The sequence below is a fragment of the Wenzhouxiangella indolica genome (genome assembly GCF_042310355.1).
Taxonomy (GTDB): Bacteria; Pseudomonadota; Gammaproteobacteria; order Xanthomonadales; family Wenzhouxiangellaceae; genus Wenzhouxiangella.
In genome coordinates this window covers 57,672-173,014 of the sequence record NZ_JBHJMR010000002.1, presented here as the reverse complement: position 1 = coordinate 173,014, position 115,343 = coordinate 57,672, and the positions used below count along the sequence as shown (strand labels likewise).

The following is a 115,343-nucleotide window of genomic DNA, read 5'->3' as shown; positions in this document are numbered from 1 at the left end:
ACCGTTGGCGGTGGCGAAAGCAACACCGCTAGGGGTTCCATGAGTACCGTTGGCGGTGGCGACAGCAATACTGCAAACGGCGAAATGAGCTCCATTGGCGGGGGTAGTTCGAATGAGGCTGGCGGCGAGTCATCTAACATCAGTGGTGGTCATCAGAATGAAGCCCCTGGCTTTGCCGCCACGATTTCCGGTGGTGTTGAAAACTCCGCAAGTGGAAGCATGAGCACGGTGAGTGGCGGTCATCTGAATGAGACGTTCGGGCAGTTCAGTACGGTAGGTGGAGGTTGGATGAATACTGCCGTAACTGAAAGTGTTGTAAGTGGCGGCTGGCGTAACCGAGCGGCGGGAGTATGGAGTACTGTGAGCGGGGGGCGCCAGAATATCGCAGGCCGATATAGCGTGGCACCGGGTGGTTTCAACAATTGTGCAGGCGGTGAATTCAGTTGGGCCGGTGGAGCCGGGGCAAAAGTTCGTCCACCAAGTGGGGCAGATTTTTCAAGCTATGGTTGTTCGGGGGTTCCAGAAGGAGGTCCGGACGGAGACCGAGGAACTTTCATCTGGGCTGACTCCGCTGCCCCGAATGGCTCCTTCACGTCAACTGCGCCAAATCAGTTTCTGATCCGCGCTGCCGGCGGGGTTGGAATCAACACCAATGCGCCAGCCACCAATCTGCATCTTGGCGGTCTGAACACATCCTCGGGAACGCCGGATGGCATTCGGTTTGAGAATAACCAGGGGCGGCGATGGGATATTCATACCTCCGGAACGTCTCTGCTCTTCAACTACGATTCCGGGAATGACAGCACGAGCGTGGTCGCGTATGTAAGAAATGATGGCACGTGGATCCAGCTCTCTGACAGGCGGCTCAAGAATGACATCCAGCCGATCGAGGCCGTGTTGGGAAGAGTCGCCGCTCTCGAGGTTGTCGACTACCGACTCAATCACGATGCTCCAGACACCAAGCGTCAGATCGGCCTGATCGCGCAGGACGTCGCCGAGCAGTTTCCCCAGCTGGCCAGCCGGGAGGGAGAGGACGGGTACCTGGGCGTGAACTACGCCGGTTTTTCCGTCATCGCGCTGAAAGCCATCCAGGAGCAGCAGGCCTTCATCCAGGCCCAGGACGCGCGCATCGAGGAGCTTCGCACCGAAGTATCCGCACTCACGACCCAAGCCAGCCGGATCGAGGCGCTTTCCGAGCGCAACGTCGAACTGGAAGCCCGCCTTGCAGCACTCGAAACGCTGCTGATCGAGGACCGATCGCTGGCCGAGCATTTTCGATTTGAAACGAGGAAATAACCATGCACCCATCCACAATCGACCCGTACCAAGCAGCAAGCTCGAACAATTTTGCTCGTATGATCAGATCCTGGATGCTGGCGCTGACTATTTTCGGTCTACTCGTTTCGCCCCCACTGGCAGCCGACATCCTGCGTCTGTCGCTGGAAGGCCAGCTGAACGACGACGGCCTCAGCGTGAACGCCGACTACGACAACGCCACTTTCTCCGGCTTCTTCGAAATCGACCTCTCAAATCCACTTTCCAATCCGGCCAGCATCCGATTCTACGAGATGACCTCCTGGGCCATCGACCTGGTGCCGGAACCACCGAATCCGAACAATGCGCCGGTGATTCGGTTTTCCAGCAACAACGAACCCGATGACAAGGCCGAGGTTTTCCTCGACCGATTCAACAACACGATCAATATCTCGATCGAGGAGGACAACTCACCGTTCAGCCGGAGAAGACTGAGCCCGACCTTCGATCCGGACTTCAATATTTCCCCCGGCACTCGCTTTGAAGATCTTCTGACCGCAGACAACGCGAGCTTTCAAACCGTGCCGAGTTTTCTCAATGGCTCGCTGCAATTCGCTGTCAGCCAGGGCCCAACATCACTGGCTACGGCGTCCCTGGGTCTGGCGCTTCGCTATGTCGACGGCGTGAGTGGCGATGACGAAGGTGGCGTGAACGACTGCTCGACCCCGGCCAGCCCGTGCGCAACCATCCAGCATGCGATTGATTCGGCGCAACCCTGGGATGGCGTGATCGTGGCCGATGCGGTCTACACCGAGACGCTTGTTGTCGACAAGGCGCTGGACATACGCGGCGCATCCCGCCATGGCACGATCATCCAGGCTGCGGCAAGCCAGGGCCAGGCCGGTGATCGGGTCATCAGCGTCAACGACAACACCTATTTTGAGCTCAGCGACCTGACGATTCGACACGGCAACAGCGATGCGAGAGGCGGCGGACTGCGCAGCGTCGGCGATGATCTGCTCATCGAGGGCGTCACCTTCTTCCGCAACGACGCCGAAGGCGCGGGCGGCGGCCTTTCCTCTGGGGACAACACCGTGGTAATGGACAATGTCATATTCCGGGAGAATGAAAGTGACAGAGAGGGTGGCGGCGCTTCGCTTGGCGTCAATTTCGATCCGACGAGTGTGACCCTGACCCAGGTAAGCTTCGAAAACAACGCGTCCGTCATCGCCGGGGGCGGACTCGACCTGTTCAACAGCCAGGCCACGTTGGCCGATATCGCGCTTATCGGAAACAGCTCTGAAAAGGGCGGTGGGCTATCCTATCGAGCGACCAACAGCGTCGACTCCAGCCTGCAGATGACAAGCGTGGCGTTCAGAGGCAATAGCGCGACGCTCGACGGCGGCGGCATGTATACGGAGCAAGATACGCCATTCGAGATGATCAATGGTTTGTTCAGCGGCAACCTGGCCAACCTGGGCGGCGGCCTGTTTAACCAAGGCGGCACCGATGGCAACCGGGTTCTGACCAACGTGGCGATGACCGGCAATGACGCGCAGTTGCGCGGCGGTGCGATAGACAGACCCCTCCAGATGACGTTTCGCAACACCGCCATCTGGAACAACCGCGACAGCTCGGGCACGGGTACGGCGGAAGCGACCATGGACGACTATTCCGCCAGCAACATCGTCGAGGTCAGCAACAGCCTGCTGCAGGGCTACCCGGCCGGCGAATTCCCGGGCAGCGGAACGCTCGACGGCACCGACCCGAACAACAACCCCAAGTTCCTTACCCCGGTCAGCCCGATCGCTGCACCCAGCCCGGCCGGCAACCTGCGCCTGCGCGACACCTCGCCGGTGATCGATATGGGTGAGAACGCATTCGTGAGCGGCATCAGCACGGATCTCGATGGCTTTTCGAGAATCAACGACGGCATTGTCGACCTTGGACCATATGAGACCGGCAACGACAAGTTGTTCCAGGATCGCTTCGAACAACAGTGAGCGCATTGCCGGGGCGCAACATCAATGTCGGCTTGCCGCCCGCCCAATGGAGATTCGTCAGGGATCTCCCGAGCGGAATCCGGCCTTACTTTACGGTTCGATCGAGTTCCACAACTGATCGATCTGCTCGAATAGTTCGGACTTTTGCTCCGTATCCGTAGCGGCTTCGGCGGCGCGTCGTGCGTAATCCAGGGCCATACTCGCACGCTCGGACTCGTCGGCTGAGAGGCTATCGCGCGCCAGCGCAACGAGACCCTCGGCGGTCCGGACAGCGAACGGATCGGCGTAGTCACCAAGCGACTGAAAGGCCCGCACATAGACAGCCAGGGAATCGTCACGACGCCCCAGCCGGTCGAGCGTTTCGCCAAGGGATATCCGCAACTCGAGCTTGGATGGATGAGGTTCCGGCCTGATTCGGTCGTAGATTGCGAGTGCATCCTCCAGATGACTCACCGCCAGGACGAGGTCGCCCTGGCGTTCGGCGAGGGCCGCCTGCCAGGAAACGATGGTGGCCAGATTGCCGTCATCGGGCCCGCGGCTGAGTCGCCGAATCCGCCTCGCCTCGGCCAGCAGCTCGGCACTGCGCGCGTAATCCCCCTGCTCCAGCGCGATCCGTCCCAGCCGGTACTGGACCCGGCCGAATTCGTCGCTGTCGCTCCCGTAGAGTTCACGCATACGCGGACCGAGTGCTTCGAACACCGAGCGGGCCTGATCAAGACGGCCCAAGTCCATCGCGGTTGCAGCCAGGTTGCCCTGGGCGTGAAGCGTGTCTGGGTGGGCATCTCCAAGAGTGGCGATGCGATAGGCGACCACGTCCTCGAACATCGGCAACGCCCTCTCGGGCTGCCGAGTGAAGTTGTAGAACGCGGCCAGATCATTGACGATCAAGTGTCGTTCGGCTTCGAATCCGCGCTTGTCGGAGTAGATTGCCAGGGCCTGTTGCAACGTGGACTCGGCACGTTCGAACTCCCGCAGATTGGCCAGGGTGATCGCCAGGTTACGCAGGGATGTGGCGTGCAGAACCGGGCGACCCGCCACACCCTCCAACCGGGCGTTGGCCCGATTCAGGTAGTCCAGAGCCATCTGATGATCGTTTTGCAAGGCTGCCACTCGCCCGCGCCACATCATGACCTCCGCGTAGTCTGCTACCGGCGCATCGGGCATTGCCTTCAATCGGGCCAGTGCGCGGTCGAGCAGCGCTGCGGCCTGATCGAAATCCAGCAGATTACGATTGGCGATCGCCAGGGAAAGCAGCATCTCCACCTGCACCTCGGGTTCATCGTCCAGTGCATCGACAGACGCCGCACCCTGCTGCAGCAGCTCGTAGGCCGTGATATCGCGGCCGCCGTCGTTCAGCGGTGAGGCCTCTTCGAAAAGGCTGACCAGGTAGTCGCGCACCTGTCGCGCCTTGGCCGTCTCGACCTGGGCGCGTTGCGACTCCAGCGCCGCCCTGTCGCGCTCGGTAGCCAGTTGCCGGGACTGCATCCCAAGCAAGACCACGGACGCCAGGAGCAGGCCGATAAACGCCGCAGTGCCACTCACGGCCGCCTTGTTGCGTTGCACGAAACGCGAAAGTCGGTAGCGCCGGGTTGCCGCGCGTGCCTTGACCGGGAGTTGCTCGAGGTGACGACGCAAGTCGGCGGCAAATTCCGCAACGGTGGCGTAGCGAGCTTGCGAATCGCGCGCGAGCGCGGTCAATACGATATTGTCGAGATCGCCGCGCAGGGCCCGACGCAGTTTCCGGGGCGGTTCACGAAAGCACTCGGCGACCGTTTCGTCGATTTGGTTGTCGCGCCAGCGCTCGCTCGGCGGCCGTATGGTCGCCTGGTTGATCGTGTTCGCAATTTCGAAAGCGGTGTGTCCGGAAAGCCGATACGGCAACTCGCCGGTCAGCAGCACGTGCAGCACCAGGCCGAGCTGATAGACCTCGGAGCCCAGGGAGACGGGCTCTCCACGGGCCTGTTCCGGGCTGGCGTAATCAGGCGTCATGCGCCCGGCGCCGATCGTGGTTTCGGCATCGGCGACGCGATCGGGATCGAATATGCGGCCCAGCCCGAAATCGACCAGTCGAAGCATGCCGGTCGAGTCGACCAGCAGGTTGGCCGGCTTGATGTCGCGATGCAGGATCAGTCGCCTGTGAGCATGCTCCAGCGCATCGCAGGCCTGCAGCAACAGGCCCAAGCGTCCCCGAACCGACAGCTTGTGCTGGTTTGCGTAATCATGCACCGGCTGCCCGTCGATGAACTCCATCGCGAACCAGGGGCGTTGCGCCTCCCCTACCCCGCCATCGATCAATCGCGCGATATTGGGGTGCTCGAGCTGCGCCAGCATCGAGCGTTCGCGGTGAAACATCCTGACCAGCAGCGGGTCGCCCGCAGCGGCGCCGACGAGCTTGAGGGCTACGCATTGTTCGAAGTCACCCTCGCATCGCCAGGCCTTGAAAACCACGCCCATGCCACCGGCGCCGATTCGTTCGCCCAGGCGGAACGGACCGACGCGCATCCCTGCCCGCACGTCGCCCGATAGGATGGCAGCAGAAATCTCGGACGCGAAGTCCGGGTGTTCGCCACACGCGGAATCCAGGCCCGGCATGGCCGCACCGGACGCGTTGACCAGTTGCTCCAGGAGACGACGTTCCTCCCCGGAGAGGGTCGATTGATCGACCTTTTCACCGTCGAGAATTCGTTCCAGCAGTCGGTCAAGCTCGCTCAGCCGTACTATCTGCATCCCGCACCCGAGCATGAAAAACTGATGGGTTTCAAAACTCGATAACCGTTCCGTCGCGGAAACGGTCGGAGAAAATCGCATCTTGCACCGCCAGGAGTATCTGCTGGGGCGAAAACTGGCTGGTATTGCCCTGGTTGTCCGTCGTCTTGGCGACCAGGTAACTTCCGGGCAATACCGGCGGCAGGGTGGGCACTAAACTGCCGGTGACCCATTGCTGCGCCTGTGTATCCGGGTAGATCACAGTGCCCACGTGGCGCTCGCCCTGCGTGGTATCGGTCCCCGCGACGTAGAAGTCTACCCGCAGGGGATAGGCCGCATTCTGCGTGGCGGTCAGCACACGAAAGCGGTACTCGATTTCTCCGGTTTCGGTGTCCAGCTCGGTTGCCGAGACATCGAATTCTGGAAAGTTCTGCAGCCGGTTGGGACCTTCGTCGGCATCTCCCGGATCGGCCGAATCACCGCCGGGGCCCAGATCGATACCGCGCTCGTTGCCGACCATCCGGTTACCGCGAATCGAATGGCTCAGGACCGAAGCTCCAGGATCACCGGTGAATTCAATGGCGGCCCCGACGTTGTGAAACGAATTTCTCAGGAACGCCTTGTCCGGAATCTGCTCAGTCGGCCCGTAGCCGATGCGGTGATTCAGGACAGGGGCTCCCGAACTTCGAATGCGAATTCCAGTGCCGTTTGGCAACAGGGTGCTGGTGCCATGCAGACCGATTGAATTCCCCTGTATCCAGGTTTCCGTGGAGCCGTCATCGAGTTGGATCCCGGTTTCGTTGAATCCAATAACGTTTTCGAGGATGTCGACTGTGTTGTTCGGCCCATTCACAAGCACACCGACTGTGTTCCCCAGATCGGAGCCTTGGTCGTCAGTACCGATGAAGTTGCGGCTGACAACCACGATCCCGCTTCCGACATTGTTGATGAAAACGCCCCGATCATTGCCGACAATCACGTTGCCGTCTCCAGGACTACCACCCACCATAGCCAGACCGCCCAAGCTAATACCGTTGATAGCGCCGCCGTAGAGGTGACTGCGGGTGATTTCATGCCCAGTCCCGGAGACGATCTCGATATTCGATGTGCCGTGATGTGCGACTATTGCGGAATCGATGATGGTGTTATCGGCATTGAAAACGTTGATTCCATAAGGCGCCCCGACTTGATCCCCGTCAGGCGTAACTCCCACACGAACGTGCCGTATAAGATTGTCACTGACCGTATTGCCAAAGCCTCCAACGCGCACATTGAAGGACGTGGCGTTGCCGATGTGATTGACGATACTGACGTCGCCAACCGTGTTACCGGAACTGTCGATATCCAGAGCGACCTCCCCCCTGCCGAAATCGCTGGCTTCGAAATTGGGCGGCACCAGGAAGTCGTGCGGCATGCCAATCAGGTTGCTGGTCAGCGTCTGACCGTCCGCTTCGATCAGAATTTCACCGTCGACGTTGTTGGAAATGGTATTCGAGCCGAATCCTCCGATGTAGTTGTCGGGTCCGGCAGTCGGGGCGATATGAATACCGTAGGCGCCGTTACCCGCGGCCGGCTCCGGAATGAACGCCGAACCGGATCCAGTCGGAGGACGCAGGCCGATAACGTTGTTCTGAACAAAGGTCGCCTCGGACCCACCGCTGATCAGAATCCCGCTGGTACCGTTATAGGAGATCACGCTGTCGCGAACCATCGTCACATTGCCGCCACCGCTCGCCGACGCTCCGTCAACGACAATGCCGAATTGTCCATTCCCCAGACTACTGAGCGACTGTGGAAGCCAGGCAAAACCGATGGTGCACTGCTCGATGGTGAAGCCGTTTCCGCCGAGCAATACGATCCCGCTGTTCGGGAATGCTTCAATGGCTAGCGCCCGGACCGTCGATCCTCCACTCCCCGCACCAAAAATCAAACCACTGGCGCCGGGCGCGCCAGTGGCCGAGTATCGCAGCACGACGCGAGGCTGGCCGCTGCCGCTGACATAGTCAGCATGTGTCGAGCCATCGATGGTTATGCGATCCGTCACGGCCGGCAGGATCGTGGACGGCTGGATGACTGACCACCCAAAATTATCCGTAGGCAGGGCATCGTCGAAGGCAATGATTACATGACCAGCCGTCGCGTTGGCTTCCTGGATGGCCGCTCTGAGCGTGCACGCTGTGTCGAAGGGCAGCATGAACCCGGTATCGCACACGCCATCGCCGATATCCATGTCGGATTGGTCACCGAGGCTGTTGATCGTAAACGTCGCCTGGGCGGCGACGCCCGTCGAGACAAGACACAAAAGGGTCATCGCTAGTTGCCGCAACAGTCGTGATGCCCGCAAGCGCACTCGCAAGTTGACCGATCCAATCCCGCTGCCGCGCTTGCCGCTCGTGACATGAAAGTACTGCCGTACCGGCTCTCTGCTCATTCGTTTCCTCCCGATCACAGGTTTCGCATATTTTCCGAAAGGTCTATTCGGAAATGCGCGGAAACCTTGGCCAATCGATCTGTGCAGAAGTCGATTGGAGATGAGGGATGAGTCGTGAATCGAAAGGGGCAATCGGTTCAGCTGGATGGCGTTACTTGGCCAAGCGCCGCCAGCCAGGCGCGCGCGCGCTGCCATTTGCGCTGAACCGTTCGCCTGGAGATCTCCAGCGCCTGGGCTGTTTCATCGAGCGTGTAACCGGCAAAGAAGCGGCACTCGACGATGCGGGCCATATCGGCATCCATCAGCTCGAGCTTTTCGAGCAACTGGTCGACGGCGAGCACCTGCTCGGCCCGCGCCGGACCGTCGTCCGGCAGCTGACCGAGATCGACGTCCACCTGGATACCGCTGCGCTTGTCTGCGAACAGACTGCGCGCATAGTCGACGATGATGCCGCGCATGGCCCGGGCGGCAACGGCGTAGAAATGCCCGCGATCGTTCCAGTCCAATTCCGATGAGCGGGCCAGTTTGGCGTAGCTCTCGTGCACCAGCGCGGTCGTGTTGAGCGTCTCGCCCGGGCGCCAGCGAGCCAACTGACCGCGGGCGATACGCCGCAGATCCTCGTAGACCACCGGGACCAGCTCATCGAACGAACCTTCGTCCCCGTCGCGACAGCGGTGCAGCAACATCGTAATGGTATGCGGATCCGACATGGATGGCGCGCCTCCTCGCGCCGTTTCGGATAAGCTTGGAGTGGAGTATATCGCCTTGGTGGCCAATCTCGAAAAATGGATTCGTGGCGAATCGTAGCGGGCATCGATACCGAACGCATGGCGCGGCTGGATCGGGCGCTCGAGCGCGCGCTGGAAACCGGTGAAATCGACCCGACCATCGACGACCCTCGGGAAATCCAGCTTCTCGAGAATCTGATCCGCGCCGCCGGCGTCGAACTGCCCGGCCTTCAACAGCCGCTGATCCAGCACGAATCCCTTGCCGCGGGCCTGTCGGCCGCGCTGGCCGAGGAAGACACGCTCGTCCCGGGTACCTCGGTGGGCGCCTTTCGCCTCGTAGAGCGAATCGGACGAGGCGGCATGGGTGTGGTTTTCCTGGCCGAACGGATTCACGGCGGCTTCGAGCAACGCGTCGCGCTGAAAGTCCTGTCGGGAAGCCAGCCCGATTCGACGGGCTTCCTGCTGTTCCAGCGCGAGCGCGAACTCCTGGCCCGGCTCGAGCACCCCGGCATCGCCCGCCTGATCGACGGTGGCGTCACCGAACAATGGCGACCCTGGCTGGCGATGGAGTATATCGAGGGCACGCCGATCCACGACTACGCGGCCGGCAAGCGCCTTTCCGTCGACGAACGCATCGAACTGTTCCTGCAGGCCTGCGACGCGCTTGACTATGCCCACCGTCAGCTCGTGCTCCACCGCGACATCAAACCGGCCAATATCCTGGTCGATCGCTCGGGCAAGGTCCGACTGGTCGATTTCGGCCTGGGCCGCTCACTGGCCCCGGATCAGCCCGACGACGACCAGCCGACCATCAGCCTGGGCCGCTTGACGCCCGGCTACGCCAGCCCGGAGCAGGCGCGCGGCGAAGCCGTGACCGTCGCCTCCGAGGTATACCAGCTCGGCCTGGTGCTATACCGGCTGTTATGCGGCAAGCTGCCGTACCAGGCCAGGGGGCTTAGCGCTTTCGAGCTGGCGAGAAACATCAACGAAGCCGTGATCGCGTCGCCCAGCACGTGCTGGCGCGACGGCCGGCACAAGGCGCCGGAACGAGACCAGTTCGGCGAATCGCCGCGCCAGCTTACCCGCGAGCTGCGCGGCGACCTGGACAACATCGTGCTGGCAGCACTGGCTCGCGACCCGGCACGGCGCTATCGCAGCGTCGAAGCCCTCGCCGCCGACCTGCATCGTCACCAGCTGACCCAGCCCATCCAGGCGCGGGCCGCGACCCGCCGCTACCGCCTGGAGCGATTCGTCCGCCGTCACGCCGTCGGCGTCATCGCAGGCGTCGCCCTGGCGGTCGTTCTTGTCGGCAGCGTATTCACCCTGGCGCTGCAGGCGGATCGACTGGCCTACGAGCGCGACCGCGCGGTTGCCGAAGCCGCGAAGAACCAACGCCTGATCGACGCGATGAGCAGCATGATCCGGCTGGCCGACGCCGACCAGAATGCCGGGCAGCTGATGACCCTGGGCGATCGCCTGCAACAGTACCAGGCCCACGTACGCGCCGAGTTGAAGAACGACCCGTCGGCGCGCATGCGGCTACTCGGCATCGTCGGCGAGGCGATGCAGAAAATCCGCTACTGGACCCAGGCCGCCGATACGCTCGAGGAAGCGCGCACGCTGGCGCTGGACCAGCACGGACCGGCACATCCCGAAACGGTCGAATTGACCCTGGCGCTGGCCGAATCCCGGGCCTTCAGCGGCGACCTGGCCGGCGCCGAAGCGCTGCTTGCAGAATTGATGGACTCGAGTTCGAGCGAAGACGCTCTGGCCGACAGCCTCTACATGCGCGGCTACCTGCGCACCTTCCATTTAGCCAAAGACGATCCGCACTGGAAGCGGGGCATCGAGGATCTGCAGGCTGCGCTCGCGATCTACCAACGACGAAACGACGCTCCGCATCCCGACATCGCGCAGGCCATGCACGCTTTGGGCATCAAGCACCCGGACCCGGATCGGCGACTCGACATGACGCACGCCGCGCTCGAAATGACCATCGAACTGTTCGGTCCCGATCATGTCACCACCGCCTCGCGCATGGCCGAGCTGGCCCTGGTGCACGACGCCCTCGGCCAGTTCGAGCAGGCCGCGGAAATCGGCCGCCGCGCCTGGGAAATCCACGCCGCAGAGCGCGGAGAGAGTAACCCGGCTTCAATCACGATTCTCAGCAACCTGGCCGGCAGCTTGCGCCTGGCCGGCGACCTGGATCGGGCGGTCGAAATCTACGAGCAGACCCACGACCTCAGGCTGCAGACGCTGCCCGAAGACCACCTGCTGCTGGCCTTCACGGCCCACGGCCTGGGCAACACACTGCGCGAACTGGGCCGGCTTGAAGAATCGGAACGCTGGTTGCGCGAAGCGCTGCGGCTTTGCCTGAAACATGGGTCCGGCAATGAGGCGATTACCCGGGTCAATCTTTCCAGAACGCTCCAAGCAAGCGGCCGGTTGGAACAGGCCGTGACGGAACAGCGCCTGGCGGTACAGGCATTCGAGACCCATCGCGGAGCCGAATCCGATGCAAGTCGCATGGCGATCGCCCGGCTCAATGAATTACTGAGCCGGACGAACTGAGCAAGGCCATCCAAGCAATCCGCCTCACGGCTGCTCGAAGCGATCCGAGAAAATCCCATGCGCGCGCCGGCCCACGCACCCAGGCCAAAAGTGCCACCGGGCTCTGGATGACGTCTAACCACCTGCCGATCCGCGCTCTTGCCGGGAAATCCGTTGCAGGACGGCTCGAACTGCAGACTGCAGCGGCCGACTGGGGGTTATCCGGAAGCGTTCGCCAAACAGGGCCAGCAGCATTCAGCCAAGTGTGAGCTCAGCCCCGTTGAGCCCGCTTGCGCTCGTGTTCCTTGAGGTGGCGCTTGCGCAGGCGGATGTGCTCGGGGGTGACTTCCACCAGTTCATCGTCGTTGATGAATTCCATCGCCTGTTCGAGGGTCATGCGCTGGTGCGGCGTCAGCTGCACGGCATCGTCCTTGCCGGCGGCGCGGACGTTGGTCAGCTTCTTGCCCTTCATCGGGTTGACGACCAGGTCGTTCTCGCGTGCGTGAAGGCCGATGATCTGGCCCTCGTAGACGTCCTCGCCAGGGCCGACGAACAGCTTGCCGCGATCCTGAAGATTGAACAGCGCAAAGGCGACGGTCGTGCCGTTTTCCATGCTGATCATGGTGCCGTTGGCGCGCTCGGCCACGCGCTCGGTGGCCGGTCCCCAGTGGTCGAATACGCGGAAGAACAGGCCGGTGCCGGATGTCATGGTGCGGTAGGCACTCTGGAAGCCGATAAGGCCTCTAGCCGGCGCCATGTAGTCGAGACGAACACGACCCTTGCCGTCGGGCTGCATGTTCTCGAGCTGGCCCTTGCGCTCGCCCATGGCCTGCATGACCGCGCCCTGGTAGCTCTCCTCCATATCGAGCACGACCTGCTCCCAGGGTTCCTGGATATTGCCCTGCTCGTCCTCGCGCTTGCGCACTCGCGGGCGCGAAACGGCCAGCTCGTAGCCTTCGCGGCGCATCGTCTCGATCAGCACGGCCAGGTGCAGTTCGCCACGACCGGCGACGTCGAACTGATCGGGGTCGGACGTGTCGGCCACCTGCAGGGCCACATTGTGCGTTGACTCCTGGAACAGGCGTGCGCGCAGTTGTCGGCTGGTCAGGTACTTGCCTTCGCGGCCGGCAAACGGCGAGCTGTTGACCTGGAAGGACATGTGGATGGTCGGCTCGTCGACGGTCAGCGCCGGCATGGGCTCGACCCTGGCCGGATCGCACAGCGTGTCGGAAATGCCGATCCCGTCGACACCCGATACGGCGATGATGTCACCGGCGGAAGCCTCGTCGACTTCCTCGCGCTTGAGCCCCTTGAAACCGAGCACCTGCAGGATCTTGCCCGCCCGCTTCTTGCCTTCGCGATCGACCACCGTCACGGCCTGGTTCGGCCGCACGCGCCCGCGCTTGATGCGACCGACGCCGATCAGCCCGACGTAGGACGAATACGACAGGCTCGAAATCTGCATCTGGAACGGCCCTTCCGGATCGACGGCCGGCGCGGGCACGTGTTCGACCAGGGTCTCGTACAGCGGGGTGAGGTCGCCCTCGGTCACGTCAGCCTCGAGCGAGGCGTAACCATTGAGCGCCGAGGCGTAAACGATCGGGAAATCGAGCTGCTCGTCGGTGGCACCGAGCTTGTCGAAAAGATCGAAGGTCTGGTTGATGACCCAATCGGGCCGCGCCCCGGGCCGGTCGACCTTGTTGACCACCACGATCGGCCTGAAACCCATGTCGAAGGCCTTCTGCGTGACGAAACGCGTCTGCGGCATCGGCCCGTCGACGGCGTCGACCAGCAGCAGCACCGAGTCGACCATCGACAGCACGCGCTCGACCTCGCCGCCGAAATCGGCGTGGCCCGGGGTGTCGACGATGTTGATGCGCCAGCCCTGCCAGTCGATGGCGGTGTTCTTCGACAGGATCGTGATGCCGCGCTCGCGCTCCTGGTCCTCGGAGTCCATCACCCGCTCGGTCAGGCGCTCGTGTTCGGCGAAGGAGCCGGACTGGCGCAGCAGCTGGTCAACCAGCGTTGTCTTGCCGTGGTCGACGTGGGCGATGATGGCGATGTTACGCAGCTTCATGGATGATCCGTGAATTTCAGAAAGTCAGCCGGCCATTATAACCTTGATTGCTCATGGGCAGGCAGATTGCATTCAATCAGAGCGCCCGCCTCCGGGAATCCGGCGCGATGTCGCCGATCGAGACCAGGTTCGGGAATTCTGCGTTAATCTGCCAATCCTGAGATCTTCGGCAAACATGGCTAACATGAGCGCATGAACCCTGACATCGAACCGTTCATCCGCCTGGCGGTCGCCCTGGCCATCGGCCTGCTCGTCGGAATCGAGCGCGGCTGGCATCGGCGGGAGAAGGAGGAGGGCGAGCGGGTCGCCGGCCTGCGAACCTATTCACTGCTCGGCCTGGTCGGCGGCGTCGTCGGCATCATGAGCCCGGACGGCGACTTCTGGCTGATCGGCCTGGTCTTCATCGGCCTTGCCATCGCCAGCGCGACCGCCTACGCGGTGACGACCCGGGCCGGACACGACTACGGCATCACCAGCGAAACGGCCGCCATGGCCACCTACCTGCTCGGCGCGCTCGCCGGTGTCGGGGAGGTGGCCCCGGCCGCGGCCGGGTCAATCGTCATGGCGATGCTGCTCGGCTACAAGGAGCGCCTGCACGGCCTGCTCGACACGCTGCGCCGCGAGGAGCTGACCGCGGGGCTGAAGCTGCTGTTGATCTCCGTAGTGCTGCTGCCGATCCTGCCCAATCGCGGCTTCGGGCCCTGGGATGCGCTCAATCCCTATGTCATCTGGTGGATGGTGGTGCTGATCGCCGCCATCTCGTTTTTCGGATACATCGCGATACGCGTGGCTGGCCCGCGCCGCGGTATCGTGTTCGGCGGATTGTTCGGCGGAATGGCCTCGTCGACGGCCACGACGCTCGCCTTCGCCCGCATCGGGGCCCGCGAAATTCGCCTTTCCCCCGAGCTGGCGGCCGGCATCCTGCTCGCCTGCGGCGCCATGATCGGCCGCATGATGCTGCTCGCCACGCTGATTCACGCCCCCCTGTTCGCCACGCTGTGGCTCCCGGCGCTGTTGCTGCTTGGTTGCACCCTGGCGCCGGTTCCGTTTTTCCTGCTGCGTGGTAGGGCTGACCAGCCCGACGGCGAGGAAAGCACCCTGCTTCGCAACCCGATGGAACTGAAGTCCGCCCTGTTCTTCGGCGCCCTGCTGGCGGTCATCATGCTGTTGGGCAAGGCGCTGTCCGAATGGGCCGGCGATGCCGGCCTGTGGATCCTGGCCGCCGCGTCGGGGCTGGCCGACGTCGACGCCATCACCCTGTCGCTGGCGCGCATGAGCCAGGGCGAGGTCGCGCTGCAGGTCGCCTCGGTCGGCATCATCATCGCGGCCGGCGCCAACTCCCTGCTCAAGGGCGGCATGGCACTGGGTATCGGCGGTCGAGCCCTGGGATGGCGCGTACTGCTGCCGCTGGCCACCGGTTCGGCAGCGGCGCTGGCTACGGTCTTCACCTTCTACTTCGCCGGATTGCAGGCATGAAGAAACACAATTCCCCCATCACGATCGGCGGCAACACCGTCGAGCCGGGTCAGCGCCGCAGCATCGATCTCGAGGTCGGGCGGCTCTACACGCATTCGCCGACGACCATGCCGGTGCAGGTTCTCTGCGGCAAGCGGCCGGGCCCGGTCCTGTTCGTCTCGGCCGCCATCCACGGTGACGAACTCAACGGCGTCGAGATCATCCGTCGGCTGCTGGCCGTGCCCCAGCTCAAGCGTCTCCGGGGCACGCTCATCGCCGTACCCATCGTCAATCTTCACGGTTTCATCAACCTGTCGCGCTACTTCCCGGACCGGCGCGATCTCAACCGCAGCTTTCCGGGCTCCGAGGGTGGCTCTCTGGCCGCCCGCGTGGCGCACATTTTCATGACCGAGATCGTCAGCCAGGCGACCCACGGCATCGACCTGCATACCGGCGCCGTCCATCGCGGCAACCTGCCGCAGATCCGCGCCAACCTCGACGACGAACAAACCCTGTCGCTGGCCCAGGCTTTCGGTACGCCGGTGATTCTCAACTCGGCCCTGCGTGACGGCTCGCTGCGCATGGCGGCGATGGATCATGACATTCCCATCCTGCTGTACGAGGCGGGAGAAGCGCTGCGCTTCGACGAAGTCGCCATCCGCGGCGGCGTCGAGGGCGTCGTGCGCGTCATGCGCCAGCTCGAAATGCTGCCCAGAACCCGCATGAAGGCGCCGCCGAACCCGGTCGTGGCTCGCTCGAGCAGCTGGGTGCGCGCCCCGCAGAGCGGACTGTTCCGGGCCTGGGGGCGGCTGGGCGACCGCGTGGTCAAGGATGAAACCGTCCTGGGCATGGTTTCCGACCCCTTCGGTGAGGCCGAACGCGAAATCGTCGCCCCCTATTCCGGCATCGTCATCGGCCGGCTCAACCTGCCGCTCGTCAACGAAGGCGACGCCGTCTACCATATCGCCCGCTTCTACCGCACCGACATCGCCCACGAGCGCGTCGGCGACTACACGGAATCACTCGAGTCGGACAGCTTTCCGTATGGCGAGCAGACCTGAACGATTACCGGCCGAAGTGGCGCACCCGGCCAGCAGTTTGCGTATACAGAAGTTAGACTCGTGCACAATCCAAGGACGAAAAGGAGCCCGGCTCATGAAAACCTTCGCAACACTGGCTTTGCTCGTGCTGCTGGCAGCACCGGTGATGGCCCAGGACTACGAGATCACGCGCTGGAGCATCGCTTCGGGCGGCATCATGCAAAGCGAGAGCAACGACGGGCAATGGCAGTTGTCCGGCACCATCGGACAGTGGGAAGCGACCGAAGCGCGCGAGCTCTCCGGCGGACAGTGGCGCCTGACCGGCGGATTCTGGGCCGACATCCTGGAGAGCCTTGGCGACGTCCTCTTCTCCGACCGCTTCGAGGACGATTCGAGCTCCTGATTACCTGCGTTTCGACGGATCCCAGGGCCGGATCACGCCCTCCTGGGCCGTCGACGCCACCAGCTCGCCGGACTGCGTGAAGAACTGACCTCGCGTGAACCCTCGCCCGCCGTGGCTGGTCGGACTGTCGCAGGCGTAGAGCAGCCACTCGTCCACCCGAAAAGGCCGGTGAAACCAGATGGCATGGTCGATGCTCGCCATCTGGACCGGTCGGCTGCTGAAATCGAGATCGTGCGGCAGGGTGGCCGTACCCAGCAGTTCGTAGTCCGACACGTAAGTCAGCAGGTTCCGGTGCAGTTCGGGGTCGTCCGGCAGGGGGTTCCAGGCCCGCATCCATACATGCTTGCGCGGCGGCCGCTGCTGCGGGTCGATGAACTTTGGCGCCTCGACCGGCCGGAACTCCAGCGGCGGCCGGTGCGCCAGCAAACGGCGCATCTTCTCCGGCACCTTGTCGATGATCGAGTCGTGGATATCGATGCTCTTCGAAAGCCCCTCCGGCCCCGCGACCTCCGGCATCTCGAACTGGTGGTCGAAGCCCGCTTCGCCGGCGTGAAAGGAGGCCGCCAGGTTGAGAATCGGCCGACCGTGCTGGACGGCGACCACGCGCCGGTTGGAATAGCTGCCGCCGTCGCGAGACCGCTCCACCTGGTAGACCACCGGCTGATTGAAATCGCCGGGCCGGAGAAAATAGGCATGCAGCGAATGCGGCGCCCGCTCGTCGACGGTGCGATGCGCGGCCGAAAGCGCCTGGCCCAGGATCTGGCCGCCGAAGACCTGGGGCGCGCCAATGTCGCGGCTCTCGCCGCGGAAAAGATTGTCCTCGAGCCGTTCCAGGTCGAGCAGGCCCACAACCGTCGAGAGCGCTTCGTTCATGGCCGCCTTCAGTCTTCCCAGCCCCAGGGCGCCGGCGGCGGCTCGATCGCTTCGCTCAGGTCGAAATCGATCCGGAATACCCGCGGCGTTCCAAGGCGCCAGAGACCGTAGGTGAAGGTTTCGCCGGGCGAGACGCGCATCGTCCAGACATTCGAAAACGCCGGCTCGATCAGTTCCCGGGTTTCCTGGTCGGCCGGGAAGTACTGCGCTTGCGCGGTGCCGGTATTGGTCGCCGTGCCACCGTACATCGTCACCTCATCGTGGCTACCATCTTCGTGCCGATGATCATGCTTGAGCTCGATGCGCCCGTCGCGGCGGGTCAGAACCCAGGTGCGCGAACGGTCTTCACCCACCATGAAAGGAATCCGGATCACTTCGTCGCTGCATGCCCGCACGTGCATCACAAGGCGCTGCCCCGAGAATCCGTCCTCGCCTTCGGGTTCCTCGATGAGTTCACCTTCGAACGCTTTCCCGCACAGGTTCTGAAGCGATGACCAGTACTCGTCCTGAGGACCGGAAACGGCTGCGATCGGCAAGGCGGCCAGGGCCAGGAACAGCAACTTCTTCATGATGGGCGTCTCGTGTGGGATTGGCTGACACTATACCGGAGTGACCGCGCGGCCAGGAACGTACGGAGGCGTTCGCGTCCAGCATGGTCATCCGACCCGCGCGTCGACCCGCCGAGCGGGCCCGACTCCCGGCACGCTGCTGATCAACCTGATGCGCAACCTTCGCCGCACCCTGCGCCCATCGTGCGGGTCTGAGCCGGTGGCGCCGGGCCCCATGCGGTAAAATGTCGACGTTTTCACTCAAACGCCTTTTCCAGGAGTTCAAGCAATGAAGCAACCCGTTCGCGTGGCCATCACCGGTGCCGCAGGCCAGATCGGCTATCAGCTGTGTTTTCGAATCGCCGCCGGCGACATGCTGGGCCCGAACCAGCCCGTCATTCTCCAGCTGATCGAGATTCCCCCGGCCATCGACGCGCTCAGGGGCGTGGCCATGGAACTCGAGGATGCTGCCCTGCCCCTCCTGCACGGCATCGTCACCACCACCGAGCTCGACGAAGGCTTCAAGGATGCCGATGTCGCCCTGCTCGTGGGCGCCAAGCCGCGCGGCCCGGGCATGGAGCGCGCCGACCTGCTGGCCGAGAACGGCAAGATCTTCGGCCCGCAGGGCAAGAGCCTCAATGCCGTCGCCAGCCGCGACGTCAAGGTCCTGGTGGTCGGCAACCCGGCCAACACCAATGCGCTGATCGCGCAGGCCAACGCGCCGGACCTGCCGCCGGAGAACTTCACCGCCATGACGCGCCTGGACCACAACCGCGCCCTGGCGCAGCTTGCCGACAAGACCGGCACCCACCACACCCGGATCAAGCAGATGACGATCTGGGGCAATCATTCCTCGACCCAGTATCCCGACCTGCACCACGTCAACGTCGACGGCAAGAAGGCGATCGAACTGGTCGACCGGGACTGGTACGAGAACGACTTCATCCCCACGGTGCAGCAGCGCGGTGCGGCCATCATCAAGGCCCGCGGGGCATCCAGCGCCGCTTCGGCCGCCTCCAGCGCCATCGACCACATCCGCGACTGGACCCTGGGCACCGACGGCGACAGCTGGGTCTCGATGGCCGTGCCGTCCGACGGCAGCTACGGCATCGATCCGGGCGTGATCTTTTCCTTCCCCTGCACTTGCGAGAATGGAAAGTGGAAGATCGTCCAGCGCCTGGAGATCAACGAGTTCTCGCAGGCACGACTGGACGCCACCGACAAGGAACTGCGCGAAGAGCGCGAGGCAGTCGAGGGCTTGCTTTAACACCCTCGAGATCAATCCCGGGCCGTGCTGTAGCGGCCCGGGATCGTCGCTTCAGTGTTCGATCACGCCGCAGGCGACACGACTGCCGGCACCGCCGATCGGCTGACTGAAGTGGTCGTCACGGTTTTCATGAATGACCATCGCCGCTCCGTCCTCGTCGTCAAGCTTCGCGCCGGTACTGCCGTCCAGGCTGGCCCGGCCCGTGAAGAACTGGGCGCGTGCCCGTCCGTCCGAACCGACGAAGAAGTTGGGCAAATCACCCGCATCAGGGCCCTCCGGATTCATCAGGCCGTGGCTTCGCCCCTCCGGGTTGATATGGCCGCCCGAGGCGACGAAACCGTCACCGGGGTCTGCGCAGGTTCCCTTTGTGTGAATGTGAATGGCCTTGGCACCTTCACTCAGACCATCGATCGACAGGTCGATCAGCAAGCCATTGGGCCCCTGATGCAACGCCGCCTGACCGACTTCGCGGCCTTCGCTGTCGACGAAGCGCGCCTCGGCGCGTGGGACATCACCGTACGGCTTGTCGCCGCCGCCTCCGGCATGGACCAAGGTAGTGAACGAGGCAGCCGCAAGACACGACAACCCGGCAACCACAAAATTGAATTTCATCTGCATACTGGCCTCCGCTCAGTGTTTCACGATGGATGTTCGCTCACAACGCCCCGGCGCACCCGTGTTCAGGGCGTACCGAGACTGCGGTGCTTGCCGACAATGCGCATGGACAACTCCAGCGCCTGCTCGTAGTTGAGCCTTGGATCTACGGTCGTCTTGTAGGCACGAGACAGGTCGTGTTCGGCAAGATCGCGGGCACCGCCAATGCACTCGGTGACGTTCTCGCCGGTCAGCTCAAGATGCACGCCGCCCAGCCGGGAACCGCAAGCTGCGTGGATGTCGAAGCTCTGCTCCACCTCAGAGACGATGTTCGCGAAGCGCCGCGTCTTGTAGCCGTTGTCGGTCTTTTCGGTGTTGCCGTGCATCGGATCGCAGATCCACAGTACGGGCGAACCGGTCGAGCGAGCCGCCTCGATCAGTGGTGGCAGCCTGTCGGCAACCTGAGCGGCACCCATGCGGTGAATCAACACCAGTCGGCCCGGCTCATCGTCCGGATTGAGTGTCTGGATCAGGCCCTTGAGCCAGTTCGCCGACATGCCCGGCCCCACCTTGATGCCAATGGGATTGCGAACGCCGCGGAACAACTCCACGTGCGCGCCCTCGAGTTCGGCGGTGCGCATGCCAATCCATGGGAAATGGGTCGACAGATTGAACCAGCCCCATTGGCGCGGAACGCGCCTCGTCAAGGCCTGCTCGTAGTTCAGGTGGAGGGCCTCGTGGGAGGTGAAGAAATCCACGCGGCGAAGGCTGCCCGGCTGCTGCCCGGTAATCGTCTCCATGAAGCGCACGGAGTGACCGATGCTCTCGGCGATGCGTTCGAACTCGTCGGCCAGCGGGGAATGCTCCAGCCAGCCCAGGTTCCAGTACTCCGGGTGATGCAGGTCGGCGAAGCCGCCGTCGACGAGGGCCCGCACGAAATTCATCGTCATCGCCGAGCTGGCGTGGGCCCGCAGCATGCGTTCGGGATCGGGGGTGCGAGCAGCCTCGGTGAACGCCGGCGCGTTGACCAGGTCACCACGGTAGCTCGGCAACGTCACCCCGTCACGCGTTTCCGTATCGGAAGAACGCGGCTTGGCGTACTGTCCGGCAAATCGGCCGATACGCACCACCGGCTTTTCCATGCCGTGCAGCATGACCAAAGACATCTGCAGCAGCACCTTCAAGCGGTTGGCGATGATGTTCGGTTCGCAGTCGTCGAACAGCTCGGCGCAGTCCCCGCCCTGAAGCACGAAGCGCTTGCCGGCCTGCGCCTCGGCGATCTGCTGCTTGAGCGCGAGAATCTCCCAGGAAGTGACCAGCGGCGGCATGGTCGCCAGCCGGCCCTGCGCATGACGAAACGCGATCTGGTCGGGGTAGTTCGCTTGCTGACCCGCATCATGCTGCTGCCAGGAATCCGGCCGCCAGCCCTTCGCGGGAGTGATTGTCTTGAACTTCTCGCTCATCGTGACGGCTTCCTCGAAGCGATCGTGTTCGCCAACAGCGCCCAGAGAATGAACACCGAAAGTGCAACATACCAGATCAGCGTCCAGGCCGGCATCGACAAGCCGAGGAAGTACCAGTCCACCTCCGCACACTCCCCGGCCCCGGTGAAGGCTTCGTTGAGGATCTCCATGAGCGGAAAGTCGTACTCGAGCATGAAATACATGCCGGGGCCGCAGTCAGGGACCTGGTCGGCCGGCAGACCCTGCAGCCAAACGTGGCGCGAGGCCGTGGTGATGCCCCAGCCGGCACCGGCCAGGATGGGAACACCATAGAGCCAGCGCCCCCAGCTCCGGGGGCCGTGGAGCGCACCGAGCAACGCGAAAGCGCCCATGACCATGAAGCCCAGGCGTTGCAGAATGCACAGCGGGCAGGGCTCCAGGCCCAGCACGAACTGCGCGTAGTAGGCGTAGGCCAGCAGCGCGGCACAGACCGCGAACACCAGCGCGAAAGGGGTACGTCCCCGGATTGGATTCATCATGGCCGTATTGTATTCAATTCCCTTCAATGCCCGGTGGGACATTTGCACCCGATGATGGTTCGGCCCCGGCGCGTTGTCGAAGAGCCGCGGGGGCCCGGATTCAGGGCGGGCTCGACAACAATGCCTCCACGCGTGCCTGCGCCGTCGAATCCGAAAGAATCTCGACGTGCCCGGTATCAACACCGAAGACCGAAGCCGCGCCCCTCTGTGCATTCACTGGCAACATGCTGGCCAGCGCCGCCACGCCGTCGCCCGAATCGCTCGACATCCAGCCGGACTGGCGGAAGCTGAACAACAGGTGATGCGGCGGCAGCCGCCCTGGATCGACTTCGGCCTCGAACAGGCCCTCGAGGAAGGCACTGCCGCTGGCCATATCGCGCCACACGGGCACCACGACCGGCGAGTGATCGACTCCTTGCTGGGCCGACGGATAGCCCAGCCAGGGCGTGGACAGGCTGATGAAAGAAGCGATCGTGGCCCGGCGGCTGGAGGCAGCCCGCTGCAGCAGCCAGGCCCGGGCGATCAGCCCGCCCATGCTGTGGGCGATGACGTGATAGCGCTCCATCTCGTGCCGATGCTCGATCTCGCGCATGATCCGGTCCAGGTGCCAGGCCACCTGCTCGATGCGCAGGCCGGAGGGATAGTAGAAATACATGGCCTGGAAGCGATCACCGTCGATGTGCCGGATCATCGGCTCGAGCACGCGCGGAGACCCGTTGATGCCGTGAATGAACAGCACCGGCGTACGCTCCGGGTCCAGCGGGGCATCGAGATAGACCCCGGCGTGGCCGGCCCGCAGGAAATCGACCGGCCGCCACAGACTGTCGCGCGCCCGCTCGAGATCGAAGCGAGTATCGCTGAGCGGCACCACCTCGCCGAAGGCCGTGAGCTGGCCGAGACTGACGGCCGAGCTCATCGCACTCTCGACCAGGTTGCGGCTGTCGCTGATTGTGAGCTCCTGCCCTTCCGACTCGCTGCGGCTGGCCCGAATCACGATCGGATCGACCCCGATGCTCTCCCCGGGGCCGCAATCCAGCATCCTGTCGTTGTCCGGCCGACCGGCCGCCTCGTCATCGTCGAGTTCCAGGTCGCTGTCGCTGTCGACAAAAGCCAGCAAGCGGTAGGCACCGGGCGCGAGCGCGAAACTGAAATCCCCGGAAGACTCCGACAGCGTGTAGTCGATCGGCTCGGGAGGCTCGCCGAGCTCGGGATTGCCGGCCGACAACGCAACCACCACGGCCTGACCCTGTCGCTCACCCTGAACCACCCGGCCCTGGAGTCCGCAGGCCTGGTCGAGCATCGCGACCTGGTCGCGCAAGTCGCGCAGCATGCAGCCGCTCGCCAAAAGAGCGATCGAAACGAGGGCCAGTAAGATTCTGAGGCGATTCTGCATCTTCAGTTGCGCTGTCTCATCGTGCCTGCCCGTGCCCGGCTGCGCCGACTACCGGGCTTGTTAAAGAGTCCCTTGAAGTAGTATACAAGGCATACCGGCGTCACCCGCCGGCGTTCAGGCCCGCAGCCGGAGAGCCAGCATGATGCGATCCCGATCCAACAGCTCGCGCAGTCTCAGCGAGATGATCCGCGACAATCCCTTCCTGTGCGCGGCCTTTCTTTCCGGGCTCGCGCTGTTCGCCCTGGAGTCCAGCGTCGGCTCGCGCAACATCCTGGAATGGCTCTGGGCCGTTCTGGGCTTCGGATTCCACCTCACGTCCGACTGGCCGCAGAAACTGATGCCCGGAACCACCGGCTGGCTTGCAACGGGCATGGGTATTGCGCTTGGACTGATCCCCTACCTGCTCGGCGACGTCGTCTGGCGGCACCTGCGCAACCGCTGACGGGGCCTGTAGACAGCGGGGATTGCTATACTGGCATCCTTCCCCGACACGCAGGACAACGATGACCCGACAGGAATCGTCAGCGCCGACCGTGCGCGCCCCGCACGGCCCCTCCCTGAGCTGCCGCGGATGGCACCAGGAAGCGGCCATGCGCATGCTGATGAACAACCTCGACCCGGCCGTGGCCGAGCACCCGGACAAGCTGATCGTCTACGGCGGCACCGGGCGGGCGGCGCGCAGCTGGGACTGCTACCACGCCATCATCGCCACGCTCAAGCGCCTGAAGGACGACGAAACCCTGCTGGTGCAATCGGGCAAGCCGGTCGGCGTGATCCGGACCCACGACCAGGCCCCGCGCGTGCTTATCGCCAATTCCAACCTGGTTGGGCGATGGGCCAACTGGGATGTCTTTCGAGACCTGGAGGACCGCGGCCTGACCATGTACGGCCAGATGACCGCCGGCTCCTGGATCTACATCGGCTCCCAGGGCATCGTCCAGGGCACCTACGAGACCTTCGCCGAACTGGCCCGCCAGCACTTCGACGGTTCGCTGAAAGACAAGCTGACCGTCACCGCCGGCCTCGGCGGCATGGGCGGCGCTCAGCCGCTGGCCGTGACCATGAACGAGGGCCACTGCATTGCCGTGGAGGTCGACGAGACGCGCATCGACCGGCGCGTGGAGACCGGCTACTGCGACCGCAAGGCGACCAGCCTGAGTGAGGCCATGGACATCATCTCCGGGGCGCGGGAAGCGGTCTCGGTCGGCCTGCTGGGCAATATCGCCGAGGTGCTGCCCGAGATGCTCGAGCGCGGCATCGTTCCCGATGCCTTGACCGATCAGACCTCGGCCCACGACCTCAGGACCGGCTACATCCCGGTCGGCCTGTCGCTCGACGACGCTGAAGCCATGCGGCAGGAAGACCCTCGAGGCTACGACGAGAAGGTGCTCGACTCAATGGAGATCCACGTCGAGACCATGCTGAAGATGCAGGAACGCGGCGCGATCACCTTCGACTACGGCAACAACCTGCGCGGCCAGGTCGCCGACCTGCGCGGCATGAGCCAGGCCTTCGATTTTCCCGGCTTCGTACCGGCCTTCATCCGCCCGCTGTTCTGCCGCGGCGCCGGCCCCTTCCGCTGGGCCGCCCTGTCGGGCAACCCGGCCGACATCGCCGCTACCGACAAGGCCATTCTCGAGCTGTTTCCGGAGAAGGAGCACCTCAAGCGCTGGATCCACAAGGCGCAGGAGAAGATCCACTTCCAGGGCCTGCCGGCGCGCATCTGCTGGCTCGAGTACGGCGAGCGCGCCGAAGCCGGCGAGAAATTCAACTGGCTGGTCGAGAAAGGCAAGGTCGAAGCGCCCATCGTCATCGGCCGCGACCACCTCGACTGCGGCTCGGTCGCCTCGCCCAACCGCGAGACCGAGTCCATGAAGGACGGTTCGGACGCCATCGCCGACTGGCCCATCCTCAACGCCCTGGCCAACACCGCCTGCGGCGCATCGTGGGTGTCCTTTCACCACGGCGGCGGCGTGGGCATCGGCTACTCCCTGCACGCCGGCATGGTTTCGCTGGCCGACGGCACGCAATCCGGGTACGAGCGCCTTGAGCGGGTGCTCACGGCCGATCCGGGGCTTGGTGTGATGCGTCATGCCGACGCCGGCTACGACGAGGCCGTAGAGACGGCTCGCGAGCGCGGCGTGGACATCCCGATGCTGGATACCAAGGATCGCGACTCCCAATGAACTCGACTGTCACCATAGAGAATCTGTTTAGCGACCTGGACCGGCGCCTCGATGCGTTGCGGGCCGACGACGGGGCCGTTCAGAGGTCACGCCGGATCGTGGAACGCGCACTCGAAGGCGGCGACGCCATTTACGGCGTCAACACCGGGTTCGGCGCGCTGGCGAGCAAGCGCATCGACGACGACCAGCTTGGCAAGCTGCAGCGCAACCTGTTGCTCTCGCACGCCTGCGGCACGGGCGACCCGGTGCCCATCGAGATCACCCGGCTGATGATGCAGCTCAAGGTGCACGCCCTGGGGCTCGGGAATTCAGGCATTTCACTGCCGATCTTCAGGCAGCTTCTCAAGTTCTGTGAGCTCGATATCCTGCCCTTCATCCCCAGCCGCGGCAGCGTCGGTGCTTCCGGCGACCTGGCACCCCTGGCCCATATGAGCCTGCCCTTGATCGGGCTGGGCCAGTGCTGGAACGAGGAACGAACCGGGCCGGAGCCGACGCGCGAAACACTGGCACGCCACGGGGTCGAGCCGGTCGAACCCGGCGCCAAGGACGGCATCGGCCTGATCAACGGCACGCAGCTGATGTCGGCCTACGGCGCGTTCATCCTCAACCGCGCCATTCACCTGATGAAGGCCGCCGACATCCTGGGCACGATGAGCCTCGAAGCCCTGCAGGGCTCGGCGCGGCCCTTCGACGAGCGCGTACACCAGGTGCGGCCGCATCCCGGGCAGATGACGGTGGCGGCCAACGTGCGCGAACTACTCGCCGACTCCGAGATCCTGGAATCGCACCGCAACTGCGGCAAGGTGCAGGATCCCTATTGCCTGCGCTGTATCCCGCAGGTGCACGGCGCCAGTCGCGATGCGCTGGGGCACGCCATCGAGGTGGTCGAGCGCGAGATCAACTCGGTCACCGACAACCCGCTGGTGTTCGAAGACGGCGACATCATCTCGGCCGGGAACTTCCACGGCCAGCCGCTGGCGCTCTGCCTGGACTATGCGGCCATGGCCCTGTCGGAGCTGGCGAGCATTTCCGAACGGCGAACCTACCTGCTGCTGGAAGGTCACGACGGGCTGCCCAAACTGCTGATGAGCGACACCGGCATCAACTCCGGCTTCATGATCCCGCAGTACACCGCCGCGGCCCTGGTGAGCGAGAACAAGGTGCTGTGCCACCCGGCCAGCGTCGATTCCATTCCCACCAGCCTGGGCCAGGAAGACCACGTCTCGATGGGCTCGATCAGCGCGCTCAAGCTGCTCAGCGTGCTGCACAACATTGAGCGCGTGCTGGCCGTCGAGGCGCTGACCGCCGCCCAGGCGCTGGACTTCCGCTCACCGCTGAAACCCGGCCGGGGCGTCCTCGCCGCCCACGATCACATCCGCCGGCACGTCAACCATGCCGAGGAAGACTACGAAGTCGGCCACGACATCGACACCTGCACCCGCCTGCTGCGCTCGGGCGAACTGGTCGGCTCGGTGCAGTCGGCGGTTTCGGGGCTTCGATAATTTCAGCTTTGAATATTGTCCACAGATGAACACAGATAAACACAGATAAAAGATAAAAAATTAAAGACAAAGAGAGAAAAGCGAACTTCTGGATGTGCATGAGCAGTTGGCGACCAGTTTCCAGCTCCCCCAATGCACCCACGAAGTAGCATTTTTTATTTTCTTAATCTGTGTTCATCTGTGGACAAAAGGGTTTTTATGAAGTTACTCACCAACATATCCACTCTCTACCGCGTCCCGCCAGACGGCAGGCATGACGAAGTGGATGCTGTCCGCGATGCCGCGGTGGCCTGGGAGGGCGACACGATTCGCTACGCCGGGCCGGCGGCTGATTTGCCGGCGGAGTTCGCCGAAGCCGAGCGCTTCGACGCCGGCGGGCGCTGCGTGGTGCCCGGTCTGATCGATTGCCACACCCACCTGTGTTTCGGCGGCTGGCGCGGCGACGAGTTCGCCGCACGCCTGGAAGGCGCCAGCTACCAGGACATCCAGGCCGCTGGCGGCGGCATCAATTCGACCGTCCAGGCCACTCGCGAGACCGATATCGACGAACTCGAGTCAAAGGCCGCCGAGGCCCTGGCCGACATGGCACGCCTGGGCGTGACCACCGTCGAAGCCAAGTCCGGCTACGGCCTGGACCGCGACAACGAGATCAAGCAGCTGGAGGCCTACCGCCGGCTCAACGCGCAGCAGCCGCTCGAGATCGTACCGACCTTCCTCGGCGCCCACCTGGTGCCGGCCGAGTACCGCGATCGCCGCGACGAATATGTCGCCCTGCTCTGCGAGGAGGTGATCCCGGAAGTGGCCGAGCGCCGGCTGGCGCGGTTCTGCGATGCTTTCATCGAGGACAACGCCTTCACGCTCGAGGAAGGCCGCCGCATCCTGGAAACCGCCAAACGCCACGGCCTCGGACTGAAAATCCACGCCGACCAGCTCTCTTCAGGCGGCGGGGCCGGCCTCGCGGCCGAACTCGGCGCGGTCTCGGCCGAGCACCTGGAATACGCCTCGGACGCGGACATCCGGGCCATGGCCGAAGCCGGCACGGTGGCCGTGAGCCTGCCCATCGCGTCGCTCTACCTGCGCGAACCCTTCCTGCCGGCGCGCCAATGGATCGAGGCCGGCGCCCGGGTCGCGGTCGCCACCGACTTCAACCCCGGCTCCGCGCCCAGCTACCACCTGCACCTGGCCATGACCCTGGCCGCCGTCCACCAGCGCATGAGCCCGGCTGAAGTCTTGCGGGGAGTGACCAGTCACGCCGCCCGGGCCATCGGGCTCGAGCGCTCTCACGGCAGCCTGCTGCCCCGCTACCGCGCCGATCTCGCCGTCATCGACGCCCCCGACATCAATCACTGGCTGTATCACTTCCGGCCCAATGCCTGCCAGCAAACCCTCAAGAGCGGGCACTGGATCGACTGAAGGGGTTGTGCGGCCCGGGGCAAGATTCCTGCCCGGGTGGTGAAACTCGGGTGTCAGTGACCAACCATGCTGAACTGGCCGATGACGGGATCGGGCGCGGGGTCGAAATCGTCGCGGAACAGCGGGCCGCCATCGATGACTTCGACCATGACGGGGATTTGCAGCGAGTCGGACCGGGACGAGCCAGAGGATTCGTTAAGAAACCGCAGGTTGCCGGATCGGACCGAGCCGGGCGCGGCGGAACCGGGAACGTCGATACGAAGCGTCGCGACCGAGCGCCCCCCGGACTGCTGGATGTCGAGCTGGCTCCAGCCCGACTGAGCGATATCGTCCCACTCGATCTCGGCCAGGTCAGCCGCGCCTCGAACCAGCAGGAAGCGCGCTTCGACGGCCTGGCCGGGAACACTGCGCACCCGGAGGCTGGACACGCTGCCGTCCTGGCAACCGAACGAAAGCCGAAACGGCTCTTCACGGGAAGACGGGGCGAGCGCCAGAACGGCAGCCGGCCCCTGCTCCGCCACGCTGTCGCCGGCAGCGATCACGCAGGCGCTGCTCGTCGGCTCCTCGGCGACGGCGGGTGCGGCGAGGAAAAGCGCCGAGATCAGCAGCATGCAAGCCTTGCCGATTTTCATCAACGCAATGCCCCAATCGCTTGTGTGGCAATTCATCGCATGATTGTAGTCCACTCGCCCCCCAAAAGTGAAATCAGCCATCCCGATCGAATGTTGTAGCATGACCAGGAGTCCAACCCGAGCGCCGCAGCAGGCATGGCCCGTTCGCCCCAAACCACTTCCGAGCTCGAAGCCCTGGTCAAGCGCTGCAGCGAACGCGGAGAGGCTTCGCTGGCCAGCATGCTGCCCCTGGTCTACGATGAGTTGCGCGCCCTGGCGTCGCGCCAGCTCGCCGGGCAGCGCGGCAACCACACGCTCCAGCCCACGGCGCTGATCAACGAAGCCTACCTGCGCCTGGCCGGACAGGCCTACGAGAGCTGGGAGGACCGGCGTGAATTCGTGCTGGTGGCCGCGACCGTCATGCGCCGCGTGCTGGTCGATTACGCCCGCAAGCGCCACGCCGACAAACGCCCGCCGGAACGCTTCCGGGTCGATATCGAGGACTCCGCCGCCGGCGAGGATTTCGGATCCGAGCTGATCGCCATCGACGAGGTTCTCGAGCAACTTGCCGGCATCGACGAACGCCAGGCGCGCATCGTCGAACTGCGCTACTTCGCCGGCCTGAGCATGGACGAAACGGCCGAAACGCTGGACGTCTCGCGCTCGACCGTCGCCCGCGAGTGGCGCATGGCCCGGGCCTGGCTCAAGCGCCGCCTGTCGGAGGACGGCCTCAAGACCGACTGAGTTCGCGATCGACCTCGTCCAGCTTGCCGCGAATGCGTTCTTGCAGGCCCGACCAGTCGCCGCCCTTGGCATCGGACAGCGACTGCAGGGCCTGCCGATAGCTCTCGGCGGCGTCGGCAAGCCGTCCCTGCATAACCTGGGCACCGCCAAGCACCTCGAGCGTCGAGGCCCAGTAGAACGTCTCGATCCCCCCGAACCGAGCGTGGCGCCGCTCCAGGCCCGGCAGGATCTCCCGCAGCAGGCTTTCCGCCTCCGCCGGCCGGCCCACGCGCAGGCGAAGCGCCGCCAGGTTGGTGACCGACAATCGATACAGGTAGTGATCGCGGCCGACGGCCTCTTCGATCATGGCCGCCGCCCGCTCGAAGGACGCCATGCTTTCTTCCGTCCGGCCGAGCCGCGACAGCGCCACGCCGAGGTTGCCGATGGTATTGGCCAGTCGCTGGCTCGGACCCACCAGGCGCTCGTGATCGTCGATCAGCGACTCGAACATGGCCACCGCCGCCTGCGGATCGCTGAGCATCAGGGCGGTTGCGTGCACGTAGCGACCGCGAAGCCGACGCGGATCGCCCGGGCCGTATAGCGTCTCGGCCAGCTCGCGGGCCCGGACAGCGTCGGCCAGCGCCGCGTCGCCCTGCCCTGCCGCCACCCTGGCACCGACAATGGCCGAGCGGGCCTCGAACAACAGCTCGGCGTCGCCTTCGGGCCCGGCGGACAGTGTGTCGATGATCCCCTCGAGCTCCTCGATCACGGACTCCGGCGCTCGATCGAGCACGTTGGCCTGGTTGCGCAGCTTGCGGATGCGAAGTCGCAGCAGTTGGCTGCCGTGCTCTCCCGGCGTGCTTTCGAGCAGTTCGATCGCCCGCTGGTCGGCCGCAATAGATTCGGCGGCGCGTCCGGCCGAGTCGTAGGCGGCCCCGAGCTCGGCCTGTATCAGGGCCTGCTCCCCGGCCGGCAAGCGCTCCTCCAGCATGCCGAGCGCGTCCTCGAGCAGCGGCAGCGCATGCTCGCCCAGGCCGAGAGCGTTGTAGGCCTCGCCGACGGCGACGAACATCTGCGCCAGGGCGGCCGGATTGTCGTGTTCGGCGGTTGTGAGCCGGCTTGCGCCCAGGTCCAGGATCTCGCGCACGGTCACGTCGTTGCCGCGGGCGGGCAGCGAGTCGGCACCGGAAAGCAGGCCGGACATGAAGTCGGTCACCGCCTCGGCCCGGTCTCGTTCCCAGGCGATTCGATCGAGCTGCATTTCACGATCAACCAGGAAGGCGACCAGGATGCCGCCGGCAAGCAGGCTCAGCGCCAGGCCGACCCGATGCCGGGCCGCGAAGCGCCGTGCCCGATAGACAGCGCCGCCGGCGCGGGCAGCGACCGGACGCTGCGACTGAAACCGGCGCAGGTCATCGGCCAGGGCACGCACGGATTCGTAACGCAGCGACTCATCTAGCTGCACCGCTCGGTCGACAATGGCAGCCAGATCGGCAGAAAGTCGCCGACCGTCTCTCGAGCAAGGGGCGGGATACTCTCCGGCCAGGACACGTCGGCGGAGGGTCTCCGGGGCCGCATCGTCGCCGAAAGGCGATTCACCGGCGAGCAATTCATACAGGAGCACACCGAGCGAATACACGTCGGTGGCGGCACTCAGGCCCTCTCCGCGAATCTGCTCGGGACTGGCATAGGCCAGGGTCAGCGCCTGGCCACCGCCCTCGCCCGGCTGATCCTCGACATCGAGCAGTCGGGCAACCCCGAAATCCAGCAGCTTGGGTTCACCCGATTCCGAAACCATGATGTTGGCCGGCTTGAGATCCCGATGGATCACCATGTGGCGGTGGGCGTAGTCGACCGCATCGCACACCTTGATGAACAGCTCGATGACGGCAGCCCGTGACGGCCCGCGACGCGCCCATTCATCGATGCGCACGCCGTCGACGAACTCGGTCGCCATGAACGGCCGACCCTCGGCAGTCACGCCGCCATCGATCAGGCGCGCGATCCGGGGATGATTGAGTCGGGAGAGAATGCCGCGCTCGGCCGAGAAGCGCCTGGCGACGAGCTCATTGTCCGCTTCACTCAGATGCAGCAGCTTGAAGGCCACCGGCTGGCGCAGGTTGCCGTCGACACGCTCGGCCAGGTAGACGATGCCCATGCCGCCCTGCCCGATCCGCTTGAGAAGGCGGTAGTTACGGGGCAAGGGGACTTCGAGGGAGACATCCTGCAGCGCGCTTCGGGCGGCCGCCTGGAAACTTTCGGGAACCTCGTCCTCGGCGTCATCCTCGGCCGCGTCGATGAGCCACTCGACTTCACGCCTGAGCGCCTCGTCACGAGCACAGCGCTGTTCAACGAATGCCTGACGGCGGGTGGGTTCGAGTTCCAGCGCCGCGGTCGCAATCGCCTTGGCGTCGCGGTAGCGCTGCTTGGCGGAACGCTCGCTCATCTACCGGGCCGGTACGGGGAAACCAGCCAACAGACTACGCCACAAGCCCCGACGCCCGCCAGCCCCGGCGGCTCAGGGTTGGCGCTCTCCCGGGCGCATCAGCGAGGCGCGCGCGCTCAGATGCACACGGCTGTTCTCGCGCGTGGCTTGTTCGACTTCCGAGCCGACCACCGACATGCTGGTACTGCGCCCTTCGGGCACGCCCAGCAGGGAGTCCGCGAGCAGGTTCCACTCACCATCCTGAAGTTCATGCACCGCCAGGTTGAGCCAGGTCGATCCCAGCGGGGCGCTTTGGGTGGCCGCGGGTGCTTCGACCAGCACCTCGATCTTCCAGCCCTGGTCGCCTTCCTCGTTGCGGACCTCGACCGAGCCCTGTTCCCCTGGCGGCAGCACGACAAGCGGCGTGCCACGCTGCTCACCGTCGATCCACAGCTCCATTTCGACCATGTAGCGGTCGTCCCCGGACGCCGCCGCGCTGCCGACCAAGGCAATCGACAGCGTGGCGAATAGGAAAATGGCCGCCGATCGCATCTCAGGCTTCCGGGTTGCGGAATCGCTCCGGCAGGACTTCCTGCTCGGGCTGATCCGCGCCTTCCTTCTGCACCGGCATCAGGTCCATCTTGGACACGCCCAGTTTGACGGCCAGGCTGCCGGCGACGTAGACCGACGAGTACGTGCCGATGACCACGCCCACGATCAGGGTGAACGCGAAAGCATGAATGATCTCGCCACCGAAGTAGAACAGCGCGATCAACACCAGCAGCGTCGTCATCGAGGTCATCACGGTCCGGCCCAGCATCTGGTTGATGGACAGGTTGGTCAGCTCGGCCGGCGTACCCTTGCGCTTGGTCTGGAAGTTCTCGCGCAGGCGGTCGTAGACGACGATGGTGTCGTTGAGCGAGTAACCGATCACCGCCAGGATGGCGGCCACCACGGTGAGGTCGAAGCTGACCTGCAGAATCGAGAGCACGCCGACGACGAGCAGCACGTCGTGGATCAGCGCGCCCACCGCACCCACGGCAAAGCGCCACTGGAAGCGGAAGGAGATGTAGATCAACACGCCGATCAGCACGTAGAGCAGCGCCAGCCCGCCCTGTTCGGCCAGCTCCTGGCCGATCTGCGGACCGACGAACTCGACGCGGCGCATCTCGATATTATCGTTCTGGCCGGACAGGATTTCGAGCACTCGGGTGCTGATGTCGGCGCTGCTTTCGCCGTCATCACCGACCGGAATGCGTACGACGATGTCACTGGCCGTGCCGAAGGTCTGGACGACGAATTCCTCGAAGCCCTCCTCTTCCAGGCTCTGCCGGACCTCGTTCAACTCCGGAGCCTCGGGATAATGCAGCTCGATCAGCGTGCCGCCGGTGAAGTCGAGACCGAAATTCAGGCCCTTGATCGACAGCGAGACGACGCCGGCGACCAGAACGAATGCCGACAGGACCAGCGCGACGTTGCTGAAGCGCAGGAAGTTGATCTTGGTGTCGCTCTTGATGATATCCATTACGTTTCGGCGCTCCTCAGATAGCCAGTGACTTGACGCGCTTGCGGCCGCCGTAGATCAGGCTGACCACGCCGCGCGTGCCGAGAATGGCCGTGAACATGGAGGTGACGATGCCCAGGCTGAGCGTCACGGCAAAGCCCTTGATCGGGCCGGTACCGAACATGAACAGCACGATGGCCGCGATCAGGGTAGTGACGTTGGCGTCGGCAATCGTCGAGAAGGCCTTCTCGTAGCCTGAACGGATCGACGCCTGCGGCGTGTTGCCGTTGCGCAACTCCTCCCGGATACGCTCGAAAATCAGAACGTTGGCGTCGACGGCCATGCCGACGGTCAACACGATGCCGGCGATACCGGGCAAGGTCAGAGTCGCGCCGAGCATCGACAGCAGAGCGACGATCAGGACCAGGTTGGCCGTCAGGGCCAGGTTGGCCACCAGGCCGAAGACCTTGTAGTAAACCGCCATGACGATCAGCACCAGGGCAAAGCCGATGATCACCGACTGGAAGCCCTGGTCGATGTTGTCCTGACCGAGGCTCGGACCGACGGTGCGCTCTTCGATGATCTGCATGGGCGCGGCCAGCGCGCCGGCGCGCAGCAGCATCGCCAACTGGGCGGCCTCGGTGGCCGAACCCAGGCCGGTGGTCTGGAAGCGCTTGCCGAAAGGCTCGCGCGTGACCGCGGCGGAGATGACTTCCTCGACCCGGCGCGTCGTATAGACCTCTTCGCCGTCTTCCATCCTGGTTTCCGGACGGTACTCGATGAACACGACCGCCATGCGCCGGCCGACGTTCTCGGAGGTGTGGTCGAGCATGCGACGCGCGCCTTCCCCGTCGAGCGTGACCACCACGTTGGGCTGACCCGACTGCTGATCGAAACCGGCAGCGGCGCCGATCAGGTTCTGACCGGACGCGATGACCTCGCGCGAGAGCAGAATCGGCTCGCCGTTGCGGTGCTCGTACAACCTGGAACCGGAAGGTACGCGACCGGTCCGTTCGGCCTCGTAGGGGTCGTTCTGCTCGTCAACGGCGCGGTATTCGATGGTAGCCGTCGCGCCCAGCACGCGCTTGGCCTGGGCGGTATCCTGCACGCCCGGCAGCTGCACGACGATGCGATTGGCGCCCTGCTGCTGGATGACCGGCTCGGCCACGCCCAGCTCGTTGACGCGATTGCGCAAGGTCGTAATGTTTTGCTGCAGCGCGTTCTGCTGGATCTCCTGCAGGAACTCCTCCTCGATCGTGGCGCGCAGGTTGAAGGTCTGCCCGCCGTCGCTGGCTTCGATCACCAGGCCCTCGAGCTCGCGCTCGACGAGTTCGCGCGCTTCGTTGCGATGCTCCTCCGTGCGCAGTTCCACGACGACGTTGTCGCTGGACACGCGCACCGAACGGTAGCGGATACCCGCCTCGCGCAGCAGCCCACGAATGGAGTCGACGTAGCTGTTGAGGCGCTGGGTCTTGGCCGCTTCCATGTCCACCTGCATCAGGAAGTGCACACCACCCTGCAGATCGAGGCCGAGCACCATCGGGTCGGCGCCGAGCGCCGCCAGCCAGGGCGGCGTCGACGGTGCCAGGTTGAGGGCGACGACGTATTCGTCCCCCAGCGACTCGCGCAGCGCGTCGGCAGCGCGCAGCTGCCGATCGGTGTTGCCAAAGCGGATCAATAGACGCTGCGGGGAAAGTTCGCTGCGACCGTACTCGACGTCGGCCGACTCAAGCGAGCGCTCGACCGTGCCGACGATGTCTTCCTGCAGCTCGAAGCCGCGTGCGGACGAAACCTGTACGGCCGGGTCGTCGCCGAAGATGTTGGGCAGGGCATAGACCAGGCCCAGTCCGAGCACGATGATCAGCAGGGCATACTTCCAGGGTGGGAATCGATTCATGATGAGTTCAGTTGTCGGTTCTGGTTCTTGTGGCGATTGATCGCCGCGGAAAAATCATCGGTGCGCTCAGCTCGACGAGTCGTACGTTCCCTTCGGCACGACCTGGGCGACGGAATGGCGCTGGATCTTGATGATCACGCCGTCGGCAAGCTCCATGGACACGAAGCTCTCGCCCACTTCCGTGATCTTTCCGAGCATGCCGCCGGCCGTGACCACTTCGTCGCCAACCGAAAGGCTCGCCACCAGCTCGCGGTGCTGCTTGTTGCGCTTCATCTGCGGGCGGATGAGCAAAAACCAGAAAATGACGACGATGAGAATCAGCGGCAGAAGACTGCCGAGCATCGACGGTGCCTGCTGGGCGGCGTCCTGCGCCATGGCGCTGGAGATCAGAAAGTCCATAGATTCTTCCTCAAAGACTGTTGGCGTCCGGGGTTATCTGGGGTTCGTTGCGAACGGATACAAACGCGCAATTATGGCACAGGAATGGCACTACGGCCACACCGCAGCGCGATGTGACCGCGAGTTGCGGTGCGGACCCCGGCCGGGCCCGCACCATCCGCCGGTCAGTAGATCTCGGGCGTGAAGCGGTTGCGGTAGATCACGTCCGCACGACCGGAGCGGAAGAGTAGACGGTCGAGCCACAGGTCGAAGGGAGCCTCGACATCGCCGTCGGCGCGGACCTCGAAGCGAACGCGGGCCGAAACCGCCCCGTCGGGGACCTGCGGCAGACGCGCCAGCGTCGCTTGCCACTGGCCGGCGCCGTGCGCGAACGGCGCGCTGGTGGCCAGCTCGCCGAGCTCGCCGCCGGTGCAGCCGGCCCCATCGAAGAAGTCGGCGCGGCCGTCCACGACCGGTGCCTGCCCGAAGGCCTGGTTGACCAGGATGCTCGCCCCGATGGCGAAGCGCTCGCTCAAGCCGTCGAGTTCAACGCACTGCTCGACCGCGTACTCGGCGCCAAGCCCGCCGTCGTGACGCACGCGCACGGCGCCCGAACTCAGCAGGCCGTCGGCATCGGCCCCGGACCAGCGCAGCTCGCCGGTACCGGGATCGAAGCTGTCGCTCCACTGCCCCAACGTTCGATCGAGATTCGGGTTGCGCAGCAGGTTGGTCGTGGCCACTTCGAAGTCGAGCAGGTAGTCCGTCCCCGCGGTCCCGTCGCCCTGCCCGTCGAGCTCGTTGTTGTCGAAGTCCCGGATCGACCGGCACACGGCCAGTCGATAATTGCCCGCCGGCAGGCCACGGTCGCCGGCCAGCCGCACAACCGAGCGCTTGCGTGCCGCCTGGTACTCGACACCGGCGATGCCGATATCGTGCGCGGCATCACAGTCGGGATCGCCACCCCGCGCCAGACCGCCCAGGTCGAACAGGCGGTAATTGTCGGGATTGTTGGCCGACTCGGGCGCCAGCCCGCCGGCATCGGTCTGCACACCGCGAGTGAATTCCGGAACCAGCTGGGTGACGGTCGCTTCCGTCGGCAGGGGCTGCGCCAGGTCGCCGTACTCGGCACCGTGCGAGCTGAGCACTCGCGACACGGCCGGCGGAGCCGTCGGCAGGTCGCCGTCGCCGAAGCTGAAGAAGTGCGCGTTGTCGAACCAGACGTCCACCGGGAAGGATTCTCCTTCGGGGAAGTCCAGGTTGAGGGTCAACAGTGCGCCGGCCGCCCCGGCCACGGCACCCGGCGAGACCGAGGTGCTCAGGTTGGCCCAGGCGCCGTCGGTGTCGCCGCCGACGCTGTTGCTGACGAAATCGCCACCGATACTGGTTTCGCAGTTGGCCTCCTCGAAGAAGGCCATGGATGCCGTTGCCTCGACCGGGTTGGGATCACCCTCGGCGTCGACCATGCGCACGCGGGCCTGGAAGGCGTACCCGGCCAGCAGCTGCGAATCGATCGCAACGCAGCGGTTGATGACGTAACTCGCCGGCCCGCCGACCTCGGTCTCGATGGCGACCGAGCCGGAAGTTTCAGCCTCGCCGGCATCGGTACCGGAATCGATCGCGATCGCGTCGCCGGGGTTGGCCACCCAGTTGTCGGCGCCCAGGGGGGCGTCGAAGTTGGGGTTGGGGACGAGGTTGGTCCATGCCACCGAGAACCGAAGCAGGTAATCCGTGCCCGGCAGGCCGTCGCCGTTGCCGTCGAGCGCATTGCCGTTGAAGTCTTCCAGGCTGTCGCAGGCGACCAGGGTGTAGTCTCCCGCCGCCAGGCCGGTGTCCGATGCGATATCGAGCACGCTGGTCTGTGCCTCGCCGAGGTACTCAACGCCCGCGACCAGGCCCGCGTCGGGCTGGCCGCAGTCGACGGCAGGAGCCTCGTGATGCCCGCTGAGCAGCCGGAAGTTGGCCGGGTCGTCGGCCGCGCCGGGGCCATCGGAACGCATTGGCTTGTCGAAACGCACCAGCAGCTGGCTGGTCGCCGCCGTCAAGGCCTGTTCGGCCACGATCAGGTCGCCGTCCGGGGCGGCGACCGCGGAGACCCCGAACACGCGCGGGGCGGTCACGTCGTCGCCCACGGCAAAGGGCCCGATCGAGCGCGTGTCACCGGCGTTGCCGGCCGCGTCGAGGGCCCGGATATGGAACCACCACAAGCCGTCGCCGAGCGGATCGGAACTAACCGTCGTATCGGCGGCGCCCAGGTTCTCCAGGGTATTGGGCACGCTGTCGGGACTCTGCGTGAACGAGTAGCTGTACCCGACCATGCCGCTGGCCTCGTCGCCCGGGTCGACCGCCGCGGTCCAGTTGACCTCGATGACGTTCTCCGGGATGGCCGGGGCCCCGGGTTCGTGGGTCTGGCTGTCGAGATCGAACGGACCCTGCGGCAGGGTGGCGTCGATCCAGTACGGGCCCGAGGAGACCGGCTCCGAGCAGTTGCCCGCGTTGTCGCACACGCGCAGGTGGAACCAGTGATCGTCGCCGTCCTCGAGAGCCTCGCTGACGACGCCGTTGGGATCATCTTCGTGGGCGACATCGAGTTCTGCGTCGAGGGACGGGCTGGCGTCTCGGGTGAACTCGACCGAGTAGCCGGCCACGCCGGATCCGAGGTTGCCGCCGGACGGGTCGAGATCGAGCGCGCCGGTCCACTGCATCTCGATCTGCGGCTCGACGTTCCACGTTTCGATCTCGTGGGTGACGCTCTCGAGCTCGGGATTGACCGGTTCCAGCAGGTCGCGGGCAAAGGTGGTAATCGCACGATCGAAGCGCGCCACGACGTAGACATGGGCGTTGTCGGGGCTGACCGCGATTCCGGAGGCGCCCCACAGGCCGTTGATGCCGGCCACGCCGTTGCGCTTGATTTCCTCGAACTGGAGGCTGCCGGGATCGGCGTCGCCGGCCCCGTCTCGGCGGAAGACGACCAGGTTGCCGGGGGTGACGTTCTCCGGGTCGCTGGTGCCGGTGCTGACCGCGTAGAGGAACTCGTTGTCCGGGCTTAGCCGGATGGATTCCACCTCGTTGAGACCCTGCACATTGCCCGAGCCCGAGACCAGTGCCTCGACCCAGGCGAGATCGTTGCCGGTTCGCTCGAAGATGGCGATGGCCGCGCTGTCGTGCCCGGCGACGTAGACCTGGGCACCGTCGGCCGAGACCGCCAGCGAGGTCGCCGCGGCGATGCCGCTGACACCACCCTGGCCCTCGACATGATGGTTCTCGAAGCTCAGGCGCCCGTCCTGGGCGGTGTTGCGATTGAAGATCGCCACCGCGTCGTCGGCCCGCCCGGCGATGTAGAGTTGACTGCCATCGCCCGACAGCGCCACGGCCGAGGCATTGCCGATGCCCCGCACCTCGTTGCCCACGGGGTCGAGCGCGCCGCGCTCGAGCGACTGCTCGAAGGCCAGCTCACCGCTGCCGCTGTCGCGAGAGAACACGACCACGAAGCCCGGGCTGCCGCCGGCGGCCACGTAGACGTTGTCGCCGTCCGCGCTGGCGGCCAGCGCGCGCGGCCCCGACAGTCCGGAAATCGGCGGCGGTGCGGTGGGAATGGGCTGATCACCGTCGAACAGGACCTGCGAAAGCGTGAGCTGGCCGAAATCGGCAGCCTCGGAATCGGCCTGGCGATCCAGCGTCACGATCGCGTTGTCGGCTTCCGAGACAGCGTAAATGTTGGCACCATCGGGACTGATGACCAGGTCGGCAAAGCCGTCGATGCCGCCGATATCGCGTCCGATCGCGCTGGCCAGTTCGGCCACGGAAAGGCTCTCGACGGGCGTCAGCTGGCCGCTCTCGCTATCGCGCTCGAGAATCACCAGTTCATCGGCAGTGCGCGACACCACGTACACGTGCGCGCCGTCCGGGCTGCTGACCGCCACGCGGGCCGGATCGCTCATGCCCTCGACGCCGACACCGTCGACCAGGCTGTCGACCTGCACCAGGGTCTGCAGGGCATCGACGATCAGGCCCTGGGCCTGGCCTTGCCCGCCAATGGTCGCTTCAACCGGATTGGATAGCTCGACGAAGAAATTACGGTTCTCGCTGGTGGTCGGGTTGGCGAGAATCGTGACCGGGATCTGCCGGCTCTGCTGGCCGGGCGCGAAGCTTACCGTCCCGGAAGTCGCCACGTAGTCTTCGCCCGCGACGGCCGTACCGTTCTGGGTCGCGAACTGCACCGTCACGTTCTGGTTCCAGCTCTCGCTGAGGCTGACGCGGAAGATCGCCTCGACCGTGCCGCCCGCCGGCGGCTCGGCGATGGTCACACCCTGGATGCCGAGTACGGGTCGGGTGTCGGTATCCAGGATGGTCGCCACGGCGAGCGGACGCACGATCTGCAAGCCTTCGGAAGGATCGCTGATCTCGACAAAGAAGTCGCGGTCGGGATCGGCCACGTCGTTACCGCAGGTCGCCACCGTCACGGTGGTCTCGGTGTCGCCGGCCGCGATTGTGCCGGTTCCGAAATCGCTGATGTAATCCGCGCCCGATTGGCAGGAACTTCCGCCGGTGGCGCTGCCGGCCGATGTCGCCCATTCGAAGCTGGCAGGGGTTTCCATCGGCTCTGTCAGGCTGACGACGAATTCGGCCGGCACGGTTTCTCCGGCCGCGCCCTCGTCGACGGAGGTATCGGCAATGCTCATCCCCACACCGATGATCTGGAGCGTCTCGGGATCGACATCGACTCGGCGCGCCATGCCGCGCGAACCGACCTCGACCATCGCAACCAGCTCGCCGTCGAGATAGATCGACGCTTCATCGCCGGCCCGCGCCGTGCCCTCGATTCGTTCGCCGACCGAATTCATCGGGATGCGTAGCGCGTACTGCCCGCCCAGGCTCTCGTCCGAGCCGAGTTCGTAGCGCGCGACCGGGCCGTCCCAGGCAGGCACTTGCAGCGTGAGCTCGCCCTCGCCGACCGGCTCGCCGTACCAGCTCACCTGGCCGTAGAGCAGGTGGTCCGGCTCGGAAATCGAAGCGCCGACCGATGCCGCGAAGCTCGCCCCGAGCAGGGCGCAGAGCAACAGGATCGCGAAGCGGCGTGGACTCTGGGATTGAACTGAATACATGGCTAGTTACCCGAGTAGGAATAGGTATTGAAGAAGATCCGGATATCGGAAACCCCGGGGGCGTCGGACTCGCTCGTGCCACCCTCGGGCTGGCCGTTGATGAAGATATCCAGGCCCTCGTTGGGATCGTTGAGCAGGCTGCCGCCGGGGATGATGACGACCCATTCGCGATTCCACACCGAGCGACCGATCAGGCGGCTGTCGGTCGCGATCTGGCTCTCGTCGAACGGCTCGCTGTAGTGGTGCGCACGGAACTGCGAGTAGCGCCGGACTTCGTTGAAACTGTCCGAAAGCGAGTCGGCCAGGGGAATCCAGTTCGAATCCTGCAGCTCCTGCTGCCCGATCGGGAACGGCACAGGCAGCACCTGGTCGATGATCTGCCACTGGCGCGTCGTGAAATCATCGAAGGTGGGCGAGCGCAGCACATCGGCACCAACCGGGAACATGTAGATCCGCGGGGTTTCGGTCAACGGCAGGCCGGCGTAGTCGCGGAACCAGGTGCCCACGCCGCGCACCTTGGTGGCAAAGCGGGAAGCATCGTAGGTGCTGTCACCGGGGCCGAGCGGCCAGTGGAAGAAATTCAGGCCGAAGGTCACGGTGGTCGGGAAGCGGAACACCAGTCCCGGCAGCGGCCCGGCCGATTCCGGTTGCGGCGGCCGCGCGAAACGCCGGAACTCGGGCAGGTCCCAGAGGTTGTCGACGCGCGCGTTCTCCAGCTCACGCCGCCAGGCCTCGTCGCCGGCTTCGCCGTCGTCGATCCGGAACAACTCGCGCCTGAGCGAGAAGCGGTTGGTCTCGACCTGGGGATTATTGAAGCCCATCTGGCCCTTGAGCACCTCGAAGTTCTGCGCCATGCGCGCCATCGGGTCGGCAAGGCCGCGCGAGCCAGCGACTGGTTCATCGCCGATGATCTGGCCGATCGAGCGCTCGCGCACGATGTCGGTCAGGAACTTCTGCCCGGCCTGCTGATCGCTGCCGAGCAGGTTGGTCTCGTAGTCGTAGGCGGCCGCGGCCAGGTAGACATAGCGCGCTGCCAGATCGAAGGTCGCGCGGTACTTCTGCAGCGCATCGTTGCGGAAGATGCGGAATGCCATGTCCTGGTAGCGGTATTCCTGCGTCTCCGCCGCGCCCTGCTTGCGGAAGCGGATCAGCGACGCCAGCTGTCTCTGACCCTCGGCGAGCTGCTGGTGATACTTGCGGTACAGCTCCTCGATAGTCTCGGCGCGCTGGTAGATCTCGACACGCAGCAAGGGCTCGCGCCGCAGCAACTCGGTCAGCTCGCCCTCGAGCCCGAACAGTTCGAGGCGGTTGTCGAAGGTCTGCAGATCGATGGCCGCCGACAGCGAGACATCGGCCATGTTGGACTCGACCACTGCCCCGGCCGTCTGGAAGCCCTGGCCAATGCCATCCGATACGGCCTTGGCCAGCAAGCCGGCGTTCTTCAAGGTGCAGCGGATCGCGGACGTACCATCGCCACCAACAGAAAGGCCGGCGATCAGATTCTTCGGCAAACATTCGGCGCCGCCTTCACCCAGATCCTTGGCCATCTCCCCGGCGGTCCGCGCAACCGCGCCGGTCTGCTCGAGCGCCACGACCTGCTCGCTCATCGTGTTGAGCGTGTCGCGCTCGCTGTTGCTGACGTCGAGCTGATTCTGACGGATATTGAACACCGCCGCGATCTCGTCGAGCTTGTCCTGGATGCGCTGGCGCGCCTGGTCGTATTCCTCCAGGGTGCGGGCCAGGTCGAGGCGGGCGGAGAAAATGTCGTGCAGGACGTTCTGCAGCGACCCGGTCGCACGCCGGCGGCTCGTCCATTCGGGCGGCTTGCCGAAGCTCAGGCCGAAGGCCGGCGAACTGTAGGTGACCATCTCCATCGTCTCGACCGTGCCTTCGGGCGTGTCGCCGAGGGCGCAGCCGGCGGCCTGGGGGTCGTTGTCGCAATCGAGGTTGCTGAACTTGCCGGCCTCGTCGATATCGAAGAAGTTCAAGCCGCCGGCCATCGGCCCGAACTCGGCTTCGAAGCGGTTGATCTCGAGATCGCCCTCGACGTCGAAGCCTTCGAGCAGGTTGGTTTCCTCGCCGGCGAGTTCCAGCACGTCGATATACATGTAGTGGTAGAGATCGGGCCCGTCATAGTCGGCGGGGTAGACGCCGCCCGGGCCGATATCGTCAGCGTAGGGATAGCCGAAGATCTCGATCAGGCGATTCTTGAAATCGCGCTCGGTGGCCTTTGCATTGGCAGTCAGGTCCTCGGTGGAATCCTGGTTGAAGCGCAGCATCCGGTTGAGCTGGTTGGCGAAATTCCATGCCTCGACCGCGTTGTCGAGTGCGGTGGTGGCACGCGCGAAGATCTGCTCGAAGTGGGTCTTGTTCTCCACCGGGGAATTGCCGGTGTCGACCTGCGAGGGATCGATATCGAAAGGCACCACGTCGCGCGCCAGCCCCAGCGGATTGAGCCCGCGGTCGGCCTGGTCAAGCTGGCCCTGGATGCTGTCGAACTGGGCGACGATCTCGTTGAGCTCCTCGACCGTGCCGCGCTCGATGCGCTGAATGCCGCCGTTGCCCGGGTCGGGATCCTCGTCGGGCAGGATGGCGTTGCCGATCACCCAGTCGAAGAATGCGCCCTGCCCGGCTCGCCGGGCCCATTCGGACAGGCCCCAGGCGCGCTCTTCGTCGTCGTCCTTGTAACCCTGCCACTGGCCGAGCGGGTCCTCGACGTAGAAGCGCCGGTAGGTCAGGTCAACGATCTCCGCACCGGTGCGCGCCTTGGCCGCGGCCACCTGCGCGAACTTTCGCTCGTCGAAGAAATCCACCTGCAGCGGCACGCCGGCCACGGGCACCGCATCGGCACGCGGATTCCAGGTGAAGAAGGGATGGCGCAGGAGATCGTAGTGCGTCTTCAGGCCCGTCAGGTAGTGGCCCCAGGCGTCGCCGTGACCCTGGGGGTACTGGATGCGGGCATCGAACTCGTCGATGACGCCATCGGTATTCTGGTCGGTGATGCCGTAGTTGAGTGCATACGCGACCTCACCGTCGCCCGTGGTGAAGTTCCAGAAAAAGCGGTTGTAGACCGGGTTGGCGGCGATCGGACCCTGGGAGTCGTCCCGCCCGCGCAACAGCACCAGCTCCTCTTCGAGCAGGGACGCCGTCTGGTTCTGGAACGGGAAGATCGTCGGCGCGAAGCTCTCGAACTCGCCGCTGGTCAGCAAGCCGATGGTCGGATCCTGGGCGTCGGCGTAGGCTTCGTTGCCGAGCAGCGCATAGAAGTCCAGGATTCGCGTGGACACGTTGAGAATGGCATTGTTGACCGGGCCGTAGTCGACCGGCGGGACGGCGTTGACCGACAGGTCCATGGCACGGCGCATGACCGTCGTGTAGGCCTCGATCAGGCCGATGCTGTTGAGCACCTCGGGATTGGAGGTCAGCGGGATATCGCCCTCGTAGCGCTCGCCCAGCTGCACCAGCATGCTCGAGTAGGTGTTGGTCGGCGAGGAATGGAAATCCTGCACCCGGGCCTCGAAGGGGTTGAGCCGCCCGAGGACACGGGTCACCCAGCCCTGGCCAAGCTGCGCGCGCTGGTCGGTCGGCGTCGCCCCGGGCTGACCGGCCCACAGGCTCCACTCGGCCTGGTTGTTGCACACAGGCAGGCCCTGGTAGCGGGCCAGGTACCAGTTGTCCGACAGCGTCTGGATGTTGGCGCCCTCGATCACCACCTCGTTCTCGCCCTGGCCGTTGTTGTCGACCGGAATCTTGAACCAGCCGTTGAGCTGGCCGGAGTCGGGATCGGGAAGCTCCTCGGGCGGCAGGCCGCTGAGGTCCGGCTGGAAGTACCACTCGAACTGCAAGGCATCGGGATCGCCGCCGAAATCGCCCGAGTGGCGAAGCGTCAGCTGCTCGTCGAAGATATTGTCCGGCGCGATGACGTTGAGCTGGCCCTGGTAGGTACTGAGTATCTCCGCCGGGTCAGGCGGCGGCGGATTGCGCAGGCAGTCGACCCGCATGATCGACAGGCTGACCGGCGCCGGGTCGAGCTGCGGATCGTTGTTGAAGGCTACCGTCACCCAGCCGACGCTCTGCGCGGCACCGGCGGTCAACGCGGGCTGGACCCCCTCGGCCTTGAACGGTTCGATCAGGCCCTGGTTGGGATCGCCTTCCTCGAAGTCTTCGGCCTCGACAACCGGATCCTCGAACGCCACAAGCAGCTCGCCGCGATCGACCGGCCGGTCCACCGCGCAGATCCGTTCGCCGGTATTGCCGTCGATCGCATCCTGCAGACAGATCCGGTTGATTCCGTTGGGATTACGCGTCAGGCGCAACAGTGCCTCGATGGCTTCCGACCAGCTGCACTCGTCGTCGAGCGTGTCGCAGGCCTTGTCCATGTCCTCGTCGGCATCCGTTGCGCTGCCGTCCATGGTCTTGAGGATGCGCGCTTCTCGGAAGCTCATGACGTTGAGCAGCAGCAGCGGGTCGCCCGCGATGGTGTCGTCGAACACACCGGAAAAAACCAGGCGCTGGTTGATTGGATCGTAGCGCAGCCGCTGACGAATGCTGACCGGCAGGTTCTCGAGCCCGTCGCCGCTGCCGGTGATCACCTGGAAGCCGGTTTCCGGGTCCAGCTCGGTGGCCACACCCTCGAGCGCCTCGAGCATCACGAAACGGGGGTTGAGCGGGTCGATGAGCTGGACCAGGGCGTCCGTCGGCTCGGCGCCGCCGGCGGCCTCCATATCCTCTCGGAACTCGTCGAAGACGACCTCGACGGCATCCTGCTGCAGGATATTCGGCAGGCCGCGCTTCTGGGTCAGCAGCGTCTCGCCCGGCAGAAGCTGGGGCGCCGGGTTGGGCCAGCTGAAGCTGTAACCGACCTCGATCGGGTTGATCGGAGAGGCCGTGCCGCCGTCCTCGGCGGGAAGGCGCGACATCCAGGGCACGCACACGCCCTCGGCGGCATCGGGCAAGTCATTGTTGTCGACGTCGTACACCATGCCCGGCTGGAGGGGATACCAGAAACGCATGGCCCCGGAGCCAGCCGACTTGCTCCACAGGCCGTTCTTGTAGTCGGTGAAGAACGGCGGCGGCGGCTGCGGATCGTTGATCGCCTGACCCACGGCCCGACTTTCGGCACAGCCCGGCAGCAACGACAGGGGATACGGTGGTGCAACCGCCGTACCCGCCTCGCCCGAGAACTCGAAGTTGTCGAAGCCGGCGCCCGTGGCAGTGACGTAGAAAGTGCGGAAGGCCCAGCGATCGAGGTCCTCATCGTAGTACTTGACCAGCACGTACGGGTCGGTCGCCGAGGTCGGATCGTCGGGCAGGTTAACGCCGAAGTCCGCACGCAGCGCGAACAGGGCGAGAATCCCCGAGCCGTCGTTGGACGGGGCGAAGAAAGCGTGCGCGGCGTTCGGGCTGTAGCCCGGCTCGCTCGGCACCGGCTGCTGGTAGATGCGCAGATCCGGGTACTGGATGGGGCTCAGCGGCGCCTGGCCGAGATTCTCGGCACCCTTCTGGCTGGCGATGATGATGCGCTCCGGATCGAGCGGCCAGTCGGGTAGATACTCGATCGCCCGCCGCGGCCAGTAGACGCCCTTGGCGTTGCGCCGGTACCAGGCCACCACCATCTCCTTGCCGGCATCCTGGATGCGACCGGGCCGGGTGCGGTTGACCGGAATGATATGACCGGTTCGCGCGGCGCGGTCGTAGGCGGCGTCTTCGCCGGCGCCGTCGTAGAAGGCCTTCTCGTTGAGCACGTAACCGGTTCGGCCCGGTTCGTTGTGGTAGGGCTCGATGATCGGCTCACCGATGGTCCAGCGTACGCCGCGGGCGTAGTTGGGCGACAGCGGCGGCGGCATGGTACGAACCACATCGATGGAAATCGGGTTCTGGAAGGGATCCGGGCTCGAGCCCTCGACATAGAGGAGCACCGAGAAGCCCGGCGCGGTCGCGGTGAATACACCGGAATCGGCGCTGCCGTTGCTGGCCTGGACGGAGGGCTCGAACGCCTCGAGAAAACGGAAGCCGCTGCCCGCCGCTTCCAGCTCCGTGGGCGCGCCGGCGACATGAACCTGGTAGCAGTCTGCGTCGTTTCCGTCGGTGCAGGCCTCGGTCGGCCAGGAAGCCTGGCCCACCTGGACGATACGCTCCTCGCTCTCGGGCGGCTCGCCCGCAACGCGCCAGCGGAGCTCGACGTTGGGTACGACGTCGAGCGGATAGAGCTTGCCATCCTGACCCGGCGGAACGTTCCAGAAAAATCGCGTTCCGATGGCATCATCGGATTTCACCCCGTTGATAAAGACATCCGGAGCGGAAGCCTGGGAGCTCAGATCCGCGTTGGGCGGCGGTTCGATCGCCTCGCCCACGGGCCAGCCCTGCACCTCGAAGAAACCACCCAGGGTGCTGATATTGGCCAGGTAGACGTTGCGGCCGGTTGGCGCGAAGAGTTCGGCGTCCTGTCCGAAAACCAGCTGACCCGAGAAACTGCCAGTCACGTAGAGATTGTTGAGGCCATCAAAGGCCAGGCCCGTCATTTCGGCATCACCGGAACCGCCGGCCTTGGCCGGAATCCCGCCGTCCTCGTTGTATCGATCGCCGCCGGTTGCCCACTCCACCAGGCCGTTCTGGGCGTTCACCTTGGCGACGAAAAGGTCGCTGTTGCCGGCCGATTCCAGCGTGCCACCTTCATCCTCGAAGAAAGTCACGAAGTCGATGAAGTCACCGCCGATGAACAGGTCATCGCCATCGAGCACCACATCCCGGGCCGTTCCACCCGAGTACGAGCGACCCCACTGGAAATCACCCTGGAAACTCGACAGGCTGACAACCGCCGCGCCGGCGGTGTCGAGATTGCTCGTTCCCTCGGGCAGGGTGACGCCCCCGGACGATTCGCCCACCGCGTAGATGGTCGAGTCGACAACCGGGGCGAACTCGATCTTATCCAGCCGCAGGCCCTCGGCAGTCTCCTTGGTCCAGCTCCACGCCGGCTCGCCCTGGTCGATATTCGTCAGGCGACCGATGACCGAAGCCTCGCTGTCCTGCACACCGCCAAACAGGCTGCCGTTGTCGTCGAACAGATTGATCAGGAATATCTGCCAGTAAAGGCGACCCACGGCGGCCCCCTCGCCGAGCACCCAGCGGAATCGGACCGACTCCTCCCCGCTGAGCGCCGACAGGTCGAGATCGCTCAGAATGGGGACGTCCCATGCGGGGCTCTGAAAACACCAGCCAAGCCCCGTCACCGGGTTGCTCTCGAATCCGTTCTGGACGCCATTGAAGCCAAAGGTGTTGAACCAGGCGGGGTTGATCCGCTGCCAGGAGTTTCCACCGTCGGTGGAATAATCCATGGTGGCGATGTCGTAGCAGGTGGTCGGCTGATCCAGATCCCAGCGGTGGAGCAGGTGCAGGCGGGGATTGCTCGCGGCCGTGAAGTCAAAGTCCTGGTTGAGCTCGAGGACGTTCTCCTTCACACCCGGCGTATTTAGCACGAAAAAGCCGGTGAGATACCGCAGCCAGTTACCCCCGGTAAAGAAATTGCCGGTGCGCAGTTCGGCATCGGCCAGAGCCGCGACCGAGCCCGATTCGCTCACTTCGAGATCCGTGATCCGGCTTTCGATGCCGAAGCCGTCTCCCTGCTCCGGCTGGCCCATCACCCACTGCCACGCGCCGTCAGAGTCGATAGCAGCGAGGAAATAGCGCTCTTTGCGTTCGCTACCGCATTCTCCCGGGTTGCTGAGCGTTTCACTGAATGGATCAAACGGCGGGCTGGCGGGGGTCTCGAAGGAAAGCTCGCATTCGTAGTAACCGCCGATGACGGCCCGGGTGGGCGTCGGCGGAATCGTCGTGTTGTCGCCCGGCAACAAAACCAGGCTGGTGCCCTCGTCATCATGGTCGCCGTTGGCGGCCTTGGCCCACTGCCACTGCCCGGACGAGTCGAGCTTGGCGACGAAAACATCCGTGTCGAGGGAAGCCGAGGACAGTTCGGTACTACCGAAATCGGCCTGCCCGGAGAAACGGCCGGTGATATAGACATCGCCGGATTCGTCGAGGGCTATGTCGTTGGCCTGGTCGGAGAGACTGCTGCCCGCGCGCGTGACCCAGTCAAGGGTCCCGGCGGCGGAATAGCGGGCCACGAAGATATCGTCGGGCCCGCGGGCGCTGAGCGTCACGCCGTCGCCGAAAACGGCTTCGCCCGAAAAACTGCCGGTTACGTAGACGGCCCCCGTTGGCCCGACCACGGTGGCATTGGAGCGGTCATCGCCGTCGCCGCCCGCACTGGTCGGCCACACGGCGTGCGCGGCAGACGGCAGGAGTGACAGCGCGACAAGCGCGAGGCCGAATGTTCTGGAATGGATTGAAACTGGCATCATTGAGACACTCACTGGTTCAGCAGCGGGACACTGCTTGCCCGCCGCATCCTGAAGATTCCGCTGATGAAAATGGTCGACCGGTGAAGGCCGGAGATCGCTTCGGTGTAGGTCCCGGCGACTTCCTCGTCACCCCACTCGGGGCGATCGAAGTTCTCCGGGTCTTCTTCGGCGAAGAACAGCTCCAGCTCCCGCGTCACCTCGTAGGCTTCCTGCTCGAAGTTCAGGTACTGGGCGTCGAGGTTGTCGTGATCCGGGTGGAAACGGTGCAGGAACGGATTGGTGGCGAAGTCGGGCTCGATCACGATGGTGCCGAACACCGCACCGCCGGGACCGAAACTGCCCGAGAGATCCAGTTCGTTGCCGGGAAAGTCGTAGGCGGCGGTACTCACCCGATTGCCCGCGGCCTCGCCACCGCGCTCGACCACGCCGGTGTAGTTGGGAATCAGCGTATCGTCGGTCAAAAGCACGAAACGTCCCGGCGTTTCGATGCGCGTGAACTCGGGATCGTCTTCGTCCGGGACGGCCTCGCCCTCCTCCCACATCAGGATGACCTCGTTGAGAAGCCGGACATTTCCGGCGGCATCGACGTGCATCATGATGCGCAGCGGGAACTCGCTGCCGGTCGGCACCGGAACCACGCCGCCCTGTTGCGCCATGCTGACGCTGTCGATCGAGGCAACGCCCACCCACAGCCCGGCGTAGCGCGGGTCGGTTGACTGTCGATCCTCGGTCTTGCCGTCGGCACTGGATTGCATGGCCGACCGCGCCCGCTGCGTCTCGCTTTCACTCGGCGCCAGGGACTCCACACCGACGTGGAGCAGACGGCGCGCGCCCAGCCCGTTGGTGAATTCCAGGATCTGGCTGGCCTGCGGAGTAAATAGCCCGGCCCGGTTGACGCCCAGGCCCAGGATCTCGCCCGAATCCAGTTCGACGGACAGCATGGTCTCTTCTTCCAGCGTCGGCCAGAACACCTCGCGGGTTACCTCGTCATGGCGCTCCAGCGCGAGGGGAACCGGATTGTCCGCGGGCAGCTTGCGGATGCGAACCTGGTTGTTGAGACCCGAAGAATTGTTCAGCAGCACAGTCTCGCGCGACAGCGAGCGATTAAAGTCAACGCGATCACCGAACTCGAGCGAGATCGGCATCGGCCCCTGGTAATTCGAACGACCCTCCGTGTAAACCCAGTAGGCTTCCCCGCTACGGATCGACTCGATGGCCGGCTGCGTCACTTCCTCCCATTCGCCATCGTCGCCGAGGCGGAAGATGGGCCCTGCCTGGTGCGCATCGGAACCGGCAAACCAGTTCTGGAAGGTCGGTTCGTTGCCCGGTTCGACATGGAAGCCGGTGAACTGGAAATCGTCGGGCCGCCAGCTCTGGCGACGCAGAACCGGCCGTCCCGTGATGGTGAGTTCGCGCGACTCGTTGCCGAGCAGCCGGACCAGGTAGGCCTGGTTGGGCGAAATAGTGAACAGGTTGGTAAGAATGCTCTCGGGGCGATGCGACGGAAAGTAGCCGTACCAGCCATCGATGGTGAGCAGGTCTTCGTCCGGGTCCTGGATGAAAGCGACCGGCCTGTCGTCCGGCAACCAGCGCCAGACGCTGGCGACCGGCAAGCCCGCAAAGACTTGCTCGATGGCATCGTTCTCGGGCTGCAGTTCGACGTAAATGGCGTTCCAGCCCGGCTGCAGCTCGATCGTCTGCTCGGTGGTCGCCGCGTTCAGGTCCTTCGGCAGCAGCGCGCAAAGCAGCACGCCGAGGCCGATGGCGAAAGTGTGCATCGGTCGCATGGCAATACTCATGATTTGTCGGTTTCCGGGTCGGCTTCGGCCGGCATTGCCGGGGGCAGTCGCTCTGCGTCCGAATCCTCGCGCTCGGGCGGAATGCTGTCCGGCGGCGGAATCTCGGCCAGCAGTTCCTGCTCGATCTCGACCTGGTGCGACTGGCGAACCCGCTCGACGAAGCCACTTTCGAAGCGCTGCGCTCGCTCGCGGTTGATGCGGTGGCGAATGCCGTCGGCGACCTGCTCGAGCGGGGTGACACGACCCGGTTCGAGTTCGGCCAGGCGCAGAATGTAGTAGCCGGAGGCGGTCGTCACGACCGGACTGATCTCGCCGGTTTCCTCGAGCGCGAAGGCCGCATCGATCACTTCCTCGTCCCAGCGGTAGCGCTGCTGGGACTGATCGACCAGCCAGCCGACCACGCCGCCCTGGTAGCGGCTGCTGCGATCGTCGGAATACTCGACCGCGACCTCCCCGAAATGGGTGGTCTCCGTCGGCAGCTGTTCGGCGGCCTGGCGAGCTTCCTCGATTCGCATGCGGGCCTGCTCGGCATCCTCCTCGGCCCCGCCCGGTCGGTCGACGCGGAGCATCGCGATGCGACGACGCTCGGGACGGGTAAACGTGTCGATGTGCTCCCGGTAGTAAGCCTCGACGTCGGCGTCACTGATGGGCGCTTCGGCGAGCTCTGTTTCCATTTCCTGCTGGCGCAGCCGCTGAACGATCATGCGCTCGACCAGGCGCCGGAACTCTGGATCCTCGGTCACGCCCGTGGCCCTTGCCTCGGCCAGGAGTGCCTGCCACTCGATCATCTCCTCGAGCAACTGCGCGCGGCGTTCCTCGCTGGCGTAGTAGCCGGGACGGCGGCTGTTGCGGACTTCGAGTTCGTGCGTGAACTCTCCGACGGTGATGGCGTCGTTGCCGACCCGGGCGAGCACCCGGTCTTCCTCGGCCACGCCCTCGTCGCCGTTGCAGCCGACCAGCAGGATCGCCGCGGTCAGCATGAGCAGGGTGATACGGCGGCCGTTCATGATTCATCCTCCGATTGACTGTTCGCTTCTTCCGGTTCGAAGCGGTCGCTGAATATGAGATGGCGATCGAGCACGGTGACTGCCGTCGCGAGGTTGTTGCTGTCGTCGGGGTCGTCAGCTCCGCTGGTCGCGCTGACCTCGTTGACGATCAGTTCATCGGTGCCGAGCGCGACGCCGTCAATCACCTGGCCCGTGACCTCGAAGCTCAGCGAGGCACCGGCGGGCAGATCGACGGTGAAATCGATATCGCCGCTGCCGGAGGCCGAGGGACAGCTGGCGCCGGAGGCAGCCGCGCAGTCCCAGGCGACGTTCTCGAGCGCTGTGGGCATCACGTCGACGATCGCGGTCGACGCCGCCGCACCCGGCCCGTCGTTGACGATCAGGACCTGGTAGGTCAGCAGGTCGCCCCACATCGCGCGGTCGCGATCGACGGTCTTGGTCACGACCAGATCGGCCAGCGATTCGACGATCATCACGGACGCGGTAGCCATGTTGTTGCCCGGCTCGGGATCGCCGACCTCGGTACCGAGGGGCTGCGCCTCGGCCGAGGCGATGACTTCCCCGGGCACGGCGTCGCCGGCGACGTTCGCCTCGACCAGGAAGGTCAGCACACCATCGGCCGGCAACGGCGTGACCAGGTCGATCAGGCCGCTGCCACTCGCGACCGGACAGGTCGCCGGCGCCTGGGCGCTGCAGCTCCAGCCCTGGGCCGACAGGGGCGCGGGTAATTGATCGGAAAGTGCGACCCCGGGGGCGTCGCTGGGGCCGATGTTCTCGACCGTGATCTCGAACTCGATCGTGCCGCCGGGCACGGCTTCCGCCGCGAGGGCCGTCATGCCGACCACGACGTCGGCGGCCGCGCTCACGCTGGCGGTGACCGAGTCGACGTTGCTGCCGGCATCGGGATCAGAAGCATCGGCCGACGGGGCGACTTCCGCCACGTTTTCCAGCTGTCCGATCAGGTCGGGGGCGATTCGGCCCGTGACCAGGAAGAGCAGACGCTCGTCGACCAGCAGGTCGACCGTCTCGAACAGGTCACCGCTGCCCTGGGCCGCGCAGTCGGACCCGGCCGAATCGGCCGGAATCGTCTGACAGGTCCAGTCTGCGTCGAGCAGGTCGTCCGGCAGATCATCGATCACTTCCGCGGCAAAGGCGTGGGAAGGCCCGAGATTGCTCACGTCGAGCACATAGGTGACATCGTTGCCCGCCACCAGCGAGCCGCTGTCGCCGTCGATGCGCTTGTCGATGGTCAGGTCGGTGACAACCTCGATCGTCCCGCCGGCGGTGTCTACCTGATCGCCTGGACTGAGGGCCGCATAGCCGGCCGGCAATTCGGCGCTGGCGGTATTCTCGAGCTCGCCGCGGGCACCAGGATGCACCAACGCGTCGACGGTGTAGCGAAGGCTCGCGCCAGCGGCCAGGTCGATCTGATCGAAGAGACTGTCGGCCTGCAGCGTGTCGATACCGCAGTAGCCCTCGGGCCGCCGCAACAGGTTGACGACACTGCCCGACTGGTAATCGCTGGTCGCCAGCAGATGCCCGCCCTCGGGAGCGATGACCAGGCGCCTGAGTCCGGCGATTTCCGGCAACGCAAGCTTCTCGATGCGCTCGATCTCGCCACTGCTCCAGTCGCGGTCGAAGATACTGATGACGCCGTCGTTGCGCGCCGACAAGTACAGATGCTCACCATCCGGGCTCAGCGATACCGCGTTGGCACCGTCCAGGTCGTCCATGCCGCCGAATCCGTCGCGGTAGTGCTCTGCAAGAACGAGCTCGCCGCTGTCGGCGTCGCGCTCGAACAGCGTGACCGAATCATCGGCCAGGGCGGCAGCGTAGAGATACTGCCCCTGGGCGCTGACGGCAATCGACTGGACCAGGCCGAGCCCCGTGACCGTAACGTCTCCCTGGACATCGCCGTTGCGCAGTCGACCGCTGTAGGCGAGCGTGCCGTCAGCGTTGCGCTCGAAGATCGCCAGGCCGTTGTGCATGGACGCGGCGGCGTAGACGAAACGCTGGTCCGGCGAAATGGCCAGGTCGATCACGCCATCGAGCAGATTGTTCGGCAGCCCGATGCCGCTGCGACGCGACTCCAGCCAATCGAGTCCGCCGGTCATGCGGTCGCGCTCGAGCACCGTAACGGCACTCGAGTCGCGCGCGGCCACGTAGAGCAGATCGCCCCGGGCGTCGGCAAGCAAGCGCGCGGGCCGCTTGAGCGACAGCCCCGTGCTGTCGCCGTCGGCGAGCCGGCCGGCGAACCGCAGCTCACCCGCCTCGGCGTCGATCTCGAACCAGGAAACGGCATCGCCCTCGGCGGCCGTGACGTAGATAAAGTCATTGTCCGGCGCGATCCACAGGTCACCGGCGCCTTCCAGGCCAGTGACCTCGCCGACGGGATCGCCGTCCTCATCCTCGATGACGTCGCCCTGTGCGATGGTCGCCACCTGCGTCAGCCAGCCGTTCGATGGATTGCGGCTGTAGAGCGTGAGCGTTCCGGCGCTGGCGCCGGTCGCCGCCGCCCACTGCCCGTCGGATGAGAACACGGCGCCCGAAGCACCCTGGAGCAGGGGCTCGGAAAGCGTCTGGGAAACCGCGAGCTGGGAGGTGCCCTCGCAGAACCAGGATGCCGAGCCGGCGACGATGCCCGGCGCACCCGGCGCCGGCTGATCGCCGGGCAATGCGGGCAGTTCGTCGCTGACGTCCAGTCCCCAAACGGTGCCGGGGCCGTGATTCGTGATGTCGATGGTCCAGGTCACCGGCTCGCCGGCAACCACCGGATCGGTCTGCAAGGTCTTCTCGACCGCGAGCGCCGCCTCGGCCACGATCGTAGCGGGCGCCACCGCCAGGTTGTTCGCGCGCTCGGGATCGAGCAGGCCCTCACCCGGGGTGACGCCAGCCTCGGTCACCAGGTCCCCGCGCGCATTGGCGCCGACCCGGGCGGTAATGTCGTAGATCACTTCGCCGCCGGACTCGAGGCTGACCGAGTCGACCACCAGGCCGCTTCCGGTACGACCGCAGCGCGACCCCCCGAGCACTTCGAAATGATCGATCGCCTCGCCGGCTCCGCCGAGCAGGTAGACATGCCCGCCGAGGGGAGCAGTCGCCAGACCGACAGCCTGGGTCGCGTCGGCCACGGCGGAGCCGTCGAAACGACCCAGGAACTGCATGCCCTCCAGCCCGGGCGAACCGAAGGCGGAAACGCTGCGCAGGCTCTCATCCGGACTTGTTCCGACCACGTAGAGCTGCTCGTCACCGCTATTAAGCGCAAGTGCGGAGGACTGAGCCAGGCCCTCGATCGCGACAGCCGGATCGCCGATAAGATCGCCGTCGACCAGCACGCTGGCAGGCCGGACAACCGTGTCGGAAAGCCGCTCGAAAACGACAAGCGCGTGTTCGGAACCATCCCGCGAGAGCGCGTAGATCGTCTCGCCGTCCTGCGCGACGGCCAGTGAGCGGACCCCGGCAAGCCCGGTGAGGGGATAACTGTCATCACCGTCGACCACCGTCTCGCCGTCGACGAAAACCGGCCCGTTCTCGAGCGAACCATCGCCGAGCAGGCCGAACTGAACCATGGCGTCGCTGCCGCGTGCGGCAACCAGCAGCCGGGTTCCTCCGGCGCCGATCTGCACGTCCACGGGGTCGACCAGGCCGGATACGCCGTCGATGCCGTTGCGGCGAACCTGGACCGGGTCGAGCGCGCCGCTGGCCGGATCACGCTCGAGGACGCTGATTGCATCGTCGAGCGAGGCCGCCACGTAAAGCTGCTCGCCATCGGCGCCCATCGCGAGCGCCCGCGGGCCCGCCAGCGCGTCGGAATCGATGCCATCGCGCACGAGCCCGACATAGCTCAGGGCGCCGTCGAAGGCATCGCGAGAGAACACCGCCACGGCGTCGTCACCGTAGCCGGCGACGTAGAGATGCGCGCCGTCGGGGCTGAGCAGCAGCGACCGGGCATCGCCGAGTCCGTCGACGACAAGTGGGTCGCCCTGGGGATCGGTCGCGTCGTCGAGATTCTCGATCACCTGCTGGGGCTGCAGCGAGCCGCTGAGGCCGTCGCGGGAGAACATCGCCACGGCGGATGTGCCGGTATCGGTGTCGCCGACGGCATACACATGGCGGCCGTCGGAACTGACCACGGCGGCGCGGTAGGCGGCCAACTCGGGCGGCGGCGCCGGGCGCGGATCGAGCCGGCCCGGCTCGCGGTCGGCCGAACAGGACCAGGACTCGACCGAGAAGGCCTCCGGCGGCAGGTGAATCACATCGGCCTCACGCGCGTTGCTGGAACCGAGGTTGCTCACCCGCAGTCGGTATTCGATCTCGGACCCGGCCTGAATCTGGGCCGGCAGATCCTCGATCGAAACGGCCAGATCGGCGACGGCGCGAACGACGGTATCGTCGTCGCGCGCGGTGTTGCTGTCCGGATCCAGATCGACCACGCCAGACGGCAGTGAAACAACCGCTTCATTCACGGCGGTGCCGCTCGCATCCGGCCGCATCAATGCATCGGCGAAGAAGCGCACGGTGTCGCCGGCGCCGACGCTGATGTCGGCCTCGATATTGCCGGTGCCGCCGGCGACCGGGCAGCTGCTCGACGGCGAGGAAATCTCGCAGCTCCAGTCCACCGATTCGAACTGCGTCGGGAACTGATCGGACAAGCGCGCGTTGACGACGCGGCTCGGACCTCGGTTGTGCACGGTGATGACGTATTCGACCAGGTCGCCGGGGACGGCCCCGCCCTGCCCTTCGATCAAGGCCCCCTCGAAGGCCAGCGCATCGGCGTCGATCCCGATGCTGGCAACCGCGCCGGGCGAAGCGCTCGCGGCCAGGATCCGGCCGGCGCCCGCGGCGGCAACCGCGCGCGACCCGGCAAGCCCGGCAATCGGGCCGGCTGAACCGCTTCCGCCGTCAACCAGCCAGTCGAGGAAGGTCAGCGCCTGGCTGTCGGGGTCACGCTGATAGAGCGCGACCGAATTGCTTGCCGGTGAGGTGGCGGCGAGCAGATCGTCGTCGAGCAGCGCCAGATCGCTGACTTCGGCCAGACCCTGGGCGCCGTCTTCACCGTCGGTACTGCGGCCGGCAAAACTCAGGCGCCCGAACAGCTCGTTGTCCGAGTCGTCTTCGCGGTCGAACCAGACCAGGGAGTCGTTGTCGCTTCCGGCGGCGTAGACGGCACGACCGTCGGCGCTCGCGCGCACACGGGTCACGCCGGCCAGGCCCGAAACACCGCCTGAAAGATTTCGCCTTGATTGCAGCCAGCTGAGCTCGCCATGACCGGCAGTGTCGGAATCGTGGTTGCGGCGAAAGACCACGATCGCATCGCTGTCCTCGGCCGCCACGTAGACGTGACGCCCGTCCGCTGAAAGGGCGAGGTCGACCGGTGCGAGCATGTCCTGGACGTCGCCGGTGCCGTTCTGCAGGCTCTGCCGGAAGGCCAGCCGGCCGAAATCGGGATCGGCGGTGTCGTGCACGCGATCGAAAACGACGATGGCGTTGCTGTTGCTGCCGACGACGTAGAGGTGTTCACCCCCGGCACTCATGGCCAGGCCTTCGGTTCCCGAAATCTCGCTGACACCCCCGGTGTTGTTGCTGTAGACCGCCAGCACCGACAGCGCGCCGCTTTCCACGTCCCTCTCGAAGGCGACGACCGCGCTGTCGAGCCGGGACGTGGCATACAGGTGCCGTCCGTCGGGTGATACGAGAACGTGACCGATTCCGGTCAGGGCCGAAACCCCGTCTTCGCCGTTGACCAGGTAGTCGAGGAAGGTCAGCGGGTAGTCCCCCGTGGGGCCGCCTTCGTCGGGCTCGAGCGAATAGATGCCGATACCGGGTTCGCCGGGTGCGGCCACGTAGGCGTGGGCGTTGCCCACCTCGGTAACCGCGATCGATCGGGCGCCTGCCAGGCCGCGGAAAGCCGCCAGCCCGTCCGTCTTGGTCACGACCAGGTCGGCCGCGCGGTCGAGGAAGCTGGCGTCGCTGTCGCGCCAGGGGCTCTCGTCGCCGGGTGCATCCGGCTGCTCGTCCTGGTCGAGGGTGATCTCGGCGCGGTTGATCACGCACAGCCGCTCGGGATCGAGCGATTCCGGACAGGGCTTTCCGACGGCGTCCGAACGCACGTCGACGGCCAGGTCGATCAGGATCGAGCCGCCAGCGGCGATGTCGGCATCGAGCACCACGTTGCCGCTGCCCGAATCGATCTCGCAGCGGCTCGGAGCGCTGCGCACCAGGCGCGTGACCGCGCTGTCGGCGAGTGCCCCGGCGAACAGGGTCTCACCGCTGCCGTCGAATGCCATGCTGGACACGCCGGCCAGGTCGGCACGATCGCCCGAAGCCCGGTACCGGGTGAGGAAACTGACCTCGCCGGTCTGGCGATCGCGGCCGAATGCCAGCAGCGAATTGCTACCGAAGGCAGCCACGTAGAGACTGCCCCCGTCGGCGCTGACGGCCACGGCCCTGGGGCTGTTGATCACGCCGAGGGCTTCGGCGTCGATCCGCTGCACGATGCCACTGGCGATACGCCCGAACTGCGCCTCGCCCGGCTCGTTGATGCGGTCGAAGACGACGAGCGCGTTGTCGTCCCGGCCGACGGCGTAGATGTGGTTGCCGCCGGCGTCCATTGCGATATCCGCGATACCCACCAGTCCCGGCGTGCCGGGCGAGCTTCGAGTCTGCAGATGGGTGAGCGTGCCGTCACTCTCGCGGCGGAAGACCGACAGCGCGGAATCATTGGTGCCGGCCGCGTAGAGGTAGTCGGCTTCGTCGACCGTCGGCGGGGCGAAGCGCAGGCCGCTGACGCCACCCAGACCGTTCTGCGGGGTCCGTTCGATCACCTCGACGGGGGCGAGACTGCCGTCGCCGGAATCGACGCTGAAAACGTGGATCGCGCCAGAACCGGAGGAGGCCGCATAAAGGTGCTCGCCGTCGGGCGACAGGGTCAGGGAGACCGGCTGGTTGATCGGCTCCAAACCGGCCAGCTGCGGGCCCCACTGCCCGACCAGGCGCAGCTCACCGAAGGACTCGTCCTGCGGGTCCACGGCCGTGTACACCTCGAAAACCGAGATGCGATCGTCGACCTGGCTCGAAACGTAAATGAAGCGCCCACCGGCTCCAACCGCCAGTCCGCGTGCACCGCGCAAGCCGGAGAGCGTCACGCTATCGCCGTTGCCATCAACGATGGATGCGCCTTGGTCGACGACGCTTTCGACCGTCATCTCGCCGCTGCCTTCATCGATCTCGAGGACGACCAGCGAGTTGCCCAGGACACCGGTGGCATAGACTCGCGCCGCCAGCAGGTCGTCGGGCGGCGGCGACCAGGCCACGCTGGCCGCGCCGGACAACGCAGGCAGCTGGTTGCCCTCGCGGCTGATGGCTTCGGCCGGCTCGAGCAGGCCCGCGCCCACGGCCCGGCATGACCAGCTCGCGCTGTCGATATCGAAGTCCGCGGCCGCGTCGGGGTCGAGAATGTCGCTGATGCCGACTCCGAGCGCGCTGCTCGGGCCGGTGTTGTCGATTGCAATGCGATAGGTCTGGCGCTCGCCGGCGGTCACCGACAGGCGATCGTTGGTCTTGCTCACCGAAAGCTCGCTGAAGGGCTTGAGTTCAACCGGATCGGTCGTGAACGAGGTCTGGTTGCCGGTGTTGTCCACGTCGTCGGCGACGGAAATCGAGGCTTCGTTGCTCAGCGTCCCGGTCGCACCCGGCGCCACGGTGCCGGTGATGAAAAAGCGCACCGTACCGTTGGCCGCCAGGAAGACTTCCTCGGAAATGTTTCCGGATCCGGCCGCGGCGCAGCTCGAGCCGGCGCGGCGCACGAACGCGGCCACGCTCTGGGATCCCAGCGACGCCGTGTAGATGTTGCGGCGCGCGCCGTCCGAGACGGCCAGGCCATAGGGCGAAGACAGACCGATCACGCCTCGGACGCCTTGACGACGAATTTCCAACGGCGTCAATCGGCCGAACTGGGCGCCGCCGACGCTGGTATTGCGGTCGAGGATGACGAGCGCGTTGTCCAGCTCCGAAACCACGTAAACGCGGTCGTTGTCGGGGTCGACGACGATGTCGCGCGGACCGCGCAGCGCATCTGCGCCGTCGCTGCCGTCGATCACCACGGAATGGAAGCTCACCCGCCCGAACAAGTCCGGAATGCTGGCGTCGGTTGCGCGATCGAGCACGGTAACGGCATCACCGTCGAGGGAGGTGACCAGCACGTGCTCGCTGCCGCCGTCATCGCGCGAGACGGCAATCCCGGTCGGGCTGGTCAGAACCGCCCCATCGGTACCGTCGAAGAAGCTCTGCCGGAAAACCAGCTCGTCGCCGTCGATATCGAAGACCACCACGGCATCGGATTGCCTGGCGGCCACGTACAGTTGCCGGCCGTCGGTGGACACCGCCAGCGCGTTGGCGCCAAGCATGCCGCTGGCCCCGTCGATACCGTCGCCGGCGACGCCCAGGGGTTCGAGCGTGCCGTCGGCTTCGTCGCGCCGGAAGATGCTCACGCTGTGGTCAAAACGGCTGGCCACGTAGACATGGGTCCCGGCGGGGTTGATCGCGACCGCCGCCGCACCGTCGAGCCCATCGGCATCGACATCGTCGAAAAAGGCTTGGACGAACTCGACCTCGGCGTCGGGTCCATCGGGATCGAGCTGGCGGAAATGCGCAATCGCGTGGTCGCGCTCACTCACGACGTAAATGTCTTCGTCGACCGACAGCACGTCGACCGCACCGTCGAGGCCCACCACACCCTCGCGATCGTCGCGCAGGGCCTGGCGGAACCGAAGATGCCGGCCGGGATCGGCGGCGGCGGGATCGCGCTCGAGCACGACCAGCGCACCGCTGTCACTCATGCTGCCGATCTGTCCGGACGCGGCAGTGTAGACGAACCGACCGTTGTCGCTGAGGCTCGCGGCGCGCGCGCCCAGCAAGCCCTCGGCCTCGGTATCGAAGCCGTCGTCCGCCTCGTCGAATACCGCTTCGAGGAATCCGAACGTCGGGTCGGGCGCCAGGCGACGGAAGACGCCCACCTGCCCCGGCTGCGCGGCGCTGAACACGTGCTGACCGTCGCTGCTGAAGGCCAGCCCGGCCACGCCGGCGACACCACCCTGCACCTCGGTGTCTTCGTCCGAGGGGTCGAAGAAGTCGCCCTGCCGCACCCGCTGCATCGGCACAAGGGTGCCGCTGAAGGGTTGGCGGCGAAATACCGCCACGGTATCGGCAGCGGCCGCGCCGGCGACCAGGTGCTCGCCGTCGCCGCTGACCGCCAGCGTCGCCAGGCCCGCCAGCGACTCGCTGCCGAACGGCGCATCGGCGTCGAAACTGTCGAGCGTCTGCGTTGACTCAAGCTCGCCCGTATCGGCATCGCGCCGGTAGACGTAGATCGCCCGATCGATGGCGGAACCGACATACAGGTTCTCGCCCTGGCCGTCCATCACCGCTGCATCGGCTGCGCCCGGTACCGCGTGGGCTTCGAGCACGTCGAGATCGCCGAAACCGACGCCGGTGGAATCGCTCCGGCGTTCGAACACCGTTGCGGTGGCGTTCCCGGCCTGTTCGTCCACGGTATCGAGCAGGATCGGCCGCTCAGGGCTGGCGTCGTCGAACACCTCGACGCGATCGATGAGCCATTGGGACGAATCGCTGTCGGCGGCGGCGCCCAGCCCCCAGCGGAGCAGGAAGCGGTCACCCGCGGCCAGCGCGCCGCCGAAGCGCAGGGTCACGGTCGTATTCTCTTCGCTACCCCAGGCGGCGCTTTGCCCGCACCAGCCGAAGCGGCCGGACAGCGGGTGACTGGCACCGGACTGCTGGCCGTCGTAGCCGTTGCCCACGAACTCGGCGCCGAATCCCTCGATATCGCTCCAGGACTCGCCGCCGTCGGTGGAAATCTCCAGCACGCCGACGTCGGCGCAGCCGCCGCCGGTTTCAAAGTCGTGGCGGTGATCGAAAGCCAGGCGCAACTCGCCGGACAGGTCGGGAACGGTGACCGGGTTCGACGCCGTCAGCCAGCGCACGGGCGGCGGCTCGTCCTCCTCGACTTCCACCGTCGCGGCGACCGCGTAGCGCTGGCCGCCTTGACCGTCGTCGCCGGCCGCCCAGTAGGTCCCGCCGAAATCGGTGGTCGTGCCGCTGCCGGTCACGACGACGTGACGATCGTCGGGCGAAAGCGCGATATCGATGGGGCCCCACAGTCCGTCGAAGCCATCGGCGGCCAGATCGAATGCATCGATGCGACCCTGGAACTCGAGCGTGCCGGTGCCCGAATCGCGCCGGAACACGGTCACGGCCTGGTCGAGGAAGCCAAGGACATAGACATGCTCGCCGTCGGCGCTGACGGCGACATCCGAGGCACCATCCAGTCCGCTCACCGGGCCGTTGGCGTCACCCGGCTGCTGGCTGCCGTTACTGCGCGATTCGGCAAAGCTCAGGCGTCCGTAATCTTCCGATCCGCTGACATGCTCGCGCCGGAACACGGCGACGGCGTCGGCTTCCGAGGCCGCGACATACAGATGACGCGCATCCGGGCTGAATGTCATCCGCCCGGCCCCGCCCAGCCCCTCGACCGGCACACCGGCATCGTCCGGGTCCTCGACACCGTCCGCCTCGGTTTCGAGATGCAGCAGTTCACCGAAGTTGAAACCCGGAACGATATTGCGCTCGAAGACGGCGACGGCGGACGGCACCGTGCCGCCGTCCTGGCCACCGGGTCCGCCGGCAGCCGAAACGTAGACGTGGCGACCGTCGGGCGAGGCCAGTACGTCGCTTGCGGCCACCAGGTCGAAGCGCCCCAGGACGGCATCGAAGATCAGGTCGCCGGGGGTCGGCGTGGTCGCGTCGCAGGTCCAGGTGGCGTTATCCATGTCTTCGGGCAGCAGGTCCTCGACCACCACCGGAACATCGTCGGGACCCGCGTTGGTCACGGTGATCTCGAAACTGACTTCCTCACCCGGGGTGATGGAATCACCGGCCAGCGTGGCCTTGGTGATGTCGAGTTCGGCCGTGGCCGCCAGACGCGTCGTCAGCTGCACGCTCGCGCCCAGGGGATCGGGGTCCACCACGTCGGTGGGCGCCGCAATGCTGGCGGTATTGAGCAGGGTGCCGTCGGACTGGTTGACATCCACCGGCACGTAGAGATCGAACTGGAGTCGCGCACCAGGGGCCAGACCCACGGTCTGGCTCAGGGGACCGTCGCCGTCGGCGGCGGCCTGGCAACTGCCAGCGGCATAGCCACAACAGGTTTCGGCCAGGGGCTCGCCGGCATCGACGATGCTGCAATTCCAGGCGGCATCATCGGCCAGCAGGGCGTCATCGGCATCGAGCAGATCCTCGAGCAAGGCGCCGGAAGCGGCGCTGGGGCCGCGGTTGCCGGTCCGGATCGCATAGCGAGCCACCAGCTCGGTGCCCGCCGGCCAGTCGGTGTCGTCCGCTCCGATCTCGATCAACTCGACGCGCTCCTTGGTCAGCCACAGATCGGCACGGGCGCTCAATGCTTGGTTCAGGGTGTCGCTGAGTGCGTTCTCATCGAGCGCATCGACGCCGTCGGGCATGAGCAGCTCGATGCTGTTGGTGAGGTTTCCACCAGGATTCGAAGCCGGGTGGACTCGTCCGCCGGTGGTGAAGACCAGGCTCGAGCCGGCTCCGAGATCGACCACGTGGCCATCCAGGTCGCCCTCGATCCGCTCGGTGGGCTGGGTCACACCGCAAGACTGCTGCGACCCACCCGGGTTGCAGCAGGCGTTGCCCTCGGCGCTGCAGGACCAACCGATCTGTCCGGGCTCGAACCCGGCGTCGCCGGGCACCGCGTACTCGTCGAAGATATGCGCCAGTTGCGCGCCGCTGATATCGATCGGGCCCTGGTTGTGAATGGCAATCTCGAAGCTGTAGTCTTCTCCCGGAACGGCCTCATCCTGAATCACCGCATGCTCGACGTCGACGGCCGTGGCCACGATGATGCCGACGGATTCGATGTCGCTCAGCGTTTCCAAACCGTCGTCGAGGGTCGCCGTGTTGACCAAGGGCGAGTCATCGGTTGTTGCGCCGGCCTCGAGACGGGTGAAGACGGTCACGACCAGCTCCTGGCCGGCCGGCAGCGTGAGCGCACGGTCGACGATGTCACCGCTTTCCAGCCCCGAGGGCCGACTGATGCCGCAATCGGCCGACGCGGCCACGGCATAGGTCACCACAGCGCTGAGCGAGGGCTCGCTCAGGCCGTCGACCGGCTCGAGCGCGGCCGTGACGTAGAGGTTCTCTCCGCCGGGCTCACGCGCAATGCCGTTCGGAATCAGGATTTCGTCGTCGCCACCGGCGGTCGGCAGCGGCTCGGATCGACGCAGGATCAATTCACCGCTGTCCTCGGACCTGGCAAGCCGGCTGATCGCTCGATCCTCGCTTGCGATCACGAACAGCTCGTCGGGCCCGACGTAGATCATGCCGGCGATCCCGGCCAGCAACACCGGCGGCTGCTCGACCGCGATGATGGTGTTTCGCAGCGTCAGGCTGCCGTCGCCGGCCACCTCGAAAAGCACCAGCGCTGATCCACCGCCCGCGGCCAGCTCCCCACCGTCCGGGCTGAAGGCCAGCGCCTCGACGGCGATGTTCTCGCCTTCGGCCTCGACCGGCAGCGATGGCACGGCCAGGGGCGTGGCGACACCGCTGGAAGGATTGAGCCCGAAAGCCGTGATCGCTGAATCTCCCGGCGCTGCCGCATACAGTCTGTCGCCGTCCGGGGACAGGACAAGATCCGCGACACCGGCCAGCAGAACGCCGGCATTCTCGTCGCGATCGACGGTTTGCTCGAGCGTAAGGCCCTCGGAGTCGCGGGCGTAGACTTTGATGGCGTCGGCCTCGGCGTCGGCCAGGTAGACAAAGCGCCCGTCGGGACTGAACACCAGCGCCGTCACGGCCGACGGCCCCTCGACACGATCGAGCAGGGTCAACGCACCACTGGCCGGGTCGCGTTCGAAAAGCTGAAGCTCACCGGTCGTGCCGGTCTCGCCGGCGGCCAGCCAGGTGGCCGACGCCAGGAATCGGCCGTCGGCGGAGATGTCGAGCGCGCGGGGTCGGATCGGCTCTTGCTCGAGCGCACCGGCATCCGCGGCAAGGGTGCCGAAATCCCCGTTGCGCAGGGTCTCCCGATCGAACTTCGCCAGCGCATCGTCAAAGCGACCGGTGACATAGACGTGACGCCGGTCCGGGCTGACCGCCGGCTGCCAGGCGCCGCCGATGCCACTGGTCACCTGCGCGGTGTCGAGCACCTGCCGCTGTTCGGGCGACTCGCGCCAGCCGCAAGTCCAGCAAGGCTGCTCCGAGGACAGACCTTCGCAGCTGGCTGAATCCGAGACCAGCAAGCCATCGAACTCGTCGCCGAGCAGCGGACGGAGATCACCGACCAAGTCGCTCGGGCCGGTGTTACTCACGGCGATGTCGTACTGGAAAGCGAGGCCGGGAACGATCGGATCGTCGCTGGCCGTCTTGCTCAGCGACAGGTTCCAGTCGGCGACGATCGTGACGTCGGCGACGTCGCTCAGCACTTCGTTGCCCGAGACGGAATCCGGCGTCGTCGATTCGATCGAGGCGTCGCCCAGCGACACGTCCCCGGACATCTCGCCGGCCACCGGCGGATTACGCGGGGCACGCAGGGAGACCACCAGCGCCATCGAGTCCTCCGACGGCGCCAGCAAGTCGCGTCGACAGTCCAGCAGGCGGGAAGCCGTATTCAGGCGGCAATCCCAGCCGGGGCTGCTGGACACGAGCGAAACATCGTAAGGCAGGGGCGTCGCCAGACTCACGTCGCGGGCGCTGCTCGGCCCGTTGTTGATGAGCGTCACGCCGTAGTCGAACGTCGTCTCGGCAGTCACCGGCTCGGTCGGCAGCGAGCGCTCGATCAACTCGAGATCGGCATCGCGCACAACCTCGGTTTCGGCCGTGGCTTCCGAGACCACCTCCTCGACCTGTTCGGCAAACAGCCCGGCGGCGTTCTCGATCGTTTCCGCGTCCGCGTCCGGATCGACCGCGACCTCGACGGCAAGGGCAGTCTCGCCCTCGGGAAGATCGAGCATGTGCTCGCAGCTCAGCCTTTCGAACTCGATCGTCTCGGCCGTTTCCCCTTCCCCGATTTCTTCCTCGATCAGCTCGACAGTACAGTCAAAGTCGGTGTCGCCAGCCGTGACACCGACGAAGCTCAGCGCTTCGGGCAGATCATCGACAATGAAAACGTCGGCGAGCGTGTCGCCGGTGTCGTTGTCGATCGTGAATTCGTATTCAAAGCGCTCACCGGCGGTGACCTCGTCCGGCGCGGTCTTGGTGAGGGTTTGCGCGAGACCCGCCGTGGGGGCAAGAAGCCCCAGCAGCAGGGCGGCAGCGCAGGCGCGGACAGAAATCCCCGGACGAGCGGCACGAGGCCGGCATTCGCTGTATGACATGTTTCCCTCTGCGGTGCTGTAGGCTCACACGTCTCGACAGCGGAGTTCCCGCCCGGCTGTTGCTACGCGCGATTGTGACCGTTCCTACCCCCAGTAGCGTTCTTTCGCCGGGAAAATGTGACATGCGACAAGAAAAAACTTGTGCAGCAAGGCGGAAGACCGGTTTCAGTGCGCGAGACAGCGGGCCGAAGCGGGGTCGTTCGCGAGGCATTCGAGCAGTCGCCGCGGCCGGGACGACGCGGCCATGTGTTTCTCGATCGCGGTTCGCGCCCGGGCCAATCGCGGCGCGGCGGTTTCGGCCTGGCCGCTCTGGAACTCGATGGCGGCCCGCTCCAGTTCCAGCACCATGGCGTGCGGATGCCCCGGCCCCAGCGCCCGCCGGTAGTCGGCCGTGATCTCCTCGATCAATTCGAGCGCGGCATCCCGGTCACCCGCGGCCAACAGACTGCGCGCCAGTCCGGCCCGCAGGTTGAGCATCCACCAATTGGTCGCGGGCAATTCTGCGGCCATCCGGTCGATGGCCTGGCTGAACCCGCCCTGGGCCCTTGTGTACTGTCCCCGTGAAAAGGCCTGCAGCGCAAGCAGGCTTTCGGTGTAGGCCACCGCCGGGTGGTCATCGCCAAGAACCGATCGACGGACGGCCAGGGCCTGCTCGATCAACGCCCCGGCCGCATCATGGTCTCCGCCGCTGAGAATCAGGGCCCGGGCAAGATTGTGGCGCGCCAGCGCAACCGACAGGTGATCGTCGCCCAACTGCGAACGCCGCAGCGCCAGCGAGCGCTCGAACAGTGGCACGGCCACCTCGATCTCGCCGCGATCGGCGTGCGCATGCGCGCGGTTGTTGATGTAGACCGCGGCCTGCACGGGCGAGGCATCCTGTTCGCCCAGAAGCGCCAGGGCCCGCCGATAGTGATCGATGGCCTGCGCGAACTCCCCCCGGTCGTGCAGCATGCTGCCAAGCTCGTTGTAGTCGCCATGCAGCGCCGGGTGGTTATCACCCAGAATCTGGCGCCTCAGGTCAACCGCCCGCTCCAGGTGCTCGCGGGCCGCGTCGTAGCGACCCAGCCGGCTTTCGGCTCGCGCCAGCGCCTGGAGCGTCGTGGCCGCCGAAAAATGTTGGCTTCCCACGGTTTCGGCCTTGAGCGCCAGCGAGCGTTGGTAGCGATCCACTGCCGATTCGAGCTCGCCCAGGCCGGCTTCGGCCAGGCCGAGGTTGTGTAGCATGCGCGCCGCGGTTTCGTGGTCGCCGCGATCCAGGTACGCGCGGGCAATCTGGTCGAACGCTTCCTGCGCCGCCTCCGGGCGGTCGTTGTCGAGCCACCAGAGCGCGCGATGATTGCGAAGCTCCAGCCGAAGGCGAGAGGGCAGGTCCGAAGCCTGATCGACCAGCGCTTCAGCCCGCGTCAGGGCTTCGTCGGCGGCATCGTAGCGCTGCCGTAGCGTTCGACCGTAGCCGAGCAGACTGAGGGCGCGCACCCGCGTCGCCGTATCCCCGCTGTCCGCCGCCGGGCCGAGCAAGGATTCGGCCGCGGGCCAGTCCTCCAGGCGCAAATAGACCTCGCCCAGCGCCAGCAACATTCGGGCGCGGGTTCCTTCTTCGATACCCCGGTTGGCGGCCAGGCCCTCGCGCGCACGATCCACCACGTCCCGAATGCCGACCGGCTCGCTGTCCGCACGCCCCGGCTTCGCCTCGCCGATGGCATCGAGCAGGAAGGCCAGGACGGACTCGGCATGCCGAGCTTCGGCCACGGCCCGCAACTCGGCTGCCCGCGCACGATCGAATTCAACCATCCAGCGCCAGCCTAGCGCGATGGTCAAAAACAGCGCGACGGCCGCCACCGATACCGCTTGACGATTGCGGCATACGAACTTGCGGACGCGATACGCCAGCCCGTTGCCGGCCGCCTGCACCGGCAGCTGATCGAGGTAGCGCGACAGGTCGCCTCGCAACTCCGCGACCGAGGCATAGCGCTCATCCGGATCTTCCCGGGTTGCCTGATCGATGATGGCGACAAGATCCGCGGGCAGCCGCTTACGCCAGGCTCTATTGTTCGAGTTCGAAACACCCATCGGCTCCGACGGCAACAGCACGGCAAGCAGCAGCCGGCCCAGGCTGTAGATATCGGTCGCGGTCGTGACCGGCTCCCCCGAAAGCTGCTCCGGGCTGGCGAAGCCGGGGGTGTAGAAGTTCGGCGTCCTCGGCTGCGCGCCATCCCCGTCGACTCGGCCATCGGCGTCCGAGACGTTCTCGGCGATGCCGAAATCCAGCACCCGCGGAGAACCGGCCTCGTTGACCAGGATATTGCCGGGCTTCAGATCACGGTGAATCACCAGGTGCTTGTGCGCGTGGTGTACCGCGTCGCAGATGCGCATCATCAGGCGCACGCATCGCGCCCTGGACGGCCTGGCTTCCCGGCACCATTCGACAAGCGAGCGGCCCTCGATGTACTCCATGACCAGGTAGGGCTGGCCGTCTTCCGTCGCCCCGCCATCGAGCAGACGGGCGATCAGGGGGTGCTGCAGATCGGCAAGGATCTGGCGCTCCTGGCGCAGTCGTTCGAGTGCCCGGGATCCGGGAAACCCGCGCAACAGCTTTATGGCGACCTTCTGGTGATAGTTCTGGTCATCGCGCTCGGCGCGATAAACCGTACCCATCCCGCCGTGCCCGAGACAGCCGGTAATGCGATACGGACCCAGCCGGGTTGGCGCGCGCGGCTGCGATTGACTGCTGACTTCCCGCGCGGCATTGCCCAGGATCCCCTGAATCGTCGTCTCGGCGTCGTCCTCGGCCGAGGCCAGCAGCTCCAGTACGCGATCGGCCAGCCGCGGGTCGTCCGCGCAACGGCGACGCACCCATTGCGGCCGCTCCGATGCAGGCCGCTCGAGGGCATCGTGAAACAGCGTCTCCAGTCGTGACCAGTGCGCGTCAGTCATCGCTCTTGAGCTGGCTGCGCAGCCAGGCGCGCCCCAGCTTGAGGTCGCGATCGACCGTCCGGCGGGACACCCCCAGGAGCGAGGCAATCGCCGCCTGCGTGAGACCGCCGAAATAAGTCAGCTCCAGTACCCTGGCGGTTCGCTGATTATGACCGGCCAGGTCGTCGAGCGCCTGGTCGAAAGCCAGCATTTCCACGCTTGGGCCACTGACGCTGGCCTGGCTCGTGTCCAGGTCCACTCGAACCAGGTGACCGCCCCGCTTGATTCTCGAGCGCGAGCGCGCGTGATCGACCAGCAGATGGCGCATGACCTGGGCGGCCAGGGCGTAGAAGTGATTGCGGTCCTGCCAGTCGATTTCGTGGGCGTCGAGATTCAGAAAGGCCTCGTTGACCAGGGCGGTGGGCTGCAGCGTGTGCCCGGACCGCTCGCGCGCGAGCTGCTTGTCGGCGAGCTGGTGAAGCCGCTGGTAGACCAGGGTCATGAGTTCTTCACAGGCTTCCTCGTCTCCCTGCTGCCAGAAACGCAGCAGGCGCGTGATCTCCTCAGTGCCCGCGGCTTCCTTCTCTCGTGCAATGGGCATGGCGCCTGTGTCCCCGTGACCTAACCATCAAGTGTACCCTGCCCCCTCGAAAACCGACGCGAAACCAACCCCGCCTGCAAAGCTTACACCAGGCAACCGGGAAGCAATAGACGTGTCCGCGCTCAAGCCTCCCGTCCGGCCGCCCAGCCTGACCTGAGCTCGCTTGCGGTCTGCGCCAGCGAACCGGCCTCGATGGCCTCGCGAAGGCGACGCATGACGTGCTGGTAATAGTGCAGATTGTGGATCGTGGCGAGTCGATGCCCCAGGATCTCGTTGCACTTGTTGAGGTGCTTGAGATAGGCGCGCGAGAAGCGTTGGCAGGTATAGCAGTCGCAGTCCGGATCGACCGGGCCGGTGTCGGCGGCATGACGCGCGTTGCGAATCTTGATCACGCCGCGACTGGTGAACAGGTGGCCGTTGCGCGCGTTGCGGGTGGGCATGACGCAGTCGAACATGTCCACCCCCCGCTCGACCGCCGCCACCAGGTCCTCCGGGCGGCCCACGCCCATCAGGTAGCGCGGACACTCTCGCGGCAGCAAGGGACAGGTCGCTTCGAGGATTTCCTCGCGCTCGTGCTCGGGTTCGCCGACGCTCAGCCCGCCAATGGCGTAACCGTCAAAGCCGATCTCGAGCAGCCCTTCGGCCGACCGCTGTCGCAGCCGGGTGTACATACCGCCCTGGACGATGCCGAACAGGGCGGCCGGGTTGTCGCCGTGGGCGCGCCTGGAGCGCAGCGCCCAGCGCAGGGAACGTTCCATCGATTCGCGCGCCTGCGTTTCGCTCGCGGGATACGGCGTGCACTCGTCGAAGATCATCACGATGTCCGAACCGAGCGCGCGCTGCACCGCCATCGACTCCTCGGGCCCCAGAAACACCCTGGAGCCGTCGACCGGCGAGGCGAAGGTCACCCCCTGCTCGTCCATCTTGCGCAACTCCGCCAGGCTGAAGACCTGGAAGCCGCCGGAATCGGTCAGTATGGGGCCCGCCCAGCCCATGAAATCGTGCAAGTCCCCGTGAGCGGCGATGATCTCGGTTCCGGGACGCAGCATCAGGTGGAAGGTGTTGCCCAGGATGATCTCCGCGCCGATATCGCGCAGCTCCTCGGGCGTCATCGCCTTGACCGTACCGTAGGTTCCCACCGGCATGAAGGCCGGCGTCTCGACTGTGCCGCGCTCGAAGGTCAGGCGCCCCCGGCGAGCGTCCCCGTCGGTATTGATCAACTCGAACTTCATGTTCTACTCCGATTGCCGATTGCCGATTGCCGATTGCCGGTTTCCGGTTTCAGGTTTCCAACCATATTGGCGTAGGTCGGCGATGTAACCGCGACCTACGCGGCCTTCGCTCCCACAATGCGGCAACGCCGCCCCGCAACACCGGGCAGATGCCGCCTGAAACCTTGAACCTGAACCCTGACAGCTTCTTTTAACCGATAAACATGGCGTCGCCATAGCTGAAGAAGCGATACTCCTGCTCGACAGCGTGGCGGTAAGCATCCAGCACGTTTTCGCGCCCGGCGAAGGCGCTGACGAGCATCAGCAGCGTGGATCCGGGCAGATGGAAATTGGTGATCATCGCATCCACCACCCGGAACTCGTAGCCGGGATAGATGAACAATCGGCTATCGCCGGCGAACGAGGCCAGCGCTCCATCTGCCGCCGCGGTCTCCAGCGCGCGAACCGCCGTGGTGCCGACGGCAACCACGCGGCCGCCGCGTTCGCGAGCCGCGGAAACCGCGTCGACCAGTTCGGGCGAAACCGACAGCCATTCGGCGTGCATGCGATGCTCGGTGATCTCGTCGACGCGCACCGGCTGAAACGTGCCGGCGCCAACGTGCAGGGTGCACTCCGCCGTGCTGACCCCCTTCGCGTCCAGGCGCTCGAAGCTGCGCTCGTCAAAGTGCAGGCCGGCCGTGGGTGCTGCCACCGCTCCGGGAACGCGCGCAAAAACAGTCTGGTAGCGCTCGGCATCGGTCGCTTCGTCCGCCCGCTCGATATAGGGGGGCAACGGCATATGACCGGCCGCCTCCAGCAAAGCCGACCAGCCCGGGCCTGAGACCAACCCCAGGCGCCAGAACTCACCCTCGCGAGCGAGCAGCTCCATTTCGGCCCGGCCGTCGACAAACAGGCGGGCGCCGGGCGCCGGCTTGCGGTTGGCCCGCATCTGCACCACCGCTTCGCGATCGTCGACGACCCGCTCGACCAGGATCTCCACGCGCCCGCCGCTTTCCTTCCTGGCCCAAAGCCGGGCCGGAATCACGCGCGTGTTGTTGAACACCAGCAGATCTTCGGGCGCGAGCAGGTCGGGCAAATCGGCAAAACGCCGGTCATGCAGGCGGCCCGTCCGCCTTTCCAGGTGCAACAGCCGACTGGCGGATCGCTCCGGAAGCGGATACTGCGCAATGAGACGCTGAGGCAGGTCGAAATGAAAATCGGAAACCTTCATGGCGGACGGTCCGTCGAACAGAGCGACATTGTAGCGAGAGGCTCAGCCGTCGGGCAGTTCACATCACGCCCACGAAGCGACAACAACACTCGTCGGCGAGCAGGCTTTCCGCACACCCTCGATTGCAGCTATCCTGCAGTCCTCGACTTCGGTTCCTTCAGGCATGAACGATAATCCACCCATACGGGCCTTCGAACCCGGGCAGATGCGCGACCGCTTCCGAATTCCCGACGGCGGCCGCGGCGAGCCCGGCATCTACCTGTGTGGCAACTCCCTGGGCGCACAGCCCAGAGACGCCGCCGACGCCGTCGACCGCGAACTGGAACGCTGGGCAAGGCTGGGGGTTGCCGGCCACTTCGACGGCCCCACCGCCTGGACGGAATACCACGAGCTCCTCAACGCTCCGCTGGCCCGCTTGTGCGGCGCGCGCGAGCGTGAAGTGGTCGCGACCGGGACCCTGACCGCAAACCTGCACCAGATGCTGATCAGTTTCTATCGTCCGCGGGGCCGGCGCCGCCGAATCCTGATCGAGAAGGGCAGCTTTCCGTCCGATCGCTACGCCGTCGCCTCCCAGGTTCACCTGCACGGCCTCGACCCGGAACACGATGTGGTCGAGCTCGCACCAAGGCGAGACGGGCTCCTGCATGAAGAGGATCTCGAGGACTACCTCGAGCGCTACGGCGACGACGTCGCCCTGGTGCTCTGGCCCGGCGTGCAGTACGCCACCGGCCAGGTCTTCGATATTGCCCGCATCTGCCGCGCGGCCGGCAAGGCCGGCGCAGCGATCGGGCTCGACCTGGCCCACGCCGTCGGCAACGTACCGCTCAACCTGCACGAAGACGGGCCGGATTTCGCGGTGTGGTGCAGCTACAAGTATCTCAATGCCGGTCCGGGTGCCATCGCCGGCTTGTTCGTTCACGAGCGGCACGCGCGCTTTGACGGACCCCGGCTGGCCGGCTGGTGGGGCCAGGACGTTCAGACACGCTTCAGGATGCGCCCCCATTTCCGCCCGGAAGCCGGGGCGGCCGGCTGGCAACTTTCCACGCTTCCGATCCTGGCGACCGCTCCCCTGCTCGCTTCGCTGCAACTGTTCGAGGACGCCGGCGGCATCAATGCCCTGCGCGCCGCCTCGCTTGAACTTACCGGCCGGCTCGCCCACCGGCTGCAGGAAAGGCTGGCGAGCGAAGTCGACATCATCACGCCACTCGAACCGCATCGCAGGGGCTGCCAGCTCTCGCTTCGCCTGCACGCCGGCGAAGCGGCCGGGCGGCGCCTGTTCGAACGACTCGAGGCCCACGGCGTGACCTGCGACTGGCGAGCGCCGGATATCATCCGCGCGGCGCCGGCACCCCTGTACAACAACTTCGAAGACGTAGAACGCTTCGTCGACTTGACCGGAGAACTGCTTGCCGCGGACGCGCGGTGACGGATCATGCAGCATAAGCGCATCAAACTGGCCGCGGCGGCCCTGACCATTTCCATCGTGCTGGCCTTCGCGGTCGGGCTGACCGATTTCGGCCAGGAACTGATTCTCAAGCTCGTCGGCCAACTGGAAGGCTGGGTTTCCAGCCACTACTGGCCGGGCGTCGCGTTGTACGTGATTACCTTCGCCATCGTGATCACGCTCACCCTGCCCGCTGCCACAGCATTCACGATCGCCGGGGGATTCCTGTTCGGGGCCTGGGTCGGTTCTGCCGCGGCACTGGCCGGAATGGTGCTGGGCGCAGCGCTGACCTTCGGCCTGATGCGCTTCCTGCGGGTGCGCGAGGACAGCAGCGTGCTATATCAGGGGCGCACACGGGCCCTGCTCGAACTGATGGACCGCAACGCCGTGTTCTACGTCACGCTTTTTCGAATCGTCCCGGTCGCACCCTGTTTCGTGGTCAATGCCGGGGCGGCGATCACGCGCATCGACTTCACCCGTTTCCTGGTCGCCTCGATGGTCGGACTGACGCCCCCATCCGTCGTCTACGCGGGCGTGGGCGCGGGGCTGGACACCCTGCTCGAAGCGCGCGAGGTCATGTCGCCGGCCATCTTGCTCGAACCCAGGATCGGCCTGCCCATGCTGGGCGTCGTCTTGCTGATTTGTATCTCCTGGCTACTCAGGCATCGTCTGCCCGGCCTTTCGCCGGAATCCTGAACACGACGTAGTCGTCGCTTTCATGCCACGGTGAACCGTATCGGGCCCGGAAAGCGTCGATGCAAGGCTGGATGTCCGGCAGGGGACGAACCTCGTAGTCGAAGGGGTAGCTCAAGGGGAACACCACAAAACGATTGACTTCCTCGGGCTGCCGGAGAATATCGGCGAGGTACAGGAAGTGATCGAGTTCGATTTCCAGGCCGATGTCCGGCTCGATCTCGCCGTAGGTCCAATCAGTACACAGGCCGCTGATCATGCCGATATGCAGGGCGAGCTGATGGTCACGCTGGAACTGCGAGATGGGCGTGAAATTGCTTTCGAAGTGCCAGGCGGCCTCCACCACCTGCCACTGCCCGTCGGCCTCGGCGATGCGCCCGTAGAATGCCGGCGTTTCGATGGGCGCCATGATCGAGCCCAGGACGCTTCGTTCGAAGTTGTAGTCGATCTGGTAGCGGGCGGCATTGGTGAACTGGTTCAGCCCGCTGTAGGTGGCTGGAACAGGCCCGAGCAGAAACAGCCCGGCCACGCCGACCAGTGCCACAGGACCGTCCCAGCGATGGGCCAGGCCCAGGCGGCCGGCGATCAGGCGCGCGCCCTGCACCAGGCCGATCGCCAGCAGGGCCAGCAACACGGGTAGCGAAAGCAGGCTGTAGCGCACCAGCACCAGGGCGTTGAGGATCCACTCCGGCCCGAGCAGCTGTAGCGAAAGCACGACGACCGCGGTCAACACCAGCCAGTAGCACAAGAAAGCGCGATCACGCCGCCACAGCGCGCGCGCGCCCGCAGCGACCGGGACGGCCAGAACGATGGCCAGCCAGGAATACCCGACGCCGAGCGCCATCTCCCAACTTCTCGCCAGCGTTTGCAGTTCAATCGAGTGCTTGCCGGTCTTGACCGCAATCGACGCCGAATCGGCCAGCAGCGGGGGCAGGATCAAGGCGCTGCAGGCCGCCGTGGTCATCCCGCCCAGCAGCAAGAGCCGCCAGAATGGGCCGGCCGTTCCATCCCGGCGCCAGCGAAGCAGTCCGGCCACGGCGAACCAGGTCAGTGCCGTTCCCGTGTAGAGGGTCGTCAGCGGATGCAGCCAGGCCGCGAGCACCGCACAGGCAAAGAACGCGAGCGCGCGTCCCCAACCGCCACGCTGCCACCACTGCCAAAGCAGGATCATCGCCGCAAACCCGAGCACGATCACCAGGGCGTAGGGGCGCACGAAACGCGAGAAATGAATCAACAGCGGCGAGATCGAGACCAGCGCGGCAAGACACAAGGCCTCGTCCGGCTTCAGCCAGGGGCGCAGAAGGCGTGGCAGCAGCACCAGCGCGGCCAGGCCGAAGAGCATGGGCAGCAGCCGCAACTGCCAGTCATGAAGCCCGACCGAGTCGGCCAGGGCGCGGAATAACAGGGTCAGCGGAATGCTGTGGTCGGCATGACCGAACGACTGGAAGATCTCAGCGTAACCGGCCTGCATCAGCCGATGCAGGGCATGCCACTCGTCGTCGACCGGAATCTGGAGACCGATCTGCCACACACGCAATCCGGCACCGACGGTCAGTACCGCGGCCCACAAGAGCCATTTTTGTTCGAACGCCGTCTTTGACGCCCCGTCGCTCACGAGCGGTGAAAGCGCGAGCGGTACACCCCCATCCGACCGGCCAGGTGCTGAAGGGAAACGCCGATCACGCCCAGCCCGTAAGTCACCGATCGACGGAAGTTGATCGACGATGCGTCGCCGAAGTAATGCGTCGGACAGGTGACCTCACCGATGCGACACCCCCGCGCCAGCGTCTGGGCAAGCATCTGGTTGTCGAAGATGAAATCGTCGGAATTGGCATCCAGGTCGAGCTGCCTGAGCAAACGCGCCGAAAAGGCCCGGTAGCCGGTGTGATACTCCGACAGCTTGGCGCCGGTACAGAGGTTCTGGAAAAGGGTCAGCATCCGGTTGGCCAGGTACTTGTAGACCGGCATGCCGCCGCTGATCGCACCGCCACCCAGAATCCGCGACCCCAGGACCACGGGGAAGAGCCCGCTCGCGACCAGTTCTGCCATGGCCGGGATCAGCCGCGGGCTGTACTGGTAGTCGGGGTGCAGCATCACGACGATGTCCGCGCCCAGGTCCAGCGCTTTGCGATAGCAGGTCTTCTGGTTGCCGCCATAGCCGCGGTTGCTGTCGTGCCGGATGACGTGCTCGATTCCCAGCGACCGGGCGAGCCCCGCGGTGTCGTCCTGGCTGGCGTCGTCGACCAGCACGATGTCGTCGACCACGTCCCGCGGCACCTCCGACAGCGTCCTTTCCAGCGTCCTGACCGCATTGTAGGCGGGCATGACGACCACGACCTTGTGACCCCTGATCATGAACCTGGCTTGCCGCGCGTCGAGTGATCCGGACGGGAGAAAGGGCCCGTCGGCCGAACAGGCCGGCCGACGCGGCGTTCACAGCGAACTACTGGCACGTCTGTCGGGAGGACTGCTTCTCGATGGACAGTTCACTCGAGTACGACTGGTTCAGCGGCGGAAGCGACTCGAAATCGGTGATCTCGGTCGCCGATGACTCGCTGTCGAAAATCCGCGAATAGCTGCCGACCGTCTCGATATCGACCGGAACTTCCTCGCAGTTGGGGCAAAAGCCGCGCAGTTCCAGCAAGTCGAGTTGCTCGCCCAGCGGTCCGTTCCCGGCCGGGTTCTCGCTGATGACCCAGCGCCCGATCCCGAGATCGTCGAAGTAATAGCGCACCTGGCCCTGGGTGGTATCGGTGATGATCATCGTGGTGCCGCCCTGCGCGGTATCGGGCGCGCTCCAGTGGCCGGTGTAGCTGACCGGTTCACCGTCGATTTCCGGGCAGGTGGGCGAACTGTCGGGCCGCAACCTTTCGGAGCCGTGAGCGCCGTTGAGTCGCCAGGACACGATCATGTCGTCTTCCCCGAGGGCGGTAATACCCAGGTGCCCGACCGTGGCGATATTGTTGCGCGCGCCGATGCTCGTCGTTCTGAGCAGGTCCGCCGACCAGGTGGAGCGGCCGGAATCGATCGGTTCGACGGCGTTGTAGAAGACCGGAACGCCCTCGTCGTCGTAGCTATACCACACCACGAAGCCCGCCGCACCGGCGGCCCACTCGAAGCCTTGGTAGATCGTGCGATCGCGCGGGCTCCAGAGCCCGAAGTCCGGCAGTCCGGCCGAGTCCGATTCCTCGATCGCCACCGATACGCGGACTCGCCTTTCGGCAGCGGCGGTGTTGTCGAGCGCGATGTAGTAGCGCCCCGGAGTCAACTCGCCGCCAGCAGGGGCGTCGACACTCAGCGAGTAGCCGTCGCCCGACCCGCTGCCGTTCGCCAGGGCACCGCTGGTCGGCGCCGGCGGGGTGTCGGGAGCCTGACCCGTGATACCGGCGTAATCGAGCCGGTACAGGGCGCCATCGACGCCGTTCTGGCCTTCGATTTCGATTTCGAGCCCGAGCGCCGAGGGCGGCACGTCGATGAACAAGCGGTCATGCCGGGTGCCGGCGGGAACGACCACCGACCGCGTCTCGCCGTCGAAAAGCACGGTTGTCTTTGGCGCGTTGTCGCCGGTACGGGTCACGTAGACCGGCACCACGCCGAGATCCTCGCGAAGGTCGGGCGAACTGCTCAGGCCGACAGCGGCCACGCGGCGCCGGTCGCGCAGCATGGCCGGCTCGTCCCAGTAGAAATCGAGTTCGAACTCGCCGCCAGGGTGAAAACCCGGACCGGCGGCGGCAAAGCTGTAGCCGTCGCTGGCGGTCAGCACCGCCATCTCGAGCTCGATGTCGTCGGTCGCGCCGCTGCTCGAAGACTGCCAGTTCTGGACCAGCACCCACCAGCTGCCGGCGGCCGGATTCTCGATCCGGCAGGATTCGATTTCGTCCGGGCTGCGCGAGCTGCAAACTTCCTCGCTGGCGTCGGCACGGCCGTTGCCGTTGCTGTCGCGCCCGATGAACAAATCGATATCGGTCGCCGAAGAGGACAAGGTATCGGCCATCAGCAGCAAGGTTTCGGCCGGGACGTCGAGCAGGAAGGTCTCGCGACCGACGCTACCGGCGTAGGGGTCGGAGGGGCTGCTGTCCTGCTGCAGCGAAAAGTTCTCGCGCCGCGGAGCAACAAGGTCGCTGGTGCGGAAAACGGGCTCCGGCAGTGGACCGGCTTCGACGATCTCGGTATGGCGCCCGCGGTTGCTGTCGACACTCAATTCGAGCGACTCGGGCAGCTCCACCGCCGCGACCTGCACGCCCACGTTCAGGCGCTGCGCCACGAAGTCACCCTGGGTGGGTGTCAGCTCGATCTGGCCCTGACCCAGAGCACCGGCAAACATCGCCCCGGTGTCGACTTCGATCTCGAGGGTCTGCGATTGACCCGACGAAAGAGTGAAACTCTGCGGCGAGACCGATATATCCACGTCACCGCTGACCGACACGTCCCAGCTGCCGCCGTCAATGGCGCGGACGGTGCGGGTAAACGAGCAGGTCGAAGCGCAGGAGTGGTCCCAGACGCCGGCGAAGTTGAGCTGGCGCGGATCTCCGTCGTTGGACGGGTTGGCATTGCTGAAATCGTTGCGCGTCACCGGCAGGTAGAGTCCTGCCCGGGCGGCGCGGTCGACACGAATCCGGCCGTTGCCGCGATCAAAGACCGTGGCCGGACCGTCCTCCCAGCGCAGCGGCTCGATTTCCGTCGTCGTTTCCAGCGCCGACTGCAACATCGGCGGGGTCCAGTCGGGGTGGATCGAGGTCAGCAGCGCGATCGAACCGGCCACGTGCGGGCTGGCCATCGAGGTGCCACCCAGCATGGCGAAGGAATTGGCGCCGTCGAACCAACCGGCAACGATGTTCGACCCGGGCGCTACGACGTTGGGCTTCATCAGCCCCTGCGGGTAAGTCAGCGGACCGCGTCCGCTGAAATCCGAAATATAGTCCTGCCAGCCTTCATTGACCTTGGCATAGCCACCCGTCAGGAGTGTCGCCTGCGGGCTGGAGGACTGGTCCATTGCATCGCGCACGGCAAGGCCGTCGTCGCGATCCATCATCGCCGCCGGAATCGCGCTGTCGTCCAGGCCACCCATGGCGATGGGAATGCCGGCGATATTGTTGTAAACCAGAACGGCCTCCGCGCCGGCTGCGGATGCGTTGCCAACCTTGTCGGAGAACAGGCATTCGCCGCGCTGGATCAGGACGATCGAGCCGGCCAGTGACCCTGAAGGAAAAGCGCTGCAGCCAAAGTCGTTGTCGCCGAATTCATCAGCCGCCACCAGCGGTGCCGTCAGCGAAGACGAGAGCTCGGGGCCGCTGCCGTAGACCAGCAGACGATTGGCCAGCCCGGCGATCGTCGCGCGCGAACCGATCAGGCGCCCATGGGTGGAACTGCCCACGCCGAAGGCCCAGGGTGCGTTGGCCGGGGAGCCAACCGTGCCGGGGCCGGGGCCATTGTTGCCCGCGGAGGTGACGAAGGGAATGCCCGCCGACCAAAGGTTGAGCAGCGGGGAGTAGGCCGTCCAGGGATCGACCGCATCGCTGCCGATGGAATAGTTGACCACGTCGACGCCGTCCACCACGGCCTGTTCCCAGGCCTCGACGATGGCGCTGCCTTCGCAGCTGTCGTCGAGGTCGTCGTTGTCGGGGTGATCCCGGTAGCAGACCTTGTAGGAAATCACGTTGGCGTGCGGCGCCACGCCGGTGGAGTTGTACACGTAGCTGCCGGAGAAACCGAGGCTGAAGCTCAGCGGCACGCCGGCGGCGATCGACGCCACGTGGGTCCCGTGTCCCTCCGGATCCTTGCCGTCGGTTTCCTCGACAGTAAAGTCGTAGACCCCGACCAGTTTGTCGTTGCACAGCACGTTCGACTTGCTGCATTCACCCAGCTGCTCGTCGTAAGGGTTGGTGAAGCTGTGGCCCGAGGCCAGGTCGTCATCGGAGAAATAGCTGTGCTCCCAGTTGATGCCGCTGTCGATGACGCCGATCACCGTGCCCTCGCCGCCGGTTGCCGCAACGGCCGATGTCCCGGCGTGCACGTCGGTGGCGCCGATCACCTCGGGGCCGGCTTCAAGCTCCATGCGATGGGCCAGAACGGGGCGAACCGTGCGGACCCCGGGCAGCCGCGCGAGACGTTGCGCCTCGGACTTGTCGAGCTTTGCCTCGAAACCGTTGAACACGTGCTGGTAGACGCGCTCGGCGGTGACATTGCGGCCGAGCTCGCGCGAGGCCAGTTCCAGCACCGTTTCGCGCTCGCGGCCCAGATGGGCGGTATAGGCGGCCACTTCCGCTGTGTGCGCGTCGTAGCGGCTGCGGCCTGTCGCGCCCGGCGCAGTGGCGGCCAGGCGCTTGGGCGTGGCCTTGCTGCCGTCGCTGAGCAACGCAGCGACCGGCTCGCCCTCGTAAGCCACGGCAGGCGGCGATTCGAGTTCAACCATCCATTTTCCGGGCACGACCATCGTCGGCTTTGCCAGGGCCGCGCCGGCCGCGAAAAAGGAAACCAGGCCAACAGCCAGGAGGGAGCGGGTCACTGCGTTCATTCGATCTGCCTTTCGTTGCATTTCATTGTGTCAGTCGCTGACCGGTTGCCGCAGCGTGACGAGCTCCTCGGCACTGGTCGGATGGACGCCGATCGTTCGATCGAAATCGGCCTTGCTCAGGCCCGCCCGAACCGCCACGGCAAAGCCCTGGACGATTTCCGGCGCATCCGGCCCCACCATGTGGCAGCCAACAACCCGGTCGCTGGCAGCATCGACCACCAGCTTCATGACCCCCTTTTCATCTCTTCCACCGAGAGTATATTTCATCGGCGTAAAGGTCGACCGGAAAATGCGAATCTTTCCCAGTTGTTCGCGCGCCTCGGCCTCGCTCAGCCCGACGGTACCGACCGGCGGCTGGCTGAAAACGGCGGCCGGCACGCTGGCGTGCTCGACCGGGCGCTGCATGCCGCCGAACTGCGTGTCGGCGAATGCATGCCCTTCCATCAAGGCCACCGGCGTGAGATTGACGCGGTCGGTCACATCTCCGACGGCATAAATGTTGTCCACACTGGTCCGGCTGAATTCGTCGACCATGATGGCGTTGTTGGCCCCGGTGCGCACACCGGCATCCTCCAGGCCCAGGTCCCAGGTATACGGCGACCGGCCGGTCGCGAACATGACGGTATCGACGACCTGGCGCCGATCGTCCGAGAAGGTCACCTCGATTCCGTCTTCAACGCGCTCCAGCCGGGCCGGGGCGCAGTGATAGCGAAGATCGATGCCCCGGCCGCGCATGCCGGCCTCGACCGCCCTGCGAAGGTCGTCGTCGAACCCGCGCAGGATCAGGTCGCGCCGATAGGCCAGCGTGACCTCGCTGCCAAGGCCGTTGAAGATTCCGGCGAACTCAACGGCAATGTAGCCGGCGCCGGCGATCAGGACACGCCCGGGCAAGGAGTCTAGGTGAAAGGCCTCGTCGGACGTAATGCCCAGCTCTGCCCCCGGGATATCGGGCACCCACGGCCGACCTCCGGTCGCGATCAGGATCTTGTCGGCCGTAACCCGGCGCTCGCCGATGTCGATCGTGTGCCGATCGACCAGGCGCCCGCGGCCCTCGAACAGGGTCACGCCGGCGTTATCGAGCAAGCCGTGGTAGATGCCGTTGAGCCGATCGATCTCGCGATCCTTGGCCCGGATCAGTTCGGGCCAGGAAAAGGACGACTCGCCGACGTCCCAGCCATAGCCGCCGGCATCGGCGAAATGCTCGGAGAACTGCGACGCGAAAACCAGCAGCTTCTTGGGCACGCAGCCACGGATGACGCAGGTTCCGCCGACGCGCGATTCCTCGCAGATGGCCACGCGCGCACCGTGACCGGCGGCGATACGGGAGGCGCGAACGCCGCCGGAACCGGCGCCGATCACGAAAAGATCATAGTCATGGCTTGGCATCGTCAATCCAATCGAGGTTTTCCAGCTTAGGGTTTGATTCAGATCATGCCGCGGATACGGCACGCGGTAAAATACTACGTCACCAGCACCTCTGACCGGGAAAAATCCGCGAATCGATGATCATGCACAGCGCCAGCCAGACCCCGGAGGAACTGCTACAGGCTTTTGCAGCCACCGAATACCGGGTGCGCATCGCCGGCGGGGAGCATGTTCTTCATCCCGGCCGGCGGCATGCATCCCTGGATGCGGCGCTCGGAAACCGCGCCTGGGCCGTGGTCACGGCATTCAACCCGCAGGCTCGCCGGCTGGACGAAGCAGGCAACCGTCGGCGCCAGCAGGAGTTGCTCGCGGCTCTCGCGCACACCGGGCAGGATACCCACCCCGCCGTCAATCGCGATCCCGAGGCCGCCTGGCCCGACGAGATCGCCGTGTTGATCGTCGAGATCGGCATGGCCGACCTCGACAAGCTGGCGCGCGAATTCGACCAGGCCGCGGTTGTCACAGGCCGGCCCGGAGAGCCGGCCCGGCTTCGCCTTTACGGCGAAAGCTGGCCGCAAACCATGCCGCAGTGGGCCGACAAGGTCAGTTGATGCGCACCCTGCTTGCAACCCACCAGGCCACGTTTTCGCGAGCCGGGGAGCCGGTGTTCGAGCCGGTCGATCTGTCGATCGGCGGCGGGCAGGCCCTGGCAATACGCGGCGCCAACGGCTCGGGCAAGACGACCCTGCTGCGCCTGCTCGCCGGCATCCTGCGGCCATCCGGGGGCACGGTGAAACGCCACGCCCCGGTCAACTTCCTGGGCCACCTGGCCGCGGTCAAGGGCGAGCTGAGCTGTCGCGAGAACCTCGATTTCCGGCGCCGCTTCCAGGCCAGCGCCAGCGGCATGCCCAACAGCCGGGCCCTGGCCCGCGTCGGACTGGCCGGCCTGGGGCTGAGGCCCGCGCGCACGCTGTCGGCCGGGCAAAAGCGCAGGCTCGGACTGGCCGGCCTGCTGGTCGCGCCGGCGGCCGTCTGGCTGCTCGACGAACCCTACGCCAGCCTCGACGACGACGGCTGTGCCCTGGTCGATGCCCTGCTGTCGGAACAACTGGGGCGCGACGGATCGGTCGTCCTTTCAACCCACCAGCGACAGCCGGAAATCAACGCGACCGTTCGAACGCTCGTGGTCGAGCGCCATGCCGGAGAGGCGGGATGACGGCACAGATGTCCGCACTGTTCCGGCGCGATCTGCGCCTGGCCCTGCGCCACGGCGGCGAGTCCCTGATGCCGCTGATCTTCCTGTTCGCGGTGATCATCCTGGTGCCCTTGGGCGTCGGTCCCGGCCCCAATCTACTGGCCAGCATCGCGCCGGGCATGATCTGGGTCGCGGCCCTGCTCGCCAGCCTGCTCGCGCTGGAACAGCTGTTCCGTCCGGATCTCGAGGACGGCACGCTGGAACAATGGTGGGTGGGATCGAATTCACCCGCGGCACTGGTGGTCACGCGCCTTTTCAGCCACTGGCTGATCACCGGCGTGCCGGTGATCGTCTTCGCGCCGCTGGCCGCGCAAATGCTTTACCTCCCCGACGCGGCCCTCGGCACGTTGATGCTGAGTCTGTTGATCGGCACGCCGATTCTCAGCCTGGTCGGCGGCCTCGCCAGCGCCCTGACCCTGGGCACGAACCGCGGCAGCGTTCTGTTGTCCATTCTGGTGTTCCCGATGGTGGTCCCGGTCCTGATCTTCGCCACCGGAGGCGTTGCCGCGGCCGCGCAAGGCCACTCGGCCAGTGCGCACCTTGGGCTGCTGGCGGCCCTGCTGATCCTGGCCGTCACGCTGGTTCCCCTGGCCACCACCGCTGCATTGAGGTTGAACATCGAATGATTTTCCATCGCCTGAAAGTCGGCTTCCACCGACTCGGCTCGCCGCCGACCTTTCACAAGCTGTGTCGGGTCCTCGCGCCGTGGCTCTGGGGCGCTTTCCTTGCTTGCACCGTCGTCGGCCTCTACCTGGCGCTCTTCGTCGTCCCGCCCGACTACCAGCAGGGCGACAGCTACCGCATCCTGTTCATCCATGTACCGGCCGCCTGGCAGGCCATGGCCGGCTACCTGGTCATGGCGGTACTCGCCGTCATCGCCCTGGTGTGGCGTATTCGCACGGTCGAGATCATGACCATGGCCGCGGCCCCCATCGGCGCCGCCTTCACCGCGCTGTGCCTGGCCACCGGCTCGCTCTGGGGCAAACCCATGTGGGGCACCTGGTGGGCGTGGGACGCGCGACTGACCTCGATGCTGGTGCTGCTGTTCATCTACCTGGGCATCATGGGGCTGTACGCGGCGTTCGAGGATCGACGCAAGGGTGCACGGGTAGCCTGTATCCTCGTCCTGGTCGGGCTGGTGAACATTCCCATCATCCATTTTTCGGTGGAATGGTGGACCACGCTGCATCAGGGCGCGACGATTCGCCTGCTCGGCGAGTCGCGGATGCATCCGAGCATGCTGCCGCCGCTGATCTGGATGACGATCGGCGTCAAGCTGATGTTCGGCGCCGCCCTGCTCGACCGCGCCCGCAACGACCTGCTCGAGCAGGACCGGCGCAAGAACTGGATTCGGCAACTCGTCAGCAACAATCCCCCGGGGGACAATGCATGATTCCGCAACTGGATTACGCTTTTTATGTCTGGACCAGCTACGGCCTGTTTGCCGTGATCATGGCCTGGCAATTCATTCAGCCACGCCTGCGCAGGCGGCGCATACTCGCCGAACTGCGTGAGGAATACGCCCTGCAACTCGGAAACTACGATGACCCCGACGCGTAAGAAAAGACTCGCAATCGTCGCCCTGATCGTCCTGGGCGTGGGAACGGCCACGGCCGTGGCCATCACCGCGCTCAACGACAACATGCTCTATTTCGTGAGCCCCACCGACGTCCATGCCGCCAGCGCGCCGCTGGACCGACAGATCCGCCTGGGCGGGCTTGTGGCCGCTGAATCGGTTCAGCGCGAGCCCGATAGCCTGGCGGTGCAGTTCACCGTCACCGACGGGCGCCACGACGTACCGGTGAGCTTCGAAGGCATCCTGCCCGACCTGTTTCGCGAGGGCCAGGGCGTGATCGCCCACGGGCATCTCGACGAGAGCGGACACTTCCGGGCGCACGAGGTCCTGGCACGGCACGATGAAACCTACATGCCGCCGGAAGTCATGAAGTCGCTCGAAGCCGCCGGACACCCACCCGAGGCCTCGAAGCAATGAGCGCGGAACTCGGACAGATTGCACTGATCCTGGCCCTGGTGCTGGCAACGCTGCTGGCGGTGCTGCCCATGGTCGGCGCCCAGCGCAACAACCAGGCCTTGATGAAGCTGGCTCCCTCGCTGGCCATCGGGCACTTCGTTTTCCTCGCCGGCGCGTTCGCGGCCCTGGCCTTTGCATTTCTTCAGCACGATTTCACGGTCACCTACGTGGCCATGCACTCCAACCTGCTGCTGCCCTGGTACTACCGCCTGACGGCCGTCTGGGGCAGCCACGAGGGCTCGCTGCTGCTGTGGATGCTGCTGCTCGGCGGCTGGATGCTGGCCGTGGCCGCCTTTTCGCGTTCGGTGCCGCGCGTGTTCACCGCGCGCGTGCTGGCGGTGATGGGCATGATTTCGGTCGGCTTTCTGCTGTTCATCCTGTTCACATCCAACCCTTTCGAGCGCATCCTGCCCGGCCCCATCGACGGGCGCGATCTCAACCCCCTGCTACAGGACGTGGGGATGATCTTCCACCCACCACTGCTCTACATGGGCTACGTCGGCTTCGCCGTGGCCTTCGCTTTTGCCATTGCCGGGCTGATCGACGGCAAGGTCGAGCGCGACTGGGTGCGATGGTCCAGGCCCTGGACCCTGGCGGCCTGGGCCTTTCTGACCTTCGGCATCGCGCTCGGCTCGTGGTGGGCCTACTACGAACTCGGTTGGGGCGGCTGGTGGTTCTGGGATCCGGTCGAGAACGCCTCGTTCATTCCCTGGCTGATCGGCACCGCCCTGATCCATTCCCAGGCCGTGACCGAGAAACGCGGCGCCTTCCCGGCCTGGACCGTACTGCTGTCGATCGCGGCCTTCTCGATGTCGCTGCTGGGCACCTTCCTGGTCCGCTCGGGCGTGCTGACCTCGGTGCACGCCTTCGCCAACGACCCCGAGCGCGGGCTTTTCATCCTCGTTTTCATGGGCGTGGTGACCGGCGGGGCGCTTGTGCTGTATGCCCTGCGCGCGCCGCGCATCATGACCGGTGAGGGCTTCGACTGGGTCAGCCGCGAATCGGCGCTGTTGCTCAACAACGTCTTCTTCACCGTCTCGGCCGCCATGGTCCTGCTCGGCACGCTCTACCCCCTGATCATCGACTTCATGGGCTGGGGTCAGATTTCCGTCGGCCCGCCCTACTTCGGCGCCATGTTCATCCTACTGATGACGCCGGTCGTGCTGCTGCTGCCGCTGGGCCCCTTCACTCGCTGGAAGCGGGACGAGTTCCTGCGCGTCGCCCGCCCGCTGGCGACCGCCGCCGTGGTCTCGATCGTCGCCGCGCTGCTCGTGTGCGCCTGGCTGGGCACCTGGAGCCTGCGCGCGGCGGCCGGCTGGATCGGCGGTTTCTGGCTACTCAGTGGCGCGCTTGCCTACGGTCTGCGGACCGCCCGGGCAAGTCGCTCTGGCCTGGCCCGTCACCAGTGGGGCATGCTGCTGGCCCACGCCGGCGCCGGTGTATTCGTCATCGGCGCGGCCATGGTCGAGGCCCACACTTTCGAACGCGATGTGCGCATCGCGCCGGGCGAAACCGTCGAGGCCGCCGGCTATCGCTTTACCCTGCACGAAGTCGCCCAGGTCAAGGGACCGAACTGGCGTGCCGAGGAAGCTCGCTTCAGCATCCATCGCGGTGATCGCGAAATTGCGCGCATGTCGCCGCAGAAACGGCACTACCACCGCGGCGGCCAGACCATGACCCAGGTCGCGCTCAAGCCCGGCGTGTTCCGCGATCTCTACATCGCCATGGGCGAGGAGCTCGGCGCGAGCGGTGCCTGGAGCTTTCGGGTACACATCAAACCCTTCGTGCGCTGGATCTGGGCCGGCGCGGTGCTGATCGGCCTCGGCGGCCTGATCGCGGCTTCCGACCGGCGTTACCGCGGCAAGCGCAAGGCCAGGCAACCCGCCGGGGCGGCCGCGGAGGCGAGCGCATGATTCGCATGCTGATTCCGCTGGCGGTCTTCCTCGCGCTGGTGATTCTGCTCATCGCCGGCCTGCAGACCGGCGATGAGCGCAAGCTGGTCCGCTCGCCCTTGATCGGCAAGCCGCTGCCCGAATTCACCCTGCCCGGCCTGCACGATCCCGAAACCCGCACCAGCCGGGGCGATCTCCTGGGCCAGCCGTTCATTCTCAACGTCTGGGGCAGCTGGTGCTGGGCCTGCCGGGTCGAGCACCCCTTCGTCGAGCGGCTCGGCAACGAGGCGCCGATCGAACTGGTCGGCTTCAACTGGAAGGACGAGCGCGCGGACGCGCTGGAATGGATCGATCAGTTCGGCGACGCCTGGGACAGGCACCTGGTCGACTTCGAAGGCAAGGTGGCCATCGACCTGGGCGTCTATGGCGCGCCCGAGACCTTCCTGGTCGACCACGAAGGCACCATCCGCCACAAGCATATCGGGCCGATCGACGCGACGGTGTTCGAGGACCTGATGCGGCGGGCCATGGAACTGCGAGGGGAAGCTCGATGAGTTGTCGGTTGTCAGTTGTCAGTTGCAAGTGGGCGCTCGTTCTGGCGCTGGTGCCGCTTTTGGCGCTGGGGTCGGCGATCGAACCGTACGAATTCGAAAGCGAGTTGCAGCAGAAGCGGTTCCGGGCGCTGGCCGAAGAGTTGCGCTGCACCGTGTGTCAGAACCAGTCGCTGGCTGACTCCGACGCACCGCTGGCCGGCGACCTTCGCGACGAGGTCTTTCGCATGCTGCAGGACAATCGCAGCGACCAGGAAATCCGCAGCTTCATGGTCGAGCGCTACGGCGACTACGTCCTCTACCGTCCGCCGCTGGCCGGCCACACGCTGTTGCTCTGGGGCGGACCGATCGCCCTGCTGCTCATCGGCCTGGTCAGCGCCGCGTTCGTCATTCGCAAACGGAGAACGGCACTTTGAGCAATCCCGTCTTTCTTTTCGCCGCCGTCGGCGCGGTGCTGCTGGCGCTCGCCTTCATCGCCCCGCCCCTGCTCAGGGGCGGACAGAAGGCAACGCTCATCGGCGCCCTGGTATTCGTCCCCGCGGCCACGCTCGCCGTCTACATGCTGGTCGGAACCCCCGGCGGCATCGCCCCGGACACCGGCGAAACCGGCGAGGTTCGCTCGGCCGTCACCGACCTTGCCCGGCGCGCCGTGCGCGAGCCCGACAACGCGGAAAACTGGGCGCGCCTCGGCCTGGCCTACAAGAGCATCGAAGAGTTCTCCTCGGCCGAGCACGCCTTCCGCCGCGCGCTCTACATCGATGCCGACGCCGGCTTCCTGAAGGCCGAACTGGGCGAGACCCTGCTGTATGCGTCCGGCGAGCGCCAGCTGCCGGAAGAAGCGAGCCGCCTGCTTCGGGAAGCGGCCGAGGACGGCAACCAGAAGGCCCTGTGGCTACTCGGACTGGACGCCTTTCAGCAGGAACGATTCGATGAAGCCGAGCAACGCTTCGAGGCGCTCCTGGCCGTTCTGCCTGCCGAAAGCAGCGTGCGATCCACGGTCGAGGAGTATCTCGGCGCAGCGCGCTCGCCGGAAACGTCCTCCGACTCCAGCGCCGAACCGGCAACCCGATCGGACGGCGACGCCGCAGCTTCACTGTCGCTGCAACTGTCCATCGACGAACAACTGGCCGGGCGCCTCGAAGGCGACGAGACGGTCTTCGTCGCCGTAAGACGCGCCGGCGGCGGCCCGCCGCTGGCGGTTCGGCGCCTGCGCGCCGACGAACTCCCGCTGCAACTGACCATCGACGACGGCGATGCCATGATGGCCGACAGCGGTCTGTCCTCGGCCGACGCCGTCGTCGTTGTCGCCCGGGTTTCCTTCAGCGGCGATGCCACCGCCGCGACGGGTGACTTTGAAGGCCGAAGCGATATACTCCCGGTCGAGGGACAGGGGCTTAGCGCGGAGGTGACGATTGACGAGGTTCTCTAAGGCCGCTTTCTGGGCGATCGTCGCTTTCTGTGCACTGGCTGCACCGGATCAGGCGGCAGCCCAGAAGGACAGGGCGGACGGTGACAACGACGATCTCGATGAGCACGCCATCTGGATCATCGAGTACGAGAACGATATTTTCGCGAATCAGGATCGCTACTACACCAACGGCATCCGGCTGTCCCGCATCGGTCAGGTACGAACGCCGCCGTCATGGCTGGCCAGCGTGGCACAACGCTTTCCGGGCATCGACGAGGCGGACGCGCTGCCCTATCGCCTGTCGATCAGCCACAACCTCTACACGCCCCGGGATATCGAGAATCCGCAGTTTCCCCCGGACGACCGGCCCTACGCCGCCTGGTTCAATATCCAGTTCGCTACCGGCACGACCAGCAAGCGGGGGGCGGATCGCGTGCATGTCGGCCTCGGCGTGGTCGGTCCACTGGCCTTGGGCGAAGAAATCCAGAAGACCATCCACGATGCAATCGACGCACCCGAACCGATTGGATGGGACCAACAGATCCGCAACGAACCGACCCTGCAGATCGGCTACGACCGGTTCAGGCGCGTCCTCACCGCCGGTGAGCCCGGTGGCACCGGCCTCGACGCCACCTGGATGGCCGGCTCCATGATCGGCAATGCCCATACCCACCTTGCGGCAGGCGGCTTCCTGCGCCTGGGCCACAACCTGCCGCGCGGCTACGGGCCGCCGCGCATCACGCCCGCCATTTCCGGGGCGGGCTATTTCATGCCCAGCCGCGATCCTTCCTGGTACCTGTACCTGGGCGCGGAAGGGCGGCGCGTTTTCCGCGACATGTTCATCGAGGGCAATACCTTCGGCGGCGTCGACGGCGTCAGCCGCAACCGGCACGTGGGCGAGGTCTTCGGCGGACTGGTCTACACCCGCGGGCCGCTGAGACTGGCCTACACGCACGTTTGGCGAACCCGGGAATTCGTCGGCCAGGCCGAGGGCCAGACCTACGGAGCGCTGTCGTTCTCGTTGTGGTGGTAGTCGGATAGCGGCGCCGGCCGCCCGAACAGAAAGCCCTGCATGTAGTCGATTCCGATTTCCCGGCAGAGCTCGGCCGTTGTCTCGTCTTCCACGCCCTCGATCAGGGTGCTGACGCCCAACCCGGCAATCATGCGGTTGAGCTCGGCCAGAAGCCGGTAGCGCGGTGAATCCCGCGCGGTCATGTCCCTGATCAGCCCCATATCGAACTTCAGGTAGTCCGGCGGCACCTCGACCAGTTCCAGCAGGCGCGCCTGGCCGGCCCCGAAGTCATCATAGGCCAGAGCAATGTGCATGCGCGAAAGCTCCTGCTTGACCTCGGCCATGGCCCCCAGGTCGGTGACCGCCGACTCGTGAACCTCGAAGACCAGGTCGAGATCGGGGTGAAGACGCCGCAGTTCGTGCAGTTCGTCCATCAGTGCGACCATGTCCTCGCACTCGGTGGGGTGATTATTGAAGAAGAGCGGCAGTCGAAGGCCGGCCTCGCTGGCCAGCTCGAAGCAACGACGGCGCAGCATCCGGCTCAAGCGCACCTCGGTGTCGAGGGCGGCGGCCAGGGCAAAAAGCTGGCCCGGGCCCTCATCGAGATTGGGGTGCTCACTCCTGCCGAGCAGTTCCAGTCCGTGCAACTCACCCGAAGCCGTGACGATCGGCTGGCCATGGCCGGTGATCTGGCGGTTCTCGAGCAACTCGAAAAATGCCGGCATATGCAGGGGGAAATCGCGCGGCAATGAAACCATGCCGACCACGGTTTCCTCCCCAGTGCGAGAACCGACCCCGGGCTCTACAGCAAGTGAATCGGCCATGACCCGAAACTCGTGGTCGGCGAGGTGGAGCACGTCACCGACCTGCAGGCGGGTGCGCGACATGACGCGATCGTGGTTGACGAAGGTCCCGTTGGTGCTGCCGAGATCCTGGACGAACAAGACGTCGCCGTCGAGCTCGAAGCGCGCATGCATTCGGGAAAGCCGTGCGACGGAGAGCTGGATCGAACAGTCGGGATGCCGCCCGATACTGGACGGAAATTCGTCGAGATGAATATGACGCGGCAGGTTCGAATCCTTGCCGGAACTCTCCAGGTAAAAACGCTGAGTCATTCAACCCCCCGCGGTTTCTGTCCCGCAGTATCCGTGGATTGCCGGCCCAGCGCAAGCGTCGCCCGGCCCGGAACCGCCCCGCACTGATATTGACAATGATTCGCATTCATGAAATACTTCACCCATGTACGTTTGCGTCTGCAATGCCGTCACCGAGCGAACCATTCGCGACCTGGTCGCCGAGGGCTATCACAGTGTGAACGAAATCGAGGCGTTGACCGGCTGCTCGGGCAGCTGCGGACGCTGCCGGGAGCACGCCGAGGCCGTCATCGAGGCCTCGCTCGCCCGCCCCACCCTGCCCGTCATCGAAGCGACCGCGAAGATCCCGCTTTTTCGAACCGGTTGAGTCGCCCACTTTCATTCTGGCCAGCACACGCTTCGGACGTTATCCTATAGAGCAGTCCAAGCGATAAGAGCAGAGCATGAAAGGCGACCCAAGAATCATCGAAATCCTCAACCAGGCCCTGAAGGCGGAGCTGACCGCCATCAACCAGTACTTCCTGCACTCGCGCATGTACGAGGACTGGGGCCTGATGAAGCTCTCGAAAATGGAGTACGAGGAATCCATCGACGAGATGAAGCATGCTGATCGCATCATCAAGCGCGTCCTGTTCCTCAGCGGCCTGCCCAACCTGCAGGATCTCGACCACCTGTTGATCGGCGAGAACCCGGTCGAATGCCTGCAGAACGACCTCAAGCTCGAGTACGAAGCGCTCGATATGTACAAGGCGGCCGTCAAGGAATGCGAATCGGTCGGCGACTACGCCACGCGCGACCTGTTCGAGGACCTCATCCGCGACGAGGAAGGCCATGCCGATTTCCTCGAAACCCAGCTCGAACTGATCGACCGCATCGGCGAGCAGCGCTACCTGCAGTCCCAGATGGGCGAGCAGGAAGCGGGCGGCTGATCCGCGCTGCGTGTTTCGACCGGACGAGTGAACGCGCCTACAGGCGCTCCAGCCCCCGCACCAACTTCTCCACCAACTCGTCCACCTGCCCTTCGTCGATGATCAGCGGCGGGCAAACGGCAATCGTGTCGCCGGGCAGCGCCCGCACGATCAGGCCTTCGGCGAGGCAGGCCGCTGCCGCCTTGAAGGCGATTTTCTTCTCGGGCGGAAACCGTTCGTGCGTTTCTCGGTCGGCAACGAACTCGATCCCGGCAATCAGGCTCTCCCCGCGCACGTTGCCGACGAGGGGGTGCGCACGAACGCGCTCGAGACCGGCCTGCAGCCGTTCGCCCATTCTGGCCGCATGCGCCATCACGCCGCGCTCTTCCATCAGTTCCAGGTTGCGCAGGGCCACGGCTGCCGCCACCGGGTGACCGGCGTAGGTCAGGCCGTGGGCGAACAGGCCCATCTCGCCGGAAGCCTCGGCAATCGCCTCGTACATGAACGGCGGCACCGCCACCGCCGAGATCGGCTGGTAGGCCGACGACAGGGCCTTGGCCATGGTCATGGTCGCCGGCTGGATATTCCAGGTCTGGCAGCCGAAGTCCTGACCGGTGCGCCCGAAACCGCACACGACCTCATCGTCGATCAGCAGGATGTCGTTGTCGCGCAGGATCGGCTGGATCCGCTCGAAGTAGCCCTTTGGCGGCGGAATCACGCCGCCGGCGCCCATCAGCGGCTCGGCGATCATCGCGGCGATGTTCCCGGCACCCTCGCGGGCAATGACGCGCTCGAGCTCCCCGGCGAGCCTTTCGGAGAAAGCCTCCTCGCTCTCCCCCGGCTCGGCGTGGCGATAGTGGTAGGGCGATGTCAGGTGGATGACATCGTCACCGGGCAGGTCGAAGTGCTTATGAAAGGCCGGCAGGCCGGTCAGGGCCGCCGAGGCCAGCGTGACGCCGTGGTAAGCGTTGCCGCGCGAGAGGATCTTCTTCTTGTGCGGCTTGCCGATGGCGTTGAAGTAGTAACGCATCAGCTTGACCTGGGTGTCGTTGGCGTCCGAACCGGAGCAGCCGAACAGGAAACGCGCGCCCTCGATCGGCACCCACTCGGCCAGCTTGGCGGCCAGGCGAATGCTCGGCTCGTTGGCCTTGCCGGCAAAAAGCGGGCCGTAACAGAAGGTCTCCATCTGCTTTCGCGCCGCCTCTACCAGTTCCGGCTCGCCGTAGCCCAGCGCTGTGCACCACAGGCCGGCCATACCTTCGAGGTACTGACGACCTTCGCTGTCGTAGACGTAGACGCCCTTCCCGCGCTGCCAGATCAGCGGCCCGGTCCGTCCATGGGTTCTGAGATCGGTGGAGGGATGAAACAGGTGATCGAGATCGAGCTGTCCGAGCTGGTCGGTGGTCATGTGTGCGCGTCGAAACGAGAAGCCAGCGAGGATGATAACGGAGTTGCGACGGCTCGCGTTCGGTTCAGCCCAGCGGCTGCTTGAGGCGGCGAACGGCGTCCGCGGCACGACGCGCCAGCTCGCGACAATCCTGCTTTTCCAGATCGTCGGTGCGAATCGGCTGGCCGAACGCCAGACGAATCCGCCCCGGGCGAATCCTGAAGCCGTCCGGCGGCATGACCCGGCCGCTGCCCTCGACGGCCACCGGAACCACGGGCACCCCCGCGGCCACGGCGGCGCGAAAGGCCCCGGGCTTGAACGGCCCTACGCTGCCGTCACGGCTGCGCGTGCCCTCGGGAAAGGCCGCCAGGCTGTGCCCGGCGCGCAGTAACTCGGCCGCCCGCTCGAGCTCGGCCACCACCGCGCGCGACTTGCCGCGCTGCAGCACGACCATGCCCATGGCGCGCGTGTACCAGCCCAGAAACGGAACCCGGCCCAGCGAAGATTTGAGCATGAATCGAAGCGGCACGGGCACGGACATGAAAAGCGCACAGATCTCGATCATCGACTGATGATTGGCGACCAGCATGTACGGCTTCGAAAAGTCGATATTGTCCAGGCCCGAGACGTCCAGCTGCGCACCGGCGCCGCGCATCAGAACCGGCGACCACAACCACGCAGCCATGCGCAGCGGACTGCGTTCGCTGCCGGTCACCAACCGCACCAGCAGCGCCAGGCTGATGCCGACGACGGACCAGGTCAGGGTAAAAATCAGCTGCAGCGCATTGATCGGCCACCACAACCACTCGGGAACGAGATGCAGGCGATGCCAGCCGCGATCGACCGAATCGCTCACCCCTTCATGTCTTTGCTCGTTCATCGACCCCTTTTACGTACAAATCAACCAAATACTGTCAGCTGAACCACTTCAGAAGGCGCATCTTGAACCGGCTGTAAGGCGGAAAGCGGATCGGAATCTCCGGGAATCGTCCGCGCTTCATGACCGCCTTGAGGTGCGAGAGGCGATCGAAACCGGCCCGGCCATGATACTGGCCCATCCCGCTCATGCCCACGCCGCCGAAAGGCAGGTCCGGCACCGACATGAACATCAGCGTATCGTTGATGCACAGGCTGCCGGTCGACACGGTCGCGCCGAAGCGCCGCTCGGATTCGCTCGAGCGCGTGAACAGGTAGGCCGCCAGGGGCTTGTCGCCCTTGCGGATGAAAGCCATCGCCTCGTCCAGGTCCGCCACCTCGAGTATCGGCAGGACGGGCCCGAAGATCTCCTCCTGCATCACCGGCGAATCGGGCGCGACGTCGGTCAGAACGGTCGGCTCGATCCGGCAGCCTTCCTGGTCGACCCGCCCGCCGACGGCGACGTGGCCGCTGTCGAGCAGCACGCGCAGGCGATCGAAATGCCGACGGTTGATGATCTTGCAGTAGTCCGCGCTGCCCAGACGGTCGGCGCCGTACATCTCGAACAACTCATGCTCGATCGCGCCGATTAGCTTGTCGCGCTCGCCCGGCGTGACCAGGACGTAATCGGGCGCGATGCAGGTCTGGCCGGCGTTGAGGCACTTGCCCCAGATCAGGCGCCGGGCCGCCGACGCCAGGTCCGCGCCGGGGTCGATCACGCAGGGACTCTTGCCGCCCAGCTCCAGCGTGACTGGCGTGAGCTGCTTGGACGCCGCGCGCATGATGATCTTCCCGACCGCGGATCCGCCCGTATAGAAGATATGGTCGAAGCGCTGCTTGAGCAGCTCCGTGGTCTCGTCGACGGCACCCTCGACCACGCGCACAGCCCGATCGTCGAGGTACTTCGGAACCAGTTCGGCCATCAGCGCGGACGTGGCCGCCGCAACCTCGGAAGGCTTGAGCACCGCACAGTTGCCCGCCGCAAGCGCCGGGATCAGCGGACTGAGCAGCAGCTGGACGGGGTAGTTCCAGGCGCCGATGATCAGCACCACGCCGAAGGGTTCTGGCTGGACCCAGCTACGCCCGGGCTTGCCGACCATGGGGGTGCGCACGCGCCGCGGCCTGGCCCAGCGCTTGAGGCGCTTGCGCGCGTGATCGACCTCGCTGAAGATCAGCGCCGTCTCACCCAGCAGGACTTCCTGCGGCGGCTTGCCCAGGTCCTCGGCCAGGGCCTCGTTCACCCGACCCTCGTTTTCTTCGAGCATGCGCGAGAGCGCGGCCAGTTGCTCACGCCGCCAATCGAGCGACCGGGTCAGGCCGCTATCGAAGCTGGCGCGCAGCGCTTCGAGCATGGACGGGTATTGGGCTGGGTCGATGCTCATCTTGAAACCTCGGGTTTCGGGCTGGGGGGGTTACGGTTTACGGTTTACGGATTCCGGATTCCGGATTCCGGGTTCCGGGTTCCGGGTTCCGGGTTCCGGGTTCCGGGTTCCGGGTTCCGGGTTCCGGGTTCCGGGTTCCGGAAACAGGATACGCCCAGAACGCTGAATCCCGAAACCCTCGAGACCGTAGGTCGGGGTCGCATCCCCGACGGACGACCTATCGGACCTGCACACACGTAAGCTACGCGTGTACAAGCCTGATTTCTCGACCGTCGCGGATGCGACCGCGACCTACGCGGCCTTCGATCCACCAGCGCGGCAAAGCCGCCCCGCAACGCCCGAACGATGCCGCCTGAAACCTGAAACCTGAACCCTGAAACCTTTCTTTACCCAATCGGCTCGAAGTCCGAGGTGAAGTGCCGCAGGAACTTCGGCTCCCAGGTAATCCGGTAGCCCGGGGCGGAATGGCGCTGATCGCGCACGATTTCGAACGCCTCGATCAGGTAATCGACGTGGCTCTGCGTGTAGACGCGGCGCGGAATGGCCAGGCGCACCAGCTCGCGCGGCGCCGGGATCAGCTTGCCGTCGGCATCGTACTTGCCGAACATCACCGAGCCGATTTCGACCGATCGGATGCCGGCCATCTTGTAGAGTTCGCAGACCAGCGACTGGCCGGGGTACTGGTCCACCGGCAGATGATCGTAGAGCTTGCCGGCGTCGACGTAGACGGCATGACCGCCGATCGGCTTGATCACCGGAATGCCCAGCCGGTCGAGGTGGTCGCCCAGGTAGGCAGTCGAGCGCGTGCGGTAGCGCAGGTAGTCCTCGTTGAAGATCTCGTCGAGGCCGATGGCAATCGCCTCCATGTCGCGGCCCGAAAGCCCGCCATAGGTCGTGTAGCCCTCGGTGATGATCAACACGCTGGTGCAGTGCTCGGCCAGCTCCGCGTCGTTGAGCGCCAGGAACCCGCCCATGTTGACCAGCGCGTCCTTCTTGGCGCTCATGACGCAGCCGTCGGCCAGGCCGAACATCTCGGTGGCGATCTCGCGACAGGACTTGTCGCCGTAGCCCGCCTCGTCCTGCTTGATGAACCAGGCGTTCTCGGCAATCCGGCAGGCATCCAGGATGAACAGGATCCCGTGCTTGCGGCACAGATCGCGGACTTCACGCGCGTTCTCCATGCTCACCGCCTGGCCGCCGCCGGAATTGTTGGTCACGGTGAGGATGATCGCGCCGATGTTCTCGGCACCGCGCTCGGCCACGAGCTCGGCCATGCGCCCGACATCGGCATTGCCCTTGAACGGAAACTTGCTGTTGGCCTTGCCCGCCTCGGGCGTGACGCAGTCGATCGCCTCGGCACCGCTGTACTCGATATTGGCGCGGGTGGTGTCGAAATGCGTGTTGTTGAGAAAGACCTTTCCTTCGCCGCCCAGATGGCTGTAGAGAATCCGCTCGGCCGCGCGGCCCTGGTGGGTGGGCAGGATATGCGGATAGCCGGTCAGGCCCTTGATGACCTTCTCGAGCCGCTGCCAACTGACCGAGCCGGCATAGGACTCGTCCCCGCGCATCATGCCGGCCCACTGTTCGGCACTCATCGCCGAGGTTCCGCTGTCGGTCAGCAGGTCGATGATGACCTGTTCGGACTTGAGCTTGAACGGATTGTAATTGGCTGATTCCAGGAACCTTTCCCGCTCTTCCCGGGTGGTCATGGCGATCGGCTCGACCGCCTTGATGCGAAACGGTTCGATCACCGTGCGGAACTGCTGGGACATGGAAATGCGGACTCCTGATGCAAGGGAAGCGGGGATGATAATCGCTGCCGGTGCTTCTCGTCACCCGCCGGTCGAATCGCGCGGCGTAGAAAATTGCTCAAATTGTGAACAAGTTCCGATTACCTGCGTGACGAAGTTCACAACTTTGCAAATCGTTTCCCGGATCGGGTGGAAATCAGGCCTGACGATCGTGTATCCCTAGAGCGGCTTCGATCAACATCGAAGCTTGCAATACCAACAAGGGGACTCACGAAATGACAAAAACGGGAGACTGCCCAACATGCAACGAAGTAAATCGTTAGCTAGATTCGCCGGCCTTGCCATCCTGGCCGCATCCTTTCTCACCAGCACCCACGCAGCAGAACTGCACACGGCCAAACAGCCGATCGAGGGCCGCTACATCGTGGTTCTCAAGGACGACGTGGCCACACTCGGCGCCCAGGGCGACAGCCTGGTCGACGATTCGGTGGTCACCGTGGCGACCGCGATGGCACGCACGCACGGCGCCGACCTGAAGCACGCGTATTCGCACGTGCTGCCCGGGTTCGTCGTGGAAGCCGGTCCGAAGAGTGTCGCCCGTCTCCTCGAAGACGATCGCGTCGCCTACGTGGAAGAGGACGGTGTCGTCTCGATCAATGCCACGCAGAACAACGCGACCTGGGGACTCGATCGAATCGACCAGCGTGACCTGCCACTGGATGGCAGCTACACCTACGAGACCGAAGCCAGCGGTGTCCATGCCTACATCGTCGACACCGGCGTGCGCTCCTCGCACAATGAATTCAGCGGCCGCATGGGACAGGGCTATTCCGCGATCAATGACGGCAACGGCAGCGACGACTGCAACGGCCACGGAACGCACGTCGCCGGAACCGTCGCCGGTTCCACCTACGGGGTCGCCAAGGGCGCAACCGTTCACGCCGTACGGGTGCTCGACTGCCAGGGATCCGGCTCGAACTCCGGCGTCATCGACGGCATGGACTGGGTCGCCGCCAACGCACAGGCGCCCGCCGTTGCCAACATGAGCCTCGGCGGCGGCGCGTCCACCGCGACCGACAACGCCGTGAGCAACATGCGCAATGCCGGCGTCACCGTCGTCGTGGCAGCCGGCAACGAAAGCCAGGATGCCTGCAACGTCTCGCCCGGCCGTTCGGAAGACGCCATCACGGTCGGCTCGACCACCGACTCCGACGCTCGCTCGAGCTTCTCCAACTACGGCACCTGTGTCGATATCTTCGCGCCGGGCTCGGATATCACCGCCGCCTGGTCGACAGGCGATTCGGCCACCAACACCATCAGCGGCACCTCGATGGCCTCGCCGCACGTCGCCGGGCTCGCCGCGCTCTACCTCGCCGGCAATACCGGCGCCTCGCCCAGCCAGGTCGAGAATGCCATCTACTCGAACGGCTCGAGCAACAAGCTCAGCGGCATTGGTTCGGGCTCGCCCAACCTGCTCGCCTACTCGCTGTTCGACGGCGGTGGCGATGACGGCGGCGGTGACGACGGTGGCGGCGACGACGGCGCAACCGAATTGTCCAACGGCACGCCCGAAGACAACCTCTCGGGAAGCGAAGGCTCCGAGTCCTTCTTCACCCTCGAAGTCCCGTCCGACGCCAGCAACCTGGAATTCGCCATGAGCGGCGGATCCGGTGACGCCGATCTCTACGTGCGCTTCGGCGACGAGCCGACCACCTCGGACTACGACTGCCGTCCCTACCAGGGTGGCAACGATGAAGCCTGCGATTTCGACGATCCGCAGGCCGGTACCTGGCACGTCATGATCCGAGGCTACTCGAGCTATTCCGGCGTGAGCCTGGTCGGCAGCTTTGACGAAGATGACGGCGGCGGCGACGATGGCGGCGGCGACGACGGTGGCGGAGATGGCTCCGAACTGTCCAACGGTGTGCCGGTCGACAACCTCTCCGGTGACCAGGATTCGGAAAGCTTCTTCACCCTCGACGTTCCGGCTGACGCCAGCAACCTGGAGTTCGCCATGAGCGGCGGCTCGGGTGATGCCGACCTCTACGTTCGCTTCGGCACAGAACCGACCACGTCGGACTACGACTGCCGGCCCTACCAGGGCGGCAACGACGAAAGCTGCGATTTCGATGATCCGCAGGCCGGCACCTGGCACGTCATGATCCGGGGCTACTCCAGCTATTCCGGTGTGAGCCTGGTCGGCAGCTTCGACGAAAGCGACGGCGGCGACGGTGGTGACGGCGGCGCGCCGTGCACCGACTGCGACCAGTACAGCGGTTCGCTGCCGGACGGTGAGTCCGAAATCCAGCCCGACGGCAACTACTACTACGCCGGAGCGGGCACCCACGAGGGATGGCTCTCCGGACCGGCCAGTGCCGACTTCGACCTGGCACTGTTCCGCTGGAACGGCTCGGGCTGGAGTGAAGTCGCCAGCTCGGAAGGCTCCGACAGCGAAGAGCAGATCAGCTACAACGGCTCGGCCGGCTACTACTACTTCCGCGTCGAGTCCTACTCGGGCAGCGGCAGTTACGATCTCTGGCTGAATACGCCGTAAACCGAAAGGTCAATCGACCAGAAACGAAAACGCCCCGGCCTTCCGGGGCGTTTTTTTGCCGAACGGCCGGCACACTGGTGACAAATGTGTGACTGAATCGAAAAAACTTATGTGATATACGTCACAAAAAGTGAAACAAGTCTCCCGATTCACTGGATTTCGCGCACTTCGATCGGGTATACAAATATGGGCTCTGAGAGGAGCGGAGCCTGTAAAGCGATCAAGGGGACTCACAGAAATGATCGAAACGGGAGCAAACCCAACATGTTACGAAGACTATCGTTAGTCCATATCGCCGGCCTGTTTCTCCTGGCCGCCACCATCTTCTCCACCGCTCAAGCATCCGAACTTCACACCGCAAAGCAACCGATCGAAGGCCAGTACATCGTCGTACTCAAGGACGGTGTGACGACCTTCGGTTCGCATGACACGCGCGGAATAACGGTTGCCTCGGCAGCACAGAGCATGGCGCGCACTTACGGAGCGCAGCTCCAGGCCTCTTTCTCGCACGTCCTTCCGGCGTTCGTGATCCAGGCCAATCCCAAGAGCGTCGCGCGACTGCTCGAGGATGACCGCGTCGCCTACATCGAGGAGGACGGCATCGTCTCCATCAACGCAACCCAGAACAATGCGACCTGGGGCCTCGATCGAGTCGATCAGCGAGACCGCCCGCTCGACGGCAGCTACACCTACAACACCACGGCGAGCAACGTGCACGCCTACGTCGTGGATACCGGTGTTCTCGGCTCGCACAGCGAGTTCAGTGGCCGCATGGGGAACGGCTACACCGCGATCAACGACGGCCGCGGCTGGAACGACTGCAACGGGCACGGCACGCACGTCGCCGGCACGGTCGCCGGTTCGACCTATGGTGTCGCCAAGGGCGCGACCGTGCATGCCGTACGCGTACTAGGCTGCAACGGCTCCGGCTCAAATTCCGGCGTGATCGCCGGCATGGACTGGGTGGCGCAGAACGCGCAGTCCCCCGCCGTGGCCAACATGAGCCTCGGTGGCGGCGCATCCACCGCAACCGACAACGCCGTAGCCAACATGCGCAGCTCCGGCGTCACCGTCGTGGTCGCGGCCGGCAACGAGAACCAGAACGCCTGCAACGTCTCGCCGGCGCGTTCGGCGTCCGCCATTACCGTCGGCTCGACCACCAGCTCCGATTCGCGCTCGAGCTTCTCGAACTACGGCAGCTGCGTCGACATCTTCGCACCCGGCTCGAGCATCACTTCGGCCTGGTCGACCGGCAATTCGGCCACCAACACGATCAGCGGCACGTCCATGGCGTCGCCGCACGTTGCCGGTATCGCCGCGCTGTACCTGGCCGACAACCCCGGCGCTTCGCCGGCCCAGGTCGAGAACGCCATCTTCAATGCCGGCTCCACCGGCAAGCTCAGCGGCATCGGTTCCGGCTCGCCCAACCTGCTCGCCTACTCGCTGTTTGACGGCGGTGGTGGTGGCGGCGGCGGTGGCGGCGGCGGTGGCGGTGCCACCGAGCTGTCCAACGGCGTCCCGGAAAGCAACCTCTCCGGTGGCCAGGGCTCGCAGACGTTCTTCACCATCGACGTGCCCTCCGGCGCCAGCAATCTCGAGATCGCCATGAGCGGCGGTTCGGGTGATGCCGATCTGTACGTGCGCTTCGGTTCCGAGCCGACAACGTCGACCTACGACTGCCGCCCCTACCGCAACGGCAACAACGAGAGCTGCGATTTCGCCAGCCCGAACGCAGGCACCTACCACATCATGCTGCGCGGCTACTCGAGCTACTCCGGCGTGAGCCTGGTCGGCAGCTTCGACGAACCCGGCGGCGGTGGTGGCGGTGGCGCACCCTGCACCAACTGCACCCAGTACAGCGGCTCGCTCTCGAACGGCGGCTCGCAAGTGCAGCCCAACGGCAACTACTACTATGCGCCCTCGGGCACGCACCAGGGCTGGCTCGTCGGCCCGACCAGCGCGGACTTCGATCTGCGCCTGTATCGCTGGAGCGGCAGCGGCTGGCAACAGGTTGCCACTTCGCTCACGCCCACCAGCGAAGAGCAGATCAGCTACAACGGCTCCGCCGGTTACTACTACTGGCGCGTCGAGTCCTACTCGGGCAGCGGCAGCTACGATCTGTGGCTGGATACACCGTAAGCTCAAAGGTCATACGACCAGAACCAAAACGCCCCGGCCTTCCGGGGCGTTTTCGCAAATGGGGCGGGAGCTGATGCTTGCCTCGGATTGGCTTCGGGAAACTAAAGATCGCCTGAATGGTATCGATTCATCAATCTGACGAGTGAGCCATTCATCTCGTTGAAGGTCTCTATCTCGTATCCAGTCAGCATCTGGCCAGCAGCATCAGCATTACGCTTCTGGAGAGTTGCATGGCATGCTCTCAATCATCGGGTATGGAGTTCCTGCCTCAGTAAACAATCACCGAGTGAAGCGGAACCGTGACCCGCTGGGCGCCGTCGAGGAAACCCAGTTCGACCAGCACGGCAGCGCCAACCACATCCGCGCCGGTCTCGGCGAACAGCTCGCAGGTGGCCGCCATGGTGCCGCCGGTGGCCAGCACGTCGTCGATCACCAGCACCCGTTGCCCCTCACCCGCCGCGTCGGCGTGCATTTCCACGGCATCGCTGCCGTATTCCAGGTCGTACTGGCGCCGTAACGTGGCCCTGGGCAGCTTGCCGGGCTTTCTCACCGGGATGAAACCCGCGCCCAGGGCGCGGGCCACGCCGACGGCGAAGATGAACCCGCGCGACTCGATGCCGGCCACCAGGTCGATGCCCCTGCCGACGAAAGGCTCGTAGAGCCGGTCCACCGCCCAGGCCAGGCCCTTGGGGTCGGCCAGAAGGGGCGTAATGTCCTTGAAAACCACGCCCGGCTCGGGCCAGTCGGGTACGTCTCGGATCAGGTTGCGGTAGTCCATGGCCACCTCAGCGCTCGCGGGCGCCATGGTCGGCCAGGATGCTGGCGACCGCGCTGGTCAGCTTGCTGACATAGGGCAGGTGCAGGAACTCGTTCGGCCCGTGCGCGTTCGATTTCGGCCCCAGCACGCCGGTGATCAGGAATTGCGCTTCGGGGAAAGACTCGCCCAGCAGCGCCATGAAGGGGATCGAACCGCCCTCGCCCATGAACATCGCCGGCTTGCCGAACATCGCCTCCGACGCCTTCTGACAGGCCGACTCCAGCCAGGGTGCGAACTCCGGGGCGTTCCATCCGTCGGCCGGCGTTTCCGGCTCGAAACGAACCCGTGCACCGTAGGGCGGGTCGCGTTCGAGCAGGTCCTTCATGCAGCGCGTGGCCATCTCGGCGTCCAGGGTCGGCGGCAAACGCATGGACAGCTTGAGCGCCGTGCCCGGCCGCAGAACGTTACCCGCCTGCCCGAGCGCCGGCAGCCCGTCGGCGCCGGTTACCGCCAGGGCGGATCGCCAGTTGCGGTTGATCAGTCGATCCAGCGGCGTCTCGCCGACCGGCTCCGCTCCATCGACCCAGGGCAGCGAGACGTGGATGCCGTCGCCCAACTCATCGGCCACGGCCGCCAGCTGCCTGTGGCGCTGCTGGGGTATCTCGACGTTCAGCGCATCGGGCAGGATTCGCCCGGTCGTCTCGTCTTCAATACGCGACAAGAGCTGCCGGGCGATCCGGAAACTCGAGGGCACGATGCCCGAGGCCATGCCCGAGTGCACACCCTCGCTCAGGATATCGACGTGCAGCGTACCGGCGGCCATGCCGCGCAGCGAACTGGTGATCCACATCTGATCGTAGTTGCCGGCGCCGGAGTCGAGACAGACCACCAGGGAAGGCGAACCGATGCGATCGGCCAGGTGTTCGATATACGCCGGCAGGTCGTAGCTGCCGGACTCCTCGCAGGTTTCGATCAGCAGCACGCAGCGCGCGTGTGGCTCGCCCTGCTCCTGAACCGCGCGGATGGCGGCAATCGAGGAATAGACCGCGTAGCCGTCGTCCGCGCTGCCCCGACCGTAGAGCTTGCCGTCGCGGACCACCGGCTGCCAGGGTCCGAGCCCCTCCGACCAGCCGCTGGCTTCGGGCTGCTTGTCGAGGTGGCCGTAGAGGAAAACCGTGTCATCGACGCTGCCCGGAATGTCGATCAGCACAACCGGCGTGCGCCCCTCGAGACGGACCACTTCGATCTGCATGCCCTCGATGGGCTGCTGCTTGCACCACTTCACGGTGTGCTCAACGGCTTCGTCGATATAGCCGTTCGCCGCCCAGTCGGGATCGAAATCCGGCGACTTGGCCGGAATGCGGATGAACTCCGACAGGGCATCGACCATGTCGTCCCGCCAGAGCCTCTCGATGGTTTGCTTCGCCTGATCCAGTTGCATGCGCGTCATTCCCGTGTTGCGTGAATCGATCCATCCATTATGCCGTCGATCGGCCTTTCAGCGGCCGCCGTTGCCGCCATCAGCCGACCGCGGCCCCGGCGTCACGTGGCGCCGGAAAAAGTCCTCGAGCTTGCCGAAAGTATAGACCGCGTAATGCTCGGTGCCCGCCCACCAGTGCGGCGCGCGCGGCATGGCCACCAGGTCGAAGTCCTTGCCCAGCAGCATCAGTTTCTCGGTGAGCATCAGGGTGGTCTTGAACGGCACGATGTCGTCGTGCATGCCGTGGATGATCATCAGCGGGTCGGAGAGATCTTCGCCCAGGTCCATCAGGCTGCCTGTCTCGAAGATCTCCGGATGCGTGTCGGGCCGGCGCGTGAGGTGCTGGTCGTAGCCGGTGAAATGCTCGACATCCACCGCCGGCGCGCCCGCCACGCCGCCGGCGAACAGGCCCGGCTCGCGAAACAGCGCCGAGAGCACCATCAGGCCGCCGTAGCTGTTGCCCCAAAGGCCGATCCGTTCCGGATCGACGTGGTCGAGCGTCTTCAGGTAGTCGACGGTCGCGACCAGGTCACGCAGGTCGCCCCGCCCCCAGTCGCCCTGGAAGGCCTCGCGGAAATCCACGCCGTAGCCCACGCTGCCGCGCAGGTCGACCTGTACGTGGATGTATTCGCCGGTCAGTGCCAGGCGCTGTTGCAGGTTGGTCGTGGGCCGCTCGGCATCCCAGGCGTTGCGGACGGTGTTGGAGTAGATGTTGCCGATCAGCACCGGGTAGCGCTTGCCCGGTTCAATGTCGCGCGGCTCGACGATGCGTGCATGCAGGGTCATGCCCGCCTCCGGTCCCGGGAAGCTCACGTAGCGCGGTTTGATCCAGTCGTATTCCTGGAAATCGGGGTGCGGCGATTGCGTCACGCGGGCGAGCGCGCTGTCGGCCTCCGCCGGGCCGACGTAGAGTTCGGACGGTCGCTCGTCGCTGGAATGGACGCTGGCGACATGGCGCCCGTCGGGCGAGACCGACGGTTGGTGGACGCCGGCCCTTGAAGTGATGCGAACCGGCTCGGCGTCAGCCCCGTCGATCCGGAACAGCTGCCGTTCGTAGGGCGTGGGCGCAGCAGCAACGAAATACAGCGCCTCGCCGCGTGTTTCCACCAGGGCGGCCGAACGCGTGGCGGCCACGTCGAAATCGCCTTCTGTCAGGATGCGCGGCTCGCCACCTTCCGCGTCGACCTCGTAGAGACGATAGTGCTCGTGCTGGTCACCGATGAAGCGAACCCGGTCTCCGTCCGAAGCCCACACCGCCCGGAAAATCGGGTAAACCCGCTTCGGGCGCCTGTCGTGCCAGACCGTGCGCACCTTGCCCGACGCCGCGTCGGCAACATGGATCCAGCGCTCCTCGGCCACGTCGGCACCCTGGTGCACCAGCAGCTCGGAAGCGGTGGGCGACCAGGCGATTTCGTAGAAAATCCGGGATGTTGGATCGCCAAGCTCAAGCCACTTCAAGCTACCGTCCGAGGTGTCGTAGACGCCCACACGCTGGCGCTCGTCGCGATCGCCCGGATACGCGCGCCGAACTTCGTGCAGCAACGGTTCCTCACCGTGCAGCCAGGCCGGGATCGGCACCCGACGTACCTCGCTGCGATCGACGAACACGAAGGCCAGGTAGCGCCCGTTGGCTGACCAGGCATGGCTTCGAACATACGCATCCGGACCGGCAAAAGCGCCGACGGGGACACGAGCAATGCCGTCCTGACCCAGCTCGGTCACCTGGCTCGAGCTGCCGCGATCAATATCGTGCAACCACAAGTCATGGTCACGCACGAAAGCGATGCGTCCACCACCGGGAGAGAACACCGGCGAGTGCCCGCGGGCATTCTCGGGCAGCAGCGGCCTGGCCTCGCCGCCGCTGGCAGGCACTGCCCACAGCTCACCGCCATGCGCGTAGACCACCCGCTTCGAATCCGGCGTCCAGGCGATCCGGGCAACGCCGCCGGCGTGGCGTCTCGCGCTGCGCTCGAGCATGGCCTCGCGACCCTGGCCCGGCTCCGGCGGCGGCGTGTCCCGCGGCGCCAGCCGGGTGAGTCGACGCAATTCGTCGCCGTCGGCGTTGACCACCCAGACGTCGCGGAACGGCATCCCTTCGTCGTTCCAGACAAAGGCCAGGCGGGAACTGTCCGGCGCCCACACCGGCGAGGCGGGCGCCGTGCCCGTCAGGCTCGGCAGGGACACGATGCGCCCGAGCGAGGGCGCCTGCGCCTGTGCGGCGGACAGGGCCAGGGTGACCAGAACCAGGGCGATCGGGAAGCAAAGACGGGGCATGGGGCGATTTCCACAAGTGCGTTGAGCCGAAGGGCTCGGCGAACGGGCCACCGTATAATGCCCGCTCAGCCCGCACCCGACAAATCGCGATGAGAACCCTGCGACTCCTTCTCCCCCTCGTTCTGGCCACCCTGCCCCTCGCACCGGCGCTGGCCGCGGATTCCGGCATCGTCGTGGTGCGCCATGCTGAAAAGGCCGACGACGGGACGCGCGACCCCGGCTTGACGAGCGCCGGGCACGAACGCGCCCAAAAGCTGGCCGAGGCGCTCGATCAGGCCGACGTCGGCGGTCTGATCGCCTCGCAATACCAGCGCACGCAGCAGACCCTGGCCGTACTGGCAGCAAAGCGAAACCTGGAGGTGACGATCGTGCCGGCGGAGCCAGGGAGCGACATCGAGGAGCACATCCGGGCGCTTGTCTCGCAGGTCGAAGCGTCCCGGGCCGAGGGTTTGCTGGTGATTGCCGGGCATTCCAACACCGTGCCCCTGATCGTCGAGGCCCTGACGGGCAAGACCGTCGGCACGATCAGCGAGTCGGACTACGATCGCATGTACCTGCTGCTGCCGGACGACGCGGGCATGGACGTTATCTTCAGCCGCTACGGGGCGGCGGACGAAGCAGCCGCCGGATCGCCGGCAGAATGAGAAGTCGTTTCAGTCGTTGATGTGGCAGATCATCGAAATCCTGCCGCCACGCACATGGACTGCCACCGTCTTGCCTCGCAGGTAGAAGTCGTAGCGGATACCGACCGCCGCGCCGCGGCGGTTCTCCAGCTGCACCGTCCGGTCAGGTTCCTGCTGCAACACCTTGCGCTCGGAATCCCCCACCTTCAGCAGCTGATTGCCCAGCCGCGCCGAAGACAATTCGCAATTGGCTTGCGCGCCGGCGGCCAGAAACAGGCCCGCAATCAGAACCAGGATTCGCATGCTTACTCTCCTTGTGACCCGACAGCAATGCTGAACACTGCCTTCCTATCAGAGCCTAACAGCGAATCCTGAGCCGGGGCTGAACCGCACTTCTCTCGCGGCGGCCGGGCAGGACGCATCCATCAGGGCCGCCAGAAGTCAACACGGCGTTCCAGCTCGGCCACATCCTCGGCATACATCGCCTGAAGCGTGGCCCGCTGCTTGGCGGTCCACGGGTCGAAACGCGGGTAATCCTCGCTGACCGGATAGCGATCGCGAATCTGTCGAATCCGCATGCGCCCCGGATGCGACCCGGCATAAAGGTTCAGATGGGTCACGGCCTTGGTCGAGAAACCGGCCTTGGGCGTCCGGTCGAGCTCGCCGGGGTAGTGCTCGACGGCATCGCCGGCGTAGAAACGAACGATCGATTCGGCGTGGTCGCGGTAATCCTCGTAGCGCCAGACGTGGATGGGCACCCCGGGGAGCGAGCCCTGCAGATCGGCAATCACGTCGGTCCAGCGGCGCTTGGGCATCTCGGCTTCGAACGGCTCGAAGGGATGTCGCCACAGGCGCTCGCCCCAGGCCGAGGGCAGAAACGTATCGTAGCTGCGTATCGCCATGAACAGTTCCAGCTCGCAGTCGGCAAAGTAGCTCAGGGCGGCCGCCGGATCGCGGTACATACGTCGCACGTTGGACGAATTGCCCAGGATGTTCTCGTCGGAGAACAACCAGGTGCCGCGGTACCAGCGGTGCCACGGCAGAAAGGGCCGGCCCTTGCGCACGGGCGATGTCAGCAGGCGGCGCAGGCGCTTGAGCGGCACGTAGCGCGTCCCCGGCGCCAGTCGGCAGCGCGCCAGGGTCATCTGCAAGTGGGTGGTGGCGGTCTTGTGCGCGCCGATGTGAAAGCGGATCCGGGTCATGCGGGCTTATCGTCCGACCGGGTCGTCGCTCAGCGGTCCGATGAGGAGTCCTCCTGGCCGCGCTCGCGCCAGCGCAGCTGCGCCTTCCGGACCTCGGTCCTGACACGGCTGTGCATGCCGGACTTGCGGTAGCGTCCCTTGGCCTGGTGGCGGATTCTGTAGATGCCCGGCGCCTCGATGGCCACACCTTCGCTGCCCAGCAGCCAGCGGAACGCGCGATCCTCGCGCGCCTTGGCGAAACGATCCGTAGGCTGCTGGAACACGGCGATATCGCGGCAGTAACCGCAGGCCCGGGCGACATCACCGTGGGTGATCTGCATGGCGCCGACCGCGCGCGTGTAGTCCCGGCGCCTGAAACTGGCCGGATCGATATCGACCAGGCGAGGCTCGCGCGCGGCTTCGAGCACCGGATCACCAGGCTCGTACACCGGCGAGACCTGCTCGTGGGTCGGGTATACCAGGGCGTCGCGACGCCCCTGAAGCGCCCGGCCGACGGCGTCCAGGCAACCGTCGCGAAAAATCACGTCGCAGTCGTTGAACCAGACCCAGTCGGCCTCGCTGGCAAGCGCCGCGCGATTGCGGCCGATCGCGCGCCGGAATAGCTGAGTCGGTTCGAGCACCTGCCAGTTCCAGCGGACATTGGGCACATCCATGGCCCCGAACAGATCCAGCAGGGCCACGGTGTCGGCATCCTCGGCCGCGTGGAAGACCGTCATGGTTACCGCCACGTCCTCGGGCGGTTCGTTCACCAGCGAACTCAACTGGTAGGCCAGAAGATGCGCGTACCGCCAGCAATGGCTGACGATCTCGATGTGCAGTCTTCCGCTGCGCGCCGCACGGCTGGACTCCGGCGGCGGCGGCGACTGGAACCAGCGCGGCGGCAGCTTCAGGCTCACCGCCAGCCAGTTCAGCGCCAGGCGCAGTCGATACCCCAGCCCCCCCGCCGAGGCAACCTGGTCACGCATGCACGCACCCCGGTCGGGCACGGCAAGGGCGGGAAAGCTCGGAGCGCGGAGAAAGCATTGCGGTCAACATGATCGATCAGCGGCGAATAACCGACATAGACTAAGCGGCGAAGGCCGTCATGGCAAATCGCGCCCGAAATCTTCCCGCAGCCAGTGGCGAAGACGATCCAGTCCCGTCGATTCGTCGTTCGGCGGCGGCAGCAGGCCGGGAACGAAACCGCGCCGCTCGAACCCGGCCAGGAGCGCTGCATCGCCGCTGATGACGTGGACCGGCACACCCGCGCCGGCATCCCGCCCGGCGATCAGGCCGGTCGGCTGGTGATCGCCCAGCACCAGCAGCAGGGCGTCATCCGGCAGGCAGCGGGCCCACTCGAGCGTGACGGTCAGGGCGTATTCGACGCTGTCGAGGTAGGCCGCGCGCTGGGCGGCCGCGTCGAACATCAGCGCGAGGGTGTCGGTATCGCCACCGCGCCAACGCTCGTAGACGCGGCCCTGGTCGATCCGCGTCGGATCGGCCGTCGGCTCGATCACCGGCGTCCAGGGCCAGTGGCTGCTGATCAGGGCGAACTGCGCGTACACCGGCGCATCGATGCGCGGCCGAATGTGCCCGCCGAAGCGATGCAGCGTGAACTCGTCGGGCATCGTCACCCAGCCAAGGCGCGGCCCGCGGTAACCCAGGTCGTCGGCGGCGAAGATTCGGTCGAAGCCCAGCTGCCTGCCCTCGGGCCAGTCCCCGACAATGGCCGGCGCCAGCTTGAGGGTCCGATGCCCGGTGGCCCGGAAATCATCGGTCAGCAGGTCGATATCGCGGGCCAGCAGCGTTCGGTACCACAGCTGACTGTCGATCGGCAGCCCGCTCAACACGGTGGCGTGCGACAGCCAGGACTGACCGCCCCGGATGGGCGCCTCGAGCCGGCCGCTGACGGTATGCAGTCCCTGAGCTTCGAGCCGGCCGCGCCAGCGCTCGAGCAGCGGCTCGATCCGACCGGCGTAGCGAGCCTGGTCGAGCAGGCTCTCGCCGTAGGACTCGATGTAGACGACGTACACATCGCGCCCGGCCAGGCCCGGCAGGGCGCGCGCGGCGAAGGCCGGGTCGTCCTGCGCCTGCAGCAGACGCAAGCGCGCCCGCCGCGTCGCCTCCAGCTGACCGGCTTGCGCAACAGCCGTGTGCAGCAGCTGCGACGCCACGCCCGGGAGCATCGGCGACATTCCGACCAGCCCCAGGACCAGGGCAAGCGACGCGACCGCCATTGCGGCCCGCGGCCCGGCCACGGCACCCGCCCTGATCAGGCGCCATACCACCCAGGCAACAGCTGCGGCCGCCAGGGCGACCAGCAAGGATGCCAGTAGCGCTGCCCACAAACCGATACTGCCCTCGAGCAGGTGAAAGCCGGCGCCGAGCATCAGTGGGTCGACGAACACGTTCAGCGGCCGACCCAGGACCGACTGCACCAGGCCGTCGAAGGCGCCGGCAACCATGACGAACGCCAGCAGGAAGGTCAGCACCGGCCCCATCACCCGGGCGCAGCGGCCGGCGCAAAGCGCGAAAAGCGCCGGCAGCAGCCAGGCCTCCGGCGCGAGCCAGACGCTTCCCGGCGCGGCGTCGCGCCACCAGGCCGGCAGCACCAGCAGCGCATTGAGTACCAGCCCCACCGCCAGCAGGCGGGTGAGCCCGAACCACGACGACCCTTGCGGCATTTCCGACTTCACCGGCGATGGCGCACAATGTTCATCGACATGACCCAACACGATCTCCTATCCGGATACTACCCATGAGCCTTCGCTCGGCCATCGGACTCGCCCGCTCGCTTTGGATCTACCGGCGCCCGGGCCGGCTGCGGGGGCTACTTGCGCTCTACCGCCCCTTCGTGGAGCCGGGCGGCGTGGTTTTCGATATCGGCGCTCACCTGGGCGACCGTACACGCGCCTTCCGCCGTCTGGGCGCGCGCGTCGTGGCGCTCGAGCCCCAGCCGGCGCCGATGCGCTGGCTCAGGCGCTTCCACGGAAGCGACAACGGTGTCGTACTGCTCGATCAGGCCGCCGGCGCGCAAGCCGGCCACGCCCGCCTTGCACTGAGCGAGTCCCACCCGGCGGTGGCCTCGCTCTCGGCCGGCTGGCGCGCCCGGGTCACCCGCGAACACCAGGGCTTCGCCGCTGTGCGCTGGGAACATACTATCGAGGTCGCCGTGACCACGCTGGATGCGCTGATCGACGAGCACGGCCGGCCCGACTTCTGCAAGATCGATGTCGAGGGCCACGAAGCCGAGGTGCTTGCCGGCCTATCCGCCGCCCTGCCGGCATTGTCGATCGAATTCGTCGGCAGCGCGCTCGACCACGCGCAAGCCTGCCTCGACCGTCTGGCCGCGCTGGGAACCTACCGCTACAATGCCATAGCCGGCGAGGAACGCCGCTTCCTGTGGTCGCAATGGCAGCCCCCCGAGGCCGTTGCCGACTGGCTGGCCGCCGGCGCCGACGGCCTGGCATCCGGCGACCTGTACGCCGTCCACCAACCCGAGCCGAAGTGACTACCATGCCGAAGCAATGGGGGCATCTCACCAGCCACGAGATCGCGTCGCTGAGCAAAGACAAGCCGGTCGCGGCCGTCGTGCTGGGCGCGATCGAGCAGCACGGCCCGCACCTGCCGCTGGCCACCGACTGCATCATCGGCGAAGGCCTGCTCGCGGCCGCGGCGCAGCGACTCGACGACGACTTTCCCCTGCTCGCGCTGCCGACCCTGGCGGTCGGCACGAGCGACGAACACGCCGGCTTCGCCGGCACGCTCAGCCTCACACCCGGGCAAATGCAGGCACAAATCGCGGCCCTCGGCGACGGCCTGGCCCGCGCCGGAATCGAGCGACTGGTGATGGTCAATGCGCACGGCGGCAACATCGGATGGATGGATGCTGCCGCGCTCGATCTCAGGCGCCGGCTCGGGATGCTGGCGGTCAAGGCCAGCTACATGCGTTTCACCGCGCCGGGCGACCTGCTGGGTGCCGTGGAATTGCGCGACGGCCTGCACGGCGGCTTGGCCGAGACCGCGATGATGCGCCACCTGGCGCCTGAGTTAGTTCGAATGGACCAGGCCCGCAACATCCATAGCCGGCAGCCCCACGACGCCGCCCTGCCCCCTCAGGGAGAAGCGCCCTGGGCGTGGCTGGCCGAAGACCTGCACACGGCCGGCGTGGTCGGCGATGCGGCCTCGGCCACGGCGGCGCTGGGGGCGGAACTGATCGGGCACTATGCCGACCGACTGGCGGCGGTGATCTCGGCCTGCCGCGCCAAGCCCTGGCCGCCGGGTCAATAGAACCTTCGGGCTACTCGTCGAGGAAATCGTCGAGCAAGTGTCCGGAGCGGCTCGCCTTGGCCTTGAGATAGCGACGATTCTGCCGGGTCAGCCGGCCGTAGAGCCCGTCGCGGGCCGCCACCTCGATGCCGCCCTCGCGCAGCGCGTCCACCTTCGACGGGTTGTTGGTCAGCAGCTTGACGCTCCGAATCGACAGTGCCGTGAGCATGTCGACGGCCACGCGGTAGCGTCGGCTGTCTTCGCCGAAGCCGAGCATCCGGTCGGCATCGATGGTGTCGAGCCCTTCGTCCTGCAGCGCGTAGGCGCGCAGTTTGTTGGCCAGGCCGATGCCGCGTCCCTCCTGCGCCAGGTAGAGCAGCACGCCACCGCCCATCTGGGCGATTGTTCGCACCGCGTTCTGAAGCTGCTCGCCGCAGTCGCAGCGCAGGCTGCCGAACAGGTCGCCGGTCAGGCAGGCCGAATGCAGACGCGTGGGCACCGCTTCGGGCCAGACGCCCGACTCGCCGATCAGCACGGCCAGGTGTTCGCGCAGGCCGTCGGGTTCTCGGAAAAGCACGAATCGCGACTGCACCGACTCGCTCAGGGGCACGTCGGCTTCGCTGACGCGCTTGAGCATGCCCGCGCCGGAGTCGAAGCACTGTTCGGCCGAGCGCGCCGACACGCGAAGGATCGAACCATCGGCAATGGCACGCTCGACGGCCGCCTGGCGGCTGCCGTCGATGGTCGCCGTCAGGGCCGCCGGCACCAGCAGGGCCCGGCGCATCAAGGCGAGCGCGGCCCGCTCGGAGGCACTGGCCGGGCGCGGCTGCTCGAACAGGCGGGTTCTGGGGTCCTCGGCGGCGGCAGCCGCGCAGTAGAGCGCCTCGGCGCTCAAGCCCTCGGCCCTGCGCAGCGGCAGCGAAGCCGAATCGGTGTGCATCGGAAAGCCCATCGCGGCCATGCGATGGCGGGTGAGCGTCAGCGTTGGCGCACTGCCAGCTAGATCGAGCACGTCGGTCAGCCGGTCTTCGGTCAGAGACTCGATCGGATAGACCAGCACGCCGCGGTCCGCCCCGTCGGATTCGTCGTGGACAACGATCGGCAACCCCCGCCGAAGATCAAAGATCGCGCGCTCTACCTGGTGCATGGGCTTCTCACTGTTTGTGCCATTATGCCTTCCCATGAGCACAGAATCTAAGCGACGCGGGGCTCGATTGTGTGAACTGCCGCCCGCCGGAGGCGATGCTCGTCGGGAAGATGGGGACGGCGATGACATCTGGCAACTGCTGCTGAGGGCCCGGAATCAGGACTGGGGCGGGATCGATCGCTGGCCGACCACGCTTCGCGGCGGCGAGCTGACCCTGGAACGCTCGGGCCGCTGGCACAGCGAGGCCGCGCTCGACGAACACGCCCGTGCCACCCTCGATGCCCTGGCCCCCCTGGTTACCGAGCCGCGGATGGTCGTCGCCCAGCTCGGGCAAAGCCTGGACGGGCGAATCGCCACGCGCAGCGGCCATTCCCACTACATCAACGGCCCGGCCGCGCTGACCCATCTGCACCGCCTGCGCGCACTGGTCGATGCCGTGGTCATCGGCGCCGGCACCGCCATTGCCGACCAACCGCGGCTGACCGTGCGGCACGTTGACGGCAGCGACCCTGTGCGGGTAATAATCGACCCCGCCGGCCGCGTGCCCTGCAGCGGGCCGCTTTTCGATGCCGAGGACAATCCCGTGAGCGTGCTCCACCTGGTCGGCCCGGAGGCCCGGCCCGCCGCCGCGCCGGACCACGTCGAGCGCATCCGGCTGACACTCGCCAACGGCGGCTTCGCGCCCGCGGACCTGCTCGCAGCGCTGGAATCCCGCGGCCTGCGGCGCATCCTCATCGAGGGCGGCGCC

General features: G+C 65.7%; 76 protein-coding genes (2 of these 76 cut by a window edge). 34 read left to right on the top strand and 42 right to left on the bottom strand.

What is annotated here, in order from left to right:
• The 3 genes in view from ACDC67_RS03920 to ACDC67_RS03910 are tightly spaced (at most 2 nt apart) and all read left to right on the top strand, a layout consistent with a single transcriptional unit that may run on beyond the window.
• On the top strand, positions 1 to 43 hold the final stretch of the coding sequence (locus ACDC67_RS03920; protein ID WP_376690790.1) for a hypothetical protein. It extends 923 nt beyond the left edge of the window; 43 of the gene's 966 nt are visible here — the last part of the coding sequence; its start codon lies beyond the left edge, outside the window; the stop codon is at positions 41 to 43.
• The gene (locus ACDC67_RS03915; RefSeq protein WP_376690789.1) at positions 40 to 1,296 is read left to right on the top strand and encodes a tail fiber domain-containing protein; all 1,257 of its coding nucleotides are present in this window, start codon (positions 40 to 42) and stop codon (positions 1,294 to 1,296) included. Before ACDC67_RS03920 ends, ACDC67_RS03915 begins: the two co-directional genes overlap by 4 nt.
• 2 nt (positions 1,297 to 1,298) lie before the next feature.
• A complete protein-coding gene (locus ACDC67_RS03910; protein ID WP_376690787.1) occupies positions 1,299 to 3,257 on the top strand; it encodes a choice-of-anchor Q domain-containing protein in 1,959 nt (652 codons plus the stop codon).
• 90 nt (positions 3,258 to 3,347) lie between these two features.
• On the opposite strand, the gene ACDC67_RS03905 is transcribed toward ACDC67_RS03910, so the two are convergent.
• From ACDC67_RS03905 to ACDC67_RS03895, 3 genes are all read right to left on the bottom strand, one after another.
• Positions 3,348 to 5,984 carry a protein kinase domain-containing protein gene (locus ACDC67_RS03905; protein WP_376690785.1) on the bottom strand — a complete coding sequence of 879 codons (2,637 nt, stop codon included), beginning with the start codon at positions 5,982 to 5,984 and terminating at the stop codon, positions 3,348 to 3,350.
• A gap of 31 nt (positions 5,985 to 6,015) precedes the next feature.
• Positions 6,016 to 8,394, bottom strand: a complete 2,379-nt coding sequence (locus tag ACDC67_RS03900; protein WP_376690783.1) for an autotransporter outer membrane beta-barrel domain-containing protein — start codon at positions 8,392 to 8,394, stop codon at positions 6,016 to 6,018.
• 137 nt (positions 8,395 to 8,531) lie between these two features.
• Entirely contained in the window at positions 8,532 to 9,104 is a 573-nt protein-coding gene (locus ACDC67_RS03895; RefSeq protein ID WP_376690781.1) for an ECF-type sigma factor, read from the bottom strand.
• A 75-nt stretch (positions 9,105 to 9,179) separates the two neighbouring features.
• Here ACDC67_RS03895 and ACDC67_RS03890 point away from each other — a divergent pair, with 75 nt between their 5' ends.
• Positions 9,180 to 11,693 carry a serine/threonine-protein kinase gene (locus ACDC67_RS03890; protein WP_376690779.1) on the top strand — a complete coding sequence of 838 codons (2,514 nt, stop codon included), beginning with the start codon at positions 9,180 to 9,182 and terminating at the stop codon, positions 11,691 to 11,693.
• A gap of 250 nt (positions 11,694 to 11,943) precedes the next feature.
• On the opposite strand, the gene typA is transcribed toward ACDC67_RS03890, so the two are convergent.
• On the bottom strand, positions 11,944 to 13,749 hold the full coding sequence (gene typA, locus ACDC67_RS03885; protein ID WP_376690777.1) for a translational GTPase TypA: 1,806 nt from the start codon (positions 13,747 to 13,749) through the stop codon (positions 11,944 to 11,946).
• A 192-nt stretch (positions 13,750 to 13,941) separates the two neighbouring features.
• On the opposite strand from typA, the gene ACDC67_RS03880 reads away from it, so the two are divergent.
• The 3 genes from ACDC67_RS03880 to ACDC67_RS03870 all read left to right on the top strand — a co-directional run bounded on the left by ACDC67_RS03880 (position 13,942) and on the right by ACDC67_RS03870 (position 16,647).
• Entirely contained in the window at positions 13,942 to 15,225 is a 1,284-nt protein-coding gene (locus tag ACDC67_RS03880; RefSeq protein ID WP_376690776.1) for an MgtC/SapB family protein, read from the top strand.
• The gene (locus tag ACDC67_RS03875) at positions 15,222 to 16,265 is read left to right on the top strand and encodes a succinylglutamate desuccinylase/aspartoacylase family protein (RefSeq protein WP_376690774.1); all 1,044 of its coding nucleotides are present in this window, start codon (positions 15,222 to 15,224) and stop codon (positions 16,263 to 16,265) included. Before ACDC67_RS03880 ends, ACDC67_RS03875 begins: the two co-directional genes overlap by 4 nt.
• Positions 16,266 to 16,359: 94 nt before the next feature.
• A complete protein-coding gene (locus ACDC67_RS03870; protein ID WP_376690773.1) occupies positions 16,360 to 16,647 on the top strand; it encodes a hypothetical protein in 288 nt (95 codons plus the stop codon).
• On the opposite strand, the gene tesB is transcribed toward ACDC67_RS03870, so the two are convergent.
• Both tesB and ACDC67_RS03860 read right to left on the bottom strand, forming a co-directional pair.
• Complete coding sequence (tesB, locus tag ACDC67_RS03865; protein ID WP_376690771.1) at positions 16,648 to 17,520, bottom strand: acyl-CoA thioesterase II; 873 nt, start codon at positions 17,518 to 17,520, stop codon at positions 16,648 to 16,650. It abuts the gene before it with no gap.
• 8 nt (positions 17,521 to 17,528) lie between these two features.
• Positions 17,529 to 18,089, bottom strand: a complete 561-nt coding sequence (locus ACDC67_RS03860) for a hypothetical protein (RefSeq protein WP_376690770.1) — start codon at positions 18,087 to 18,089, stop codon at positions 17,529 to 17,531.
• Between the two features lie 268 nt (positions 18,090 to 18,357).
• Here ACDC67_RS03860 and ACDC67_RS03855 point away from each other — a divergent pair, with 268 nt between their 5' ends.
• Positions 18,358 to 19,335 carry a malate dehydrogenase gene (locus ACDC67_RS03855; protein WP_376690769.1) on the top strand — a complete coding sequence of 326 codons (978 nt, stop codon included), beginning with the start codon at positions 18,358 to 18,360 and terminating at the stop codon, positions 19,333 to 19,335.
• A gap of 51 nt (positions 19,336 to 19,386) precedes the next feature.
• On the opposite strand, the gene ACDC67_RS03850 is transcribed toward ACDC67_RS03855, so the two are convergent.
• The 4 genes from ACDC67_RS03850 to ACDC67_RS03835 all read right to left on the bottom strand — a co-directional run bounded on the left by ACDC67_RS03850 (position 19,387) and on the right by ACDC67_RS03835 (position 23,240).
• A complete protein-coding gene (locus tag ACDC67_RS03850) occupies positions 19,387 to 19,953 on the bottom strand; it encodes a superoxide dismutase family protein (protein ID WP_376690767.1) in 567 nt (188 codons plus the stop codon).
• Positions 19,954 to 20,015: 62 nt separating this feature from the next.
• Positions 20,016 to 21,392, bottom strand: coding sequence for a class II 3-deoxy-7-phosphoheptulonate synthase (locus tag ACDC67_RS03845; RefSeq protein WP_376690766.1), 1,377 nt, complete (start codon positions 21,390 to 21,392; stop codon positions 20,016 to 20,018).
• Positions 21,389 to 21,910 (bottom strand): disulfide bond formation protein B, encoded by a 522-nt coding sequence (locus tag ACDC67_RS03840; RefSeq protein ID WP_376690765.1) that lies wholly within the window; start codon positions 21,908 to 21,910, stop codon positions 21,389 to 21,391. The genes ACDC67_RS03845 and ACDC67_RS03840 overlap by 4 nt, the downstream gene beginning before the upstream one ends.
• Before the next feature lie 100 nt (positions 21,911 to 22,010).
• Positions 22,011 to 23,240, bottom strand: a complete 1,230-nt coding sequence (locus tag ACDC67_RS03835; protein ID WP_376690764.1) for an esterase/lipase family protein — start codon at positions 23,238 to 23,240, stop codon at positions 22,011 to 22,013.
• A gap of 202 nt (positions 23,241 to 23,442) precedes the next feature.
• Between ACDC67_RS03835 and ACDC67_RS03830 the strand changes: the two genes are divergently transcribed.
• From ACDC67_RS03830 to hutI, 4 genes are all read left to right on the top strand, one after another.
• Positions 23,443 to 23,745, top strand: coding sequence for a hypothetical protein (locus ACDC67_RS03830; protein WP_376690763.1), 303 nt, complete (start codon positions 23,443 to 23,445; stop codon positions 23,743 to 23,745).
• A 61-nt stretch (positions 23,746 to 23,806) separates the two neighbouring features.
• Positions 23,807 to 25,489, top strand: coding sequence for a urocanate hydratase (gene hutU / locus ACDC67_RS03825; protein ID WP_376690761.1), 1,683 nt, complete (start codon positions 23,807 to 23,809; stop codon positions 25,487 to 25,489).
• Positions 25,486 to 26,991: a histidine ammonia-lyase gene (gene hutH / locus ACDC67_RS03820; RefSeq protein ID WP_376690760.1), complete on the top strand. Its 1,506-nt coding sequence runs from the start codon at positions 25,486 to 25,488 to the stop codon at positions 26,989 to 26,991. The genes hutU and hutH overlap by 4 nt, the downstream gene beginning before the upstream one ends.
• 198 nt (positions 26,992 to 27,189) lie before the next feature.
• The gene (gene hutI, locus ACDC67_RS03815) at positions 27,190 to 28,404 is read left to right on the top strand and encodes an imidazolonepropionase (protein ID WP_376690758.1); all 1,215 of its coding nucleotides are present in this window, start codon (positions 27,190 to 27,192) and stop codon (positions 28,402 to 28,404) included.
• A gap of 53 nt (positions 28,405 to 28,457) precedes the next feature.
• Here hutI and ACDC67_RS03810 read toward each other — a convergent pair whose 3' ends face one another.
• Entirely contained in the window at positions 28,458 to 29,036 is a 579-nt protein-coding gene (locus tag ACDC67_RS03810; RefSeq protein WP_376690756.1) for a hypothetical protein, read from the bottom strand.
• A gap of 135 nt (positions 29,037 to 29,171) precedes the next feature.
• Here ACDC67_RS03810 and ACDC67_RS03805 point away from each other — a divergent pair, with 135 nt between their 5' ends.
• Positions 29,172 to 29,759: an ECF-type sigma factor gene (locus tag ACDC67_RS03805; protein ID WP_376690755.1), complete on the top strand. Its 588-nt coding sequence runs from the start codon at positions 29,172 to 29,174 to the stop codon at positions 29,757 to 29,759.
• Here ACDC67_RS03805 and ACDC67_RS03800 read toward each other — a convergent pair.
• From ACDC67_RS03800 to queA, 14 genes are all read right to left on the bottom strand, one after another.
• Positions 29,746 to 32,184, bottom strand: coding sequence for a protein kinase domain-containing protein (locus tag ACDC67_RS03800; RefSeq protein ID WP_376690753.1), 2,439 nt, complete (start codon positions 32,182 to 32,184; stop codon positions 29,746 to 29,748). The two genes, ACDC67_RS03805 and ACDC67_RS03800, sit on opposite strands and share 14 nt — an antisense overlap.
• Positions 32,185 to 32,256: 72 nt before the next feature.
• On the bottom strand, positions 32,257 to 32,715 hold the full coding sequence (locus ACDC67_RS03795) for a hypothetical protein (protein ID WP_376690751.1): 459 nt from the start codon (positions 32,713 to 32,715) through the stop codon (positions 32,257 to 32,259).
• A gap of 1 nt (position 32,716) precedes the next feature.
• Positions 32,717 to 33,688 carry a protein translocase subunit SecF gene (secF, locus tag ACDC67_RS03790; protein WP_376690750.1) on the bottom strand — a complete coding sequence of 324 codons (972 nt, stop codon included), beginning with the start codon at positions 33,686 to 33,688 and terminating at the stop codon, positions 32,717 to 32,719.
• A 16-nt stretch (positions 33,689 to 33,704) separates the two neighbouring features.
• Positions 33,705 to 35,564: a protein translocase subunit SecD gene (gene secD, locus ACDC67_RS03785; protein WP_376690748.1), complete on the bottom strand. Its 1,860-nt coding sequence runs from the start codon at positions 35,562 to 35,564 to the stop codon at positions 33,705 to 33,707.
• A 66-nt stretch (positions 35,565 to 35,630) separates the two neighbouring features.
• Positions 35,631 to 35,963: a preprotein translocase subunit YajC gene (gene yajC / locus ACDC67_RS03780; RefSeq protein ID WP_376690746.1), complete on the bottom strand. Its 333-nt coding sequence runs from the start codon at positions 35,961 to 35,963 to the stop codon at positions 35,631 to 35,633.
• 164 nt (positions 35,964 to 36,127) lie between these two features.
• Complete coding sequence (locus ACDC67_RS03775) at positions 36,128 to 41,044, bottom strand: Calx-beta domain-containing protein (RefSeq protein WP_376690744.1); 4,917 nt, start codon at positions 41,042 to 41,044, stop codon at positions 36,128 to 36,130.
• A 2-nt stretch (positions 41,045 to 41,046) separates the two neighbouring features.
• Positions 41,047 to 49,401 (bottom strand): SBBP repeat-containing protein, encoded by an 8,355-nt coding sequence (locus ACDC67_RS03770; protein WP_376690742.1) that lies wholly within the window; start codon positions 49,399 to 49,401, stop codon positions 41,047 to 41,049.
• 8 nt (positions 49,402 to 49,409) lie between these two features.
• Positions 49,410 to 51,200, bottom strand: a complete 1,791-nt coding sequence (locus ACDC67_RS03765; RefSeq protein ID WP_376690740.1) for a hypothetical protein — start codon at positions 51,198 to 51,200, stop codon at positions 49,410 to 49,412.
• A complete protein-coding gene (locus ACDC67_RS03760) occupies positions 51,197 to 52,207 on the bottom strand; it encodes a peptidylprolyl isomerase (protein WP_376690738.1) in 1,011 nt (336 codons plus the stop codon). Before ACDC67_RS03760 ends, ACDC67_RS03765 begins: the two co-directional genes overlap by 4 nt.
• Positions 52,204 to 66,612 carry a beta-propeller fold lactonase family protein gene (locus ACDC67_RS03755; RefSeq protein ID WP_376690737.1) on the bottom strand — a complete coding sequence of 4,803 codons (14,409 nt, stop codon included), beginning with the start codon at positions 66,610 to 66,612 and terminating at the stop codon, positions 52,204 to 52,206. The genes ACDC67_RS03760 and ACDC67_RS03755 overlap by 4 nt, the downstream gene beginning before the upstream one ends.
• A 165-nt stretch (positions 66,613 to 66,777) precedes the next feature.
• The gene (locus tag ACDC67_RS03750; RefSeq protein ID WP_376690735.1) at positions 66,778 to 69,546 is read right to left on the bottom strand and encodes a serine/threonine-protein kinase; all 2,769 of its coding nucleotides are present in this window, start codon (positions 69,544 to 69,546) and stop codon (positions 66,778 to 66,780) included.
• Positions 69,539 to 70,126 carry a sigma-70 family RNA polymerase sigma factor gene (locus ACDC67_RS03745; RefSeq protein WP_376690733.1) on the bottom strand — a complete coding sequence of 196 codons (588 nt, stop codon included), beginning with the start codon at positions 70,124 to 70,126 and terminating at the stop codon, positions 69,539 to 69,541. Before ACDC67_RS03745 ends, ACDC67_RS03750 begins: the two co-directional genes overlap by 8 nt.
• A 122-nt stretch (positions 70,127 to 70,248) precedes the next feature.
• Positions 70,249 to 71,358, bottom strand: a complete 1,110-nt coding sequence (tgt, locus tag ACDC67_RS03740) for a tRNA guanosine(34) transglycosylase Tgt (RefSeq protein ID WP_376690731.1) — start codon at positions 71,356 to 71,358, stop codon at positions 70,249 to 70,251.
• A 190-nt stretch (positions 71,359 to 71,548) separates the two neighbouring features.
• A complete protein-coding gene (gene queA / locus ACDC67_RS03735) occupies positions 71,549 to 72,568 on the bottom strand; it encodes a tRNA preQ1(34) S-adenosylmethionine ribosyltransferase-isomerase QueA (RefSeq protein WP_376690729.1) in 1,020 nt (339 codons plus the stop codon).
• A 163-nt stretch (positions 72,569 to 72,731) separates the two neighbouring features.
• On the opposite strand from queA, the gene kynU reads away from it, so the two are divergent.
• Positions 72,732 to 73,994: a kynureninase gene (gene kynU, locus ACDC67_RS03730; protein WP_376690727.1), complete on the top strand. Its 1,263-nt coding sequence runs from the start codon at positions 72,732 to 72,734 to the stop codon at positions 73,992 to 73,994.
• A gap of 6 nt (positions 73,995 to 74,000) precedes the next feature.
• Positions 74,001 to 74,708, top strand: a complete 708-nt coding sequence (locus tag ACDC67_RS03725; protein ID WP_376690725.1) for a TVP38/TMEM64 family protein — start codon at positions 74,001 to 74,003, stop codon at positions 74,706 to 74,708.
• Here the strand turns inward: ACDC67_RS03725 and ACDC67_RS03720 are convergent.
• The 4 genes from ACDC67_RS03720 to gor all read right to left on the bottom strand — a co-directional run bounded on the left by ACDC67_RS03720 (position 74,671) and on the right by gor (position 82,605).
• Complete coding sequence (locus ACDC67_RS03720; protein ID WP_376690724.1) at positions 74,671 to 76,236, bottom strand: hypothetical protein; 1,566 nt, start codon at positions 76,234 to 76,236, stop codon at positions 74,671 to 74,673. The two genes, ACDC67_RS03725 and ACDC67_RS03720, sit on opposite strands and share 38 nt — an antisense overlap.
• An 80-nt stretch (positions 76,237 to 76,316) precedes the next feature.
• On the bottom strand, positions 76,317 to 77,060 hold the full coding sequence (locus tag ACDC67_RS03715) for a glycosyltransferase family 2 protein (RefSeq protein WP_376690722.1): 744 nt from the start codon (positions 77,058 to 77,060) through the stop codon (positions 76,317 to 76,319).
• An 88-nt stretch (positions 77,061 to 77,148) separates the two neighbouring features.
• Positions 77,149 to 81,219, bottom strand: a complete 4,071-nt coding sequence (locus ACDC67_RS03710) for a S8 family serine peptidase (protein ID WP_376690720.1) — start codon at positions 81,217 to 81,219, stop codon at positions 77,149 to 77,151.
• A gap of 30 nt (positions 81,220 to 81,249) precedes the next feature.
• Positions 81,250 to 82,605, bottom strand: coding sequence for a glutathione-disulfide reductase (gene gor / locus ACDC67_RS03705; protein WP_376690718.1), 1,356 nt, complete (start codon positions 82,603 to 82,605; stop codon positions 81,250 to 81,252).
• A 116-nt stretch (positions 82,606 to 82,721) separates the two neighbouring features.
• On the opposite strand from gor, the gene ACDC67_RS03700 reads away from it, so the two are divergent.
• From ACDC67_RS03700 to ACDC67_RS03650, 11 genes are read left to right on the top strand one after another with little or no spacing between them, the layout of a single operon-like run.
• Complete coding sequence (locus tag ACDC67_RS03700; protein WP_376690717.1) at positions 82,722 to 83,195, top strand: DUF3293 domain-containing protein; 474 nt, start codon at positions 82,722 to 82,724, stop codon at positions 83,193 to 83,195.
• On the top strand, positions 83,195 to 83,800 hold the full coding sequence (gene ccmA / locus ACDC67_RS03695) for a heme ABC exporter ATP-binding protein CcmA (protein ID WP_376690716.1): 606 nt from the start codon (positions 83,195 to 83,197) through the stop codon (positions 83,798 to 83,800). The genes ACDC67_RS03700 and ccmA overlap by 1 nt, the downstream gene beginning before the upstream one ends.
• On the top strand, positions 83,797 to 84,465 hold the full coding sequence (gene ccmB / locus ACDC67_RS03690; RefSeq protein WP_376690714.1) for a heme exporter protein CcmB: 669 nt from the start codon (positions 83,797 to 83,799) through the stop codon (positions 84,463 to 84,465). The genes ccmA and ccmB overlap by 4 nt, the downstream gene beginning before the upstream one ends.
• Positions 84,462 to 85,232, top strand: coding sequence for a heme ABC transporter permease (locus ACDC67_RS03685; protein ID WP_376690713.1), 771 nt, complete (start codon positions 84,462 to 84,464; stop codon positions 85,230 to 85,232). The genes ccmB and ACDC67_RS03685 overlap by 4 nt, the downstream gene beginning before the upstream one ends.
• Positions 85,229 to 85,399: a heme exporter protein CcmD gene (gene ccmD / locus ACDC67_RS03680; protein WP_376690711.1), complete on the top strand. Its 171-nt coding sequence runs from the start codon at positions 85,229 to 85,231 to the stop codon at positions 85,397 to 85,399. The genes ACDC67_RS03685 and ccmD overlap by 4 nt, the downstream gene beginning before the upstream one ends.
• Positions 85,383 to 85,832: a cytochrome c maturation protein CcmE gene (ccmE, locus tag ACDC67_RS03675; RefSeq protein WP_376690709.1), complete on the top strand. Its 450-nt coding sequence runs from the start codon at positions 85,383 to 85,385 to the stop codon at positions 85,830 to 85,832. Before ccmD ends, ccmE begins: the two co-directional genes overlap by 17 nt.
• Positions 85,829 to 87,784, top strand: coding sequence for a heme lyase CcmF/NrfE family subunit (locus ACDC67_RS03670; protein ID WP_376690708.1), 1,956 nt, complete (start codon positions 85,829 to 85,831; stop codon positions 87,782 to 87,784). The genes ccmE and ACDC67_RS03670 overlap by 4 nt, the downstream gene beginning before the upstream one ends.
• On the top strand, positions 87,781 to 88,317 hold the full coding sequence (locus ACDC67_RS03665; RefSeq protein WP_376690706.1) for a DsbE family thiol:disulfide interchange protein: 537 nt from the start codon (positions 87,781 to 87,783) through the stop codon (positions 88,315 to 88,317). The genes ACDC67_RS03670 and ACDC67_RS03665 overlap by 4 nt, the downstream gene beginning before the upstream one ends.
• A gap of 8 nt (positions 88,318 to 88,325) precedes the next feature.
• The gene (locus ACDC67_RS03660) at positions 88,326 to 88,730 is read left to right on the top strand and encodes a cytochrome c-type biogenesis protein (protein ID WP_376690704.1); all 405 of its coding nucleotides are present in this window, start codon (positions 88,326 to 88,328) and stop codon (positions 88,728 to 88,730) included.
• A complete protein-coding gene (locus ACDC67_RS03655) occupies positions 88,727 to 89,743 on the top strand; it encodes a tetratricopeptide repeat protein (RefSeq protein WP_376690702.1) in 1,017 nt (338 codons plus the stop codon). Before ACDC67_RS03660 ends, ACDC67_RS03655 begins: the two co-directional genes overlap by 4 nt.
• Entirely contained in the window at positions 89,727 to 90,755 is a 1,029-nt protein-coding gene (locus tag ACDC67_RS03650; RefSeq protein WP_376690701.1) for a lipid A deacylase LpxR family protein, read from the top strand. The genes ACDC67_RS03655 and ACDC67_RS03650 overlap by 17 nt, the downstream gene beginning before the upstream one ends.
• Here ACDC67_RS03650 and ACDC67_RS03645 read toward each other — a convergent pair.
• Positions 90,722 to 91,849, bottom strand: coding sequence for an EAL domain-containing protein (locus ACDC67_RS03645; RefSeq protein ID WP_376690699.1), 1,128 nt, complete (start codon positions 91,847 to 91,849; stop codon positions 90,722 to 90,724). The genes ACDC67_RS03650 and ACDC67_RS03645 overlap by 34 nt on opposite strands.
• A 124-nt stretch (positions 91,850 to 91,973) precedes the next feature.
• On the opposite strand from ACDC67_RS03645, the gene ACDC67_RS03640 reads away from it, so the two are divergent.
• On the top strand, positions 91,974 to 92,195 hold the full coding sequence (locus ACDC67_RS03640; protein ID WP_376690697.1) for a (2Fe-2S)-binding protein: 222 nt from the start codon (positions 91,974 to 91,976) through the stop codon (positions 92,193 to 92,195).
• 76 nt (positions 92,196 to 92,271) lie between these two features.
• Positions 92,272 to 92,757, top strand: coding sequence for a bacterioferritin (bfr, locus tag ACDC67_RS03635; RefSeq protein ID WP_376690695.1), 486 nt, complete (start codon positions 92,272 to 92,274; stop codon positions 92,755 to 92,757).
• A 37-nt stretch (positions 92,758 to 92,794) separates the two neighbouring features.
• Here bfr and ACDC67_RS03630 read toward each other — a convergent pair whose 3' ends face one another.
• The 4 genes from ACDC67_RS03630 to ACDC67_RS03615 all read right to left on the bottom strand — a co-directional run bounded on the left by ACDC67_RS03630 (position 92,795) and on the right by ACDC67_RS03615 (position 98,192).
• The gene (locus tag ACDC67_RS03630) at positions 92,795 to 94,144 is read right to left on the bottom strand and encodes an aminotransferase (RefSeq protein WP_376690693.1); all 1,350 of its coding nucleotides are present in this window, start codon (positions 94,142 to 94,144) and stop codon (positions 92,795 to 92,797) included.
• A 64-nt stretch (positions 94,145 to 94,208) separates the two neighbouring features.
• Positions 94,209 to 95,003 carry a lysophospholipid acyltransferase family protein gene (locus ACDC67_RS03625; RefSeq protein WP_376690691.1) on the bottom strand — a complete coding sequence of 265 codons (795 nt, stop codon included), beginning with the start codon at positions 95,001 to 95,003 and terminating at the stop codon, positions 94,209 to 94,211.
• Positions 95,004 to 95,037: 34 nt separating this feature from the next.
• A complete protein-coding gene (locus ACDC67_RS03620) occupies positions 95,038 to 96,420 on the bottom strand; it encodes an aldehyde dehydrogenase family protein (RefSeq protein ID WP_376690689.1) in 1,383 nt (460 codons plus the stop codon).
• Positions 96,421 to 96,806: 386 nt separating this feature from the next.
• Entirely contained in the window at positions 96,807 to 98,192 is a 1,386-nt protein-coding gene (locus ACDC67_RS03615) for a tryptophanase (RefSeq protein ID WP_376690687.1), read from the bottom strand.
• A 280-nt stretch (positions 98,193 to 98,472) separates the two neighbouring features.
• On the opposite strand from ACDC67_RS03615, the gene ACDC67_RS03610 reads away from it, so the two are divergent.
• Complete coding sequence (locus ACDC67_RS03610) at positions 98,473 to 100,725, top strand: S8 family peptidase (RefSeq protein WP_376690685.1); 2,253 nt, start codon at positions 98,473 to 98,475, stop codon at positions 100,723 to 100,725.
• A 264-nt stretch (positions 100,726 to 100,989) separates the two neighbouring features.
• A complete protein-coding gene (locus ACDC67_RS03605) occupies positions 100,990 to 102,864 on the top strand; it encodes a S8 family serine peptidase (RefSeq protein WP_376690684.1) in 1,875 nt (624 codons plus the stop codon).
• 268 nt (positions 102,865 to 103,132) lie between these two features.
• Here the strand turns inward: ACDC67_RS03605 and ACDC67_RS03600 are convergent, their stop codons facing one another.
• Genes ACDC67_RS03600 through ACDC67_RS03590 form a run of 3 tightly spaced genes read right to left on the bottom strand, consistent with a single transcriptional unit; the run spans position 103,133 to position 107,375 of the window.
• Positions 103,133 to 103,669, bottom strand: a complete 537-nt coding sequence (locus ACDC67_RS03600; RefSeq protein ID WP_376690682.1) for an adenine phosphoribosyltransferase — start codon at positions 103,667 to 103,669, stop codon at positions 103,133 to 103,135.
• On the bottom strand, positions 103,650 to 105,062 hold the full coding sequence (locus ACDC67_RS03595) for a M20 family metallopeptidase (RefSeq protein WP_376690680.1): 1,413 nt from the start codon (positions 105,060 to 105,062) through the stop codon (positions 103,650 to 103,652). The genes ACDC67_RS03600 and ACDC67_RS03595 overlap by 20 nt, the downstream gene beginning before the upstream one ends.
• 57 nt (positions 105,063 to 105,119) lie before the next feature.
• Positions 105,120 to 107,375 (bottom strand): prolyl oligopeptidase family serine peptidase, encoded by a 2,256-nt coding sequence (locus ACDC67_RS03590; RefSeq protein WP_376690678.1) that lies wholly within the window; start codon positions 107,373 to 107,375, stop codon positions 105,120 to 105,122.
• Between the two features lie 89 nt (positions 107,376 to 107,464).
• Here ACDC67_RS03590 and ACDC67_RS03585 point away from each other — a divergent pair, with 89 nt between their 5' ends.
• Complete coding sequence (locus ACDC67_RS03585; protein ID WP_376690677.1) at positions 107,465 to 108,019, top strand: phosphoglycerate mutase family protein; 555 nt, start codon at positions 107,465 to 107,467, stop codon at positions 108,017 to 108,019.
• 9 nt (positions 108,020 to 108,028) lie between these two features.
• Here ACDC67_RS03585 and ACDC67_RS03580 read toward each other — a convergent pair whose 3' ends face one another.
• The 4 genes from ACDC67_RS03580 to ACDC67_RS03565 form a co-directional block, all read right to left on the bottom strand.
• Positions 108,029 to 108,301 (bottom strand): hypothetical protein, encoded by a 273-nt coding sequence (locus tag ACDC67_RS03580; RefSeq protein WP_376690676.1) that lies wholly within the window; start codon positions 108,299 to 108,301, stop codon positions 108,029 to 108,031.
• Positions 108,302 to 108,423: 122 nt separating this feature from the next.
• On the bottom strand, positions 108,424 to 109,200 hold the full coding sequence (locus ACDC67_RS03575) for a hypothetical protein (protein ID WP_376690674.1): 777 nt from the start codon (positions 109,198 to 109,200) through the stop codon (positions 108,424 to 108,426).
• A gap of 29 nt (positions 109,201 to 109,229) precedes the next feature.
• Complete coding sequence (locus ACDC67_RS03570) at positions 109,230 to 110,165, bottom strand: glycosyltransferase family 2 protein (RefSeq protein ID WP_376690672.1); 936 nt, start codon at positions 110,163 to 110,165, stop codon at positions 109,230 to 109,232.
• A gap of 117 nt (positions 110,166 to 110,282) precedes the next feature.
• Complete coding sequence (locus ACDC67_RS03565; RefSeq protein ID WP_376690670.1) at positions 110,283 to 111,863, bottom strand: alkaline phosphatase family protein; 1,581 nt, start codon at positions 111,861 to 111,863, stop codon at positions 110,283 to 110,285.
• A 74-nt stretch (positions 111,864 to 111,937) separates the two neighbouring features.
• On the opposite strand from ACDC67_RS03565, the gene ACDC67_RS03560 reads away from it, so the two are divergent.
• Together ACDC67_RS03560 and ACDC67_RS03555 are read left to right on the top strand one after the other, a co-directional pair.
• Positions 111,938 to 112,690 (top strand): FkbM family methyltransferase, encoded by a 753-nt coding sequence (locus ACDC67_RS03560; protein ID WP_376690668.1) that lies wholly within the window; start codon positions 111,938 to 111,940, stop codon positions 112,688 to 112,690.
• Positions 112,691 to 112,695: 5 nt separating this feature from the next.
• The gene (locus ACDC67_RS03555; protein WP_376690667.1) at positions 112,696 to 113,469 is read left to right on the top strand and encodes a creatininase family protein; all 774 of its coding nucleotides are present in this window, start codon (positions 112,696 to 112,698) and stop codon (positions 113,467 to 113,469) included.
• A 10-nt stretch (positions 113,470 to 113,479) separates the two neighbouring features.
• Here the strand turns inward: ACDC67_RS03555 and ACDC67_RS03550 are convergent, their stop codons facing one another.
• Complete coding sequence (locus ACDC67_RS03550) at positions 113,480 to 114,595, bottom strand: GTP cyclohydrolase II (RefSeq protein ID WP_376690665.1); 1,116 nt, start codon at positions 114,593 to 114,595, stop codon at positions 113,480 to 113,482.
• Positions 114,596 to 114,629: 34 nt separating this feature from the next.
• Here ACDC67_RS03550 and ACDC67_RS03545 point away from each other — a divergent pair, with 34 nt between their 5' ends.
• On the top strand, positions 114,630 to 115,343 hold the 5' portion of the coding sequence (locus ACDC67_RS03545) for a RibD family protein (protein ID WP_376690663.1). It continues 204 nt past the right edge of the window; the window shows 714 of its 918 coding nt (coding positions 1-714); the start codon lies at positions 114,630 to 114,632; its stop codon lies beyond the right edge, outside the window.

Excerpts from the sequence above, each read along its gene's own strand:
- ACDC67_RS03915 (WP_376690789.1), top strand. The coding sequence starts at position 40 with ATGAGTACCGTTGGCGGTGGCGACAGCAATACTGCAAACGGCGAAATG.
- ACDC67_RS03910 (WP_376690787.1), top strand. The coding sequence starts at position 1,299 with ATGCACCCATCCACAATCGACCCGTACCAAGCAGCAAGCTCGAACAAT.
- ACDC67_RS03905 (WP_376690785.1), bottom strand. The coding sequence starts at position 5,984 with ATGCAGATAGTACGGCTGAGCGAGCTTGACCGACTGCTGGAACGAATT.
- ACDC67_RS03900 (WP_376690783.1), bottom strand. The coding sequence starts at position 8,394 with ATGAGCAGAGAGCCGGTACGGCAGTACTTTCATGTCACGAGCGGCAAG.
- ACDC67_RS03895 (WP_376690781.1), bottom strand. The coding sequence starts at position 9,104 with ATGTCGGATCCGCATACCATTACGATGTTGCTGCACCGCTGTCGCGAC.
- ACDC67_RS03890 (WP_376690779.1), top strand. The coding sequence starts at position 9,180 with ATGGATTCGTGGCGAATCGTAGCGGGCATCGATACCGAACGCATGGCG.
- typA (WP_376690777.1), bottom strand. The coding sequence starts at position 13,749 with ATGAAGCTGCGTAACATCGCCATCATCGCCCACGTCGACCACGGCAAG.
- ACDC67_RS03880 (WP_376690776.1), top strand. The coding sequence starts at position 13,942 with ATGAACCCTGACATCGAACCGTTCATCCGCCTGGCGGTCGCCCTGGCC.
- ACDC67_RS03875 (WP_376690774.1), top strand. The coding sequence starts at position 15,222 with ATGAAGAAACACAATTCCCCCATCACGATCGGCGGCAACACCGTCGAG.
- ACDC67_RS03870 (WP_376690773.1), top strand. The coding sequence starts at position 16,360 with ATGAAAACCTTCGCAACACTGGCTTTGCTCGTGCTGCTGGCAGCACCG.
- tesB (WP_376690771.1), bottom strand. The coding sequence starts at position 17,520 with ATGAACGAAGCGCTCTCGACGGTTGTGGGCCTGCTCGACCTGGAACGG.
- ACDC67_RS03860 (WP_376690770.1), bottom strand. The coding sequence starts at position 18,089 with ATGAAGAAGTTGCTGTTCCTGGCCCTGGCCGCCTTGCCGATCGCAGCC.
- ACDC67_RS03855 (WP_376690769.1), top strand. The coding sequence starts at position 18,358 with ATGAAGCAACCCGTTCGCGTGGCCATCACCGGTGCCGCAGGCCAGATC.
- ACDC67_RS03850 (WP_376690767.1), bottom strand. The coding sequence starts at position 19,953 with ATGCAGATGAAATTCAATTTTGTGGTTGCCGGGTTGTCGTGTCTTGCG.
- ACDC67_RS03845 (WP_376690766.1), bottom strand. The coding sequence starts at position 21,392 with ATGAGCGAGAAGTTCAAGACAATCACTCCCGCGAAGGGCTGGCGGCCG.
- ACDC67_RS03840 (WP_376690765.1), bottom strand. The coding sequence starts at position 21,910 with ATGATGAATCCAATCCGGGGACGTACCCCTTTCGCGCTGGTGTTCGCG.
- ACDC67_RS03835 (WP_376690764.1), bottom strand. The coding sequence starts at position 23,240 with ATGCTGCGCGACTTGCGCGACCAGGTCGCGATGCTCGACCAGGCCTGC.
- ACDC67_RS03830 (WP_376690763.1), top strand. The coding sequence starts at position 23,443 with ATGATGCGATCCCGATCCAACAGCTCGCGCAGTCTCAGCGAGATGATC.
- hutU (WP_376690761.1), top strand. The coding sequence starts at position 23,807 with ATGACCCGACAGGAATCGTCAGCGCCGACCGTGCGCGCCCCGCACGGC.
- hutH (WP_376690760.1), top strand. The coding sequence starts at position 25,486 with ATGAACTCGACTGTCACCATAGAGAATCTGTTTAGCGACCTGGACCGG.
- hutI (WP_376690758.1), top strand. The coding sequence starts at position 27,190 with ATGAAGTTACTCACCAACATATCCACTCTCTACCGCGTCCCGCCAGAC.
- ACDC67_RS03810 (WP_376690756.1), bottom strand. The coding sequence starts at position 29,036 with ATGAAAATCGGCAAGGCTTGCATGCTGCTGATCTCGGCGCTTTTCCTC.
- ACDC67_RS03805 (WP_376690755.1), top strand. The coding sequence starts at position 29,172 with ATGGCCCGTTCGCCCCAAACCACTTCCGAGCTCGAAGCCCTGGTCAAG.
- ACDC67_RS03800 (WP_376690753.1), bottom strand. The coding sequence starts at position 32,184 with ATGAGCGAGCGTTCCGCCAAGCAGCGCTACCGCGACGCCAAGGCGATT.
- ACDC67_RS03795 (WP_376690751.1), bottom strand. The coding sequence starts at position 32,715 with ATGCGATCGGCGGCCATTTTCCTATTCGCCACGCTGTCGATTGCCTTG.
- secF (WP_376690750.1), bottom strand. The coding sequence starts at position 33,688 with ATGGATATCATCAAGAGCGACACCAAGATCAACTTCCTGCGCTTCAGC.
- secD (WP_376690748.1), bottom strand. The coding sequence starts at position 35,564 with ATGAATCGATTCCCACCCTGGAAGTATGCCCTGCTGATCATCGTGCTC.
- yajC (WP_376690746.1), bottom strand. The coding sequence starts at position 35,963 with ATGGACTTTCTGATCTCCAGCGCCATGGCGCAGGACGCCGCCCAGCAG.
- ACDC67_RS03775 (WP_376690744.1), bottom strand. The coding sequence starts at position 41,044 with ATGTATTCAGTTCAATCCCAGAGTCCACGCCGCTTCGCGATCCTGTTG.
- ACDC67_RS03770 (WP_376690742.1), bottom strand. The coding sequence starts at position 49,401 with ATGATGCCAGTTTCAATCCATTCCAGAACATTCGGCCTCGCGCTTGTC.
- ACDC67_RS03765 (WP_376690740.1), bottom strand. The coding sequence starts at position 51,200 with ATGAGTATTGCCATGCGACCGATGCACACTTTCGCCATCGGCCTCGGC.
- ACDC67_RS03760 (WP_376690738.1), bottom strand. The coding sequence starts at position 52,207 with ATGAACGGCCGCCGTATCACCCTGCTCATGCTGACCGCGGCGATCCTG.
- ACDC67_RS03755 (WP_376690737.1), bottom strand. The coding sequence starts at position 66,612 with ATGTCATACAGCGAATGCCGGCCTCGTGCCGCTCGTCCGGGGATTTCT.
- ACDC67_RS03750 (WP_376690735.1), bottom strand. The coding sequence starts at position 69,546 with ATGACTGACGCGCACTGGTCACGACTGGAGACGCTGTTTCACGATGCC.
- ACDC67_RS03745 (WP_376690733.1), bottom strand. The coding sequence starts at position 70,126 with ATGCCCATTGCACGAGAGAAGGAAGCCGCGGGCACTGAGGAGATCACG.
- tgt (WP_376690731.1), bottom strand. The coding sequence starts at position 71,358 with ATGAAGTTCGAGTTGATCAATACCGACGGGGACGCTCGCCGGGGGCGC.
- queA (WP_376690729.1), bottom strand. The coding sequence starts at position 72,568 with ATGAAGGTTTCCGATTTTCATTTCGACCTGCCTCAGCGTCTCATTGCG.
- kynU (WP_376690727.1), top strand. The coding sequence starts at position 72,732 with ATGAACGATAATCCACCCATACGGGCCTTCGAACCCGGGCAGATGCGC.
- ACDC67_RS03725 (WP_376690725.1), top strand. The coding sequence starts at position 74,001 with ATGCAGCATAAGCGCATCAAACTGGCCGCGGCGGCCCTGACCATTTCC.
- ACDC67_RS03715 (WP_376690722.1), bottom strand. The coding sequence starts at position 77,060 with ATGATCAGGGGTCACAAGGTCGTGGTCGTCATGCCCGCCTACAATGCG.
- ACDC67_RS03710 (WP_376690720.1), bottom strand. The coding sequence starts at position 81,219 with ATGAACGCAGTGACCCGCTCCCTCCTGGCTGTTGGCCTGGTTTCCTTT.
- gor (WP_376690718.1), bottom strand. The coding sequence starts at position 82,605 with ATGCCAAGCCATGACTATGATCTTTTCGTGATCGGCGCCGGTTCCGGC.
- ACDC67_RS03700 (WP_376690717.1), top strand. The coding sequence starts at position 82,722 with ATGATCATGCACAGCGCCAGCCAGACCCCGGAGGAACTGCTACAGGCT.
- ccmA (WP_376690716.1), top strand. The coding sequence starts at position 83,195 with ATGCGCACCCTGCTTGCAACCCACCAGGCCACGTTTTCGCGAGCCGGG.
- ccmB (WP_376690714.1), top strand. The coding sequence starts at position 83,797 with ATGACGGCACAGATGTCCGCACTGTTCCGGCGCGATCTGCGCCTGGCC.
- ACDC67_RS03685 (WP_376690713.1), top strand. The coding sequence starts at position 84,462 with ATGATTTTCCATCGCCTGAAAGTCGGCTTCCACCGACTCGGCTCGCCG.
- ccmD (WP_376690711.1), top strand. The coding sequence starts at position 85,229 with ATGATTCCGCAACTGGATTACGCTTTTTATGTCTGGACCAGCTACGGC.
- ccmE (WP_376690709.1), top strand. The coding sequence starts at position 85,383 with ATGACCCCGACGCGTAAGAAAAGACTCGCAATCGTCGCCCTGATCGTC.
- ACDC67_RS03670 (WP_376690708.1), top strand. The coding sequence starts at position 85,829 with ATGAGCGCGGAACTCGGACAGATTGCACTGATCCTGGCCCTGGTGCTG.
- ACDC67_RS03665 (WP_376690706.1), top strand. The coding sequence starts at position 87,781 with ATGATTCGCATGCTGATTCCGCTGGCGGTCTTCCTCGCGCTGGTGATT.
- ACDC67_RS03645 (WP_376690699.1), bottom strand. The coding sequence starts at position 91,849 with ATGACTCAGCGTTTTTACCTGGAGAGTTCCGGCAAGGATTCGAACCTG.
- ACDC67_RS03640 (WP_376690697.1), top strand. The coding sequence starts at position 91,974 with ATGTACGTTTGCGTCTGCAATGCCGTCACCGAGCGAACCATTCGCGAC.
- bfr (WP_376690695.1), top strand. The coding sequence starts at position 92,272 with ATGAAAGGCGACCCAAGAATCATCGAAATCCTCAACCAGGCCCTGAAG.
- ACDC67_RS03630 (WP_376690693.1), bottom strand. The coding sequence starts at position 94,144 with ATGACCACCGACCAGCTCGGACAGCTCGATCTCGATCACCTGTTTCAT.
- ACDC67_RS03625 (WP_376690691.1), bottom strand. The coding sequence starts at position 95,003 with ATGAACGAGCAAAGACATGAAGGGGTGAGCGATTCGGTCGATCGCGGC.
- ACDC67_RS03620 (WP_376690689.1), bottom strand. The coding sequence starts at position 96,420 with ATGAGCATCGACCCAGCCCAATACCCGTCCATGCTCGAAGCGCTGCGC.
- ACDC67_RS03615 (WP_376690687.1), bottom strand. The coding sequence starts at position 98,192 with ATGTCCCAGCAGTTCCGCACGGTGATCGAACCGTTTCGCATCAAGGCG.
- ACDC67_RS03610 (WP_376690685.1), top strand. The coding sequence starts at position 98,473 with ATGCAACGAAGTAAATCGTTAGCTAGATTCGCCGGCCTTGCCATCCTG.
- ACDC67_RS03605 (WP_376690684.1), top strand. The coding sequence starts at position 100,990 with ATGTTACGAAGACTATCGTTAGTCCATATCGCCGGCCTGTTTCTCCTG.
- ACDC67_RS03600 (WP_376690682.1), bottom strand. The coding sequence starts at position 103,669 with ATGGCGCCCGCGAGCGCTGAGGTGGCCATGGACTACCGCAACCTGATC.
- ACDC67_RS03595 (WP_376690680.1), bottom strand. The coding sequence starts at position 105,062 with ATGCAACTGGATCAGGCGAAGCAAACCATCGAGAGGCTCTGGCGGGAC.
- ACDC67_RS03590 (WP_376690678.1), bottom strand. The coding sequence starts at position 107,375 with ATGCCCCGTCTTTGCTTCCCGATCGCCCTGGTTCTGGTCACCCTGGCC.
- ACDC67_RS03585 (WP_376690677.1), top strand. The coding sequence starts at position 107,465 with ATGAGAACCCTGCGACTCCTTCTCCCCCTCGTTCTGGCCACCCTGCCC.
- ACDC67_RS03580 (WP_376690676.1), bottom strand. The coding sequence starts at position 108,301 with ATGCGAATCCTGGTTCTGATTGCGGGCCTGTTTCTGGCCGCCGGCGCG.
- ACDC67_RS03575 (WP_376690674.1), bottom strand. The coding sequence starts at position 109,200 with ATGACCCGGATCCGCTTTCACATCGGCGCGCACAAGACCGCCACCACC.
- ACDC67_RS03570 (WP_376690672.1), bottom strand. The coding sequence starts at position 110,165 with ATGCGTGACCAGGTTGCCTCGGCGGGGGGGCTGGGGTATCGACTGCGC.
- ACDC67_RS03565 (WP_376690670.1), bottom strand. The coding sequence starts at position 111,863 with ATGCCGCAAGGGTCGTCGTGGTTCGGGCTCACCCGCCTGCTGGCGGTG.
- ACDC67_RS03560 (WP_376690668.1), top strand. The coding sequence starts at position 111,938 with ATGAGCCTTCGCTCGGCCATCGGACTCGCCCGCTCGCTTTGGATCTAC.
- ACDC67_RS03555 (WP_376690667.1), top strand. The coding sequence starts at position 112,696 with ATGCCGAAGCAATGGGGGCATCTCACCAGCCACGAGATCGCGTCGCTG.
- ACDC67_RS03550 (WP_376690665.1), bottom strand. The coding sequence starts at position 114,595 with ATGCACCAGGTAGAGCGCGCGATCTTTGATCTTCGGCGGGGGTTGCCG.